Source organism: Yoonia sp. 2307UL14-13, from assembly GCF_037572755.1.
In the GTDB taxonomy this organism is placed as follows: Bacteria; Pseudomonadota; Alphaproteobacteria; order Rhodobacterales; family Rhodobacteraceae; genus Yoonia.
In genome coordinates, this window is the sequence record NZ_JBBIFZ010000008.1 from 1 (window position 1) to 111,878 (window position 111,878).

Annotated in this window: 116 protein-coding genes and 1 tRNA gene (1 of these 117 running past the window's edge); 44 read left to right on the plus strand and 73 right to left on the minus strand. The window is 59.6% G+C overall.

Annotated features, from left to right (window positions below):
* The first annotated feature begins 202 nt into the window (after positions 1 to 202).
* From V8J85_RS16620 to V8J85_RS16630, 3 genes are all read left to right on the plus strand, one after another.
* The gene (locus tag V8J85_RS16620) at positions 203 to 847 is read left to right on the plus strand and encodes a histidine phosphatase family protein (protein WP_339954894.1); all 645 of its coding nucleotides are present in this window, start codon (positions 203 to 205) and stop codon (positions 845 to 847) included.
* 512 nt (positions 848 to 1,359) lie between these two features.
* Positions 1,360 to 1,962: a glutathione S-transferase family protein gene (locus V8J85_RS16625; RefSeq protein WP_339954895.1), complete on the plus strand. Its 603-nt coding sequence runs from the start codon at positions 1,360 to 1,362 to the stop codon at positions 1,960 to 1,962.
* The gene (locus V8J85_RS16630) at positions 1,959 to 3,011 is read left to right on the plus strand and encodes a saccharopine dehydrogenase (protein WP_339954896.1); all 1,053 of its coding nucleotides are present in this window, start codon (positions 1,959 to 1,961) and stop codon (positions 3,009 to 3,011) included. Before V8J85_RS16625 ends, V8J85_RS16630 begins: the two co-directional genes overlap by 4 nt.
* Here the strand turns inward: V8J85_RS16630 and V8J85_RS16635 are convergent.
* On the minus strand, positions 3,008 to 3,334 hold the full coding sequence (locus tag V8J85_RS16635; RefSeq protein WP_339954897.1) for a DUF3775 domain-containing protein: 327 nt from the start codon (positions 3,332 to 3,334) through the stop codon (positions 3,008 to 3,010). The two genes, V8J85_RS16630 and V8J85_RS16635, sit on opposite strands and share 4 nt — an antisense overlap.
* Before the next feature lie 148 nt (positions 3,335 to 3,482).
* On the opposite strand from V8J85_RS16635, the gene V8J85_RS16640 reads away from it, so the two are divergent.
* From V8J85_RS16640 to V8J85_RS16655, 4 genes are all read left to right on the plus strand, one after another.
* Positions 3,483 to 5,063, plus strand: coding sequence for an ABC transporter substrate-binding protein (locus tag V8J85_RS16640; RefSeq protein ID WP_339954898.1), 1,581 nt, complete (start codon positions 3,483 to 3,485; stop codon positions 5,061 to 5,063).
* A gap of 70 nt (positions 5,064 to 5,133) precedes the next feature.
* Positions 5,134 to 6,699 (plus strand): ABC transporter substrate-binding protein, encoded by a 1,566-nt coding sequence (locus V8J85_RS16645; RefSeq protein ID WP_339954899.1) that lies wholly within the window; start codon positions 5,134 to 5,136, stop codon positions 6,697 to 6,699.
* Positions 6,700 to 6,814: 115 nt separating this feature from the next.
* Positions 6,815 to 7,798 (plus strand): ABC transporter permease, encoded by a 984-nt coding sequence (locus tag V8J85_RS16650; RefSeq protein WP_339954900.1) that lies wholly within the window; start codon positions 6,815 to 6,817, stop codon positions 7,796 to 7,798.
* Positions 7,798 to 8,754 (plus strand): ABC transporter permease, encoded by a 957-nt coding sequence (locus tag V8J85_RS16655; protein WP_339954901.1) that lies wholly within the window; start codon positions 7,798 to 7,800, stop codon positions 8,752 to 8,754. The genes V8J85_RS16650 and V8J85_RS16655 overlap by 1 nt, the downstream gene beginning before the upstream one ends.
* Before the next feature lie 77 nt (positions 8,755 to 8,831).
* On the opposite strand, the gene V8J85_RS16660 is transcribed toward V8J85_RS16655, so the two are convergent.
* The gene (locus V8J85_RS16660) at positions 8,832 to 9,155 is read right to left on the minus strand and encodes a hypothetical protein (protein ID WP_339954902.1); all 324 of its coding nucleotides are present in this window, start codon (positions 9,153 to 9,155) and stop codon (positions 8,832 to 8,834) included.
* Between the two features lie 4 nt (positions 9,156 to 9,159).
* Here V8J85_RS16660 and V8J85_RS16665 point away from each other — a divergent pair, with 4 nt between their 5' ends.
* The 3 genes from V8J85_RS16665 to V8J85_RS16675 all read left to right on the plus strand — a co-directional run bounded on the left by V8J85_RS16665 (position 9,160) and on the right by V8J85_RS16675 (position 11,941).
* Positions 9,160 to 10,134, plus strand: coding sequence for an ABC transporter ATP-binding protein (locus V8J85_RS16665; protein WP_339954903.1), 975 nt, complete (start codon positions 9,160 to 9,162; stop codon positions 10,132 to 10,134).
* The gene (locus V8J85_RS16670; RefSeq protein WP_339954904.1) at positions 10,131 to 11,096 is read left to right on the plus strand and encodes an ABC transporter ATP-binding protein; all 966 of its coding nucleotides are present in this window, start codon (positions 10,131 to 10,133) and stop codon (positions 11,094 to 11,096) included. The genes V8J85_RS16665 and V8J85_RS16670 overlap by 4 nt, the downstream gene beginning before the upstream one ends.
* Before the next feature lie 332 nt (positions 11,097 to 11,428).
* A complete protein-coding gene (locus V8J85_RS16675; protein WP_339954905.1) occupies positions 11,429 to 11,941 on the plus strand; it encodes a YHS domain-containing (seleno)protein in 513 nt (170 codons plus the stop codon).
* A gap of 91 nt (positions 11,942 to 12,032) precedes the next feature.
* Here the strand turns inward: V8J85_RS16675 and V8J85_RS16680 are convergent, their stop codons facing one another.
* The 3 genes from V8J85_RS16680 to V8J85_RS16690 all read right to left on the minus strand — a co-directional run bounded on the left by V8J85_RS16680 (position 12,033) and on the right by V8J85_RS16690 (position 14,201).
* Complete coding sequence (locus tag V8J85_RS16680; protein ID WP_339954906.1) at positions 12,033 to 12,770, minus strand: hypothetical protein; 738 nt, start codon at positions 12,768 to 12,770, stop codon at positions 12,033 to 12,035.
* A gap of 187 nt (positions 12,771 to 12,957) precedes the next feature.
* Positions 12,958 to 13,608, minus strand: a complete 651-nt coding sequence (locus tag V8J85_RS16685; RefSeq protein ID WP_339954907.1) for a ChrR family anti-sigma-E factor — start codon at positions 13,606 to 13,608, stop codon at positions 12,958 to 12,960.
* Positions 13,609 to 13,616: 8 nt separating this feature from the next.
* On the minus strand, positions 13,617 to 14,201 hold the full coding sequence (locus tag V8J85_RS16690; protein ID WP_445285920.1) for a sigma-70 family RNA polymerase sigma factor: 585 nt from the start codon (positions 14,199 to 14,201) through the stop codon (positions 13,617 to 13,619).
* Between the two features lie 194 nt (positions 14,202 to 14,395).
* Here V8J85_RS16690 and V8J85_RS16695 point away from each other — a divergent pair, with 194 nt between their 5' ends.
* Genes V8J85_RS16695 through V8J85_RS16715 form a run of 5 tightly spaced genes read left to right on the plus strand, consistent with a single transcriptional unit; the run spans position 14,396 to position 18,987 of the window.
* The gene (locus V8J85_RS16695; protein ID WP_339954909.1) at positions 14,396 to 15,694 is read left to right on the plus strand and encodes an NAD(P)/FAD-dependent oxidoreductase; all 1,299 of its coding nucleotides are present in this window, start codon (positions 14,396 to 14,398) and stop codon (positions 15,692 to 15,694) included.
* Positions 15,691 to 16,443, plus strand: a complete 753-nt coding sequence (locus V8J85_RS16700) for a DUF1365 domain-containing protein (RefSeq protein WP_339954910.1) — start codon at positions 15,691 to 15,693, stop codon at positions 16,441 to 16,443. Before V8J85_RS16695 ends, V8J85_RS16700 begins: the two co-directional genes overlap by 4 nt.
* Entirely contained in the window at positions 16,443 to 17,669 is a 1,227-nt protein-coding gene (locus V8J85_RS16705; RefSeq protein WP_339954911.1) for an MFS transporter, read from the plus strand. The genes V8J85_RS16700 and V8J85_RS16705 overlap by 1 nt, the downstream gene beginning before the upstream one ends.
* A 3-nt stretch (positions 17,670 to 17,672) precedes the next feature.
* On the plus strand, positions 17,673 to 18,248 hold the full coding sequence (locus V8J85_RS16710; protein ID WP_339954912.1) for a DUF3833 family protein: 576 nt from the start codon (positions 17,673 to 17,675) through the stop codon (positions 18,246 to 18,248).
* A 1-nt stretch (position 18,249) separates the two neighbouring features.
* The gene (locus V8J85_RS16715) at positions 18,250 to 18,987 is read left to right on the plus strand and encodes an SDR family NAD(P)-dependent oxidoreductase (protein ID WP_339954913.1); all 738 of its coding nucleotides are present in this window, start codon (positions 18,250 to 18,252) and stop codon (positions 18,985 to 18,987) included.
* Here V8J85_RS16715 and ureG read toward each other — a convergent pair.
* From ureG to V8J85_RS16795, 16 genes are all read right to left on the minus strand, one after another.
* Positions 18,970 to 19,617 carry an urease accessory protein UreG gene (gene ureG, locus V8J85_RS16720; RefSeq protein ID WP_339954914.1) on the minus strand — a complete coding sequence of 216 codons (648 nt, stop codon included), beginning with the start codon at positions 19,615 to 19,617 and terminating at the stop codon, positions 18,970 to 18,972. The two genes, V8J85_RS16715 and ureG, sit on opposite strands and share 18 nt — an antisense overlap.
* On the minus strand, positions 19,614 to 20,249 hold the full coding sequence (locus V8J85_RS16725) for an urease accessory protein UreF (protein ID WP_339954915.1): 636 nt from the start codon (positions 20,247 to 20,249) through the stop codon (positions 19,614 to 19,616). The genes ureG and V8J85_RS16725 overlap by 4 nt, the downstream gene beginning before the upstream one ends.
* Entirely contained in the window at positions 20,239 to 20,709 is a 471-nt protein-coding gene (locus tag V8J85_RS16730; protein WP_339954916.1) for an urease accessory protein UreE, read from the minus strand. Before V8J85_RS16730 ends, V8J85_RS16725 begins: the two co-directional genes overlap by 11 nt.
* Complete coding sequence (locus V8J85_RS16735; protein WP_339954917.1) at positions 20,706 to 21,290, minus strand: hypothetical protein; 585 nt, start codon at positions 21,288 to 21,290, stop codon at positions 20,706 to 20,708. Before V8J85_RS16735 ends, V8J85_RS16730 begins: the two co-directional genes overlap by 4 nt.
* Positions 21,290 to 22,999 carry an urease subunit alpha gene (gene ureC / locus V8J85_RS16740; protein ID WP_339954918.1) on the minus strand — a complete coding sequence of 570 codons (1,710 nt, stop codon included), beginning with the start codon at positions 22,997 to 22,999 and terminating at the stop codon, positions 21,290 to 21,292. Before ureC ends, V8J85_RS16735 begins: the two co-directional genes overlap by 1 nt.
* Positions 23,000 to 23,305, minus strand: a complete 306-nt coding sequence (locus tag V8J85_RS16745; RefSeq protein WP_339954919.1) for an urease subunit beta — start codon at positions 23,303 to 23,305, stop codon at positions 23,000 to 23,002.
* 39 nt (positions 23,306 to 23,344) lie between these two features.
* Positions 23,345 to 23,647: an urease subunit gamma gene (locus V8J85_RS16750; RefSeq protein ID WP_339954920.1), complete on the minus strand. Its 303-nt coding sequence runs from the start codon at positions 23,645 to 23,647 to the stop codon at positions 23,345 to 23,347.
* A 3-nt stretch (positions 23,648 to 23,650) separates the two neighbouring features.
* Positions 23,651 to 24,484 (minus strand): urease accessory protein UreD, encoded by an 834-nt coding sequence (locus V8J85_RS16755; protein WP_339954921.1) that lies wholly within the window; start codon positions 24,482 to 24,484, stop codon positions 23,651 to 23,653.
* A gap of 108 nt (positions 24,485 to 24,592) precedes the next feature.
* Positions 24,593 to 25,123, minus strand: coding sequence for an SAM-dependent methyltransferase (locus V8J85_RS16760; RefSeq protein WP_339955063.1), 531 nt, complete (start codon positions 25,121 to 25,123; stop codon positions 24,593 to 24,595).
* Positions 25,114 to 25,812, minus strand: coding sequence for an urea ABC transporter ATP-binding subunit UrtE (gene urtE, locus V8J85_RS16765; protein WP_339954922.1), 699 nt, complete (start codon positions 25,810 to 25,812; stop codon positions 25,114 to 25,116). The genes V8J85_RS16760 and urtE overlap by 10 nt, the downstream gene beginning before the upstream one ends.
* Before the next feature lie 3 nt (positions 25,813 to 25,815).
* Positions 25,816 to 26,556 (minus strand): urea ABC transporter ATP-binding protein UrtD, encoded by a 741-nt coding sequence (urtD, locus tag V8J85_RS16770; RefSeq protein ID WP_339954923.1) that lies wholly within the window; start codon positions 26,554 to 26,556, stop codon positions 25,816 to 25,818.
* Entirely contained in the window at positions 26,553 to 27,716 is a 1,164-nt protein-coding gene (urtC, locus tag V8J85_RS16775) for an urea ABC transporter permease subunit UrtC (protein WP_339954924.1), read from the minus strand. The genes urtD and urtC overlap by 4 nt, the downstream gene beginning before the upstream one ends.
* A 25-nt stretch (positions 27,717 to 27,741) precedes the next feature.
* A complete protein-coding gene (locus tag V8J85_RS16780) occupies positions 27,742 to 28,017 on the minus strand; it encodes a hypothetical protein (protein WP_339954925.1) in 276 nt (91 codons plus the stop codon).
* A gap of 188 nt (positions 28,018 to 28,205) precedes the next feature.
* Complete coding sequence (gene urtB, locus V8J85_RS16785; protein ID WP_339954926.1) at positions 28,206 to 30,152, minus strand: urea ABC transporter permease subunit UrtB; 1,947 nt, start codon at positions 30,150 to 30,152, stop codon at positions 28,206 to 28,208.
* A gap of 70 nt (positions 30,153 to 30,222) precedes the next feature.
* Entirely contained in the window at positions 30,223 to 31,509 is a 1,287-nt protein-coding gene (gene urtA / locus V8J85_RS16790; RefSeq protein WP_445285918.1) for an urea ABC transporter substrate-binding protein, read from the minus strand.
* A gap of 272 nt (positions 31,510 to 31,781) precedes the next feature.
* Entirely contained in the window at positions 31,782 to 32,390 is a 609-nt protein-coding gene (locus tag V8J85_RS16795) for a TetR family transcriptional regulator C-terminal domain-containing protein (RefSeq protein ID WP_339954927.1), read from the minus strand.
* A gap of 172 nt (positions 32,391 to 32,562) precedes the next feature.
* On the opposite strand from V8J85_RS16795, the gene V8J85_RS16800 reads away from it, so the two are divergent.
* The 10 genes from V8J85_RS16800 (at position 32,563) to V8J85_RS20095 (ending at position 40,416) form a co-directional block, all read left to right on the plus strand.
* Positions 32,563 to 33,813, plus strand: coding sequence for a Zn-dependent hydrolase (locus V8J85_RS16800; RefSeq protein ID WP_339954928.1), 1,251 nt, complete (start codon positions 32,563 to 32,565; stop codon positions 33,811 to 33,813).
* A complete protein-coding gene (locus tag V8J85_RS16805; RefSeq protein WP_339954929.1) occupies positions 33,810 to 34,205 on the plus strand; it encodes a hypothetical protein in 396 nt (131 codons plus the stop codon). Before V8J85_RS16800 ends, V8J85_RS16805 begins: the two co-directional genes overlap by 4 nt.
* 54 nt (positions 34,206 to 34,259) lie before the next feature.
* Positions 34,260 to 35,714 carry a dihydropyrimidinase gene (gene hydA, locus V8J85_RS16810; protein ID WP_339954930.1) on the plus strand — a complete coding sequence of 485 codons (1,455 nt, stop codon included), beginning with the start codon at positions 34,260 to 34,262 and terminating at the stop codon, positions 35,712 to 35,714.
* Position 35,715: 1 nt separating this feature from the next.
* Entirely contained in the window at positions 35,716 to 36,204 is a 489-nt protein-coding gene (locus V8J85_RS16815; protein ID WP_339954931.1) for a hypothetical protein, read from the plus strand.
* The gene (locus tag V8J85_RS16820) at positions 36,201 to 36,977 is read left to right on the plus strand and encodes an ABC transporter ATP-binding protein (RefSeq protein WP_339954932.1); all 777 of its coding nucleotides are present in this window, start codon (positions 36,201 to 36,203) and stop codon (positions 36,975 to 36,977) included. Before V8J85_RS16815 ends, V8J85_RS16820 begins: the two co-directional genes overlap by 4 nt.
* A gap of 51 nt (positions 36,978 to 37,028) precedes the next feature.
* Positions 37,029 to 37,949, plus strand: coding sequence for an ABC transporter permease (locus tag V8J85_RS16825; protein ID WP_339954933.1), 921 nt, complete (start codon positions 37,029 to 37,031; stop codon positions 37,947 to 37,949).
* Positions 37,946 to 38,797 carry an ABC transporter permease gene (locus V8J85_RS16830; protein WP_339954934.1) on the plus strand — a complete coding sequence of 284 codons (852 nt, stop codon included), beginning with the start codon at positions 37,946 to 37,948 and terminating at the stop codon, positions 38,795 to 38,797. The genes V8J85_RS16825 and V8J85_RS16830 overlap by 4 nt, the downstream gene beginning before the upstream one ends.
* A gap of 48 nt (positions 38,798 to 38,845) precedes the next feature.
* Complete coding sequence (locus tag V8J85_RS16835; RefSeq protein WP_339954935.1) at positions 38,846 to 39,838, plus strand: ABC transporter substrate-binding protein; 993 nt, start codon at positions 38,846 to 38,848, stop codon at positions 39,836 to 39,838.
* A 104-nt stretch (positions 39,839 to 39,942) separates the two neighbouring features.
* On the plus strand, positions 39,943 to 40,167 hold the full coding sequence (locus V8J85_RS16840) for a hypothetical protein (RefSeq protein WP_339954936.1): 225 nt from the start codon (positions 39,943 to 39,945) through the stop codon (positions 40,165 to 40,167).
* Positions 40,168 to 40,185: 18 nt separating this feature from the next.
* A complete protein-coding gene (locus tag V8J85_RS20095) occupies positions 40,186 to 40,416 on the plus strand; it encodes a GNAT family N-acetyltransferase (protein ID WP_445285919.1) in 231 nt (76 codons plus the stop codon).
* Between the two features lie 83 nt (positions 40,417 to 40,499).
* Here V8J85_RS20095 and zapE read toward each other — a convergent pair whose 3' ends face one another.
* On the minus strand, positions 40,500 to 41,573 hold the full coding sequence (gene zapE, locus V8J85_RS16845) for a cell division protein ZapE (RefSeq protein ID WP_339954937.1): 1,074 nt from the start codon (positions 41,571 to 41,573) through the stop codon (positions 40,500 to 40,502).
* Between the two features lie 77 nt (positions 41,574 to 41,650).
* Here zapE and V8J85_RS16850 point away from each other — a divergent pair, with 77 nt between their 5' ends.
* From V8J85_RS16850 to V8J85_RS16860, 3 genes are all read left to right on the plus strand, one after another.
* The gene (locus tag V8J85_RS16850) at positions 41,651 to 42,115 is read left to right on the plus strand and encodes a hypothetical protein (protein ID WP_339954938.1); all 465 of its coding nucleotides are present in this window, start codon (positions 41,651 to 41,653) and stop codon (positions 42,113 to 42,115) included.
* Between the two features lie 59 nt (positions 42,116 to 42,174).
* Positions 42,175 to 43,413, plus strand: a complete 1,239-nt coding sequence (locus V8J85_RS16855) for an MFS transporter (RefSeq protein WP_339954939.1) — start codon at positions 42,175 to 42,177, stop codon at positions 43,411 to 43,413.
* A gap of 105 nt (positions 43,414 to 43,518) precedes the next feature.
* Positions 43,519 to 44,652, plus strand: coding sequence for a GGDEF domain-containing protein (locus tag V8J85_RS16860; protein ID WP_339954940.1), 1,134 nt, complete (start codon positions 43,519 to 43,521; stop codon positions 44,650 to 44,652).
* Positions 44,653 to 44,827: 175 nt separating this feature from the next.
* Here V8J85_RS16860 and V8J85_RS16865 read toward each other — a convergent pair whose 3' ends face one another.
* Positions 44,828 to 45,691, minus strand: coding sequence for an N-formylglutamate amidohydrolase (locus V8J85_RS16865; protein WP_339954941.1), 864 nt, complete (start codon positions 45,689 to 45,691; stop codon positions 44,828 to 44,830).
* Between the two features lie 153 nt (positions 45,692 to 45,844).
* Here V8J85_RS16865 and V8J85_RS16870 point away from each other — a divergent pair.
* From V8J85_RS16870 to V8J85_RS16885, 4 genes are all read left to right on the plus strand, one after another.
* Positions 45,845 to 45,919: transfer RNA gene (locus V8J85_RS16870), tRNA-Val, on the plus strand.
* An 81-nt stretch (positions 45,920 to 46,000) separates the two neighbouring features.
* Positions 46,001 to 46,126, plus strand: coding sequence for a type B 50S ribosomal protein L36 (ykgO, locus tag V8J85_RS16875; RefSeq protein ID WP_010141322.1), 126 nt, complete (start codon positions 46,001 to 46,003; stop codon positions 46,124 to 46,126).
* Positions 46,127 to 46,285: 159 nt separating this feature from the next.
* The gene (locus V8J85_RS16880; protein WP_339954942.1) at positions 46,286 to 47,485 is read left to right on the plus strand and encodes a PPC domain-containing protein; all 1,200 of its coding nucleotides are present in this window, start codon (positions 46,286 to 46,288) and stop codon (positions 47,483 to 47,485) included.
* Positions 47,486 to 47,612: 127 nt separating this feature from the next.
* On the plus strand, positions 47,613 to 48,047 hold the full coding sequence (locus V8J85_RS16885) for a universal stress protein (protein WP_339954943.1): 435 nt from the start codon (positions 47,613 to 47,615) through the stop codon (positions 48,045 to 48,047).
* 7 nt (positions 48,048 to 48,054) lie between these two features.
* Here the strand turns inward: V8J85_RS16885 and V8J85_RS16890 are convergent, their stop codons facing one another.
* Both V8J85_RS16890 and V8J85_RS16895 read right to left on the minus strand, forming a co-directional pair.
* Positions 48,055 to 49,572, minus strand: a complete 1,518-nt coding sequence (locus V8J85_RS16890) for a peptidoglycan-binding domain-containing protein (protein ID WP_339954944.1) — start codon at positions 49,570 to 49,572, stop codon at positions 48,055 to 48,057.
* A gap of 15 nt (positions 49,573 to 49,587) precedes the next feature.
* Positions 49,588 to 50,781, minus strand: a complete 1,194-nt coding sequence (locus V8J85_RS16895; protein ID WP_339954945.1) for a phenylacetate--CoA ligase family protein — start codon at positions 50,779 to 50,781, stop codon at positions 49,588 to 49,590.
* A gap of 165 nt (positions 50,782 to 50,946) precedes the next feature.
* On the opposite strand from V8J85_RS16895, the gene V8J85_RS16900 reads away from it, so the two are divergent.
* Positions 50,947 to 51,801, plus strand: coding sequence for a class I SAM-dependent methyltransferase (locus V8J85_RS16900; RefSeq protein WP_339954946.1), 855 nt, complete (start codon positions 50,947 to 50,949; stop codon positions 51,799 to 51,801).
* A gap of 26 nt (positions 51,802 to 51,827) precedes the next feature.
* On the opposite strand, the gene V8J85_RS16905 is transcribed toward V8J85_RS16900, so the two are convergent.
* From V8J85_RS16905 to gloB, 12 genes are all read right to left on the minus strand, one after another.
* A complete protein-coding gene (locus V8J85_RS16905; protein ID WP_339954947.1) occupies positions 51,828 to 52,649 on the minus strand; it encodes an ABC transporter ATP-binding protein in 822 nt (273 codons plus the stop codon).
* 10 nt (positions 52,650 to 52,659) lie between these two features.
* Positions 52,660 to 53,739, minus strand: coding sequence for a patatin-like phospholipase family protein (locus tag V8J85_RS16910; protein WP_339954948.1), 1,080 nt, complete (start codon positions 53,737 to 53,739; stop codon positions 52,660 to 52,662).
* A gap of 186 nt (positions 53,740 to 53,925) precedes the next feature.
* Positions 53,926 to 55,209 carry an ABC transporter substrate-binding protein gene (locus V8J85_RS16915; RefSeq protein WP_339954949.1) on the minus strand — a complete coding sequence of 428 codons (1,284 nt, stop codon included), beginning with the start codon at positions 55,207 to 55,209 and terminating at the stop codon, positions 53,926 to 53,928.
* A 54-nt stretch (positions 55,210 to 55,263) separates the two neighbouring features.
* Positions 55,264 to 56,340: a branched-chain amino acid ABC transporter permease gene (locus tag V8J85_RS16920; protein ID WP_339954950.1), complete on the minus strand. Its 1,077-nt coding sequence runs from the start codon at positions 56,338 to 56,340 to the stop codon at positions 55,264 to 55,266.
* Positions 56,340 to 56,651, minus strand: a complete 312-nt coding sequence (locus V8J85_RS16925) for a hypothetical protein (protein WP_339954951.1) — start codon at positions 56,649 to 56,651, stop codon at positions 56,340 to 56,342. Before V8J85_RS16925 ends, V8J85_RS16920 begins: the two co-directional genes overlap by 1 nt.
* 3 nt (positions 56,652 to 56,654) lie before the next feature.
* Complete coding sequence (locus V8J85_RS16930; RefSeq protein ID WP_339954952.1) at positions 56,655 to 57,653, minus strand: branched-chain amino acid ABC transporter permease; 999 nt, start codon at positions 57,651 to 57,653, stop codon at positions 56,655 to 56,657.
* An 83-nt stretch (positions 57,654 to 57,736) separates the two neighbouring features.
* Positions 57,737 to 58,495, minus strand: coding sequence for an ABC transporter ATP-binding protein (locus V8J85_RS16935; RefSeq protein WP_339955065.1), 759 nt, complete (start codon positions 58,493 to 58,495; stop codon positions 57,737 to 57,739).
* Between the two features lie 151 nt (positions 58,496 to 58,646).
* Positions 58,647 to 60,605 carry an AMP-binding protein gene (locus V8J85_RS16940; RefSeq protein ID WP_339954953.1) on the minus strand — a complete coding sequence of 653 codons (1,959 nt, stop codon included), beginning with the start codon at positions 60,603 to 60,605 and terminating at the stop codon, positions 58,647 to 58,649.
* Between the two features lie 194 nt (positions 60,606 to 60,799).
* Entirely contained in the window at positions 60,800 to 63,568 is a 2,769-nt protein-coding gene (gene fdhF, locus V8J85_RS16945) for a formate dehydrogenase subunit alpha (protein ID WP_339954954.1), read from the minus strand.
* A 270-nt stretch (positions 63,569 to 63,838) separates the two neighbouring features.
* Positions 63,839 to 64,135 (minus strand): hypothetical protein, encoded by a 297-nt coding sequence (locus V8J85_RS16950; protein WP_339954955.1) that lies wholly within the window; start codon positions 64,133 to 64,135, stop codon positions 63,839 to 63,841.
* Positions 64,136 to 64,178: 43 nt separating this feature from the next.
* Positions 64,179 to 66,506 (minus strand): ATP-dependent Clp protease ATP-binding subunit ClpA, encoded by a 2,328-nt coding sequence (gene clpA, locus V8J85_RS16955; RefSeq protein WP_339954956.1) that lies wholly within the window; start codon positions 66,504 to 66,506, stop codon positions 64,179 to 64,181.
* Positions 66,507 to 66,684: 178 nt separating this feature from the next.
* Positions 66,685 to 67,461 (minus strand): hydroxyacylglutathione hydrolase, encoded by a 777-nt coding sequence (gene gloB, locus V8J85_RS16960; protein WP_339954957.1) that lies wholly within the window; start codon positions 67,459 to 67,461, stop codon positions 66,685 to 66,687.
* Positions 67,462 to 67,524: 63 nt separating this feature from the next.
* On the opposite strand from gloB, the gene V8J85_RS16965 reads away from it, so the two are divergent.
* Complete coding sequence (locus V8J85_RS16965; RefSeq protein WP_339954958.1) at positions 67,525 to 68,289, plus strand: class I SAM-dependent methyltransferase; 765 nt, start codon at positions 67,525 to 67,527, stop codon at positions 68,287 to 68,289.
* Here the strand turns inward: V8J85_RS16965 and V8J85_RS16970 are convergent.
* Positions 68,286 to 68,804: a CAP domain-containing protein gene (locus V8J85_RS16970; protein ID WP_339954959.1), complete on the minus strand. Its 519-nt coding sequence runs from the start codon at positions 68,802 to 68,804 to the stop codon at positions 68,286 to 68,288. The two genes, V8J85_RS16965 and V8J85_RS16970, sit on opposite strands and share 4 nt — an antisense overlap.
* A gap of 148 nt (positions 68,805 to 68,952) precedes the next feature.
* Positions 68,953 to 69,480, minus strand: a complete 528-nt coding sequence (locus tag V8J85_RS16975; protein ID WP_339954960.1) for a CAP domain-containing protein — start codon at positions 69,478 to 69,480, stop codon at positions 68,953 to 68,955.
* A gap of 205 nt (positions 69,481 to 69,685) precedes the next feature.
* On the opposite strand from V8J85_RS16975, the gene V8J85_RS16980 reads away from it, so the two are divergent.
* The 3 genes from V8J85_RS16980 (at position 69,686) to V8J85_RS16990 (ending at position 72,784) form a co-directional block, all read left to right on the plus strand.
* Positions 69,686 to 71,020, plus strand: coding sequence for a hypothetical protein (locus V8J85_RS16980; RefSeq protein ID WP_339954961.1), 1,335 nt, complete (start codon positions 69,686 to 69,688; stop codon positions 71,018 to 71,020).
* 40 nt (positions 71,021 to 71,060) lie between these two features.
* Entirely contained in the window at positions 71,061 to 72,164 is a 1,104-nt protein-coding gene (locus tag V8J85_RS16985) for a THUMP domain-containing class I SAM-dependent RNA methyltransferase (RefSeq protein ID WP_339954962.1), read from the plus strand.
* Positions 72,165 to 72,289: 125 nt separating this feature from the next.
* Positions 72,290 to 72,784 (plus strand): hypothetical protein, encoded by a 495-nt coding sequence (locus V8J85_RS16990; RefSeq protein ID WP_339954963.1) that lies wholly within the window; start codon positions 72,290 to 72,292, stop codon positions 72,782 to 72,784.
* A 32-nt stretch (positions 72,785 to 72,816) separates the two neighbouring features.
* Here V8J85_RS16990 and dxs read toward each other — a convergent pair whose 3' ends face one another.
* From dxs to V8J85_RS17055, 13 genes are all read right to left on the minus strand, one after another.
* The gene (gene dxs / locus V8J85_RS16995; protein WP_339954964.1) at positions 72,817 to 74,742 is read right to left on the minus strand and encodes a 1-deoxy-D-xylulose-5-phosphate synthase; all 1,926 of its coding nucleotides are present in this window, start codon (positions 74,740 to 74,742) and stop codon (positions 72,817 to 72,819) included.
* Positions 74,743 to 74,914: 172 nt separating this feature from the next.
* Entirely contained in the window at positions 74,915 to 75,151 is a 237-nt protein-coding gene (gene pufX / locus V8J85_RS17000; RefSeq protein WP_339954965.1) for an RC-LH1 core complex protein PufX, read from the minus strand.
* 8 nt (positions 75,152 to 75,159) lie between these two features.
* Entirely contained in the window at positions 75,160 to 76,086 is a 927-nt protein-coding gene (pufM, locus tag V8J85_RS17005; protein ID WP_339954966.1) for a photosynthetic reaction center subunit M, read from the minus strand.
* Positions 76,087 to 76,100: 14 nt separating this feature from the next.
* Positions 76,101 to 76,931 (minus strand): photosynthetic reaction center subunit L, encoded by an 831-nt coding sequence (pufL, locus tag V8J85_RS17010; protein ID WP_339954967.1) that lies wholly within the window; start codon positions 76,929 to 76,931, stop codon positions 76,101 to 76,103.
* A 107-nt stretch (positions 76,932 to 77,038) separates the two neighbouring features.
* Positions 77,039 to 77,197 (minus strand): light-harvesting antenna LH1, alpha subunit, encoded by a 159-nt coding sequence (pufA, locus tag V8J85_RS17015; protein ID WP_339954968.1) that lies wholly within the window; start codon positions 77,195 to 77,197, stop codon positions 77,039 to 77,041.
* A gap of 15 nt (positions 77,198 to 77,212) precedes the next feature.
* Entirely contained in the window at positions 77,213 to 77,368 is a 156-nt protein-coding gene (gene pufB / locus V8J85_RS17020; RefSeq protein ID WP_339954969.1) for a light-harvesting antenna LH1, beta subunit, read from the minus strand.
* Positions 77,369 to 77,509: 141 nt separating this feature from the next.
* Positions 77,510 to 77,734: a cytochrome PufQ gene (gene pufQ / locus V8J85_RS17025; RefSeq protein WP_339954970.1), complete on the minus strand. Its 225-nt coding sequence runs from the start codon at positions 77,732 to 77,734 to the stop codon at positions 77,510 to 77,512.
* On the minus strand, positions 77,731 to 79,191 hold the full coding sequence (gene bchZ / locus V8J85_RS17030; RefSeq protein ID WP_339954971.1) for a chlorophyllide a reductase subunit Z: 1,461 nt from the start codon (positions 79,189 to 79,191) through the stop codon (positions 77,731 to 77,733). The genes pufQ and bchZ overlap by 4 nt, the downstream gene beginning before the upstream one ends.
* 73 nt (positions 79,192 to 79,264) lie before the next feature.
* Complete coding sequence (gene bchY, locus V8J85_RS17035; RefSeq protein ID WP_339954972.1) at positions 79,265 to 80,857, minus strand: chlorophyllide a reductase subunit Y; 1,593 nt, start codon at positions 80,855 to 80,857, stop codon at positions 79,265 to 79,267.
* The gene (locus tag V8J85_RS17040) at positions 80,844 to 81,848 is read right to left on the minus strand and encodes a chlorophyllide a reductase iron protein subunit X (protein WP_339954973.1); all 1,005 of its coding nucleotides are present in this window, start codon (positions 81,846 to 81,848) and stop codon (positions 80,844 to 80,846) included. The genes bchY and V8J85_RS17040 overlap by 14 nt, the downstream gene beginning before the upstream one ends.
* On the minus strand, positions 81,845 to 82,783 hold the full coding sequence (gene bchC / locus V8J85_RS17045) for a chlorophyll synthesis pathway protein BchC (protein WP_339955066.1): 939 nt from the start codon (positions 82,781 to 82,783) through the stop codon (positions 81,845 to 81,847). Before bchC ends, V8J85_RS17040 begins: the two co-directional genes overlap by 4 nt.
* 114 nt (positions 82,784 to 82,897) lie before the next feature.
* Positions 82,898 to 84,043, minus strand: coding sequence for a methyltransferase (locus tag V8J85_RS17050; protein ID WP_339954974.1), 1,146 nt, complete (start codon positions 84,041 to 84,043; stop codon positions 82,898 to 82,900).
* Positions 84,043 to 84,921, minus strand: coding sequence for a polyprenyl synthetase family protein (locus V8J85_RS17055; protein WP_339954975.1), 879 nt, complete (start codon positions 84,919 to 84,921; stop codon positions 84,043 to 84,045). Before V8J85_RS17055 ends, V8J85_RS17050 begins: the two co-directional genes overlap by 1 nt.
* Before the next feature lie 62 nt (positions 84,922 to 84,983).
* On the opposite strand from V8J85_RS17055, the gene crtD reads away from it, so the two are divergent.
* Together crtD and crtC are read left to right on the plus strand one after the other, a co-directional pair.
* Positions 84,984 to 86,552, plus strand: a complete 1,569-nt coding sequence (crtD, locus tag V8J85_RS17060) for a 1-hydroxycarotenoid 3,4-desaturase CrtD (protein WP_339954976.1) — start codon at positions 84,984 to 84,986, stop codon at positions 86,550 to 86,552.
* Positions 86,516 to 87,388, plus strand: a complete 873-nt coding sequence (gene crtC, locus V8J85_RS17065; RefSeq protein WP_339955067.1) for a carotenoid 1,2-hydratase — start codon at positions 86,516 to 86,518, stop codon at positions 87,386 to 87,388. The genes crtD and crtC overlap by 37 nt, the downstream gene beginning before the upstream one ends.
* Positions 87,389 to 87,393: 5 nt before the next feature.
* On the opposite strand, the gene V8J85_RS17070 is transcribed toward crtC, so the two are convergent.
* The 9 genes from V8J85_RS17070 to V8J85_RS17110 all read right to left on the minus strand — a co-directional run bounded on the left by V8J85_RS17070 (position 87,394) and on the right by V8J85_RS17110 (position 95,471).
* Positions 87,394 to 88,149 carry a GGDEF domain-containing protein gene (locus tag V8J85_RS17070; RefSeq protein ID WP_339954977.1) on the minus strand — a complete coding sequence of 252 codons (756 nt, stop codon included), beginning with the start codon at positions 88,147 to 88,149 and terminating at the stop codon, positions 87,394 to 87,396.
* Positions 88,150 to 88,254: 105 nt separating this feature from the next.
* On the minus strand, positions 88,255 to 88,896 hold the full coding sequence (locus V8J85_RS17075) for an ATP-binding cassette domain-containing protein (protein ID WP_339954978.1): 642 nt from the start codon (positions 88,894 to 88,896) through the stop codon (positions 88,255 to 88,257).
* Complete coding sequence (locus V8J85_RS17080; protein WP_339954979.1) at positions 88,889 to 90,583, minus strand: ABC transporter permease; 1,695 nt, start codon at positions 90,581 to 90,583, stop codon at positions 88,889 to 88,891. Before V8J85_RS17080 ends, V8J85_RS17075 begins: the two co-directional genes overlap by 8 nt.
* 95 nt (positions 90,584 to 90,678) lie before the next feature.
* On the minus strand, positions 90,679 to 91,878 hold the full coding sequence (locus tag V8J85_RS17085) for an ABC transporter substrate-binding protein (protein ID WP_339954980.1): 1,200 nt from the start codon (positions 91,876 to 91,878) through the stop codon (positions 90,679 to 90,681).
* A 13-nt stretch (positions 91,879 to 91,891) separates the two neighbouring features.
* Entirely contained in the window at positions 91,892 to 92,500 is a 609-nt protein-coding gene (locus V8J85_RS17090) for a CDP-alcohol phosphatidyltransferase family protein (RefSeq protein ID WP_339954981.1), read from the minus strand.
* A gap of 102 nt (positions 92,501 to 92,602) precedes the next feature.
* Entirely contained in the window at positions 92,603 to 93,070 is a 468-nt protein-coding gene (locus V8J85_RS17095) for a hypothetical protein (protein ID WP_339954982.1), read from the minus strand.
* Between the two features lie 247 nt (positions 93,071 to 93,317).
* Entirely contained in the window at positions 93,318 to 93,812 is a 495-nt protein-coding gene (locus tag V8J85_RS17100; RefSeq protein ID WP_339954983.1) for a Tox-REase-5 domain-containing protein, read from the minus strand.
* A gap of 427 nt (positions 93,813 to 94,239) precedes the next feature.
* Positions 94,240 to 94,548 (minus strand): hypothetical protein, encoded by a 309-nt coding sequence (locus V8J85_RS17105; protein ID WP_339954984.1) that lies wholly within the window; start codon positions 94,546 to 94,548, stop codon positions 94,240 to 94,242.
* A 50-nt stretch (positions 94,549 to 94,598) separates the two neighbouring features.
* Positions 94,599 to 95,471, minus strand: a complete 873-nt coding sequence (locus tag V8J85_RS17110; protein ID WP_339954985.1) for a DNA/RNA non-specific endonuclease — start codon at positions 95,469 to 95,471, stop codon at positions 94,599 to 94,601.
* Positions 95,472 to 95,554: 83 nt separating this feature from the next.
* On the opposite strand from V8J85_RS17110, the gene V8J85_RS17115 reads away from it, so the two are divergent.
* Entirely contained in the window at positions 95,555 to 96,829 is a 1,275-nt protein-coding gene (locus V8J85_RS17115) for an acetylornithine deacetylase/succinyl-diaminopimelate desuccinylase family protein (RefSeq protein ID WP_339954986.1), read from the plus strand.
* A 23-nt stretch (positions 96,830 to 96,852) separates the two neighbouring features.
* On the opposite strand, the gene V8J85_RS17120 is transcribed toward V8J85_RS17115, so the two are convergent.
* From V8J85_RS17120 to V8J85_RS17130, 3 genes are read right to left on the minus strand one after another with little or no spacing between them, the layout of a single operon-like run.
* Positions 96,853 to 97,524, minus strand: a complete 672-nt coding sequence (locus V8J85_RS17120) for an HAD family hydrolase (protein ID WP_339954987.1) — start codon at positions 97,522 to 97,524, stop codon at positions 96,853 to 96,855.
* Positions 97,524 to 98,081 (minus strand): 16S rRNA (guanine(966)-N(2))-methyltransferase RsmD, encoded by a 558-nt coding sequence (gene rsmD, locus V8J85_RS17125; protein WP_339954988.1) that lies wholly within the window; start codon positions 98,079 to 98,081, stop codon positions 97,524 to 97,526. The genes V8J85_RS17120 and rsmD overlap by 1 nt, the downstream gene beginning before the upstream one ends.
* Positions 98,078 to 99,292: an NAD(P)/FAD-dependent oxidoreductase gene (locus V8J85_RS17130; RefSeq protein ID WP_339954989.1), complete on the minus strand. Its 1,215-nt coding sequence runs from the start codon at positions 99,290 to 99,292 to the stop codon at positions 98,078 to 98,080. Before V8J85_RS17130 ends, rsmD begins: the two co-directional genes overlap by 4 nt.
* Before the next feature lie 89 nt (positions 99,293 to 99,381).
* Here V8J85_RS17130 and V8J85_RS17135 point away from each other — a divergent pair, with 89 nt between their 5' ends.
* Complete coding sequence (locus V8J85_RS17135; RefSeq protein ID WP_339955068.1) at positions 99,382 to 99,876, plus strand: peroxiredoxin; 495 nt, start codon at positions 99,382 to 99,384, stop codon at positions 99,874 to 99,876.
* A gap of 29 nt (positions 99,877 to 99,905) precedes the next feature.
* Here V8J85_RS17135 and V8J85_RS17140 read toward each other — a convergent pair whose 3' ends face one another.
* The 7 genes from V8J85_RS17140 to V8J85_RS17170 all read right to left on the minus strand — a co-directional run bounded on the left by V8J85_RS17140 (position 99,906) and on the right by V8J85_RS17170 (position 106,699).
* Positions 99,906 to 100,751 (minus strand): mechanosensitive ion channel family protein, encoded by an 846-nt coding sequence (locus V8J85_RS17140; RefSeq protein WP_339954990.1) that lies wholly within the window; start codon positions 100,749 to 100,751, stop codon positions 99,906 to 99,908.
* Position 100,752: 1 nt separating this feature from the next.
* Positions 100,753 to 101,052: a 4a-hydroxytetrahydrobiopterin dehydratase gene (locus V8J85_RS17145; RefSeq protein ID WP_339954991.1), complete on the minus strand. Its 300-nt coding sequence runs from the start codon at positions 101,050 to 101,052 to the stop codon at positions 100,753 to 100,755.
* Positions 101,049 to 102,233: a GNAT family N-acetyltransferase gene (locus V8J85_RS17150; RefSeq protein ID WP_339954992.1), complete on the minus strand. Its 1,185-nt coding sequence runs from the start codon at positions 102,231 to 102,233 to the stop codon at positions 101,049 to 101,051. Before V8J85_RS17150 ends, V8J85_RS17145 begins: the two co-directional genes overlap by 4 nt.
* Positions 102,234 to 102,264: 31 nt before the next feature.
* Entirely contained in the window at positions 102,265 to 103,017 is a 753-nt protein-coding gene (locus tag V8J85_RS17155; protein WP_339954993.1) for a glycerophosphodiester phosphodiesterase family protein, read from the minus strand.
* Positions 103,014 to 103,475, minus strand: a complete 462-nt coding sequence (locus V8J85_RS17160; protein WP_339954994.1) for a RidA family protein — start codon at positions 103,473 to 103,475, stop codon at positions 103,014 to 103,016. Before V8J85_RS17160 ends, V8J85_RS17155 begins: the two co-directional genes overlap by 4 nt.
* A 51-nt stretch (positions 103,476 to 103,526) precedes the next feature.
* Complete coding sequence (locus V8J85_RS17165; RefSeq protein ID WP_339955069.1) at positions 103,527 to 104,789, minus strand: HlyD family type I secretion periplasmic adaptor subunit; 1,263 nt, start codon at positions 104,787 to 104,789, stop codon at positions 103,527 to 103,529.
* A gap of 170 nt (positions 104,790 to 104,959) precedes the next feature.
* On the minus strand, positions 104,960 to 106,699 hold the full coding sequence (locus tag V8J85_RS17170; RefSeq protein ID WP_339954995.1) for a type I secretion system permease/ATPase: 1,740 nt from the start codon (positions 106,697 to 106,699) through the stop codon (positions 104,960 to 104,962).
* A gap of 169 nt (positions 106,700 to 106,868) precedes the next feature.
* On the opposite strand from V8J85_RS17170, the gene V8J85_RS17175 reads away from it, so the two are divergent.
* Positions 106,869 to 107,222 carry a hypothetical protein gene (locus tag V8J85_RS17175; RefSeq protein WP_339954996.1) on the plus strand — a complete coding sequence of 118 codons (354 nt, stop codon included), beginning with the start codon at positions 106,869 to 106,871 and terminating at the stop codon, positions 107,220 to 107,222.
* Positions 107,223 to 107,346: 124 nt separating this feature from the next.
* Here the strand turns inward: V8J85_RS17175 and V8J85_RS17180 are convergent, their stop codons facing one another.
* Together V8J85_RS17180 and V8J85_RS17185 are read right to left on the minus strand one after the other, a co-directional pair.
* Entirely contained in the window at positions 107,347 to 107,547 is a 201-nt protein-coding gene (locus tag V8J85_RS17180; RefSeq protein ID WP_339954997.1) for a hypothetical protein, read from the minus strand.
* A 218-nt stretch (positions 107,548 to 107,765) separates the two neighbouring features.
* On the minus strand, positions 107,766 to 109,925 hold the full coding sequence (locus tag V8J85_RS17185; RefSeq protein WP_339954998.1) for a transglycosylase domain-containing protein: 2,160 nt from the start codon (positions 109,923 to 109,925) through the stop codon (positions 107,766 to 107,768).
* 358 nt (positions 109,926 to 110,283) lie between these two features.
* Here V8J85_RS17185 and V8J85_RS17190 point away from each other — a divergent pair, with 358 nt between their 5' ends.
* Both V8J85_RS17190 and amt read left to right on the plus strand, forming a co-directional pair.
* On the plus strand, positions 110,284 to 110,622 hold the full coding sequence (locus tag V8J85_RS17190) for a P-II family nitrogen regulator (RefSeq protein WP_339954999.1): 339 nt from the start codon (positions 110,284 to 110,286) through the stop codon (positions 110,620 to 110,622).
* Positions 110,623 to 110,644: 22 nt separating this feature from the next.
* A protein-coding gene (gene amt, locus V8J85_RS17195; protein WP_339955000.1) for an ammonium transporter crosses the window boundary here: on the plus strand, positions 110,645 to 111,878 show its 5' portion. Its footprint extends 137 nt past the window's final position; 1,234 of the gene's 1,371 nt are visible here — the first part of the coding sequence; the start codon lies at positions 110,645 to 110,647; the stop codon falls past the right edge of the window.

Sequence of the window (111,878 nt, forward strand, 5' to 3'; positions counted from 1 at the left end):
GCCGAACCGCCGCTTGCCCCTGCGTCACATCGTTTCAACCGATCACAGGTTTCACCCCCACGCAATTCCGTGAACCAACAATGTTTCCAAACACAAACGCCCACGTGATGAATCTGAAAGGAAAACCATTGATCCAGGCCCGCACCACACCGTTGCATCGATGGAATCAACCACGTAACCCTGCACGGGCAGGAGGGCGGTCATGGGTGAAATCATTCTGGTGCGGCATGGGCAGGCCAATTCGGCCGCCACGGATGAGGAAAGCTATGACAAACTGTCCGATCTTGGCCATCAGCAGGCGCGCTGGTTGGGCGATTATCTGAAAACCCGCGAGCGCCCGTTCGACAAGATCATCTGCGGCAGCCTGCGCCGCCACCAAGAAACTAGCGCTGGCATCGGCTATGACACTCCGATGATCGACCCGCGTTTGAACGAGATGGATTACTTCAATCTGGGCCGCGCGTTGGAGGACGTGCATGGCGTGCCATTCCCCGGACCGGATGAATTTGCCGCCCATGTGCCGCAAGTGATGGAGGCCTGGCACCGGGCCGAGATCATGGGCGTCGAGACCTTTGCGTCGTTCGAAGACCGGGTGACCGGTGTTTTGCAAGAGGCGGCAAAGCCGGGCAGTCGGGTGTTGTGCGTGACCTCGGGTGGGGTGATCGGCATGATCATGCGCCATCTTCTGTCGCTTGACCCGACTCGCATGGCACATGTGCTGCTGCCGATCATGAACACCTCGATCCACCGCATCCATGTCATCCCGCAGGGCCCGATCCTCGCCAGTTTTAACGCGATTCCGCATCTGGACCACCCCGACCGTGCCCATGCCGTGACGCATTACTGAGATAAATCGAAATAGCACGCCCAAGCTGGAATTGTGTGGCCCAATTCGAGCCAACTACGCTTTCCTGAGAAAGGGTAGCTTTACCGGTTTTCCAGCTTCATGTTAAAATTTGGTCGCCCCGTACAACGACATGTCAGTTTGTACTTTATGCGCAAGGAACACGAACGATGAGCGTAATTGATCTGATATTGGGAGAACTTCTCTGGATACCAATAGGACCTATTTTTGCTGCGCTTGTTCTGAAGTATCAGAAGTCCACGGGGAATGGTCGGCCCAAGAGACGGCGTTATTATGGAGGCGAAGGCTACCTTAGTAGCTTTCCTGACGAAAGTACTGGGCGTGGGCGGCAGAACCAAAACCGGCGGGACCACTAGTCATCTCAGCAGCAAATAGAGAGCTTGATTTCCTGCCATGCACCTGGTCACGGGTTCTTTGTATCAGGCAGAGCTTGACCGCGATGTCAAACAGCGTCCGTATATCCAGAATATGCATAGTCATTCAAAGGACCCGGCATGCTGAAACTACACTACGCCCCTCGCACGATTTCGGTCGCTGTTGCATTAGCTTTGGAAGAAGTCGGCGCGCCGCATGAACTGGTGCTGGTCGATTTTGCATCGGCTGCGCAGACCAAGCCGGATTATCACAAGATCAACCCGAAGGGTCGGGTGCCGGCGCTGGAGACGCCGGATGGCATCCTGACCGAGACCGGGGCGCTGTTGGAATATGTCGCGCCCGCGCTGGTGCCCGACAACCCGTTCCAAGCGGCGAAGATGCGCGAGCTGATGTGTTATTTGAACGGTACTATGCACCCGCACCACGCCCATCGCTTGCGTGGGGAACGGTGGGCGGACAAGGAAAGCTCATTCGAAGATATGCGGCAGAAGACGCCGATGCGCGTGGCTGAGTGCTGCGCTTATTTGGCGGAACAGTTGCCACATATGCCGTTCCCGCTGGGTGAGATGCAGGTCGTGTCCGACGCCTACTTGTTTGTCGTGCTATCCTGGCTTGACGGCGATGGTGTGGATATCGCGGATTACCCGGGGCTCGCTGATTTTCAGGCACGGATGGAGAACCGCGCATCGGTCAAAGCCATTCGCGATAAGGGCATGTTGTGAGCGTGCATCTGTGGGTCCGGGCCGAAGCGCGCAACAATGAAGAACGGGTGGGCATCACGCCGCAGGGTGCGGCCAAGTTGATCACGCTGGGGTTTGACGTGACGGTCGAGGAGAGCCGACAGCGGATCATCCCTGTTGATGAATATCGGGCGGCGGGCTGTACGATTGCGCCAGAGTTTTCCTGGACCGATGCGCCGGATGATGCGATTGTCTTTGGTTTGAAGGAACTGCCCGAGGATGGTACACCCTTGCGCCACCGCCATATTATGTTCGGTCACGCCTATAAGGGGCAGCCGGCCGGGCGGGTGCTGCTTGATCGCTTTAACGCCGGGGGTGGGGCGCTGTATGATCTGGAATATCTGACCGATACCGATGGCCGCCGTGTCGCGGCCTTTGGTTATTGGGCGGGTTACGCGGGTGCTGCCGTGTCGTTGTTGTGCTGGATTGCGCAGCAGCGCGGGCAGATTGCCGAAGGGGTGCGGGCTTATCCGAGTGCCAATCATCTGCTTGCAGACCTGCAGCAGGCGCTGGTCGCAATCGGCGCGCAGCGCCCGACGGCGCTGATCATCGGGGCGCTGGGCCGGGTGGGCACAGGTGCGGCCGATCTGTGTCAAGCGATGGGCGTGGCCACGACCAAGTGGGATATGGCCGAAACCGCCCATGGTGGTCCGTTTCCCGAAGTGCTGCGGCACGATATCTTTCTGAACTGCATTCCCGCTCGTCCGGGCACGCCGGTTTTTGTGCCTGCATCCGCGAAGGTCGCGCCACGCCATTTGTCGGTGATCGGGGATATCGCGTGCGACCCCGACAGCGACTTTTCCCCGATCAAGGTGTATGATCGGACGACAACCTGGGGCGCCCCGGCACTGCGCGTCCATGATGCGCCGGTGCTGGATGTCACCGCGATCGATAACCTGCCGTCGATGCTGCCCGCAGAAAGCAGCGAGGACTTTGCAGAACAACTCTTGCCGCATCTGATGACATTGACGGCGTTGGAAGATGGCGTCTGGGGCCGGGCCAAGGCATGTTTCGATCGGGCTGTGGGTTAGGTCGGTCGATATAGATCATCCTCTGCGGCGCCTGCATTGATCCCCAGGGCCTCCAACCCGTTTTCAAGATGGTCGGCCAAATGCGGAGAGCCTTTGAGATATTGCGCCGTCGGCGTCGTTGCCTCCGCCTCTGCCGTTGCGATAGCCTGTTGCAGGTCGTCCGCGTCAAAGCTACCGCGCCCGATCCAGAAAATCGCGACAAGAGCGGTTTGTTCATCCTCGGTCAACTGATCGACGAAACCGTCGAATTCATTCTCGGCCCGGTCGAGCTCGCGAGCGAGGATGATCACCTCGGCGACTTTATCAGTGGAAATGGGTAGCATTCTTTGCCTCCTTCAGTCGCACCTGTTTGACCGCATCCTAGCACATCGCGCTTTGATCTGGCGCAAATCATGGCCGCAGCGGCCCTTGTGCTTCTTCTGGATTTGGCGAAGACTGGCCGCAGAGAAAAAATCCACCAGGGGAGTTACCATGAAAGTTGCAGCAAAAGCTGTTCTTGCGTCATTGATCGCCGCCATCGCCGTGCCTGCGGGTGCGGAAACCTTGCGCTGGGCCCGCGCGGGTGACGCGCTGACGCTTGACCCGCATGCCCAGAACGAAGGGCCGACCCATACGATCCGTCACCAGATGTACGAACCGCTGATCATCCGCGACACGACCGGCGCGTTCGAGGCCGCACTGGCGACCGATTGGAATGTCAGCGACGAGGACCCGAATGTCTGGGTCTTTAACCTGCGCGAAGGTGTGAAATTCCACGACGGTGCTGATTTCACCGCCGAAGACGTCGTGTTCAGCTTTGAGCGCGCCAAGCAGGAAAACTCGGATATGAAAGAGCTGATCGGCTCGATCGTTGAGGTCCGTGCGGTCGATGACATGACCATCGAAATGGTCACGGACGGCCCGAACCCGATCCTGCCGTCAAACCTCACCAACCTGTTCATCATGGACAAGGATTGGGCCGAGGCGAACAACACCGTCAACGTGCAGGACTTTGAAGGTGGTGAGATCACCTATGCGACCACGAACGCCAACGGCACCGGTCCGTATGTCCTGACCAGTCGCGAACCTGACGTGAAAACCGTCATGACCCGGAACGAGGAGTATTGGGGCCGCGACCAGTTCCCGCTGGAAGTGTCAGAGATCGTCTATACCCCGATCCAGAACGCCGCGACCCGTGTTGCGGCCCTGTTGTCGGGAGAGGTGAATTTCCTGCAGGACATGCCCGTGCAGGACCTTGAGCGCGTGAATGCGGCTGATGGTCTTGTCGTGAAAAAGGCGCCCCAGAACCGCGTCATCTTCTTCGGCATGAATATGGGTGCAGAGGATATCGAGGCCGATAATGTCGACGGCGCGAACCCGCTTGCCGATGTGCGCGTGCGTCAAGCGATGTCCAAGGCGATCAACCGCGATGCGATTCAGCAGGTCGTGATGCGGGGCCAGTCCGAACCGGCAGGCATGATCGCCCCGCCTTTCGTCAACGGCTGGACGGCTGAGATGGATGCGGAAAGCAGCACCGATATCGAAGGTGCCAAAGAGCTTTTGGCCGAGGCGGGTTATGAAGATGGCTTTTCAATCCAGCTCGACTGCCCCAATGACCGCTACATCAATGATGAAGCGATCTGTCAGGCCGCTGTCGGTATGCTGGGTCAGATCGGTGTGACCGTGAACCTTGATGCCAAGCCAAAAGCGCAGCATTTCCCGCTGATCACCGATGGTCAGACGGATTTCTACATGCTGGGCTGGGGTGTGCCGACTTATGACAGTGAATATGTGTTCAACTTCCTCGTCCATGGCCGCGAAAGCGATATCGGCACATGGAATGGCACCGGCTATGACAATGATGAGTTGGACGCAAAGATCAAATCGCTGGCCTCGAACACCGATCTGGACGCGCGGAATGCCGATATCGCAGCTATCTGGCGGGTCGTGCAGGATGAGGCGCTGTATATCCCCATCCACCACCAGGTCCTGAACTGGGGCATGGGCGAAGGTGTCGGGATCGAGGTCGATCCCGAAGACCAGCCCAAGGTGAAATACATCACCATGAACTAAGCGCTGGCCCCGCCCCGGCGAAATCCGGGGCGCGCCGCCACTTTGACATTTCGAAAAAGGACGTGACCCCATGCCCCGATCACTCGCCGCGCTTTTGATGACCACTGCGCTTGCCCTGCCCGCGCAGGCCGAAGAATTCACATGGGCCGTCACGACCGACCCGCAAACCATGGACCCGCATGCCGTGAACTCGGCCCCGGTCCTTGGGTTTCTGAACAACGTCTACGAGGGCCTTGTCCGCCGCGACAAAGACATGATGGTCGAACCGGCGCTCGCGACGTCGTGGGAACCGATTGGCGACGGCGAAGGCTGGCGCTTTACCCTGCGCGAAGGCGTGACCTTCCATAACGGCGCGGAATTCAACGCCGATGATGTGGTTTTCTCTTACGAACGTGCCTCGAACGAGGTGTCTGACACCCGCAGCTGGTTCGCCCCCGTCACCGAAGTGGTAAAGGTCGACGACTTCACCGTCGATATCATGACAGCCAGCCCCAACCCGATCTTTCCCAGCAGTATCGCAAACTGGATGATGATGGATAGCGGCTGGGCGGAAGAGAACAACACGACCCTGCCCGACAAGGAAAACGGCAACTACGCGACGTTGAACGCCAATGGTACCGGGGCGTTCCAGATCACCGATCGGCAGCCCGGTCTGACCACGGTGCTGGAGCCGTTCGAGGGCTGGTGGGGTGAGGCTGAACACAACATCACCAAGGCGACGCTGACGCCGATCCAGAACCCGGCGACGGCATTGGCCGCGCTCTTGTCCGGCGATGTCGATTTTATCAACCCGGTGCCCGTGCAGGACGTCGCCCGCCTGCAAGGCAACCCGGATGTGAACGTCATCCAGGGGATCGAGGCGCGCGTCATCATGCTGGGCTTTCCGCATCAGGCGGAGGCGCTGAAATATTCGGCCGAGACGACGGACGCCAACCCCTTCGCCGACGTCCGTGTGCGGCAAGCCGTTGGTCATGCCATCAACGTACCCGCCATTCTGCAAACGATCATGCGCGGAAGCGCGGAGGAGGTGAGCCAACTGGTCTCACCCGCAATGAGCGGCTATTCCACGTCGCTGTCCGAACGTCCCGCCTATGATCCCGAAGCGGCGCGAAACCTGCTGGCCGAGGCGGGCTATCCCGATGGTTTCTCTTTCGGACTGAAATGCCCCAACGACCGGTATCTGAATGACGAGGCTGTCTGTCAGGCTGTCACCGGCATGCTCGCGCAGGTCGGCCTGCGCGCCACGCTGGACGCGATGCCGGTCCAGAACTACTGGCCCGAACTGCGCGCCGATAACTACGACATGTACCTGCTGGGCTGGTCGCCCGGCACGTTCGATGCCGAACATCCGATCCGATTCCTTGCTGCGACACCAAACGAGGAAAAGAAGCTGGGATCATGGAATTTCGGTGATTATTCGAACGCGCGGGTTGATGAGCTATTGCCGCAGATCCAGTCGGAACTGGATGACGACGCGCGGCAGGCGATGATCGACGAGGCGCACAAGATCCTGCAGGAAGAGGTCGCCTATGTACCGATGTATGTCCAGCCCTTGGTCTGGGGCACCGGCAGCAATATCGAACTGACCCAGCGCCCGGACAACTTCTTTCTGTTGCGTTGGGTGACGGTGAACTAAGACGCAGACCAACGCAGTCCCGGACCTGATCCGGGACCTCTTACCTGCGCCACGTTGAGGCCCCGGATCACGTCCGGGGCTGCGAAGATGACAAACCAAAGGAACGCCAGCACTAATGCTCGCCTTCATCATCCGCCGTATTGGCCAATCTATCCTCGTTCTGCTGATCGTGGGGCTGGTGGCCTTTTCCATGTTCCGCTTTGTTGGTGACCCCATCGACAACATGCTGGGGCAGGAACGGACGATGGAGGATGTCGAACGCCTACGCGCCCAACTAGGCCTCGATCAGCCCTTCGCGGTGCAATATTTCCGGTTTCTGGAGGGGGCCGCCCAAGGTAATTTCGGGGTGAGCTATCGGCAGGGGCGGCCTGTCGCGGATATCATTCTTGAACGGGCACCGGCCACGCTGGAACTGGCGGCGGTGTCGGGAATATTGGCCGTTGCCTTTGGCATCGCGCTGGGCGTGTTCACCGCAATCAGGCGTAACGGGTTCACGGCAAATGCCATCATGGCCGTGTCGCTGATCGGGGTGTCATTGCCCACGTTTCTCATCGGGATATTGCTGATCTACCTGTTCTCGGTCGAGCTTGGCTGGCTGCCCTCTTTCGGACGCGGCGCGACGGTGCGGGTGGGCGATTGGTGGACGACCGGGTTTCTGACCGAAACGGGGTTGAAGGCCCTGATTCTGCCCGCGATCACGCTGGGCCTTTATCAGATGACGCTGATCATGCGGCTGGTGCGATCCGAGATGCTGGAGGTCCTGCGACAGGATTACATCCGCTTCGCCCGCGCCCGTGGCCTGAAGGATCGTGCGGTGAACTTCCACCATGCGTTGAAGAACACAATGGTGCCGGTCGTGACCGTCATCGGCCTGCAGCTGGGTGCGATCATCGCCTTTGCCATCATCACCGAGACTGTGTTCCAGTGGCCCGGTGTTGGCCTTCTGTTCATCAACGCCATTCAGTTCGTCGATATACCGGTCATGGCCGCCTATCTGATGCTGATTTCCGTGATGTTCGTGGGGATCAACCTGATCGTGGATATCCTTTATGTATTTATCGACCCGCGCCTGCGGGCGGATCGTTCGGGGGCGCATTGATGGCTGATTTCTCTGTTCCGACCACCGAAAAAGCCCGTGACAAGGGGCGCTGGGAACGCTTTCGCGAGAGCGACTTTTTCTATGCGTTCAAGCGCTCGCCCGTCGCCATTGCATCATTTGCCGTGGTCACGCTGCTGGTGCTGTCCGCCGTCTTCGCCCCGCTGATCGCAACGACGAACCCCTTCGACCCGGCAAGCCTGAACCTGATGAACGGCTTCACGCCACCGATGGAACCAAACGCCTTTACCGGAGAGGCATTCTGGCTTGGCACCGATGATCAGGGACGCGATGTGTTCTCGACGATCCTCTACGGAATGCGCGTCTCGCTGTTTGTCGGCGCCGCCGCCGTTCTATTCGCGATGATCCTCGGGATCACCCTGGGCCTGCTGTCCGGCTATTTCGGCGGCTGGACCGAGACGATCATCATGCGGATCGCCGATGTGCAGCTGACCTTTCCGTCGATCCTTGTGGCGATGCTGATCTTTGGCGTGGCGAAGGGGTTTACCCCCGTCGAATACCGCGACCAGATGGCGATCTGGGTGCTGATCCTCGCCATCGGTCTGTCCGATTGGGTGCAATTCGCCCGCGTCGTCCGGGGGGCCACGCTGGTCGAGAAAAACAAGGATTACGTCGCCGCCGCTCGTCTGATCGGGCGGAAGCCATGGGCGATCATGATCAAGCACATCCTGCCCAACGCCATGTCGCCCGTGCTGGTGATCGCGACGATCTCGCTGGCTTTGGCGATCATCGCCGAAGCAACTCTGTCCTTCCTCGGCGTCGGCGCGCCGCCCACGCAACCGTCGCTCGGCACGCTGATCCGCATCGGCCAAGGCTTCCTGTTCTCGGGCGAATGGTGGATCCTGTTCTTCCCGGCCTGCACGCTCTTGGCGCTGGCGCTGAGTGTGAACCTGCTGGGGGATTGGCTGCGGGATGCTTTGAACCCGAGGTTGCGGTGATGCTTGGGCTGAGCATCGAATCTCACAGAAGTGGACTTCCGAAGAAGGCTGATCGGCCATCTTCGGGGCCATGTCATTCAGATAACTTCTGGGGCTTTCTTCATACATGCACTTTCAATAATTATGATATCATCCTTCCATTCGAATACATGCAGGTCATCCACAGTGTAGTCTTCAGGAAGTCGATCCATCAAATCTCGAAAAATGGACTTTGAAAAGCGTTCCTGCCCATGAATTACTCTGAGCCACTCCTTGCTGAACCGCGCCAGACCTTTCGTCAGGAGCAGTTCCAACTCGGACTCAATCAAGTCTTGATGTCTTTTAATCACTTTATCTGCTTTACCTTTTATAAGTTGTTTAGTGGTGTAAGAATAATTAGTGATACTAAATGGATTTGTCAAGTAAATGACTGAACTCGTCCTCTCCATCCGCAACCTATCCGTCGAAATCCCGACCCGTGTGGGGATCGTGAAGCCAGTCGATGGCGTCTCTTACGACATTGCCAAGGGTGAAATCCTTGGTGTCGTGGGCGAGTCCGGCGCGGGCAAGTCGATGGCGGGGAATGCTGTGATTGGCCTTCTCAATCCGCCAGCCCATATCGCGGGGGGTGAGATTTGGTTGAATGGCAAGCGGATTGATCCGCTGACCGGCGAAAAGATGCGCAGGGTCAGGGGCAAAGAGATCGGGATGATCTTTCAGGACCCGCTCACCTCGCTCAATCCGCTTTTGACCATTGGCGATCAGTTGACCGAGACGATGCTGACGCATCTGTCGATCGGTCGGCGGGATGCCGAAAAGCGGGCCATCGCCGCGCTGGATGAGGTGGGCATTCCGGGCGCGGCGGAGCGGATCGACAGCTATCCGCACGAGTTTTCGGGCGGGATGCGGCAGCGGGTTGTGATTGCGCTCGCGCTCTGTGCGGAGCCGTCGCTGGTCATTGCCGATGAGCCGACGACCGCCTTGGACGTGTCTGTGCAGGCGCAGATCATTGCCCTGCTGAAACGGCTGTGTCGTGAGCGCGGCACAGCGGTGATGCTGATCACCCATGATATGGGCGTGATTGCCGAGGCGGCGGATCGTGTGGCGGTGATGTATGCCGGGCGGTTGGCCGAGCTTGGGTCGGTGCGCGATGTGCTGACCCAGCCGTCGCATCCTTATACGCATGGGCTGATGGCCTCGACTCCGCTGGCCTCGCAAGGGAAGGCGCGGCTGCATCAGATCCCTGGATCAATGCCGCGCCTGACGATGTTGCCCGATGGCTGCGCGTTTCATCCGCGCTGTTCCTATGCGCAGGATGTGTGTCGGCAAGAGCCGGGGCCGAAGATCGGCGATGGCCGCGCGGCCTGCCTGTTTCCGTTGATGGCGGAGGACGTGGCATGAGCGTCTACGTTTCGGTCAAGGACCTGACCCGTGTGTTCGACGTCTCGAAACCGTGGCTGAACCGGTTATTGGAGCGGCGCGGAAAGGCGTTTCTGACTGCCGTGTCAGAGGTGGATTTCGAGGTTGAGGAACGGTCGACCTATGCTTTGGTGGGCGAAAGTGGCTCGGGCAAATCGACCATCGGGCGGATGCTTGTGGGGCTGTTGAACCCCTCGGGCGGCGATGTGGAGGTCGAGGGCGTGAACCTCGCCAAAGAGCGGGACGATGAGAAGGTCGCGCGGGTGCGTGGCAATATCCAGATGATCTTTCAGGATCCCTATGCCTCGCTCAATCCGCGCTGGCGGGTGCGGGATATTATTGAGGAGCCGGTCGCCGCAAAGGGTGGTCAGACCAAGGGACTGGCTGAGCGGTTGTTACAACAGGTCGGCCTGCATCCCAGCGATGCGGGCAAGTATCCGCATGAGTTTTCAGGTGGGCAAAGGCAGCGGATTTGCATTGCACGCGCCCTGGCGTCGGAACCTCGGTTGATCGTGTGTGATGAACCGACCTCGGCGCTGGATGTATCCGTGCAGGCGCAGGTGTTGAACCTCATGAGTGACCTCAAAGACGATCTGGGCCTGACCTATCTGTTGATCACCCATGACCTGACGGTCGTGCGGCATATGGCGGATCGGATCGGGGTTCTCTATCTGGGTCGTCTGGTGGAAGAGGCTGCGCCGGCGGATTTGTTCACCGCGCCGAAACATCCTTATACGCAGATGCTGCTGGATGCGGCTCCGCAGATGGATGGATTCGGGCGCGAGGTGCCGCCGCCGCAGGGGGAAATTCCGGATCCGATTGATCCACCGTCGGGCTGTGCGTTTCATCCGCGTTGTCCGATTGCGGAGGATGTGTGCAAACGGGATCGTCCTGCGATGCGCCATGTGGGCGGGTCGCGCGTGGCGTGTCATCTGGCGGAATAGTTAAGCATTCGTTAGGGTTTGGCGGTTGGGAGGGGTGAAGGTGTCCTTACCTTCATTTTTTCCTTTTGAGGTGATGCTTTACGCCCAATAAGGGCTATCGGAAAAGCATCGGATTTTCGTCGGAATTCCATCGGACCCTGCCGGGCGGGTGGATGAGGTTTCGTTAACCTTCCAGGCCCCCGCCTAACCAACATCATTTGGCAGAACGTAAACGCCCCGCGCGGTGCCGATGACGCGATCTGTCGCTGGTTCACATCCACGGGAGGGTCGGCTGACAGATGATCGGCGGGGGCGTAATCATCTTTCACCACCGCAATCAAAAGGAACATCCCATGAAGTCTTTCGCTTTCGCCGCGGCCCTGTCGCTTTTGTCTGTCCCGGCTTTTGCCGGTGATCAGTATCTGGATCAGACCAACTTTGCCGTGTCCGGCTATGACGTGGTGGCCTATCGGTCGCTGGACCAATCCGCCGTTGGCACAGCACAGCCTGCCGCGGTGCCCGGTCGTGCGGATATCACCGCGGAACATAACGGTGCCGTTTTCGCGTTCGCCACCGAGGAGAACCGCGACACATTCCTGTCGGACCCGGCCTTTTACGCCCCGCAATATGACGGGCATTGTGCCTATGGCGTGTCCAAGGGTGGCAAGGTGCCCGGCAACCCCAACCTGTGGCGGATTGTCGATGACAAGCTGTATCTGAACATCACGGAAAACGTCGTGGGGTTCTGGGAAGAGGACATTCCGGGGAACATCGATCTGGCCCAGGGTAACTGGACATCGATCGAAAGCGACCCGGCCTCGGACAGGGCGATCCCGCAATTTACGTCCGCCGCGCCTGAAGGGTGAGGTACAGGGAGACCGGCGAAGAGGTTCCGCCGGTCTTTTTTGCTGCGTTTCTTCTACGGAAACTCTTATCTCGGTTTATTGCCGGTTATCATTAATCTGAGGCTGGACCGGCTTCTTCCAGTATCAGCCTTATATTCAGACGTGTGGGGTGAGTTACGTCACCGAGATCCCTGCTACCTTTGAAAGTAATTTCCGACTGAGCTGTATTGAAATCCAAACGCCCAAGAACGCGGTTCTCGTTGTCGCCGACTATAGGACCAATGAACTTGCCGCTCATCTCGGGTGGTGAGTTTTCATGGCCCGAGTTGACGAGGTGGACGAGGTCTTCGCCCCAGATGTTGGCCAAGTATTCGATTTGTGAATCTTGTAGAACGTCATCGGTATCAAGGATAACACCTTCGTATTGACCTAGCTGAGTGAAAACGGCGAAATTTCCTTGCACCACCTGCAAAGTCGCGGGCCCGACGCAAAGGCCAACTCCCCCAGCAATCGTCATGTCCCAATCGGTGCTATCGATGCGGGTCGGCGTCCGATCCGGGCGTTCAAGCACACGCTCGGTGCCGCGCCTTAGAGTTATCTGAGGCGGTTTTGGTCGACTCAGGAGCGATATCGGAAAATCCACCGAAGCTACACCAAACGTGTCTTCGTCGATCACTATCTGGGCGGTAAGGTCGTTTCCGTCGCAGTCAAAATCTGCATGAGTTGGGTCGACCATCTGTAGCTGAACCCTTGCGAAGTAGCGTAGTGTTATAGGCTCACCTACAGCGACCGTTGAAATGAAAAACGGAGACAGGATGTATATGAGGCGACTTATCTTGAGCAAAGTCATTTATCTTAAATCCTTCAACGTCTGTCTGGCAAAATAGGTATACGAGTAATTTGGCAGATTTCGTTCACCCTGTGTCTGATCAAACGTCTCTATCGTGTGATACTCTCGCAGTATTCATTTAATTGCCAACGCCCACAAAAAAACCCCGGCCGAAGCCGGGGTGTGTTTGAGTGGCCTTGGGAATGGCTTAGATGCGCGCGAAGCGTTGGGCGATCCGGGGGATCAGCCCGTGGAATTTCAACGGCGCATCGGTCGCGGCGAGGCAGATGCAGTCTTCGCCCATTTCCGCGACGGGTGTGTGATTCAGGTCTTCGTTCGCGACCTCGATGTCGCCTGCGCCGAAACGGTCCTCTTCATCGACGAAGGCACCTTGCAGCACAAGCGTCAGTTCGGTGCCGCGGTGGCCGTGATCGGGGATCGCGGCGCCTGCGGGGATGTGCAGTAGGCGGACCGAAGCGTCTTTGGACGTCGGCAGGATCATCTGGCTGACGCCGCCGCCGATCTTGCGCCATTTCACGCCTTCAATGTCGCCTTTCACGTATTCCTGCAGAGGTGCGGGAAACACGCCATTCGCTTTGTGCAGCTTTGGCCTGACATCCTTGACCGCGCCGGTTTCGATCAGAGCCATCGTCGCGGCGAGCGCGTCTTCGGCAACGTCGATCGGGTCGACCTCGGCAATTACCTCTCCTCCGACTGCCTCGTAAGCAGCAAGGGCCGCACGGCAATCGTCACACATGGAAATATGTGTCGCCACGACCAGGTTGAACGCTTCGGGGAGCGTGCCGGCTGCATAGCCCATGAGCAGCTGATCGGTCAGATGATGTTTGATCTTGGTCATTGTCATGTTCACTTCATTACGTGGCGCAAACGTTCCAGCGCCAACCTTATCCTCGATTTGATCGTGCCTAGCGGCAGACCGGTTTCAGCGGCGATTTCGCTGTGACTCAGTTCGCCAAAATAAGCCTTTTCGATCAATTTCCTTTGTTCGGGCGGTAATGTCGCAATCGCATCGCCCAGTTGTTGCGTTTCTTGTTGCAGTCCTATCGCTTCGGCCTGGTCAGGCTCTGGCTCGGGACCCCATGGCAGGTCTTCGGGTTCTGGCCGTCGCTGCTTACGCAGGATGTCGATTTTCCGATTTCGAGCGATTGTGAATATCCATGTGGATACACTTGCCTTGGTCGGATCGAACATATGGGCCTTGTTCCAAAGGGTCGACATGACCTCCTGCGTGCATTCTTCCGCCAGATCCGGGCTGGCCCCCGACTTCATCAGGAAAGACTTTACGCGCGGCGCGAAAAAGCCGAACAGTTCCGCAAAGGCGACCTTGTCCTTGCTGTCGCGCACAGCATTCACCTGAACGACCCAGGCGATGCGTTTTGTCGTCTCTTCCGTCGTCAACGTCTTCGCCCCCGATTTGCGAAATACGGCCATGTTCAAACCACTATATGGTGGCAAAATTTCTGCTGCATCCGCTTTCACGAGGGCCTGATTGTTGGTCAACATGTATTGCTTACGCCGGTATGCCGGGGTTGGATCACTTTACGTACGATTTTCTGTTTGATCCGGCCAAGTCCAAGCTACGTAACAAAGAATAGAGATATGACGGGCAGACGGAGCAACCATTAATGCCTTTTGAGACAGGGACAGCCGCACCCAGAAAAGTTGCGGTGATCGGGGCAGGCATTTCGGGGATGGGGGCGGCGCATGCATTGGCCAAGGACCACCGGGTCGTGCTGTTCGAGGCTGAAAAGCGGTTGGGCGGTCATGCCCGGACCCGGATGGCCGGACGCGATGGTGATCAGCCGGTGGATACGGGCTTCATTGTCTTCAACTACGCGAATTACCCCAACCTGACCAAGCTGTTTGACCACCTCGACGTACCGGTCGTGAAAAGCAACATGAGCTTTGGGGCCTCTTTTGGTGGGGGCAAGCTAGAATACAGTCTGGATAGTCTGGACACGCTTTTTGCTACACGCAGCAACATCGCCAGCCCTCGGTTCCTGCGCATGGTGCGTGATATCTTTCGGTTCAATGCCCTGGGCCTGGATGCAAGCAAGGATGAAAGCCTGACGATTGGCGAATTGCTGCGGAAGCTGAAGCTGAGCGATTTTTTCCGCGATCATTATCTGTTGCCATTTTCGGGCGCGATCTGGTCGACGCCGAAAGAGAAGATCTTGGATTTCCCGGCTTATGCCATGATGCGATTCTTCGATAACCACGCGCTGCTTGGGGTGACGGGGCAGCATCAGTGGTATACGGTTGATGGCGGGTCGGAGCAGTATGTTCGGCGCTTGGGCGAGGATATGTTCCGCCGTGGTGTCGATATGCGTCTTGGCGCGCCGATCATTGGTGTCCGTCGCGGTCCGCTGGGGGTTGAGGTGAAGGCCCATGGTGGCGATTGGGAGATGTTTGACGAGATCGTCTTTGCGACCCATTCGGATGATACCTTGGCCATGCTGACCGATGCGACAGCGGTCGAGCGGTCGGTTCTGGGCGCCGTGCGGTATCAGCCCAATTATATTGTGTTGCATTCTGACGAAAATGTGATGCCGAAGCGGCGAAAAGTGTGGGCATCATGGGTTTATTCCGAGGACGCACAGACCAATAACCGCGAAATTGATCTGACCTATTGGATGAATTCCCTACAGCCCTGGCTGAAGGGTGAGAACATGATGGTCACCTTGAATTCCAAACGGCCGATCCGCGAGGAGTTGATCTGGGATGAGGTCACGTTGCGCCATCCGGTTTATGATCTTGAGGCGCTTGCGGCGCAGGAAGCTGCAACTGCCATGAACGGGTCCAACCGTACGTGGTTCTGTGGTGCCTGGATGAAGAACGGTTTCCACGAGGATGGCTTGTCGAGTGCGCTGGACGTCGTACATGCCCTGAATGCCGTTGAGCGGCTAGAGATCGCGGCAGAGTGACGCCGACCGTCGATCATATCCCGGCAGAAACGTATCATGGGCGCCGTGGCGCCACAAAGAATGCGTTTCGCTATTCCATTGATTACGTGTTGATGGACGCCGAGGCGGATGTGAAAGGCCCAGCGCTGTTTTCGCGTAATCGCGGGAATGTCATGTCGCTGTTGGATCGTGACCATGGCGGTGCGCCGAAGCATGGTCGCGGTGCCGTCTGGGTCCGTGAGGTTCTGGCGGCGCATGATGTGCCTGACCCAGAGCGGATTGAATTGTTGTCTCAGCCGCGCGTGCTGGGCCATGTGTTCAATCCGGTGTCGTTTTGGTTGTGCTATGATGGCGATGATCTGACAGCCGTAATTGCCGAGGTGACGAATACGTTTGGTGATCGCCATTCCTATCTGTGCCGCCACGATGATGGTCGTGCGATCACGAAAGCCGAAACGATCTCGGCGCAGAAACTTATGCACGTTTCGCCGTTTCAGCCCGTTGAAGGCGGGTATGTGTTTCGATTTGATATCAGTGCAGACGGTATCGGCATCTGGATCGACTACTCCCGCGGCAATGGCGGGCTGATCGCCACGCTTCATGGCGCGCGCAAGCCGATGACGAATTTGTCCATCCTCCGCTCGGTCTTTCGCCGTCCGTTCGGGTCGCGCAGGGTGCTGACCTTGATCCACTGGCAGGCGCTGAAGCTGTGGTGGAAGGGCGCGACGTTCCGGTCTCAACCCGAGCCGCCTTCGCAAGAGATCAGCTGATGCAGGCCCTTAAGGAACGGCTGCCGGCGTATACCGGCTTTGCCGCCGTGCTTTCTGGTGCGGGGCTGCCGATCTATATCTATGCGCCGAAGTATTATGCCGACACGTTCGGGGTCAGCCTGACCGCGTTGGGTGCCGTCCTGTTCGGATTGCGGTTGTTCGATGTCGTGCAGGACCCGGTGTTGGGCTGGATCAGCGAAAGACTGGGCGACGTCAAGAAACTGGTCGTGACGCTGGTTGCGGCCATCCTCGCCCTGTCGATGATCGGCCTGTTCGCGATCGCCCCGCCGATCGATCCGATCTGGTGGTTCGGGCTGACGATCACGGGGCTGTTCACCGCATTCAGTTTTCTTAGCATCAATTTCTACGCGCAGGGGATCAGCAAGGCGGGGGATGGGCCAAAGGGGCATGTGCGGTTGGCGGCGTGGCGCGAGAGCGGCGCGTTGCTGGGGGTCTGCATCGCGGCGGTGACACCGACCTTGTTGATGGATGTTGTCGCTGATCCATTTGCGGCTTTTGCCTATGGCTTTGCGCTGGCAGCAATCGTCGCCGCGTTGTTCATGTGGCCCGAATGGAAAGGGCGCACGACCACCGAACCAGCGCAGATCGGCACCATCATTCAGGATGGGACAGCGCGTAAGCTGTTGATCCTTGCGCTGGTTAACGCGACGCCATTGGCCGTCTCATCCACCTTGTTTCTGTTTTATGTCGAAAGCCGTCTGGGTGCGCCGGGATGGGAAGGGGCTATGTTGGTCCTGTTTTTCCTGGCTGCTGCGATATCATCGCCGATCTGGTCGGCGCTGGCCCAGCGCTTTGGTGAAAAGCGCGTGTTGCTGACCGCCATGGTCCTCGCCGTTGCGTCATTTGGTTACACCCTCACTTTATCCACCGGCGATGTGATCCCCTTTGCGATTGTTTGCGTATTAAGTGGTGCAACGATCGGGGCAGACCTGACGCTTCTCCCTGCGATGTTTGCAAAACGCATGGCTGTCATCTCGCCCAATGGTGGGCAGGGCTTTGGGCTGTGGAATTTGGTGAACAAGTTCACGCTTGCCTTCGCCGCGGTGGTTCTTCTGCCGGTATTGGAGCGCTCGGGGTTCGCGGCGGGGGAAACCGACCTGCCCGAGACGGCGCTGACGACCTTGACGGTGCTTTATGCGCTTGTGCCGTCGCTTTTGAAACTTGTGGCAATCGGCCTGCTGGTCGCCACGAAACTTGAGGACTGAACGATGTCATTTTTGACCTACATCCTGATCGGGGCGGCACTGATGCTGGTCGCGACGTTCATGAAGTCGCGTTACGTGTCCTTCTGGGCGCAGAAATCGACTGACTACGCGGATGGCCCGATCTTTGATATCCGCGAGCGGTTCAATGGGCCGTTGTTGTGCGAAGGTGTGATTTATGGTCCGACGGGGCGGGTATCATCGCGTTTCGTGGCCGATTTCGAAGCCTCGTGGAACGGCAATGTTGGCACAATGGTCGAGAAGTTCCATTATGACAGCGGGTCGGTGCAGGATCGTGTGTGGACGCTGACGCTGGGCAACGATGGGCGCATCAAGGCAGAGGCCCCCGATGTTGTGGGTGTTGGCGAAGGGCGTCAGGAAGGATCGGCTGTGCTGCTGAACTATCGCATCAAGTTGACCGAAGAGGCCGGGGGCCATGCGCTGGATGTCACCGACTGGATGTATCTGATGGCGAATGGATCAATTATGAACCGCAGCCAGTTTCGGAAGTTTGGTATCAAGGTGGCCGAGTTGGTCGCCACGATGAGACCGAAAAATCAGGACGTCTACGCAGGGGAATAACGTGAAAGAATGGCAAGGAAAGCGCTATTGGCTGGTGGGCGCAAGTGAAGGCCTTGGCCGTGAAGTTGCGTTTTGCCTAAGCCGTGCGGGGGCCGAGGTGATTGTCTCAGCCCGGTCCGAGGATCGCCTGAAATCGCTGGTTGAGGAATTGCCGGGCAAGGCATCTTACGTGACGGTTGATGTGGCTGACCGCGAGGCTGTTGAGAAAGCCGCCGCAGAGGTCGGTGAACTGGATGGTGTTGTGTACCTTGCCGGGGTCTATTGGCCGATGAAGGCCAGCGAATGGGACAATGAAAAGGCCGACATGATGGGTGAGATCAACTATCTGGGCGGGTCCCGGGTGGTGGGTGCTGTCATCCGTGGAATGGTTGAGCGCGGTCATGGCCACATTGTTCTGACCGGCTCACTGTCGGGTTTTCGTGGTTTGCCGGGCGCGATTGGTTATTCGGCCTCAAAGGCCGGGTTGATGGCGCTGGCCGAGTCGATGCAGGCCGACCTGCGGACGTCGAACATCAAGGTGCAGGTGATCAATCCGGGTTTCATCAAGACCCGTTTGACCGACAAGAACGATTTCAACATGCCGTTCATTATGGAACCGGACGCGGCGGCGCGGGAATTCTTTGATCACATGAACGACGACACGTTCAAGAAGAGCTTTCCGATGGTGTTTTCCTGGGTCTTCCGTCTGTCGCAGTTCATGCCGGACTGGATGTATTACCGCTTATTCGGCGCCAAGTAGCGCTGCGTGCCCTTTGACGTTGAGGCCACCGCCCTCGGCGATGAAATTGACGATGTCCTGAACACCCGCCCCTTTGCGGATGGCGCTGAAGACGAAGGGGCGACCGTTGCGGACCCGGGTCGCGTCCCGCTCCATCACCTCAAGCGACGCCCCGACATGCGGGGCGAGGTCGGTTTTGTTGATCACGAGCAGGTCGGATTTCGTGATGGCCGGCCCGCCCTTGCGCGGGATTTCCTCGCCTGCGGCCACGTCGATGACATAGATCGTGAGGTCAGCGAGTTCGGGGCTGAACGTGGCAGACAGGTTGTCGCCACCGCTTTCGATCAGGACGAGATCGAGGTTAGCGTGCCGTTTCTGCATCTCGGCCACGGCGACGAGGTTGATCGAGGCATCTTCGCGGATGGCCGTATGCGGGCAGCCGCCGGTTTCGACCCCGATCACCCGGTCTTGCGGGAGAATCTGCATGCGCATCAGCGCTTCCGCATCCTCTTGCGTGTAGATGTCGTTGGTGATTACCCCGAGCGAGATTTGCGGGTGCAGCGACTTGGCGATGGCTGCGGTGAGGGAGGTTTTCCCGGCGCCCACAGGGCCACCGATGCCCACGCGCAGCGGGCCGTTCATCTGGGTCATGAGCGGAAGATCCTTGTGTGAAGGGTTTCGTGCCGCATGGCGGCGATGTCGGAGAGGAAGGTCGTGCTTGAGAGGTCGTCGATGGTGAGTTTCGCAGTTTCCGCGACGATCTGTGGGCAGAGCTTGGTGAGCCGGGTGAGGACGGCCTGGCCTTCGGTCTGGCCCAGCGGGATCGCGCGGATCGCGGCCGAGACGAGGTTGCTGAGGAAGGATTGCAGGTAGAGCGTGGCGGTCAGGTCAACGGGCAGGTTTTGTTGCTTAGCCGCGTGGCCGACAGCGACAGGGTAGAGCAGCGGCGTTGCGTCGCTATCCCAGATCGCCGCTGTGGTTTGGGCGAAGGCGATGCCTTGGGTTTCGGCCTCGGCAATTCGTTCGGCGCTGGCGGCAAAGGCGCGGGCTGTCGCATCGACATGAGTGATGTCATCGGTGTCGTAGGCCGCCCGGATCAGGACACAATCGTTGCGGCCCGTTCCGTTTTGCAGCACATCTTTCAGCCAATCCTCAACGTCAGCGGCCGTTTTGATCGTGCCGTCCTGGATGACCGTCTCGAGCCCATGCGAATAGGCGAAGGCCCCGACTGGATAGCTGGGCGAAAACCACTGTGTCAGGGTCAGCAGCGCCTCAGTGGTCATGCGCCGTGTGACCGTGTGAATGGGAATGCGTGCGACCCATCCCGTAGGCGCCACCTTCGGGGGTGAAGGGCCGGGTGACCTTTGTGATGGTCGCGCCCAGATGTTCCAGCATATGCGCGATTACCGGGTCATCCTGGATCAGCAGGTGATCGCCTTCGATCTGGCAGGGCGTGTGTCGGTTGCCGATATGCCAGGCGAGGCGGGGCAGGTCGGGGCCTGTGACCTTCAGGAGGTCTTCGTCGGCGGCAATGACCTCGATCAATCGGCCATCGGTCAGCTCCAAGGCGTCGCGATGGTCCAGCGACGTCGTCTGCGGCAGGTCCACGAGCAGTGTTTCGTCGTGAACCGTCTTGATCACCTTGCGGCGCAAAAACCGTTCGTCATAGGTCAGCACGCACAGTTCGAACGCGCCGGACCATTCGCCCGCTGGTCGGACTTTTTGCGTGACGTAATCAGTCATTCGACGGCCTCGATCCCGATGAATTTATAAGTATCCGGTTCCTGATCACCATCGGCGTACGAGGTCAGCAAGCCAATCTCCATATCAGGCAGATATGCGATTGTTTCGGTCACCGTTCCGTATTCACTGCCATAGATAATGGTGCCTTTGATCAACGGGGTCGTGCAGTCACCGATCGTGATCTCTTCCAACGCGCCCCAGCTTTGGGCTTGCGTCTCACTATAGCTTTCGTCGAAAGAACGGACCGTCGTCTTGAAAGTCTGTTCGAGGCCAGGGGACGGTAACGGCAATGCTGTCCCGTCCCTGTGATAGTCCGTCAGCATCACAGAGTCGAAGTCCAGTAAGCCATCATAGAGTGATGATATCCGCAGAATGTAAGTTCCGTGAAAAAGGTGGTTCAGACCGCCGTCCGCGCCACCAAAATCACTAATGACCTCAACAATGCCAGGACTTGTGGTCCTGAACAGGTGTGTGATGTCGCCACTTTCCGTCACGCGGATACCGGTGGCAAGGTCATCAGCCGTGGGGCAGGCGATGACGGGGGTCGCGGCAAGCGCGAGGATGAAGACAAGCGCGCGCATCAGAACAGAAAATACCGTTGGGCCATGGGAAGTTCCTCGGCGGGTTGGCAGGTGAGAAGTTCGCCGTCGGCGCGGACTTCGTAGGTTTCGGGGTCGACCGAGACGTCGGGGGTGGCGTCGTTTAGGATCAGGTCTTTCTTGCCGATCTTGCGGACGTTCTTGATAGCGATGGTGTCTTTACGCAAGCCGAGTGTATCGCCCAATCCGTTTGTCGCCGCAGCCTCGGAAATGAAGCTGACCGTCGATTTTTCCTGCGCCCGTCCGTAGGCGCCGAACATCGGTCGTGTATAGACCGGTTGCGGGGTCGGGATAGATGCGTTTGGGTCACCCATCTGGGCCACCGCGATGGTGCCGCCGGTCAGAACCATTTCGGGTTTCACACCGAAGAAGGCAGGCGACCACAGGCACAGGTCTGCCCGTTTGCCGACTGCGATATCACCGAGGACATGGCTGACCCCCTGCGCGATGGCCGGGTTGATCGTGTATTTCGCGATGTAGCGGCGCACGCGCATGTTGTCGTTGTCGCCGGTTTCATCTGACAGCGCGCCGCGTTGCTTCTTCATCTTGTCGGCGGTTTGCCACGTGCGGATGATCACCTCGCCTACGCGGCCCATAGCCTGGCTGTCGGACGCGATGATGCTGAAGGCGCCCATGTCGTGCAGGATGTCTTCCGCCGCGATGGTCTCGCGCCGGATGCGGCTTTCGGCAAAGGCCACGTCTTCGGGGATGGATTTGTCGAGGTGGTGGCAAACCATGAGCATGTCCAGATGCTCTTCCAGCGTGTTCACCGTGAAGGGGCGCGTGGGGTTGGTCGAGGATGGAATGACATTCGCATCACCGCAGATCTTGATGATGTCGGGCGCGTGGCCGCCGCCGGCGCCTTCAGTGTGGAAGGCGTGGATCGTGCGGCCCTTCATGGCGGCGACGGTGTGTTCGACAAAGCCGCTTTCGTTGAGCGTGTCGGTGTGGATCATCACCTGCACATCCATGTGGTCGGCGACGGCGAGGCAGTTGTCGATAGCGGCCGGGGTCGTGCCCCAATCCTCGTGAAGTTTGAGGGCGCAGGCGCCTGCCTTGATCATCTCGACCAAGGCGTTGGGCTCGCTGGCATTGCCCTTGCCGGAGAGGCCGACATTCATTGGGATACTGTCGAGCGCCTGCAGCATCCGCCCGATATGCCACGGCCCCGGCGTGCAGGTTGTGGCGAGCGTGCCATGCGCCGGGCCCGTGCCGCCGCCAAAGCAGGTCGTGACCCCGGAATGCAGTGAGTCCTCCATCTGTTGCGGGCAGATGAAGTGAATGTGGCTGTCGACCCCGCCGGCGGTCAGGATGCGGCCTTCGCCCGCGATGATCTCGGTCCCCGGTCCGATGATGATATCGACGCCGGGCTGTGTGTCGGGGTTGCCAGCTTTGCCGATGGCGTGGATCAGCCCGTCTTTCAGGGCGACGTCGGCCTTGTAGATGCCGCTATGGTCCACGATCAGCGCGTTGGTGATGACCGTATCGACGGCGCCATCGGCGCGGGTGACCTGAGACTGACCCATCCCGTCGCGGATGACCTTGCCGCCGCCGAATTTGACCTCTTCACCATAAGTGGTGAGATCGCGTTCGACCTCGATGATGAGGTCAGTGTCGGCAAGGCGGACCTTGTCGCCGGTCGTGGGGCCGTACATGGCGGCATAGCTGGCGCGGCTGAGATTTGCAGGCATTTACAGATCCCCCATGACGGCTTGATTGAACCCGATGATCCGCCGCGCCCCGGCGACGGGGACGAGGGAGACCTCGCGTTTCTGCCCCGGTTCGAACCGCACGGCCGTGCCTGCGGCGATGTTGAGCCGCATGCCGCGGGCGGCGTCTCGGTCGAAGTCCAGAGCGGGGTTCGTTTCGGCAAAGTGATAGTGGCTGCCCACCTGCACGGGCCGGTCGCCGGTATTTGCGACCATGAGCGTGATCGCTTCGCGGTCGACGTTCAGGGTGATCTCGCCATCGGCGGGGATGATTTCTCCGGGGATCATGGGATGCTCCTTTGTGCGGGATGGGTGCAATCACCCATCCTACCGAATGGGGTCGTGGACGGTGACGAGTTTCGTGCCGTCGGGGAATGTCGCCTCGACCTGCACTTCGTGGATCATCTCGGCGATGCCGTCCATGCATTGATCGCGGGTGATGACCTTGCCGCCCTCTTCCATCATCTGGGCCACGGATTTGCCGTCGCGGGCGCCTTCGACAACGGCGTCGGTGATCAGCGCGATGGCCTCGGGGTAGTTCAGTTTCACCCCCCGCGACAGCCGCTTGCGCGCCACCTCGGCAGCCATGGCGACCAGCAATTTATCCTTTTCGCGGGGGGTGAGTTGCATGGGTCAAAGTCTCCAGTTGATCGGTAGGCATCCGTTTGTGAGCCGATCCAGAATGGGGATCAGATGGCTGCGGATGAGAAAGCTGTCGGGGGCGAGGAGCCGCAGGACGAGGGTGTCGTCGGTGATCATGCTGGCGCCTGCGGTTTTGGGGAGTGCCGTGCGGATGGGCGCGAGGTGGTTGGCGGCATCTGGGGCGGTGTAGATGAGTGTGCTGACGGCGCCAGCGCCGTCGGCGGTGGGGGGGCGGGCTAGGTGGACGGTCGGGTCACCGTTGAGCGCGATAGCGTCGCGGTAGAGCGGTTTGCCGTCGCGATTGATCGTGATCCGGTCGCGCAGGTAAAGTTTGCTGAGCGTCTCACCCATCAGCGTGCGCCCGAAGACGAGCGTTTCGACGACCAAGGCTGTCGCCGTTTCGGCCAGGTTGATCGTCAGTTTCCGGTCGAGTGCCGCGCGGTCGAACAGGATCGTTTCCTGCGGCAGCCAGCGGAGTTGGGCGTTTTCCCTTGCGACGATATCGGTCGTGACCTGCCCCGCATCGCCGTCTTGTGCTTTGTAAATGCGTTCTGCCGCTTGTGTCGTCAGCGTCAGCGCGGCGTCCTTTTTGACGGTCGCGATCAGGCTGAGTTGGTCGCCACCTGTGATCCCGCCCGCCGTATTCACCAGCACGGCCTCGGCGTCGGGCCGAAACCGCTTGGGAAAGATCAGCTTCATGCACCCTGCTTGATGCAGATCAGTCAGGCGCGTCCGCCCGTGTTCGTCTTTGACGGTCACGCGCGCAATGCCCCGCGCCCGCGGCGGTATTGTGCTGAAACGCTGTGCAGTCGATTGAATATTCATGCTTTTCGGCTGTTGGACAGCCTGCAGGATGTCAGATTGCTCCCAGAGGGCAACGTTTTCAGCCCAATTTTATGACGGTTCGGCTGGCGTTGCCTAAAAATCAGGCGCTCAGGCGGCAGATACAATCTGTTGCTGCGCGGCGAAGGGCCACGTGATCAGCAGGATTGCGCAGCCGTCGATGGCGTTGCTGTCGACCGTCTGCGCCAAAGCGTCGAGGCGCGTTTCGATCAGCCGTTCGGTCGGTTTTGAAATATCGACCGCGATCTCGATTTGCGTATGCGGTGGCAGGCCCCGTTCCAGCAGCGCCTCGGCGATGCGTGGTGCATGACACGCTGCCATATGAAGCGCCGTCCCCGGCCCGGCGAAGCGCGTGCAGTCGGGCAAAGGTGCTTCGGGCCGTCCGGTGCCAGTGGCGAGGACGATGGTGTCGGTCTGGCCGCGTTCCGTCAGGCTGCGGCCAAGCGTTGCCGCTGCCACAAAAGCGGCGGTGACGCCGGGGACGATTTCAACAGGGATGCCCGCGGCTTTGGCGGCGCTGAGGAAACCGGCGATCTCGTTCGCAGGTAGTCCAGCGATGTGATGGCAGTTGGTGCATGTTTGCTCAAATTGAATGCTGCAAGCGCAAACACCTAGACGGATACTTTCGCCATCAGATCATCCCGACCCGTATCGGCCTTGGTCGCGTTATGGATCACGCGGCCGCGTTCGAGGGCCACGAAGTGATCGCCGAGGCCAAAGGCGAAGTCGAAATATTGCTCGACCAGCAGGATCGCCATTTTACCACTGTCGCGGAGGTAAGCGATGACCTCACCGATCTGCTTGATGATATTGGGCTGGATCCCTTCAGTGGGCTCATCCAACAGCAGGAGTTTCGGCTTGGTAATCAGCGCCCGCGCGATGGCGAGTTGCTGTTGCTGGCCGCCTGACAAGTCGCCGCCCCGACGGCCTTCCATGTCCTTGAGCACCGGGAAGAGTTCAAAAATCTCATCTGGCACCATGTGTTCGTCTTTCGGCAGGCAGGCATAGCCGGTTTCGAGGTTCTCGCGCACGGTCATGAGCGGAAAGACATCGCGGCCTTGGGGGACGTAACCGACGCCCGCACGGGCCAGCGTGTGGGAGGCCGCATTGCGCGGCATGTTGGTGCCGTTAATCTGCAAGTCGCCGCCCGAACGGGCATGGGTCCCGGAAATGGCCTTGAGCAGGCTGGTTTTGCCCACCCCGTTTGTGCCCATGAGGCAGGTGATTTGGCCCTCGGCAGCCCCGAGCGAAATATTGTAGAGGATCTGGGAATGGCCGTAATGGAGGGTCAGGTTGTCGATCTTCAGCATCGCTTAGCGCCCCAGATAGACGTCGATGACGTCGGGGTTCTTGGTCACGTGATCAAGATTGCCCTCGGCCAGGACCGACCCCTCGTTCAGGACGGTGACCTTGCAATTCAGGCGGCGGACGAATTCCATGTCATGCTCTACAACGACAACGGCACGGGTCTTGGCGGCATCGGTCAGGATTTCAGTGGTCTTTTCGCGCTCTGCCGGGGTCATGCCCGCAGCGGGTTCGTCGACGAGCAGAAGGCGAGGTTCCTGTGCGAGCAACATCCCGATTTCCAGCCATTGCTTTTGGCCGTGGCTGAGTTCGCCAGCGGGGCGCTGTAGTTCATCGGTCAGGCCGATCTGTTCGGCGACGTCCATGATCCGACGGGTCCCATCTGCGTTCTTGCGGTAGAACAGGACGTCCAAGGGGCCGCGCGGGTTGCGAAGTGCCATGGCGAGGTTTTCTCGCACGGTTTGCGCCTCGAACACCGTTGGTTTCTGAAACTTCCGCCCGATCCCCGCGCGCGATATGCTGCTTTCGTTCATGCCGACCAGTGAGATGCTTTTCTCGCCCCAGAGAACGGTGCCTTCATCCGGTTTGGTTTTGCCGGTGACGATGTCCATAAAAGTGGTCTTGCCAGCACCGTTGGGGCCGATGATGGCGCGCATCTCAGGCTCACCGATCTGGAAGGACAGGTTGTTGATCGCTTTGAAGCCATCGAAGGAAACGGACACGCCGGAGAGTTCGAGGAGCGTGCTCATGATTTGCGGCCCAACTTGTCGAACAGGCTGCCGATCCCGCCGGGGAAGAGGAGCGTGACCGCGACGAAGGAGAAGCCCAGGAGGACGAGCCACCAATCTGTCCAGTTGATTGTGTAGAAGCCGAGGTTGATGTCTGGTGCGCTGCCGCCGGTGAACCAGCTTGACAGGAGCGAGACAAAGGCCGCGCCGATGACCGCGCCATAGAGCCGCCCGCGCCCGCCGATGGCGACCCAGACGGCGAGGTAGATCGAGGCGATGGGGGCAAGTTCGGCGGGGTTGATGATGCCAGCTTGGGGGTAATAGAGCGCGCCCGCGACCGCGGCGACGACGGCGGTGAGGGTGAAGACGAAGAGTTTGTAGCTTTCCACGTGGTAGCCGAGGAACCGCACCCGTGCCTCGTCATCGCGAATGGCGCGGATCACGCTGCCGAACTTACCACGCAGAACCCAGGCGAACATGACGTAGCCCGCGCCAAGCGCGATGGCGGAGGCCCAGAAGAAGATGATGGAGAGTTGGGCTTGAGAGACGTCCTGATAGCCGGGGATGTTCTGCAGGCCCGAAAGGCCGTTATTGCCGCGCAAACCGCTGTCGTTCTGGAAAAGGTAGAGCGCGAGCGCGAGGGTCATCGCCTGGGTCAGGATCGACAGATAGACGCCGGTGACCCGGCTGCGGAATGCCAGCCAGCCGAAGATGAGGGCGAGCAGGCCGGGGACCAGGATGACCATGGCCAGTTGGAACGCGAGGCTATTTGAGAATGCCCAGATGAGTGGGAATTCGGATGCGCCCACGACGCCGAAGATTTGGTTGGCGATTGCACTGCTGACCTCGTCCGGGGTGGGTGGGATGACGTTCCCGGACATGCTGCCAGTCACGATGATCTCGGTCCGGGCATACATCAGCCACATGCCGATGGCATAGCCGCCGAGCCCGAAGAATGCGAAATGGCCGAGGCTGAGGATGCCGCAATAACCCCAGATGACGTCCATCGCGATGGCCACGAGGCAGAGGCAGAGGGTTTTGCCCAGCGTTTTGACGAATGAGGTCGAGATGAGGCCGGTGCCGGTGGCCTCGGACAGGATTGTGACCGTCAGGGTGAAGATCGAAAGGATCAGGAGGAACCAAAGGACGGACGGATTGCGGGCTGTGAAGCTGGCTGTCATGTCCGTGCCCTCGGGTTGGAGGGGGTTATTCGATGGTCAGCGTGAACTGGTCGTCGTAATAGGCCTGTGAGGTGACGAGGCAGTCTGTCTCTTCCGAGAAGGCGAAGATGGTCGCGACCTCTGCCACCAGTGACAGGCGACAATAGGTGCCCTCGGCTGCCATGCTGTCCGGGCAGGTGTCCATATCCGTATGCGGGACGCCGATTTCGAAGATGTCGTAGCTGAGTGGGCAGGCGTTCTGCGCCTGCGCCGCAGTGGCGGCGAGCAGGCAGGTCGCTGCGATGGTAAGTCGTTTCATCATATACTCCTGATGGGTTTTGCGGCGAGATGAGCCCCGGCGCTGTCAGCGGAGTAGTATTTCTGACTAATTTTATCAACTTTGTATTTTGGTGAGCGAGGTTTTGCGCCGCGCTGCGCGCGTCGCCACGCTGAGGGGGCGTTGCCCCCTCAGACACCCCCAAGGTATTTATGAACAAAAGAAGCATGGGATCAGTCTCCTGCGGCGCGGCCTTTGAGGGCGAATATGCCCTTGGGCCGGAATTGGATGAACAGGATGATGAAGAGGATCATGTAGGTTTGTGCCGCCAGCGTGTTCGATGGATTCAGCCACTCGATCCCTTTTTGCAGGATGCCGATCATGCCTGCGCCTGCGAGCGTACCCCAGACATTGCCGACGCCGCCGACCACGACGGTCATGAAACTTTGGACGATGTATTCGGACCCCATCTCGGAGGTGACCTTGGCGTAGAGCCCGATGGCGACACCTGCGATGCCAGCAATGCCCGAGCCGAGGCCGAAGGTCAGCATTTTGATCTTGTCGGGGTTGATCCCCATGGCGGCGGCCATGCGCGGGTTTTGGGTGACGGCGCGGACTTCGAGCCCCAGCCGGGTTTTGTTGAGGATGAACAACAGCAGGCCCAGGAACAGAAGCGCGAGGACGAAGATCGCGATGCGGATATAGCTGATTTGCACGACCTCGTTTATGACCCAGGTTCCGTCGAGCCAATCGGGTGATGTCAGCGGGCGCGCCTGTGTGCCGAAGATGTTCTTGGCCAGCTGCTGCAGGGCGATGGAGATGCCGAATGTCGCGAGCAGCGTTTCCAGCGGGCGGTCGTAAAGCCAGCGGATGACCAGCCGCTCCATCGCGACACCGGCCGCGAAGGTGATGGCGAAGGCGGTGGGGAGGGCCACGATCAGGGACAAGGTGTAGTCGGGGATGATCAGTTGCAGGACATAGCCGGTATAGGCGCCCATCATGATGAATTCGCCATGGGCCATGTTGATGACGCCCATCACACCGAAGGTAATGGCGAGGCCGATCGCGGCGAGGAAGTAGATGGAGGCGAGCGAGATGGCGTCAAGCCCCAGGTCGGCCATCTGATTGGCGACGACGCGGGTTTCGATGGTGGCTTGTGCTGCCTGTGCGGCGTCGGTGATGGCCGGGTCGTCCTCATCGTAGATTTCGGCGAAGGTCCAGTTTTCGAGCGTGCTGGCGACATCGGCCTCGGTCACGCCGGGTGGTTCCAGCCCTTCGGCGACCAGAGCATCGTAGGCCTGATATCGAGCGGGCCATGTATCGAGCGCCTGCAAGGCGACGCCACCGACCCGACCATCCATGATATGGCGTGTCAGGGCCGCGCGGATGGCATCATTGGTGATGAGTGGTGGCGCGGCATCTTCGGCGACAAGCATCGCATAGGCCTCTGCCGTTGACAGTTCATCGCTGCCGGGCGTGACTTTCCTCGCGATGTTGGCATCTTCGGGTAGCGTTTCGATGGCGACCAAATCGCTGCGCAGGATTTGTGAAAGGGCAGCGCGGCCTTCGACGCTGAGATCGTCGGCCAGGTCTTCGATCGCCGCGATCCGCGTTTCTGTTTCCTCCGCGAAGCGCGCGCTGAGATAGGTGATGAGCCGTTTCTTGCGATCCAGAAGGATCAGGTCATCCTCGCCCTCGAGCGAGGCGAGCAAGGGGTCGAGATGCGTGGCCTCCATGTTCCGCCCGATGGCGGCCAGAGCGCGAGCCCGCTGCGTCGGATTTGGGTCGGACAATTCGAATTGAACAAGTGCTGTCCCGATCTCGCGTCGAACGCCGCCATTGGGTTTGATTTCGGTGATGAGGTCTTTGGAGATGTCGGCCGCGGCGATTTCACCTGTTTCGATGTCGATCAGGTTTAGAGTGTCATCAAAGTCTTCGACATAGAAGAACAGGCCGTCATCGTCGCGCCGATAAAGCTCTTTCGCTTGCCAGCGTCGGAGCATTTCGGGAACGGCGGGGTTAGCCGATGCGATCAGGTCGTCCAGCACCACGCCGACGGATCGGCGGGACGGTTTGGCGACCTCTTCAGCGTGGGTTTGCAGGATCGCCTGCAAATCCTGTGCGGCGGCCATGACCGGGAGATGCAGGAACAACAGCCCTACGAGTAAGAAACGGAGCATATTGGGGGTCTTTCCGGTCGCGCCAAAGCGAGGTCCGGGGCTGCGTGGATGCAGCCCCGGCGGGGCGGGTTCAGTAGTTGGACGTCAGCTGAACACAGGTTTCGGTTTCGGTGTTGTACATACCGCAACCGAGTTCCTGCCAATCGGATTTGAGGACCGCGGATTCAGGCAGGAAGTCGGTCCAGGCGTCGCCGGGGACTTCTTCGGTCTGGCTGATGATGTCGAATTGACCGTCAGCCTGGATTTCACCGATCAGAACCGGTTTGGCCAGGTGATGGTTGGGCAACATCAAGGCAGTGCCGCCAGTCAGGTTGGGGAATTCCTGTCCGTACATGGCGTCGCGCACGGCGTCCACGTCGGTGGTTCCCGCTTCGGTGACCGCGTTCACCCACATGTTGAAGCCGACATAGTGGGCCTCCATCGGGTCATTGGTCACGCGGTCTTCGCCCATGCGTTCTTTCCAGGCGGCGACCCACTCGGTGTTCGCGTCGCTTTCAGCGGACTGGAAGTAGTTCCAGGCAGCGAGGTGACCGACGAGGTTGGAGGTGTCGAGACCGGACAGTTCTTCCTCACCCACCGAGAACGCCACGACGGGAATGTCGTCAGCGCTGATGCCAGCGGCAGCGAGTTCCTTGTAAAAGCCGATATTGGCGTCACCGTTGATAGTCGAGATCACGCCGACCTGCTTGCCATCTTCACCCAATGCGACAACGTCTGCAACGATGGTGGCCCAGTCGGAATGGCCGAAGGGGGTGTAGTTTACGAAGATGTCGTCCTCGGGGATTCCCGCATCTTTCAGGTACGCCTCAAGGATGTTGTTCGTTGTGCGGGGATAGACATAGTCGGTGCCGAGCAGAGCGAATTTCTCGACGCCCAATTCTTCGAGAAAGTAATCTGTGGCAGGAATGGCCTGCTGGTTCGGGGCCGCGCCGGTGTAGAACACGTTTTTAGAGCTTTCTTCGCCCTCGTATTGAACGGGGTAGAACAGAAGACCGTTCAATTCTTCGATCACCGGCAGAACCGATTTTCGCGACACCGAGGTCCAGTTGCCGAAGATCACGTCAACCTCGTTCACGGTCAGCAATTCACGGGCTTTCTCCGCAAAAAGCGGCCAGTCGGAAGCGGGGTCGACGACCACCGCTTCGATTTCGCAGCCCAGAACGCCGCCCGCGGCGTTCTGCTGTTCGATGAGCATCAGCATGGTGTCTTTCAGCGTGGTTTCCGAAATCGCCATCGTCCCGGACAGCGAGTGCAGCACGCCAACCTTGATCGGGTCGGCGCAATCCTGTGCAAACGCCGTTTGGCCAAATGTCATTAGGGCGGCAGCGCTGACGGCGGCTTTGGTTAAATTCTTCATAAAGTTCTCCCTGCGAAGGATCACAGAGCTTGCATGCCATGGCATGACGTCCCACATGACCTCTCGCAACTCGTGTTGCGCATCGTGTGGCGGCCGGTCGGGGTTCGAAGTCGTCCGGTTGTCACACACCCGGCTTTGGCAAACGTCGTCCCCCAATCGCCCGGCGTCGCAACTGTCAGTTTTGTTTTGGCGCGCTTTCAATCAAACCCATGGGGGCTTTGGTCAGATTATCAGCGCATGCGTAAAAAATCGCCCTAAATCGGGGCAAATGATCAATTATTGGGCGACAGGATTCGCGTGATCACGTGTTCGAGGAAGGCGCTGGCCCCGTCGAACGGATCGTCGCTGCCCAATACGGCGCGCACCTGCACATCGAAATCGGCGTAATGCTGGGTGAACGACCAGATCGAAAAGATCAGGTGGTACGGGTCGATCGGGGCGATCTTATTTGTCGCAGACCAGCCCCGGATGATGTCGGCCTTTGTGTCGACAAGCTGCTTGAGGTCGGTGCCGAGGATATCTTTGATCCGTGGGGCGCCTTGCAGGATTTCATTGGCGAAAAGGCGGCTTTCGCGGGGATAGTCGCGGCTCATTTTCAATTTGCGCTGGGCGTAGGCCAGTATTTCGGTCACCGGGTCGCCGGCACCGTCCAGCGCCTGTAGCGGGTCCAGCCAGTTTTCCAGCAGACGTTCAAGCAGGGCCGTGTGGATCGCCTCTTTCGATGGGAAATAGTAGAGCAGATTGGGTTTGGACAACCCTGCCGCGTCGGCGATCTGATCAAGCGTCGCCCCCTTGAACCCATGTTGCGAAAACATGTCCAGCCCCGCATCCATGATCACCGACCTGTTGCGTTGCTGAATGCGGGTGAGTGACTTGGCCATGCGGCTCCCCTGCTCAATTTTCAGGCGTGGTCATCGAAATTACGGCGGCGATGCATCATCAATTTGCATCCGCCTGTCTTTTGCGCGGAAAACTTGACTGCTTATGCGCCTCTGATAGCGTTCCTTTGACCGCTTGGTCAAATCAAGACTGCCTTAGCGATTGGAGAATACCATGGCCGCACCCGGAGAGAACCTGCGTATCAATGGTGAGCGGCTCTGGGAAAGCCTGATGGAAATGGCCAAGATAGGCCCCGGGATTGCGGGCGGGAATAACCGCCAGACGTTGACGGATGAAGACAGCGAGGGTCGGCATCTGTTCCAGAAATGGTGTGAAGAGGCCGGTTGCACCATGGGTGTGGATGAGATCGGCAATATGTTTGCGCGGCGCGAGGGGACGGACCCGGATGCGCTGCCGGTCTATGTCGGCTCGCATCTGGATACCCAGCCGACGGGTGGCAAGTATGATGGCGTGCTGGGCGTGCTTGGCGGCTTGGAGATCATCCGCACCCTCAACGATCTGGATATCAAGACCAAGCATCCGATTGTCGTCACCAATTGGACGAATGAAGAGGGCACGCGCTACGCCCCGGCTATGCTCGCCTCGGGCGTTTTTGCGGGAAAGCATGAGCTGGAATGGGCATTTGATCGTGTCGACGCGGATGGCAAGCGCTTCGGTGACGAGCTAGAACGCATTGGCTGGAAAGGCGACGAGAAGGTCGGCGACCGCAAGATGCATGCCTTCTTTGAACTGCATATCGAGCAAGGCCCGATTTTAGAGGCCGAGGGCAAGGATATCGGTGTCGTCACCCACGGGCAGGGCCTGCGTTGGATCGAATGCACGGTGACGGGCAAGGAAAGCCACACGGGCTCTACCCCGATGCATATGCGCAAGAACGCTGGCCGCGGCCTCGCCCTGATCACCGAACTCGTCCACGAGATCGCGATGAAGAACCAGCCCAACGCGGTGGGGGCCATCGGCCACATCGACGTCCATCCCAACAGCCGCAATATCATCCCCGGCAAGGTGGTCTTTACCGTCGATATGCGCACGCATCTGCTGGATAAGCTGAACGGGATGGTAGATGAATTGATGGAGCGGGCGCCGAAACTCTGCGAAGAGATCGGGGTGAGTTTTGAGGCCGAAATCGTCGGCCAATTCGACCCGCCCGCCTTTGATGAGGGCTGTGTGGCGGCCGTGCGCAACGCGGCAGAGCGGCTGGGCTACAGCCATATGGATATCGTGTCAGGTGCAGGGCATGACGCCTGCTGGATCAACGACCTCTACCCGACCTCCATGGTCATGTGCCCCTGCGTGGACGGGCTGAGCCATAACGAGGCGGAAGAGATCAGCCCCGAATGGGCGCGGGCCGGGACGGATGTACTGTTCCACGCGGTCGTCGAGACGGCGGAGATTGTGGGGTGACGGTTGCCAAGGATTTTCTCCCGCTAATGTATTTATTTGCCATAGTGATGCTTCTAGCTTGGGGGTATTTTGTGGATGCATCTGTTGGTTTTTTGATAGGTGGCGCACTTGCGATAGCAACAGGGTTACCTTTTGTATTGATGGCCTTCACCAGCCTGCTCTTTATTCGAAAGCTCGATGCTTTAGTGATCTCAGCCGGCGCAGCAGTCTTACTTGCTTTTTTATTGGCATCAGGTGTTGTTGAATTTCGCGACATGTTGGGTTTGCCTTCGACCTACGCTGAAGCATGGGTTTTCATCGCATCGAGAAGTTTTTTGGCATTCCTGTTTCTTTTCTCATTAGTCCAAATCGTTCTGGTCTGGATATCGGCAGTCAGGACAGGGGATGCGTAGTCGGCTATCAGTAATTCTTGGCTTGTCCCAATCGTATCTTGAAGGGAAGACAAAATGACCAAAGTCATCAAAAACGGCACTATCGTCACGCATGATCTGACCTACAAGGCGGATGTCCTGATCGACGGCGGCAAGATTATCGAAATCGGCCCGGACCTGAAGGGGGACGAGGAACTGGACGCGACCGGTTGCTATGTCATGCCCGGCGGTATTGATCCGCATGTGCATCTGGAGATGCCGTTTATGGGCACCTATTCCAGCGATGATTTCGAGTCCGGCACCCGTGCGGGCCTCGCTGGCGGCACCACGATGGTTGTCGATTTCTGCCTTCCCAATCAGGGCGAAAGCCTGCTGGATGCGATCAAGCGTTGGGACAACAAATCGACCCGCGCGAACTGCGATTATTCCTTCCACATGGCTGTCACATGGTGGGGCGAGCAGGTGTTCAATGACATGGAAACGGTCGTGAAGGACCGGGGGATCAACACGTTCAAACACTTCCTCGCCTACAAGGGCGCGCTGATGGTGAATGATGATGAGCTGTTTGCCAGCTTCAACCGCCTGTCCGAACTGGGCGCGATCGCCATGGTCCACGCCGAAAACGGCGATGTGGTGGCCGAGATGACGGCGAAACTGCTGGCCGAGGGGAATACCGGGCCGGAGGCGCATGCCTATTCACGGCCGTCTCAGGTCGAAGGCGAAGCGACGAACCGCGCCATCATGATCGCCGATATGGCGGGCGTGCCGCTTTATGTGGTCCATACGTCCTGCGAGGAGGCGCATGAGGCCATCCGCCGGGCCCGTCAGCAGGGCAAGCGCGTCTGGGGTGAGCCGCTGATCCAGCATTTGACCTTGGATGAAAGCGAGTATTTCAACAAGGATTGGGACCACGCCGCGCGCCGCGTCATGTCGCCCCCATTCCGGAACAAGCAGCATCAGGATAGCCTCTGGGCCGGGCTGCAGGCGGGGTCCCTGTCGGTGGTGGCGACGGATCATTGCGCGTTCACGACCGAACAGAAACGGACGGGCGTTGGCGATTTCTCGAAAATCCCGAACGGGACTGGCGGGCTTGAGGACCGGATGCCGATGCTCTGGACCCATGGGGTGAAGACCGGGCGGCTGACGCCGAACGAGTTTGTCGCCGTGACCTCGACCAACATCGCGAAGATCCTGAACTGCTATCCGAAAAAGGGCGCGGTGCTAGTTGGGGCCGATGCCGATCTGGTGGTCTGGGACCCGGAGAAGTCGAAGACGATCACGGCGGGCAGCCAGCAATCAGCCATCGACTACAACGTGTTCGAGGGGAAAGAAGTGACGGGCCTGCCGCGCTTTACCCTGACGCGCGGCCATGTGGCGGTGCATGACGGCGAGGTCCGGACACAGGAAGGGCACGGGAAATTCGTGAAGCGCGAGGCAAATACGCCAGTCAACAAAGCGCTGTCGTCGTGGAAAGCGCTGACCGCACCGATGCCGGTTGAGCGGACGGGTATTCCGGCGACGGGGGTGTAGATTGGGCGCTGTGGTATCCAAGCAAAACCATCTGTCCGAGCTGCGGTTTGTCTTGGTTGCGGCGCTCGCCGTACTGTTTGGTCCTTTTCTCTCTTTTGTGATAGTGGGCCACTTCAATTCTCCTGGCGGATCCGATGTTCAGATTTCCTTGATGGAACTTTTGCAAGGGTTGGGCGGCTTTCTGACAATCCAATTTACCTTCGGTTTGTTACTTCTGATACCGACGTTGGTCTTGGCTTTTGTGATGGGATTTACTTTGTGGCGATTGGTCGTGTCCAGCCTGTTAGATTATCATATTCCGCCTCGCATCTGCGCACTTTGTACCGCCGTTCTTGTCACTATTTCTGTCGCTGTGGTGACGGACCTTCTACTTGGCTTTGCCATTGGAGTAGGGGGAGGTCTCGACTTCCTTGTCACCCGGCACTTTGCAGCCGGCGCAATCATCGTCGCCGTTATTGGCACGCAAGTCCTGATGGTGCCAACTGAATGAGCACTGTCGTTTCTACCACAAGCCTCGATCTGACCTTCCAAACCAATGACGGCCCCATTCACGCCCTTAAGGACGTGAACCTCGATATTGCGAAAGGTGATTTCGTCAGCTTCATTGGCCCATCCGGCTGCGGCAAGACCACCTTTCTCCGCTGCATCGCGGGCCTTGAGACACCAACGGGCGGTGAGATCACTGTCAACGGCATGACACCAGATGAGGCGCGGCGGGCGCGGGCTTATGGGTATGTGTTTCAGGCGGCGGGGCTTTATCCTTGGCGTACGATTGGGGGGAATATCCGGCTGCCGCTGGAGATCATGGGGTTTTCGAAAGCAGATCAGGCAGAGCGGGTGAAACGGGTTCTGGACCTCGTCGATCTGGCGGGGTTTGAGAAGAAGTTTCCCTGGCAGTTGTCGGGCGGCATGCAGCAGCGCGCCTCCATCGCGCGGGCACTGGCCTTTGATGCCGATATCCTGCTGATGGACGAACCTTTCGGCGCGCTGGATGAGATTGTGCGCGATCATCTGAATGAGCAGCTTCTCGACCTGTGGGCGCGGACAGAGAAGACGATTGGGTTCGTGACCCACTCCATCCCAGAGGCGGTGTATCTGTCGACCAAGATCGTCGTGATGTCCCCGCGTCCAGGGCGGATTACGGATGTGATCGAAAGCTCGCTGCCGAAAGAGCGGCCCTTGGATATTCGCGATACGCCGGAATTTATCGAGATTGCGCACCGGGTGCGTGATGGCCTGCGGGCGGGACATGTGGATGACTAGGGATTGCCTCCGGCGGGAGTATTTTTGGCAAGATGATAAGGGTGGGGCGGCATGAGGTCGGTGCTGCCTATCCTGACAGTCGTTGCCGCGATCATGGCGTTTTGGGTTCTGGCCGTGATCCCGATGAACATGCATCTGACCGCGGATCAAGCGCAGCGGGAGGATATTGCGGTCAGCCCGGCGACGCCCGCTGAACGGCAGGCCTATTCGGGGATGGGTTTGACATTGCAGAACCTCGGTCTGATCAGCCGGACCTATACGCTGGAACGCCCGCGCTTGCCATCCCCTCATCAGGTCGGGGCCGAGATGTGGGATACGATCTTTGAGAAGCGGATCACCTCGCGCCGGTCGCTTGTCTATCATGGATGGGTGACGTTGTCGGCGACCCTGGTCGGTTTTGCCATCGGCACCGGGCTTGGCATTCTTCTTGCCGTGGGCATCGTTTACAACAGGGCGATGGATATGAGCGTGATGCCGTGGGCGATTGCCAGCCAGACGATCCCGATCCTTGCGCTGGCGCCGATGATTATCGTGATGCTGGGGGCGATCGGGGTGCAGGGGCTGCTGCCCAAGGCGGTAATCAGCGCTTATCTGAGTTTCTTCCCCGTGGTGGTCGGCATGGTCAAGGGTCTGCGGAGCCCGGACGGGATGCAGCTTGATTTGCTGCGCACCTACAGTGCGAGCGCGGTGCAGGGGTTCTGGAAACTACGCTTGCCTGCCTCGGTTCCCTACCTCTTTGCATCGCTGAAGATCGGGATATCTGCGTCACTGGTCGGCGCTATTGTCGCTGAACTACCAACCGGCGCACGGGCCGGGTTCGGCGCGCGGATGTTGGTAGGTGATCAGTATGGCCAGCCGATCGTGACGTGGGCCGCACTTTTTGCGGCAGCGATCACAGCAGCGGCTTTGGTGGGTCTGTTCAGCTTCCTTGAACGTCTCACCCTGCGCCGTATGGGCATGCAGGCGGCATGACAGGCGTGGCTTTCATATCGGCCCTCGCGGTCTGGGGCGCAGGCTGGTTCGTGAATGCGCGCCTCGCCAATGGCCCAGCGACGGGAACGAAAGTGGTCAAGCTGCTCATACCAGCGATCTTTGGGCTGACGTTGTTGATCATGTGGGAAGTGCTGGTCCGGCTGTTAGAGGTCAGCCCCGTCATTCTGCCCCCGCCCACCGCCATCGCAGAAAGGTTCAGTCAGGAAATTCCGTTGCTTTGGGCGGATTTCATGCAGACGATCATCAAGGGCGCCATGACGGGATATATCATAGGCGCGCTTGCTGCTTTTGCTGTCGCAATCTTTGCAGACCGGTCTGACTTTCTGACGCGGGGTATCCTGCCCGTCGGTGGGTTCATGGCGGCGCTTCCTATCGTCGGCACCGCTCCCATCTTCGTCAAATGGCTGGGGAGCGATTGGCAGTCCAAGGCAGCTGTCGTGGGCGTCATGGTTTTTTTTCCGATCCTCGTGAACACGGTTGCCGGGCTGCGTGACACCACGGCGATGCAGCGGGACCTGATGCGGACTTATGGGGCGGGTTACTGGGCGACCCTGTTCAAGCTGCGCTTGCCCGCCGCCATGCCTTTCATTTTCAACGGGCTCAAAATATCGACGACATTGGCCCTGATCGGGGCTATCGTTGCTGAATTCTTCGGCTCCCCCACCGTTGGCATGGGTTTTCGTATATCAACATCGGTCGGGCAGCTTGCACTTGATCTTGTATGGGCCGAAATTGTCGTAGCCGCGCTGGCAGGCAGCGCATTTTACGGATTGATGGCCTGGATCGAGGGCCGGGTGACATTCTGGCACCCGTCACAACGCAGATGACCACATGAGCCCCGCAAAGAGGGCAAAATACCAACTAGGAGACCAAGAATGAAGAAACTACTGATAGCGGCGGCGCTGGCCGCAGGATTGGGCGGGATGGCCCAGGCTGACGGGCACGCAAATGACGTGACCTTGCAGCTGCAATGGGTGACCCAATCGCAATTCGCCGGATACTATGTGGCCTTGGAAAACGGCTATTATGAAGAAGAAGGGTTGAATGTGACCATTCTGCCCGGTGGGCCGGATATCGCACCACCCCAGGTGCTGGCCGGTGGCGGGGCTGACGTTATGCTGAACTGGATGCCGTCAGCCCTGGCGGCGCGTGAAAAGGGCCTGCCGGTGGTGAACATCGCGCAGCCGTTCAAGACCTCTGGTCTAATGCTCACTTGCTGGAAAGATACGGGTATTGAGTCGGTCGAGGACTTCCGGGGCAAGACTATCGGCGTCTGGTTCTTCGGCAATGAATATCCGTTCCTGTCCTGGATGAGCCAAGCGGGCATCCCCACTGACGGCGGTGAGGAAGGCGTGACCGTGCTCAAGCAGGGTTTCAACGTCGATCCCCTGCTGCAGCGGCAGGCGGACTGCATTTCGACCATGACCTATAACGAATATGGTCAGGTGCTGGATGCGGGCGTGTCCGAGGATGAACTAGTGACTTTCAAATACGAAGATCAGGGCGTCGCGACACTGGAAGACGGCATGTATGTGCTTGAGGAAAACCTCGAAGACCCGGTTTTCGTCGATAAGATGGTCCGCTTTGTCCGCGCCTCGATGCAGGGTTGGAAATGGGCCGAGGAAAATCCGGAAGAGGCTGCCGGTATCGTGCTGGACTATGACGAAACCGGTGCCCAGGGGGAGGCCGCGCAAATCCGCATGATGAGCGAAATTGCAAAGCTGACCGCTGGATCAGATGGCTCATTGGAAGAGGCCGATTTTCAGCGAACGGTGGACACATTGCTGGCCGGTGGGTCCGATCCGGTCATTACCGAACAGCCTGAGGGTGCGTGGACCAGCATGATCACGGATCAGGCGTTGAACTAGGCGCAAGGCCGTCCCGGACCTGATCCGGGACCTCCGCATTGCGCAATAAGGCCCCGGTTCGACCGGGGCTTTTTTGTTGCGTGACTTCCGGTAGGGTTCGGCCCATGCAGCAGCTGACGAACATCCGCCCTGCGACGGCAAGCGATATCGATGCGCTGTTGGCGCTTTACATGCACCTGTCGTCCGACAACGTGCCCTGTCCGCCAGATACGGCCCGCGCTCATCTTGCGGCACTGTCGCGATATGAGGGTAGTGCGGTGCTGGTTGGAGAGATCGACGCGAAGATTGTCACCACCTGTACTTTGGTCGTCATTCCCAACCTCACCTGAGGCGGTCAGCCTTACGCGGTGATCGAAAACGTCGTGACGGATCCCGATCATAGAAAGCGGGGCCATGGCAAAGCGATTCTAGATGCTGCCTCAGAGCGGGCTTGGGCGCATCGCTGTTACAAGATCATGCTCAGCACTGGTTCGAAGCGACCGGAGACGCTGGCGTTTTACGAAAGCGCCGGGTTTTCGCAATCACGGACCGGCTTTCAGAAGCGAAATCTGCCCTCGCGAACTGAGACGGCTGGGTGAGGGCATAGGCCCCCGGGCCAAGCCCGGGCTGCGCTGTCATTAAGCCGTCGGGTCATCGCAGTCCAAGACTTCATCCGAGACCTCTATTTGGATGATGCGGGGACATCCATCCCCCAGCCGTCCGACTGCATTTCCCGTAGACGGCTGGCGGTGCGTTCGAATTCAAAAGTGCCTTCGCCTTCCAGATACAGCATCTCGGGTTTGGCGGCGGCGCTGCAGATAAGCCGAACCCTGCCTTCGTAGAGCGTGTCGATAAGGGTGACGAACCGCTTGGCTTCGTTGAAGTTGTTGCGGGACAGGGCGGGGATGTCTTCGAGGATCAGCACCCGCACCGCGTCGGCCAGCGCCAGATAATCCGCTGGGCCAAGCGGCTTGCCGCAGAGATCGTAGAATCTGGCCCGTGCCACGCCGTTGTGGAAGTGCGGGAGTTCCACCTGCCGTCCCTTGACGTGTAGCACCAGCGGTTCGGATTGCCCGCCGGAAAGGTCCTGCCAGATATCACGGATCGTCTGCCGGGCGTCATCGTCGATCGGGGTGAAATAGCTGGGCGTTCCGGCAAGCCGGTTTTGCCGGTAATCGGTGTCGCTGGTCAGTTCATGGATGACCATCCGGTCTTTCAGAAGTGCGATGAACGGCAGAAAAAGTTGCCGGTTCAACCCGTCCTTGTATAGATCATCCGGGGGGCGGTTCGATGTGGTCACGACTGTTACACCAGCGTCGAATAGCGCCTCGAACAATCTACCGACCAACATCGCGTCGGTGATATCGGTAATCTGCATTTCATCGAAGGCGAGGAAACGCACCTCACCGGCAAGTTTGGCTGCGACGGGTGCGATGGCATCATCGACCCCTTTCTTCCGCGCGGCGGCGAGTTCGGCATGCACCCATTGCATGAACGCATGGAAATGCCGTCGTTGTTTGGGCGCATCGACCAGATCATAAAGCAGGTCCATCAGCATGGATTTGCCGCGCCCGACGCCACCCCACATGTAGAGGCCGGGCACTGGTGGTGGCGCCTTGCGAAACAGGCCTTTCTTGACCGGTTCCGCCAGACTGGCCCGCACCCGTTCCAATTCCGGCAATACAGCGACTTGCGCTGCGTCGCGGGTTAGATCGCCCGAGCTGACGGCGGTTTCATATGCCTCTTGTACACGCATCGCGTTTGGATAGCGTGGCGCGAAAGCGATGGGAAGCGACGATGGACCCAAGACCGGCGACTATAGATGATGCAAGCATGCTGGCCCGCATCCATGTGCAGGCGTGGCGAGAGGCTTATCCCGGGCTGCTGCCGGATACCGAGATCGCAGCGCGCACATATGAAAAGCGACAATTCATCTGGGCGCGTGTCCTGTCGAAAGCGCATAGTCGCGTCTGGCTGATCGACGATATGGGTTTTGCGCAATTCGGCCCGCAACGCGAAAAGATATGGCACGACAAGGGCTATCAAGAAGAGCTTTATGCCATGTATCTGATCCGCGATGGCTATGGACTGGGTCGCCCGCTGATCCAGGCGGCTTTCGGTCCCGCAGGTCGTCCATTCACTGCGTGTGTCATCGATAGGAATGCCCGCGCTTGCGCATTTTATGAAAAGGCGGGCGGGCGGTGTTTGGTGACCCGAGAGGAATTGATCGGCCAAACACCAACAATGGAACGGGTCTATGGCTGGGATCGTCCACCCTTCGATGATCAAGGATCGTGAAGCATGCTATCACAGCGCGCCTCGTTGACAATCACCGTTAGTCCGCGCGTCATGCACGTATGGAACGTCAAGCGAACCTTATCAATCCGGTCCTGATCGCGGGCTGTGTCATCATCATGACGGGCTTTGCCATCCGCGCGTCGTTTGGTGTTTTCCAGATCCCCATCGCTGAGGAGTTCGGTTGGCTGCGCGCCGATTTCAGCCTTGCCATCGCGATCCAGAACCTCGCATGGGGCATCGGGCAGCCGATTTTCGGGGCTATCGCGGAAAAGATCGGTGACCGCAAGGCCATCATCATCGGGGCCCTGATGTATGCGGCAGGCCTGCTGTTGTCCGCAGGCGCGACAACGCCATTGGCGCATCAGATCTACGAGGTATTGGTGGGTTTCGGCATCGCGGGCACCGGTTTCGGGGTGATCCTCGCGGTGGTCGGGCGGGCGGCATCGGACGATCACCGGTCCATGGCGCTTGCCATCGCCACCGCTGCGGGGTCTGCCGGACAGGTCTTCGGTGCGCCGTTGGCCGAATACATGCTGACGTTCATGACATGGCAGATGACATTCGTCAGCTTTGCCGGGCTGGTCATGGCCAGCCTGCTGGTCCTGCCGATGATGCGCGGCTCGACCCCCGCGACCAAGGCTGAGCTGGAAGAAAGCATGGGCACGATCCTGATCCGCGCGTTCAAGGATCCGTCCTATACGCTGATCTTTTTAGGCTTCTTTTCCTGCGGCTATCAACTTGCCTTCATCACCGCGCATTTCCCCGCGCTGGTGACCGAGATGTGCGGACCGATCGACCAGGGGGGGATCCTGGCGGGCATGGGCATCACCACGACAAGCGCGCTTGGCGCGGTGGCGATTTCGCTGATCGGTCTGGCCAATATCGCAGGCACGCTGGCCGCCGGCTGGGCCGGCAAGCGCTATTCGAAAAAGTACTTGCTGGCAGGGATTTATACGGGGCGTACCATCGTCGCCGCTGCATTCATCATGACGCCGATCACGCCGATGACGGTGATCCTGTTTTCGGTCGCGATGGGCAGTTTGTGGCTGGCGACCGTCCCGCTGACATCGGGCCTTGTCGCGCATCTTTATGGGTTGCGTTACATGGGCACGCTTTATGGGATCGTCTTTTTCTCGCACCAGCTGGGGTCCTTTCTGGGGGTTTGGCTGGGCGGAACCCTGCACGACATCTATGGGACCTACACCCATGTCTGGTGGGTCGGCGTAGCAGTGGGTGCGTTCAGCGCCATCGTACATTTGCCGATCGCCGAAAACCGACCCGCGGCGCAGGTGGTATAGATAAAATTCTAACCAGTTGTGTGGCTAGCTCGGGAATCGCATCAAGGGTCCATTTACCTTCTTCCTCTTTAACGGACGCACTGAGTGCTGGAGGATCCGCATCATATGCAACTCGTCGAAAAAACTCTTCTGTTCGTGGAACCGACCGCGTTAGCCTTTTTGCTGGTCTACGCCTATAGCGTCGTCAGTCGCGAAGGCTGGATGAAGGATCATGTGAATATCGTGATGGGGGTCGCCTTTGGTCTTTGCGCGGTGGTCGCCATGATGAACCCGATCCCGATCGTCGAAGGCGTCATTGTCGATATCAGAGCATTGTTCGTTGGGGCGGCGGCGGCGTTTTTCGGCATCGTGGGCGGCGCGATTGCGCTGTCTTTCGGGTTGATCACCCGTTTCAGTATTGGCGGCGATGGCGCGGCGATCGGCATGACAAGCATGACGATCGCGATGCTGATGGGGCTTGCCTGGGCGGCATGGGTCAGACCGCGGATGCAAAACCCGCTCAGGTCCTTTCTTGTGTTAGGGGCAATGATTTCGGTCCAACTCGGACTGGGTCTGATGCTCGCCGATGGCGTTCGAGAGGTATTTTTCTATAAGCTCGCTCCGGTTGTTTTGGTGTCTCATCTTATCGGTGCCCCATTTCTGGGCATGCTTATCGCCAGAGAGCGGGTTCTATTGGATGAGCAAAAGGAACTTAAAAACGCGGTATCGGTCGACCCGTTGACGCAGTTGATGAACCGCCAGGCCGCGCTGTCCCAGTATGCCGCACTGGAGAATGGTACTATCCCGTCGAAAGGGATCGCCATGCTGTGCATCGATGTCGATCATTTCAAATCGATCAATGATACCCACGGACATTTGCGCGGAGATCAGGTTTTGGTCGAAATCGCCCGACGGATGAAAGCCTGCCTGCGCCCGGATGATATCTTTGCCCGGATGAGCGGGGATGAATTCGTCATCGTACTGAATGACCTGATGGCCGACCAGGCACGGGCCGTTGCCGACAGATGCCAGAATTCAATCAGCGCATATCCGATGATTGCCGATGGAGCCGAAATCGACATGTCGGTCAGTGTGGGCTGTACCTGGGTCGCCGAACGTCCGGATTTTTTGACATTGCGAACGGCTGCCGACACGGCGCTTTATCGGGCAAAAAGGGACGGTCGCGATCGCCTGGCCTTTGACAAGGTAGCGCGTCTTTTGTCACCGATAGGTCCCGTCCGTGGGCATCAGGCGGCATGACGCTGCAGAGCTGTTCCCAAAGGTTTGGCCGATGCTGAAAGTTATGCTCGGCCGTGCATGGCATTGCATGGCTTGGCCCGAAACACGGGTGGCTGCGGTTCCGACGAAGTTTGAAAACAGACCCTGACGGTGCCTTGCCATATATTGGCACGACGCGATGACACGTTGATAACCGTCATTCCGCGGCGACGCTACGCTCGACCGGGCGACCGATTTGCGCCAGGGCCGCGATGACGCCATCCAACGTCGCCTTGAACGCGGCGAAGTCGTCATGCGGCTCGAGCGTTTTTTCGTTCATGTACAACGCCCGGTCGATTTCGACCTGTATCGCGTGCTGATCTCGCGCCGGCCTGCCGTAATGCTGCGCGATAAACGCCCCGGCAAATGGCATATTTCGTGCAACCCGCAAGCCAGCCGCCGAAAAGGCGGCCTCGACCTGCTCGACGATTGCGCTGGATGCCGTCGCGCCGAACCGGTCGCCCAGCACGATATCAGGTCGCGGTGTGCCGGGTGGACCGACGTTTTCCAAGGCTTCATGCGGCATGGAGTGGCAATCGATCAATATCGCGTGGCCGAAGGTGTTGTTGCTTTCATCCAGCAAGGTCTGCAGACGGTCGTGATAGGGCCGCCAATACCCTGCGATCCGAGTGTGGGCTTCGGCCAGGGTGATTTTCCCCCGGTAAATCTGGCGGCCATTCGCGACGACACGTGGTATGACACCCAGCCCACTGGCGATACGGGGATTGTGCGCCCGGCGGCGCAAGCCTTCGATCAGCGCGGCATCCAGTTCATCCGGCCCCCGGTTCAGATCGAGATAGGCGCGCGGCATCCGCGCCGACAAGAACGGTGCACCATGATCGGGCACCGCCGCGAACAACCGGTCGACAAAGGCATCTTCCGAAGACCTGATCTCGCGCGCGTTCAGCACAGCCTGTTCCAGGAACGACACAGGGTAATCCCGCCCGCTGTGGGGTGAGGCAAAAACCACGCTGGTGCTGCGCTGTGCCGGAGTGGCAAGATAATAGGCAGGTTCGGACAATGGGGTGCTCCTCCGACACCTAAGATAGCCCAATTTTCGAATTGGCCAAAAGCCCTTGATCCCCTGATCGACTCCTTTTATAGACCGCCCAATCCGACGTGGGCATGGCCTGCGTCCTATTTCGTTATGGGGCGCGCAGATCATGTCGGGCATGGACGATTAGCTCAGCGGTAGAGCACTTCGTTGACATCGAAGGGGTCACTGGTTCGATCCCAGTATCGTCCACCATGTATTCGCCGCCCCGACCGCTCGGGGCATGACAGGAACCCAAGGCGCAATCCGCGCGCCGCGACAGACAGGATAAGCGCCATGAAGGTCCGCAACTCCCTCCGTTCGCTCAAGCAGCGCCACCGCGATTGCCGCGTCGTGCGCCGTAAGGGCCGGGTCTATGTGATCAACAAGACCCAACGCCGGTTCAAGGCCCGCCAGGGCTGAACCGACAAAGACATAGATTTCGAAAGGGTCGTGCCAGTGGCACGGCCCTTTTGTTTTGGCAGGGCGTAAGGTGCGTTTTAACGCACCCAACTCTGGCCATGAGCGAATATTTGGGGCTAAGGTCACGGCGGAATTTTCAAAACCACAAAGGACCTTTTTATGACATTGCCCCTTCTGCGATCCGCTGCGTTGACCGCAGCGACCATCGGTTTTGCCGTGCCTGCGCTGGCGCAGGCCAATCTTTGCGGTGGATCCGGCGCGAACGGTATCTGGATCGGCGGTGATGAAGCCACGTCGGATATCACGACCGTCGACAATTTTCAGGAGCAGATGGCGCTGATCCTTGGTGGCAACGACTATGTGTCGCTCTTTTCTCTGTCCGAGGGCACTGATATCCGGGTCGAGGCTGCGGGCCGCGGCGCCGGTGATCCGATCATCGACCTGTTGGGCGAAGACGGCAGCGTAATCCTGTCCGACGACGATTCCGGTGGCGACGCGGCTTCGCGCGCCGAAACATTCCTGGATGCCGGAACCTATTGCCTGTCAGTACGCAGCTATGACGGTGGTCCGATGACTGCATTCGTCCGGATCGGCCGTGCCGAACAGGATGCCCTGACCGAAGGTATCGCCGAGGTGACCAGCACCGACACCATCGGCAGCTGCGGCGAGGCGACCGATATGGGTGGCCTTGGCAGCACAGCTGTCGCCACGCCTAGCGAAAATGGCTACCTCAGCTTCACGTTGGACGCATCCACCCCCGTCACGATCACCGCCGAAAACGAAGAAGCTGATCCCACCATCACGCTGTATGACGGCAATGAATCCTATATCGACGAAAATGACGATTATGACGGGCTGAATTCACAGATCGACGTAGAGCAGCCACTCGACCCCGGCATCTATTGCATCGAGGTCGGTGCATTGTCGGATGAAACCTTGCCCATCACCGTCAGCGTGACAGAATATGATCCCGAAGCCGCCCTTATGGACATTTACGCCCGGGGCGAGGCTGCCCCACCACTTGACGGCAGCATTCCCGTCACCGATCTTGGCGCGCTGAGCACCCGCGCCCGGCAGGATGTGCAAGCGACGGCCGACACGCAATGGTTCACCTTCGATGTCGAAGAATCGGGGCTTGTCCTGGTCGAGGCGATCGCTGCAGGTGATGGCGATCCTTGGCTGATCGTTTTCGATGATTTGGGGCGTGAGGTCGGTCAGAACGACGATTACGGTGCGGGCTTCGACAGCCTTGTCAGCGCCAAGGTTGAGCCTGGCACGTACATCGTCGGGGTGAAGCACTATGATGAAAGCGCTGGCCTCATCCGTTTGGTGCTCGAACGGTACGTCCGCGCACGATAACCCAAGACCTCACATCCTGCCCCGCAGGCGGGCAGGATGTCACCAGATCGCTATTCTTGACCTGCCTCAAGGCAGTCTTTGCCCGCAGGGTCTATGCTCCGATCGTCACCGACAAAAGGAGAATGCGATGTTCAGGAATATCACTGTTGCCATCGATGGATCGGCCCACGCAAACAGGGCGATTCAGGTCGCCTGCGATCTGGCCAAACATTATGATGGGCAAATCCACCTCGTTCATACCCCGGAAGTCCCCACAATCGGCATGGCAGTCGGGTCCGCCGCTATCGAGATTCCGCCCACCCCCGAAGAGATTGCAGAGGCCGGAAAGGCTGTCATGGCCGAGGCTGCAAAAGCCGTTCAGGACGCCGGTCTGGAACCGGCCAGTAAGCTGGTTCGCCACGGCACACCATCAGCCGAGGCTGTTTCGGTCGCCGCGGAAACAGGTTCCGATCTGATCGTTGCCGGACGTCGGGGTCGTGGCAGTGTCGCCAGCCTCGTGCTTGGCAGTACGTCTCAGCAGATTGCGCATGACGCGCCCTGCGCTTTCATGACGGTCAAATGACCGGAATTTACCGCCCGAACGAATCCGCCAGAAGCCGCGCCAGAGTGGGCTCATTCAAATAGCCTGTCGCAGGCAGGTTTCGGCTGCTTTGGTAGCGGCTGATCGCGCCGCGTGTATCCCGGTCAAACCGGCCGTCGACCCGACCCGGGTTGAAACCAAGCTGTGACAATCGGCTTTCAATCAGCCGGGCGAGGATCGGGTTGATGTTCAGGGCGCGCTCCGCCGCGATCGCGTCATTGTTCGATGGTGGCTGCACCTCAGGTGCGCGTGGTTCCTCAGGCTCCAGTTCCTGAAGACCTGCCCGCGCCTGATCGGCGAATTGGCCTTCGGGGTAGCGATCCAGATACGCACGATAGCCCGCCGCGTCACCCCGCGCGCCGGTTTCTTCCCAATAGGCCCGGTCCAGCCGTAGCTGCTCTTCGCGTTGACGTGCCTCTTCGGCCTCGACTTCGGCACGCCTGCGGCTTGCCTGCGCATCGATGCGGTTGATCTGTTCGCGTGTCAGAAAGCCTGTCTGATTGTATCCGTTGCTTTGCTGCCAATTCCGGATCGCACCCCGGCTGCCGGGGCCAAAGATGCCGTCGACGCCCCGCGTGTTATAGTCCAGCAGTGTCAGGTCACGCTGGATATTGCGCCGATCCTGACGGGTCAGGTTCAGCGAATCCTCGGCCTGTTGATCCAATCGCACCGGATCGTTTTCGATCTCGTCCAGCCGTCGCCGTGCCTCGGCCGTATACGGGCTATTGGGGTAGCGGAAGATGAAGTTGCGATAGCTGTCTGCGGTATCCGCCTCTTGCGCCGCGGTCCAATCCGGCAGGGTCGGATCGGTGGCCGGCCGAGGTGCGGGCGCGGGAGTCGGGGCTTGCGCGCCTGTATCAGCCTGCAGGATCAGACTGGCCGGTTGATATCCTTTGGCCCGTAGGCGTCGGGTGTCGCGCACGTAATCCATTACGTCCCCACCTGGCCGCGCCACCGCATCCTGCAGCAGATCGTCCACATACGTCGTACCCCCGATGACCACCGTCACACCCTGTGGCACATCCAGATCACCCAGCCCCTCGCGCAGGTAGGGCCCAATAGCATTGTCATCGCCTTCATCAAGGCCCAGCACGAGCACCGCTTGACCCGGCGTCTTGGCGAGAACAGCCAGAACGCTTTCCAATGATACAGCGGTATCACCCATGGCAAACAGGGTCGGTCTGCGCGCATCGGTGGACAGGAACCATGTTCGTGCGCCATCAGTCATGAACTTGCCCGACAATGCCAGCACCAGACGGTTGGCATCCTCGGCCTCTGCCGCGAACTGACCCAGCAGGCGTACCATGTCGTCCCCGTCGCCATCCTCAAGCGTGCTGACATCATAGCCCGCATCGCGCAGATCTTCATCCGCGCTCAGGATATCGTCGGCACCGCCGACACGGCCCAACGCATCATAGCGCTGCACCGCCATCAACAGCGCCGCATCATCGGCAAGCGCGGGCAAGGCCAACCCCGAAAGGGCCGCGGCGAGGGTCAATTTACGCATATTCTTTCCTTCACTTCACGTCTCGTAGGTACGCCGGTCCTCGATCACGAGGCCATCGCGCGGCAGCGTGCCGGGTGACATGACCGACACTTCGCCCTTCAACTTCAACACATCCTGAACTGCGCTTGCGGCAGCAGCTTCATCAATGCTTCCTTCCAACTGCACGATCATCTTGTCCGCGTCCCCATCCCGGTCCGCAATGACGCGCGCCCGGTCGGCGCCGGTTTTCTTGACCAGATCGGCCACCTGTTCAGGCCGGACGAACATGCCTTTGATCTTGGTGGTCTGGTCGGCGCGGCCCATCCACCCCTTGATCCGCATATTGGTGCGGCCACAGGGGCTGGCGCCTTCCATCACGGCGCTCATGTCGCCGGTGGCGAAACGGATCAGCGGGTAGTCCGGGTTGAGGGATGTCACGACGATCTCTCCCACCTCGCCTGCGGGGACAGTATCACCGGTACCAGGGGTTACGATTTCCATGATCACACCTTCGTCCACGATCATGCCACCTGAATCACCTGTCTCATAGGCCAGATGACCCAGATCGGCCGTCGCATAGCATTGGCGGCAAGTGATTCCCCGATCCGCATAGTATTGACGCAGTTGCGGGAATAACGCGCCGCCCGAGACCGCAGCCTTTCCAATGTTCAGTATCACGCCCATCTCATCCGCCTTTTCCAGGATCACCTTGAGGTAATCCGGCGTGCCTGCATAGGCGGTCGTGCCGATGTCGGCGGCAGCCCGCACCTGCAGCTCGGTCTGGCCGGTGCCAGCGGGCAAAACCCTGGCTCCTACTGCTCGCGCGCCGTTTTCGAACATGGTGCCCGCTGGGGTCAGGTGGTAGCCAAAGCAGTTCTGGACGATATCGTCTTTGCCGATCCCCATCGCATGCAGAAACCGACCGAACCGCCACCAATCATGCGATGACCCGCCGGGTTCATAGATCGGGCCGGGCGACTGGAAGATATGGGTGATGTTGGAGGTGTGGATCCCGCCAAAGGGGGGCTTTTCCTTTTGCCAGGTCGTAAGGTCGGATTTGCGTAGGACAGGCAGTTTGGTGAGGTCAGACAGGGCGTTGATCTGCACATCCGGCAGACAGGACTCCTCTCGATCCCGTACGATGGCGACTTGTGCAGCAAGGGCCGCTACCTGGGCTGCCTCCCGCTCTGCCGGATCGCGGATCTCCAGATCGTCGTAATAGGTTGGCATCGTCTTCTCCTGTCCTGACGTGGCGATATGGTGCCGGGTCGGACAGGGGAAAGCTAGGGGGCAACGGCGATGTTATGCGATATCAGATGACCGCCCGACGCAAAGCGGCGCTGATCGCAACAGATTTTCCTTTCCCTCGCAAAACCAATCCTCTACCCGATGGATATGGGGCGAAAAAAGATCGATACGCGCAGTTTGGGTCTGGATATCGGGCTGGCCTATACCAAGTGGCTGACCGGGGCCGAAAACCTGCATTACGGCTATTGGGATGGCCTCGATGTCTGCGCCGCCAATCTGGGCGCTGCGCAGGCAACCTATACTGAGAAATTGTTCTCACGCTTGCCACAGGGGCCGTGCCGCATTCTTGATATCGGCGGCGGCGCGGGTGAAACCGCCCGCAAGTTGATCGCGCTGGGGCATGAGGTTGAGATCGTCATCCCCAGCCCGTTCCTTGCCGAGCGCTGCCGCAAGAACGCACCCGAGGCCAAGGTACACGAGGCCAAGTTCGAGGACGCATCGCTGACGGGCCCGTTTGATGTGTGTCTGTTTTCGGAAAGTTTCCAATACATCCCGGCGAAGCCGGGGTTAGAGAAATGCCTGTCGCTTTTGGCCCCCGATGGCCGGATCGTTATCGCCGATTGCTTTCGCAGCGAGACGTTCAATCCTGATGCCGTGCTGGCAACAGTGGGTGGTGGGCATGCGATTGGCTATTTCCGCGATGTGGTGCAGCAGCTTGATCTGACCATAAATCAGGAGGAGGACATTACGACCGAGGTCGCCCCGTCCATCGATCTGGAACAGGGACTGTTCAACGTCGTCGGCTACGGGCTGCAGCGGGTTGATGCAGAGCTATCGGTCAGCCGTCCGCGCACAAGGCGCACTTTGCACTGGGTTATGCGCCGCTTTCTCAGCCCTCGCAAACGGGCACGGCTGGATCAGCGGTTGAACCAGAAGACACGGAATGCGGCGCACTTTGCGGCGAACAATACGTATCTGATGTTGGTGCTGGAGAAGTCTTGATGTGAACTTGGACGGTATCGTCCACTCTACGCCAACCACCGTTTCCGCCGCCGATAACTCCGCACATCCCGGAAAGACTTCCGCCCTTCGTCGGACATACCCAGATAGAATTCCTTCACATCCGGGTTCTCGCGCAATTCCGCCGCTGGTCCTTCCATCACGACACGTCCGCTTTCCAGGATATAGCCTTGATGCGCGAACCGCAGGGCGACGTTGGTGTTCTGTTCAGCCAGCAGAAAAGACACGCCTTCCTTCTCGTTGAGGTTCTTCACGATGGTAAAGATTTCCTCGACCAGTTGGGGGGCAAGGCCCATGGAAGGCTCATCCAGCAGAATCGTCTCGGGCCGTGACATCAGCGCGCGACCGATGGCGCACATCTGCTGCTCCCCGCCCGAAGTATACCCCGCCTGCGACTTCCGCCGCTCTTTCAGCCGTGGAAAGTAGGTGTAGACCAGATCCAGATCATCACTGATCGCACCGCCCCCGTCTCGGCGGGTGTAGGCGCCGGTCATCAGGTTTTCCTCGACCGTCAGGTGTTCGAAACAATGGCGCCCTTCCATCACCTGAATCACACCCATCTTGACAAGCGCCTCGGGCGACAGATCCTGCACCCGCGAACCCCGGTAATTGATCGACCCTTTCGTCACCTCGCCACGCTCGGAATGCAGCAGGTTCGAAATCGCCTTGAGCGTGGTTGTCTTGCCCGCGCCATTGCCGCCCAAAAGCGCGGTGATCCCACCTTTGGGCACGGTCAGCGACACACCTTTCAGAACAAGGATCACGTGGTTGTAGATCACCTCGATATTGTTGACCTCCAGCAGGGTCTCGGTCTTGTCCATATCCAGCATCGCGTGAACCTCAGAGTTTGTTGGCGATTTCTAACAGATCGTGGGCATTCCGCCATGGGATCGGGCGCTGTTGCCCAATGCCGGCCCCATATTGGAACAGGTGGCGCGTGACGCAGGGATTAAAGCGCCCTTCCTGTTCGCGACATTCCCTGGGTATAAGTGTATCGGCAAAGATGCCTTGCACCGTCCATCCCGGCTGGCTTTGACCAAAGCGAATGGTTTCGGCGAGAGAGTCGCGCAAGGTCTCATCAGCCAAAATATCCGCCGCGCGCAGGGCATAGCCGACAATGCTGTCGCCTGCATCTTCGGCCTCTCCCGCCTCTTCTGGGGTGCGCAACTGACCGTTCACCACGATGAATGCGTTGACCCGGATCGTACGCCCGGTTTTTCGCGCGACTTGGGCGCGTGCGCTTTCGATCCCACGCAGAAACACGTGATCGCGTAAACCGCCATCGGCATAGAGGTTGTCGTCGATGTTACGCGGTGGGAGAAAAACCGGGATCGCGGACGAGGCCATGATGACCTCGCGCATGCAATCTCGGCGGGTGGTGATGTCGGCCTCACTCGCCGCCACGTCGCTGAGGCTGAAAATCCGGTTGGCGGTCGTGTCGATGTTGGTCGCCGCAATCAAAAGCTGGGCATTCTCGTTCTTCTGGCGTTCGGCGATGCGTGTGATCAGCGCGTCTGACAACTGCTGATCCAAAAGGGCCTGCAACGGTGTCGTGTCCGCCAAGGCCGGACTGAACGGCGCGGCCAGAATGTTTTCGCGCAACACGTCGTCATCGGACAGCCCGTCATAAAGGTCCAAGGTCCGGTCATATGCAGGCCCGACAAAGGCAATCGGCGCCAGAAGCGATCCGGCGCTGACGCCTGTCACAAGATCAAAGCTGGGCCGGTCCGCACCCCAGCCGCGGAGGAAGCCCGCGCCAAAGGCGCCGTACTGACCCCCGGCGGATAATGTCAAAATGTTTAGTTCAACCGCACCGCGCCTGTCCGCCGCGACGGCCTTTTCGATGGCTGGCATAGCGGAGCGGGCGATGATCGCCTCTTCGTCTTCGACCGGTTCTGTCGTTGTGGCAGTCTCTGGCATAACGAATTTGTTTGCGGGAGCAAGACCGCGGCATTGCGTGCTTTCGGGCCGGTCAACGGCGCAAGCCGCAAGTGCAAGAGCAGCGCAAACGCTTATCATCAGTGTCCTCAGACCAGCCAAATACATGAAACGAATGCCCACCAGTACAACGTCAGGCGGCTCAATGGCCGCCTGACAATGGGTGCCTTAGAGGCAACCCGGTTCGATGTTGTTCTCGCTGGCGAACGCAGCCGAATCTTCGGCCACCAGTGGCGTGATCACGCTCTTGTCCGGCGCGATGAAGTCAGTCAGTGGCTCCCAGGTGCCGCTGGATGCATTCCACTGCTGGACAAGGCCCTGGCCAGAGCCGCCGTGGTTCTGGCAGCTGACCGAGAACTCTGGCCCGATCCCGGCCATCCCCAGCTCTTCCATCCGCGCCTCGGTAATCTCCAACGCGGCCATACCGTCACGCACCATGGCGGGTGTCACGTCGGCCGTACCGTGAATTTCCTGCGCCTTTGCGATAGCTTCGGCGGCCAGCATCGCGGCATACATGCCACGAACATAAAGCACCGAACCCAGGTTCGATCCATCCCCGGCGGCATTGCCGGCATCATGCACCTGCGTCTTGATCTCTGCCAGTACCGGATAGTCGATCACACGGTTCATGTTCAGCGACTTGTAGCCGTTCGCCGCAGCACCCGCAGGTGTCACGTCATGTTCCGCACCAGCCCACCAGTTGCCAATGAAGTTTTCCATCGGGAAACCGATATTGGCTGCTTCCTGCACGGCCACCTGGTTCATCACGCCCCAGCCCCACATCAGGACATAGTCGGGACGTTCACGGCGGATTTGCAGCCACTGCGATTTCTGCTCTTGTCCGGGGTGGTCCACCGCCAACTGGCTGAGTTGGAAGCCATGCATCTCTGACAGCGCCTCGAGCGTGCGGATCGGCTCCTTACCGTAAGCAGAATTGTGATAGACCAGCGCGATTTTCTTGCCGTTCAGGTCGCCGCCGTTTTCATCCAGCAGGTAGTTGACGGCCACGGATGCCGCGTCCCAATAGTTGGCGGGGTAGTTGAACACCCAGTTGAAAACCTCGCCATTCGCTGCCGAAGTCCGACCATAGCCCATCGTGTGCAACGGAATATTATCGGCGGTCGCTTTCGGGATCAGCTGATAGGTGATGCCGGTCGAGAGCGGTTGATATATCAGCGCGCCTTCGCCCTTGGTGGATTCATAGCACTCCACGCCCTTTTCAGTGTTGTAGCCGGTTTCGCATTCGACGATCCGCACGGCCTCGCCTCCAATTCCGCCGTCACGGGCATTGAGCAGCGCGAAATAGTCCTGATAGCCGTCCGAAAACGGCGTACCACCCGCCGCATAGGGCCCTGTCCGATAGCTGAGATCGGGGATGACCAGATCGGCCAAGGCAGGGCCTGCAGCCACTGCGCTGGCAATGGCCATCGCGGCCAGTGTCTTAAGTTTCATCGGTTCTTTCCTCCCATAGATTGTTCCGATTGTAGGGTGCGCATCCATGCGCACCTAATAAGGAAACGGCCACAGCCGTAACTTCTCTTTCGCAAGCCGCCAAAGCTGCGCCAGCCCGTGCGGTTCCTTGATCAGGAAGAACATGATCAGTGCGCCCACGATCACGAGGTTCAGGTGGGCCACGAGGTCGGTTGGCCAACCCAATACATCGACCCCGATCACCTTCAATGCGACTGGCAACAGTACCAGAAACGCTGCCCCCGCAAAGCAGCCAAAGATCGATCCCAGACCGCCGATGATAATCATGAAGAGCACAAGGAAGGACTTCTGGATGCCAAAGGCCTCACCCACCTCGACCGCGCCAAGATAGACGGCAAAGAACAGCGCGCCCGAGATGCCGACAAAGAATGACGACACGGCAAACGCCGTCAGCTTGGCCTTCAATGGGTTCACCCCGATGATCTCGGCCGCGATATCCATGTCACGGATCGCCATCCATGACCGCCCAATCGTACCCCGCGTCAGGTTCCGCGCGATCAGCGCGCAGATGGTCAGGAAAACCAGACAGATCATATACTGCGCCCAAGGCGCGGTGTTCGGCCCGGTGACGGCGACGCCGGCCACGAACCGCTCTGGCGCGTTGATCTGGCCTGAGGCGGAGTAGTTGTAGAACCACGACACCTTGTTGAAGAGCCAGACGAGGAAAAACTGCGCGGCAAGGGTGGCCACCGCCAGATAGAACCCCTTGATCCGTAACGAGGGCAGGCCGAAGGCCGCGCCGACCGCAGCGGTGATCCCACCCGCAAGGATGATGTGGATAACGATGGACACATCCGGGAAGGCCGTCATCAGCTTGTAACAGGCATAGGCGCCCACAGCCATAAAGCCGCCGGTGCCAAGCGACACCTGCCCGCAATATCCCGTCAGGATGTTCAGCCCGATGGCCGCGATCGAATAGATCAGGAACGGCACAAAGATCGCATTGGCCCAGTAATCGTTGATAAAGAACGGGATGACGGCAAAGGCGATGGCCATGACGACCCAGAACCCGATCCGATCAAACTTGATCGGAAAGGTCTGACTGTCCGCGTGGTAGGACGTTTTGAAATCGCCAGCTTCACGGTAGAGCATTACTGACGCTCCTCATCTTTGGAGGTCGATACAGCTCTGAATGTGATGATCACAAACACGGCAACGACCGCAGCCGGTCCATAAATGAGCTCACCATAGCGTAAACTTTGAAGTGCCCTTGCAGTTGAGAAGTCTCCGTTTGCATTCCCCAGAATGTAAAGGCCCATCGCAATTATAGCCGCCAAAACGACCGAGATGATGACGCCAGAAAACGAAGTCGATCTAAAGAGACGACGCAAAATCCAAGATATGACCAGTATCGGGACCAAACCCCCGATAACACCGCCGATGAGTGAAGCGACGTTTGGCATTACTTAAACCCTCTCAATGATCTTCTCCCCAAACAGCCCCTGCGGCCGGAACACCAGAAAGATCAGGGCGAGCATATAGGCGAACCAGTTCTCGGTCGCGCCACCCAGATAAGGCGCGCCAATCGTATATTCGAACAGCTTCTCACCTACCCCGATGATCAACCCGCCGACGATGGCGCCGGGGATCGAGGTAAAGCCGCCCAGCATCAGCACCGGCAGCGCTTTCAAGGCAATCAACGACAGCGAAAACTGCACTCCCGATTTCGCGCCCCACATGACGCCCGCGACGAGCGCTACGATCCCGGCCAGCGACCAGACCAGCACCCAGATGTAGTTCAGCGAAATCCCCACCGACAACGCGGCCTGATGGTCATCCGCCACTGCGCGCATGGCGCGGCCTTGTTTCGTGTACTGCGAAAATCCTATCAGCCCCAGCACAAGGATGATCGCCACGACGGTCGCGACCATGTCCAACTGGTCGATGAAGAAGCCGTAGAAATCGTCTCCACCAAGGCCCGCGGTCCATTCCTCGATCACCAGCGACCCGCCCTGCGGCAATCCCAGCGCCAGGGTCTTGATATCCGACCCCCACATCAGATCGCCCACGCCTTCAAGGAAATAGGCGAGGCCGATGGTCGCCATGAACAAAATGATCGGCTCTTGCCCGACCAGATGGCGGAAGACGAACCGTTGCACGGCCCAGGCAAAGGCGATCATGATCAGGACGGTCAACGCGATGGCAAGCAGCGCCGGGACCTCCCACCCGAAATGATGGATGCTGGTGCCAAAGATCGCGTTGATCAGGTGGCTGAACGGAACCTGTCCCTCCATGATCCCGACCAGGGTTAACGCGGCGAAGAGGGCCATGACGCCTTGGGCATAGTTGAAGATGCCCGAGGCCTTGAAGATCAGAACAAAACCTAGCGCGACTAGGGCGTAGAGGACCCCGGCCATGAGACCGTTGATGACGACTTCGATGCCATAGAGGAAATCAGCAGACATCGGCGCCCCCGTAGCCACGTACCTGATCCGGGGTCTCAACGTTGACCAAGAGGTCCCGGGTCAAGCCCGGGACTGCGTTGCACCTAGTCATGCGCCACCCCCAAATACGCATCGATCACCTGCTCATTGTTCCGCACCTCGTCGGGTGTCCCGTCCCCGATCTTGCGCCCGTAGTCCATCACGACCACGCGGTCGGATATGTCCATGACCACGCCCATGTCGTGTTCGATCAGGGCAATGGTTGTCCCGAATTCATCGTTCACATCGAGGATAAAGCGGCTCATATCCTCCTTCTCTTCGACATTCATGCCCGCCATCGGCTCATCCAGCAGCAACAGCTTCGGCTCCGCTGCCAAGGCGCGCGCCAGTTCGACCCGCTTCTTCAAACCGTATGGCAGACGGCCCACGGGGGTTTTGCGGATGGCCTGAATTTCAAGAAAATCGATGATCCGCTCGACCTTCTCGCGGTTTTCGACCTCCTCGGTCTCAGCCTTCCCCGTCCACAGCGCCTGCCAGAACATGTTCGCCTTCATATGGGTCAGTCGCCCTGTCATGACATTGTCCAACACGGTCATCCCCTCGAACAAGGCAATATTCTGAAACGTCCGCGCGATGCCCTGCCGCGCCACCTGATATGGCTTCATCGGCGGGCGCTTGGACCCGCGAAACCAGACCTCACCCTCTTGCGGATTATAAAAGCCCGAGATTACGTTCAGCATTGACGATTTACCCGCGCCATTCGGACCGATAATCGCGCGGATTTCACCCTCGCGGATATCGAACGAGATATCCTTGATCGCCTCCACCCCGCCAAAGCGCAGGGTGATGCCGCGCATATCCATCAGCACATCTCCAATGGTGCGGCCGTCCGGGGTCACGTAAGGCTCCACATGATCCTTCACGTCAAACCTCTTATCATCTTGCCGAAAATACTCCCGCCGGAGGCAAAATGGGATGGCGGGAGGGGCGATGCCGCAGGCGAGCGTCGAACCGTCATTCCGCTGCCACCTTATTTTCAACGACCTGCACTTGCGCATCGCGCAAATCCAAGGTCGCCTTGATCTTGCCCTTGCGCCCATCCTCATAAGTCACTTCGGTTTCCGTGTAGACCTCCGCTGCGCCACCATAGAGCGCTGCGATCAGGTCGTCGTACTTCTCCTCCACCGTCCGGCGGCGCACTTTCCGGGTCCGTGTAATCTCGCCATCATCGGCATCCAGTTCCTTGTGCAGCACAAGGAACCGATGGATCTGGCAGCCAGCCAGCATCTCATCCGCCGCGACGGATTGGTTTACCTCGGCGACATGGCCTTCGATCATCTCCAGAACCCGCGCATGCTGCGACAATTCCTGATAGCTGGAATAGGCGATGTTGTTTCGCTCGGCCCAATTTCCCACCGCCGTCAGATCGATATTGATGAATGCCGTGCAATATTCGCGGCCCGCGCCGAACACGACAGCCTCCAGAATATTAGGATAAAACTTCAGCTTGTTCTCGACATATTTCGGCGCGAAGAGGGCGCCTGAGGCCATCTTGCCTACATCCTTGGCCCGGTCGATGATGCGTAGATGGCCGGTATCTTCCTCGATGAACCCGGCATCGCCTGTGGCGACCCAGCCTTCGGCATCCTTTGTACCAGCGGTGCTGTCGGCATTCTTATAATATTCAACAAAAACACCGGGAGAGCGATAGAACACCTCGCCACTCTCGGCGATCTTCAACTCCACCCCCGGTGACGGCACGCCGACCGTATCGGATCGCACCTCGCCATCGGGCTGCTGGGTGATGAACACCGTTGCCTCCGTCTGGCCGTAAAGCTGTTTCAAATTGATACCCAAGGCCCGGTAAAAGTCGAAAATCTCCGGCCCGATTGCTTCGCCCGCCGTGTAACCCACACGCACGCGGCTCAGCCCCAGCGTGTTTTTCAACGGCCCGTAGACCAGCAGTTGGCCCAGCCAGTATTGAAAACGATCCATCCCGCTGACTGGCTTTCCATCAAGGATCGCAGGGCCGACCCGTCGAGCCACGCCCATGTAGCGGTCGAACAACCATTTCTTGATCCGTCCCGCATCCTCCATCCGGATCATCACAGTGGTCAGCTGCCCTTCGAACACACGCGGCGGGGCGAAGAAATAGGTTGGTCCGATCTCGCGCAGGTCGGTCATCATCGTATCGGCGCTTTCGGGACAGTTCACGCAAAACCCCGTCCACATGGCTTGCCCGATGGAAAAGATGAAATCGCCCACCCATGCCATTGGTAGATAGGCCAGGACCTCATCCCCGGCTTTCAGGTGGTCAAATTCAGCCGAGTTCTTGGACGTCTCGATCACGTTGCGGTTCGACAGCACCACGCCCTTGGGTCGCCCTGTCGTGCCGGACGTGTAAAGCATCACGCAGGTATCATCATAGGTCCGCGCCTTGCTGCGCGCATCGACCTCGGCCATTTTGCCCGATTTGCGCCCGGCCTCCTGTAGATCGGCGTAGGATGTCATCTGCGCGTGGTCATATTTCCGCAGGCCCCGTCCATCCAGATATATCACATGCTCCAGCGCGGTCAGTCCGTCGCGAACATCTGCAATCTTGTCGACCTGCTCCTGATCGCCCGCAATAGCAAACCGTGCGCCGCAATGATCTAGGGCATAGGCGATTTCTTCGGCGGCAGCGTCGGCATATAGTGGGACCGGCACGCAGCCGACACGTTGTGCCGCGACCATGGCCCAATAGAGCGCCGGGCGGTTGCGGCCCAGGATCGCGATATGATCACCCGGATCGGCGCCCAGCGTCAGGAAACCCATTGCCAACGCATCAATCTGCTCGGCCGCCTGCGCCCAGGTCCAGCTTTGCCAGATGCCGAATTCCTTTTCGCGATAGGCCGCTTTTGATCCGTGCTGCGCCACGTTGCGGGCCAGCAGATCAGGAATGGATGTAAGGCCGCCGGACGCGGATGCATTCATCGCAGATATCCTCCCTCGCTGATCTTTGTCAACGTTGCCGGCGAGTCACCTCCAAGCGCCGCCCGCAAGAATATATTGTGGGGCGTCGGCCCCATCCGTCAAATCATTTTTTGAACAAGCGTTCATTTAATTCGTGCGCGAAAAATGAATATGCATCGTACGAGGCGATTTCAGGGCGCATTTACGCAGTAATATTACTCTGCCGCGACTTGCCCTTCGACCTTCTCGACCCGAACGGCGGCGAATTTGAATTCGGGGATTTTTCCATATGGATCGACCGCCGGATTGGTCAGGATATTCGCCGCTGCCTCGACATAGGCGAAGGGAACGAACACCATATCCGGCGCGACGGCCCGGTCTTCGCGGGCCATGATGTCGATGCTGCCGCGGCGGGTGGACAGGCGGACAAGACCGCCGGGCGCGACACCAAGTTTGCGCAAGGTGGATGGATGAAGCGAGCAATTCGCCTCTGGTTCGACCGCGTCCAGCACTTTTGATCGGCGCGTCATCGACCCGGTGTGCCAATGTTCCAGCTGCCGTCCCGTGGTCATAATCATCGGATACTCTTCGTCTGGCGTCTCGTCCGGCGCGATCACGTTGGCCGGCGTGAACCGGGCGCGGCCTTCAGGACGGGGGAAGCCATCGGCGAAGACGATGGGCTGACCGGGGTCTTCGGGTGACAAGGAAGGATAGGTTACCGCATTTTGACTTTCCAACCGGTTCCAAGTAATATTATTCAATGATTTCATGACTTTGGTCATTTCGCCAAATATGTCGGACGGGTGTTCATATGTCCATGGCAAGCCTAGCCGCTTGGCCAATTCGACGGTGATCCACCAATCCTCTTTCGCGTCACCGGGTGGCGGGACGGCTGGGCGGCCCATCTGGACCTGCCGGTTGGTGTTCGTCACGGTTCCGGTCTTTTCGGCGAATGCGCTCGCGGGCAGGATCACGTCGGCATAGTTCGCCGTCTCGGTGATGAAAATATCCTGCACCACCAAATGCCTGAGCTTGACCAATGCATCGCGCGCATGCTCGACATCCGGGTCTGACATGGCCGGGTTTTCGCCCAGAATATACATGCCACGAATGTCGCCCGCATGGACGGCATCAAGGATTTCGGTAACGGTCAGGCCCCTGTTCGGGTCGATCTGACCATCTTCCCAAACCTCCTTGAAGGCACTGCGCACCCCATCGTCGCCGACCGGCTGATAGTCCGGCAGGAACATCGGGATCAGACCGGCGTCGGATGCGCCTTGCACGTTGTTCTGGCCCCTTAGCGGGTGCAGCCCCGTGCCGGGGCGGCCCACCTGTCCGGTCATCAGCGCAAGGCTGATCAGGCAGCGGGAATTGTCGGTGCCGTGGATGTGTTGGGACACGCCCATCCCCCAGAAAATCATCGCGGCCTTGGCGCCCGCAAAGGTGCGGGCGACGTCGCGCAGGGTGTCTGCCGAGATACCGCAGACGCCTTCCATTTTCTCCGGCGAGAAGTCTTTCAGATGCGCCTTCTCGGCCTCCCAATTTTCGGTGTAGGCCGCGATATACTGCTGGTCGTAGAGTTCTTCCTCGACGATCACGTGCATGATCGCGTTCAGCATCGACACGTCGGCGCCGGGGCGGAATTGCAGCATATGCGACGCGAAACGGCGCAGCCCGACGCCGCGCGGGTCCATGACGATCAGCTTGCCGCCGCGCTTGGTGAATTGCTTGAAATAGGTGGCGGCGACGGGGTGGTTTTCGATCGGGTTCGCGCCGATGACGATGGCGACGTCGGCGTTCTCGATCTCGTTGAACGTGGCGGTCACAGCGCCTGATCCTACGTTTTCGAGGAGTGCGGCGACCGAGGAGGCATGACAGAGCCTTGTGCAGTGATCGACGTTGTTATGACCGAACCCCTGACGGATAAGTTTTTGAAATAAATAGGCTTCTTCGTTTGTGCACTTGGCAGAGCCGAAACCGGCAACGCCTTTGCCGCCGATGTCTTTCAGTCCTTTTGCGGCGACATCCAACGCCTCTTCCCATGTCGCTTCGCGGAAATGCGTTTGCCAGTTGCCGGGGTCGACATTCAGGCCCTTGGCAGGGGCGTCGTCGCGGCGGATCAGCGGTTTGGTCAACCGATGATCGTGGTGGATGTAGTCAAAGCCAAAGCGGCCCTTGACGCAAAGCCGCCCTTCGTTGGCGGGGCCGTTGATCCCTTCGACGAATTTGACCTTGTTGTCTTTGACCTTGAGCGACACCTGACAACCGACGCCGCAAAAAGGGCAAACGCTTTCGACTTCGCGGTCGTAGTCAGCAGTATCTCCGATTTGTTGATCATTCGTTACCGTCGCGGGCAGCAGCGCGCCGGTCGGGCAGGCCTGGACGCATTCGCCACAGGCCACGCAAGACGATGCGCCCATCGGGTCGTCCATATCGAAGACAGGATAGGCGTTGTGGCCACGGCCCGCCATGCCGATCACGTCGTTGACCTGAACCTCGCGGCAGGCGCGCACGCAGAGGCCGCATTGGATGCAGGCATCAAGGTTAACCGACATCGCGACGTGGCTGTCATCGAGAAGTGGGACGTGGTCAGGCTCTATCGTGGGGAAGCGGCTTTCGCTAACCTCTTGTTTTTTCGCCATATCCCAGAGATGACTGGATTTATCGTGGGCGACCTCTTGTTCCGGCTGGTCGGCGAGAAGCAATTCCATGACCATCTTGCGCGCCTGTTTTTCGCGGGGTTGGTCGGTGGTGACGACCATACCTTCGGACGGTTCGCGGATGCAGGAGGCGGCAAGTGTGCGCTCTCCTTCGATGGTGACCATACAGGCGCGGCAGTTGCCGTCGGACCGATATCCGGGGCTGGGTTTGTGACAAAGGTGAGGGATTACAAGGCCTTGGCCGTGGGCGACCTCCCAGATGGTCTGGCCGGGCTGGGCCGTCACCTGTTTGCCGTCAAGCGTGAACGTGATCTGGTCGGACATGCGCGTTTCTCCACGGGTTCAGAGAAGAATACAGCATTTACAGGGGTTTGGCGAAAGGCCAAGGGCGACGCTGGGTGCCTTTTTTGCGCCACAGGACGTTCCGATGGGCTACATCCGTTTCGTGTTTTGATGGAATGGTTAACGCTGAAATTGTCGAAAAACGGCGATCGGAATTGTATCGGAATTCCATCGGAATTTCATCGGACCCCGGCGTTCGGTGTCGTTAACGGCTGTTAAGGTTAATGCGGCGTACGATGCGGTTGGCCTTCGTTAACCGCATTCGCCGAGACTATCGGCCATGATCCAGCCCTTCACGCCGTTGCCCCAGAAGGCCGTCTGATCCTCCGAATATGCGACACGCTGCCATTGACCGACGGTGTCTTGAGGTTCATCAAAAAGTGACACGCTAGCGCCAGTAGGCACCCTTGCAACGACCGGTGATCCGGCATCAGGGCTTTCGTGCAAAGTGATGATATCGCCAGGCACACCGGCCACGTCGCAACCGAAAGCCGCCCATGCTGGTTGTGCGGCGAGTATCAGGCATATGAAAAGCGGTGTTGGCTTCATGTCATGTAAAAAGGGCCGCCTTAGCGGGCGACCCTTTCTTTGATCAATCCGCCGTCAGCAGCGGGGGCTTTTTGCCCTTGTCCGTGATCTTGCCCTGCTCGGGTTCCAGATACTTCAGATCCAGCTTGTCCTTTTTGACGCCGACCTTGACGATGCCGCCTTTCATGAGCTTGCCGAACAGCAGTTCTTCGGCCAGCGGCTTTTTGATGTTTTCCTGGATCACGCGGCCCAGCGGACGCGCGCCCATTTTCTCATCATAGCCTTTTTCGGCCAGCCATTCGGCGGCGGCAGGTGTCAGTTCGATATGCACGTTGCGGTCGATCAGCTGTGCCTCAAGCTGTAGCACGAATTTTTCGACCACCTGCATGATCACCGGCTTCGGCAGCGCGCCGAAGGAGATCACCGCGTCCAGACGGTTGCGGAATTCCGGCGTGAAGGTCCGTTCAATCGCGGCGGTGTCTTCGCCTTCGCGCTTGTCGCGGCCAAAGCCCAGCGCGTTTTTCGACATCTCAGCTGCACCTGCGTTCGAGGTCATGATAATGATCACGTTGCGGAAATCGGTTGTCCGCCCGTTGTGGTCGGTCAGTTTCCCGTGATCCATGACCTGCAGCAGGATGTTGTAGACATCCGGATGCGCCTTTTCCATCTCGTCCAGCAGCAGCACGCAATGCGGGTTCTGATCCACGCCGTCGGTCAGCATGCCGCCCTGGTCAAAGCCGACATAGCCCGGAGGTGCGCCGATCAGGCGACTGACAGCGTGCTTTTCCATGTATTCGGACATGTCAAAGCGCAGCAGTTCGACGCCCAGCGTGCTGGCAAGCTGTTTGGCGACCTCGGTTTTTCCCACACCGGTTGGGCCGGCGAAAAGATAGTTGCCGATGGGCTTTTCAGGCTCTCGCAGACCGGCGCGCGCGAGTTTGATGGCTGATGACAACGCCTCGATGGCCGTATCCTGACCGAAGACGACACGCTTGAGCGTTTTTTCGAGGTCTTTCAGCACCTCGGCATCGTCCTTTGAGACGTTTTTCGGCGGGATGCGGGCGATTTTGGCGACCACGTTCTCGATCTCTTTCGTGCCGATGGTCTTGCGCCGCTTGGATTCGGCGACCAGATGCTGTGCAGCACCTGCCTCATCAATCACATCAATCGCCTTGTCGGGCAGTTTGCGGTCGTTGATGTAGCGGGCGGAAAGTTCCACCGCCGTTTTGATCGCATCGGACGTGTATTTGATGCTGTGATGTTCCTCAAAATACGGCTTGAGGCCCTGCAGGATCTTGATCGAATCCGGCACTGACGGCTCTGTCACGTCGATTTTCTGGAAACGGCGGCTGAGCGCGCGGTCTTTTTCGAAATGTTGGCGGAATTCCTTGTAGGTCGTGGACCCCATGCACCGCAATTTGCCGCCCTGTAGGGCCGGTTTCAGCAGGTTGGAGGCATCCATGGCACCGCCGGAGGTCGCGCCAGCACCGATGACGGTGTGGATTTCATCAATGAACAAGACCGCATCGGGGTGATCTTCCATTTCGGTCATCACGGCCTTCAACCGTTCTTCGAAATCGCCGCGATAGCGGGTCCCGGCCAGCAACGCGCCCATGTCGAGCGAGTAGATCGTGGCGGATGACAGCACCTCGGGCGTTTCGCCGTTGACGATTTTGAAGGCCAGACCTTCGGCAATCGCCGTTTTACCCACGCCCGGATCACCCACCAAGAGCGGGTTGTTCTTGCGGCGACGGCAGAGCACCTGAATGCAGCGTTCAACCTCGTGCGCGCGCCCGATCAGTGGGTCGACATCACCCTTGGTCGCCTTGGCGTTCAGGTCCACGCAATATTTGGCCAATGCGCTTTCCTTTTCCTCACCACCGGCGTCGGGCGAGATTGTCTCACCTTCCTCGGGCGTGCCGGTGACAGGCCGTGCTTCGCCGAAAGCCGGGTCTTTCGCCACGCCGTGCGCGATGAAATTCACGGCATCATAGCGCGTCATTTCCTGTTCCTGCAGGAAAAAGGCGGCGTTGCTTTCGCGTTCGGCAAAGATGGCGACAAGGACGTTTGCGCCCGTCACCTCGTTCCGGCCGGAGGATTGCACATGGATCGCGGCGCGCTGGATCACCCGCTGGAATGCCGCTGTCGGCACGGCCTCGGACCCTTCGACGTCGGTGATCAGGGTGGACAGGTCGTCAGAGATGAAATCTTCCAGATCCTTGCGCAATTCGTCCAGATTGACCGAGCAGGCGCGCATGACACGAGCTGCATCGGGTTCGTCGATCAGAGACAGCAAGAGATGTTCCAGTGTCGCAAGTTCGTGCTTGCGCGCATTGGCAAGCGCCAACGCGCCATGAATGGACTGCTCTAACGTTGTCGAAAATGATGGCACGGCAGGTGCTCCTTCATATCGGGGGTCGGCATTCTGTGCGCACGCCGACCGTGGCCTCTTATCCTTAAGGTTTGGTGTTATCCAAAAACCTTCAAGGACTTTTTTCTCATTCCGCTTCACAAATCGGGTGAAGTCCAGAAATTCAGCGTCTTTCGGACACGATGTCACATCATCGTGGTCAAAATTTGTCTTTGCGTGCCCTGATCTCGGCAAAGACGTGAACATCGCTGGCATCCGCCATTCCGATCGCCGCCTTCAAGATGGGGTCATCAGCCCGCAAAAACGGGTTCGTGCGCTTTTCATCATCGAGTGCGGAGGGCACGGTGGGGCGTCCGGCAGCGCGCGCAGCCTTGATCCCTTCATAACGAAAGATAAGGTCGCTGTTGTCGGGGTCAATAGACAGGGCGAATTTGGCGTTGCCTTCGGTATATTCGTGGCCTGAACAAATAATCGTGTCTTCCGGTAACGCGCGCAGTTTTTGCAGGCTTTCCCACATCTGTTCTGCCGTTCCTTCGAAAAGCCGTCCGCAGCCCAGGGCCATCAGGCTGTCGGCGGTGAAGGCGAGTTCGGGTTCGGGCATGTGGTAGGCGATGTGCCCGTTGGTGTGGCCGGAGACATCCATGACATGGCAATCTACCCCGCAGATCGTCAGGGAGTCACCGTCGGCCACCTGCTTGTCGAGGTCAGGCAGCCGGTGCGCGTCGCGCGCGGCTCCGATGACCCGGGTCCCTTCCCGTAGTTTGGCCACACCGTCGATATGGTCGGGGTGGTGATGGGTGATCAGGATGTCGGTCAGTGTCCAGCCCTTGGCCTTGAGCACGCCCTTGATCGGCCCGGCCTCGGGCGCGTCGATCAAGGCTGTCTCACCGTTATCCCGGTTATGCACCAGAAAGGCGTAATTGTCCGACAGGCAAGGAACGACGACCAGATCGATCGGGGCGAAATCATCGGGCATGGTAATGGCGCTTTCTGTTGCTATGTTGAGCCTCAAGTGTTGCCGATGGGGCCATGAACCGCAATGCATCTCGATGTGCTGGATCTGCGAAAATTCTACTATCGCTCGGCGCTGGGCCGTGCGGCGCAGAAGGTGATCCGGGATGAGCTGGTTGGCCTTTGGCCCGAGGCAAAGGGGCAGATGGTCGTGGGCTTTGGCTTTGCTGTGCCGCTCTTGCGCCCGTTTCTCGCGGATGCCCGCCGGGTGATTGGATTGATGCCGGGTCCGCAGGGCGTGATGCCGTGGCCGCCGGATGGCCGGAATGTGAGTGTGCTGTGCGAGGATACCCTATGGCCGATCGAGACGGGGCATGTCGACAAGCTGGTCATGCTGCACGGGCTGGAGACGACAGAGCAACCTTCGGCCTTGCTGGATGAGGCGTGGCGTGTGCTGGGCCCGGGGGGGCGGGCGGTCTTCGTGGTGCCGAACCGTGCCGGGCTATGGTCACGGTCGGACGCCACGCCGTTTGGTTACGGTCGCCCGTATTCGATGAGCCAGCTCGAGGCGCAGTTGCGCAGGCATCAGTTCGTCACCGAACGAACCATGTCGGCGCTGTATCAGCCGCCTTCCAGCAGCAAGGTCTGGCGCAAATCGGCGGGGATGCTGGAACGTATCGGGCATAACATGCCGTTTATCGCCGGTGGCGGGGTGTTGATCGTCGAGGCGACCAAGCAAATGGCCGCCCCGACCCGGCCCGGATTGGGTGAGGCGGTAAAGCGACCGTTGAAAGCGCTGGAAGAAATCGCCAAGCCCGCGCCGAAGCCGGAAACGGCACGAGAGAAGGTTTAGCGCTCTGCGCCAAGCACCAGAACCCAGTACCGGTTTGATCCCGATCCTGCACGGGCGAGCCCGAAATCTTCGAAATTGGGATTGATGTTGTTGGCGTGGTGACCAGGTGAGTTGGTCCAGCCCTCCATCACCGACTCTTCGGTCTGATAGCCACGCGCGATGTTTTCGCCGACGGTCCGGTATTGGTAGCCCTGACGTGCGACACGCTGACCGACATTCGACCCGTCGGAACCGGTATGACTGAAGAAGTTATTGGCCAGCATGTCATTGGCATGCGCCTGTGCCGCCCGGCCCAAGCGTGCATCGAAGCTGACCGCGCCAGCGCGGTTGGAGGCGCGCACATTGTTGAGCATGCCAGCGAAGTTTTGCGGTTGTGGGGGTGTCGGCACATTGACCGATGGTGTCGGCGCCGAGACAGGGTTGTTCGACGATGAAGTCGACACGGATGTACCGCCTCCGCCGCCGAGGCAGGCAGATAATAGACAGATCGCTGTGGTGCCTGCGATGTATTTCATTGGTTCACTCCTCGTCCCGAATTGTTCCTTAAACGTAGTGTGATCGGCAGGGCAAAGCATCGATGATAGGGGCCAACTCCAAGGCGAAGCGATGCCGATCGCGTGGACCCGGGCGGGCAATTCGCCGCCCATATGGGTCATATTCGCGTTACAAGGTCGGTTCTGTCAGGATCAGAACCCAGCGCTGATCAGCGCCTGAACCGGCCTTGGCCAGCCCGAAATCGACAAAATTCGGCCGTTCAAAGCAGGTTGTGCCGTCTGCGTCGCACAATTCGGTCGAAAAGGCGTCGACTTGATCACCAAGGCTGCGTTCGCCTTTGTCGATCAGTTGCGCGATGTCGTCCCAGCGGTAGCCCTGCGCGGTCACCCGATCGCCGATATCCTGCTCCGCCCCGCTGCCGTTGTCCGTGCCGGGAATGAAGATGCTGTCATAATCCCGCGTGAACATGTCGTTCGCGTGATTTTGGGCAGCCTGGCCGACACGGCTGTCGTAGGTGAGTGGTGCAAGGCCCGGATCGATCCCCATGCGGACGCCGTTCATCAAGGAACCGAAACTGGCATTCATCGGTGCGTCGGGTCTGTCCGGCGTGAGGTTCATGGTAACGTCAGCCCCGCCACCACCACCCATGCAGGCAGGCAGCGTCAGCAGCGCGAGGGCGCAAAAAGTGTATTTCATTCGTTATCTCCCGGCCCCCGTCGGCTGTGGTAACGTGGGATCTGCAAGGCGCTAAGCCTTCTTCGTCAGCATCGTCACTAAAGGCGGCATATCGCCGAGTGGAAAGATCAGTGATTGCAAAGACTTGCCGGAACACAGGTCTGCCATGATCGCGCCTTAATTCCGCCCGCAGTTGCGGTAACGGGAGTGAAACGCTTTGGGATACATGATGAGATTCTTACTTTGGACCGCGGTTTTCGTGGCGTGGTTTGCGCCAGCTTCAGCTGACCTACAGGCGGATGCAGAGGCGGCGCTGACAGCTGGTCGTTCTGCGGAGGTGATCGACATCACCGACGAAATCCTTGCGGACATACCTGTCGACTTCCCAGCACTTTTCGTCAAAGCCGCTGCGCTGTCCGATCTTGGGCGTTTCGGGGATGCGGCCCAAACCGCGGGCGCGGCGTTTCGGGCTGCACAGAATGACGCCGAACGTCTGCAAGCCGCCCGGCTGGCCAGCAGCGCGCATTTTCGCGCGCGGCAGTATGCAAGGGCGGAATGGTGGCTGCGGCGGGCCTCGAACCATGTGAATACGCCAGAAGAGGCGGCGAATGTGTTCACCGAGTTTCAGGCCGTGCGGCGGGAAAACCCGCTGGGTGTAAGGCTGAATTTTGGGGTGGCCCCATCGAACAACATCAATGGGGGGGCAGAAAGCGAGGTTTTTCGGTTGGAAGGGCTAGATTTCGACCTGTTTCTGCCACCCGAACAAGTGGCGCTGAGCGGGATCGAATATTCCGGTGACGTCCAGCTGAGTTATCGTTTGTCGCGCAGCGCCACGCAGGCGACCCGCTTGGGCGTGTTTCTTTATGGCCGGACCTATACGCCGTCGGATTCCGCCAAGGATTCGGTGCCGGGCATAAGTGGCAGTGACTATAGCCTGGCGCTATTGGATATTTCGCTTGCACAGCGCCGTCTGATCTTTCCGCAGGTCGGGCCGACGATCTTGTCCGGGCATATCGGTCAGGTCTGGTTTGGCGGCGATGCCTTTTGGCAATACGGCAAGATCGGCGTTGGTCAGGACTTTATGATTGGTGATGGCAGTGCGATCACACTTCAAGCCGCCGTTGAGGATCAACGTGGCATCGCCGGGCGGCAGGCTGATACACGGATCACAAGTATCGCCACGGGTTATCGCGCCACCCTTGCCAATCGCGATCAGATGCAGGTGATCCTGAACTGCCAACTCTACGATACCGATGCCTTCGAGTCGTCATTCGAGGACTACAGCATCGTCTTTGATTATCGCTTGGCGCGTCCCGTTTTCGGGATCAACTGGGGTGGTTTTCTTGGTGCGGGGCAGACGACATACGATGATTTCTTTTTGTCCCTTGATGGTCGACGCGATGAATACGTGTTCGGCGGTGGCAGCGCGACCTGGACCGACATTTCCTATTTCGGGTTTTCACCGCGGGTGGATCTGACGGCGGAACGGCGGCGGTCGGATGTGGATCAGTTCAGTGCGTCGTCTTTACAGGTTCGCTTCGGTCTCGAATCCAACTTCTGATCTGCTTGCGCCCGCGGCTCGCTTGCCCTTATGCAGTGGGATGACTCAACCTTTTGAAATTTTCCTAACAGGCACCCCGGGGCTTGAGCCGGTTTTGCTGGCAGAAGTGCAGGCATGCGGGTTTGCCGATGCCCGGTTGGTTCCTGGCGGGGTGGTGTTTGATGGCGAATGGCCGGACGTTTGGCGCGCCAATCTGGTGTTGCGCGGGGCGACGCGGGTGCTCGCCCGCATCGGCTCTTTCATGGCGTTTCATCTGGCACAGTTGGACAAGCGGGCGCGCAAGTTTCCGTGGTCCGATGTGCTGCGGGTGGACGTGCCTGTGCGGGTTGAGGTGGCGACCTCGCGCAAGTCCAAGATTTATCATGCTGGGGCTGCTGCTCAGCGGATCGAGGGCGGGTTGAAGGCGGCGGGGTTTGTGGTGACCGCCGATGCGCAGGTCGTGATCAAGGCGCGGATTGATGATAATCGCGTGACTTTGAGCGTGGATACCTCGGGTGAGAGCTTGCACAAGCGCGGTCATAAGGAGTCGGTGGGCAAGGCCCCGATGCGTGAGACTTTAGCGAGCCTGTTTTTGCGCTCTTGTGGGTATGGTGGGGCGGAGCCGGTGTTCGATTCGATGTGCGGCTCGGGGACGTTTGTGATCGAGGCGGCGGAGATGGCTGCGGGCTTGTTGCCGGGTCGGTCTCGCGCGTTTGCGTTTGAGGAACTGGCGACGTTTGATCCCGGTGCATGGGATGGGATGCGTAGGATGGGTGATATCACCCATCCTACGGTGCGGTTCTATGGGTCGGATCGGGATGCGGGGGCCGTGCGGATGGCCACGGAGAATGCGGTGCGGGCGGGGGTTGGTGACTTTACCACGTTTGAGAATATGAATGCGGCGGATATTCAGCGGCCCGAGGGGCCTCCGGGTCTGGTGATCTGCAATCCGCCATATGGCGGGCGGATCGGGAACCAGAGGATGCTGTATGGCGTCTATGCGGGGCTTGGTGAGGCCTTGAGGGCAAGGTTTGAAGGGTGGCGCGTTGGGATTGTCACCAGTGATGCGGGGTTGGCGAAAGCGACGGGAATGTCGCTGGAGAAGGGGCCGCCCGTGTCGCATGGTGGGTTGAAGGTGCGGTTGTTTCAGGCTGGAGCTCTTTAGAAATGAAATCGTCAAATTTGATATTTCGCAGATTTGTGAATGTTAATGGCCGTCTTGACCGGGCTATGGGTTGGGTTCGGCTCATTGGTTTTAGTTTATCACTTTTGGTTTGGCCCTCTATCATATTGAGCCAGAGCTTTGAGGAGCCTCGCGCATCCACGATCAATGTTTCTTCGCTCAATGTCGCGATGTTTTCCAACGACCATGATGTAAGTGTATTTTATGCATCGACGGCAAAGATACTTGAGTCGCTGGACGCTGCGGGCGAATTGGCTAGTGAGCCCGCATACGATTTTTTGATCTTCTTTGCCGGGTATAATCTGTTTATTGATGATCAGCTGAGGCCGGAGTTTGCTGACTATGTTGGTGGATCGATACGCGCGAAGATCGATAACCACAACGAACCGACTATCGCTTGCAAGACAATACCAATGGAGTTCTTGGATGGTACGCGCGGTTTGGTTGCATACTTGCGCTCAGACCAATCAGAAACAATCGTAGGCGAAAAATGCATACTGACTACCTTCGCCCAGGCATGGTCTGGAGAAGCGCCTTCTCAAGCAGATAAAGCCCTCGGCGCTACATTCGTTGATCTTCTACAGTTACTACAAAATAGGTAGTTCATTTTTGTAGGATGTTATGTGCAGCCGGTCTATGCCACGCCCACAGGCGACCGCTTCAATTTCACCCCAGCCGCCTGCATCGCTGTTGCCGCAATGTCCACCGCGGTTAGCCCGGCGTCGGCGTACATGGCGGCGGGGGACGCTTGGTCGATGTACCGGTCGGGGAGCGTCATTGTCCGGATTCGGCACCTTCCGTCGAGCAGGCCGTCATTGGCGAGGTCGTGCAGGACCATGGCGCCGAAGCCTCCCCTCGCGCCTTGTTCGACGGTGATCAGGGCGCGGTGGTTTTTGAGGAGTTGCCGTATCAGGTCTCGGTCGAGTGGTTTGGCGAAGCGGGCGTCGGCGATGGTGGTCGACAGACCTTGCGCGGCCATTTGACCGGCGGCTTCGCGGCATTCGGTAAGATGCGCGCCGAAGGAGAGGAGGGCGATGTCGCTGCCCTCTTGCACGATGCGGCCTTTGCCGATTGCGATGATCTCGCCGCGGTCGGGCAGGTCGACGCCGACCCCGGCGCCGCGAGGGTAGCGGAAAGCGATCGGCCCCGAGTCGTAGGCGGCGGCGGTGCGCACCATGTGCATCAGTTCGGCCTCGTCCCCGGCGGCCATGACCACCATGTTGGGCAGGGCCGCCATGTAGCCGATGTCGAACGCGCCTGCATGTGTCGGACCGTCGGCGCCGACGAGACCGGCCCGGTCGATGGCGAAGCGGACGGGTAGGTTTTGCAGGGCGACGTCGTGAACGACCTGATCGTAGCCGCGTTGCAGGAAGGTGGAGTAGATCGCGCAGAAGGGTTTGAGCCCGCTGGCGGCCATGCCTGCGCTGAAGGTAACCGCGTGTTGTTCGGCGATGCCGACGTCGAAGACACGCGCTGGGAAACGGTCGCCCATGATGTTCACGCCGGTGCCGGATGGCATGGCGGCGGTGACGGCGACGATGGAGGGGTCGCGCGCGGCCTCTTCGGTGAGCGCCTGACCGAATACCTTGGTATAGGCGGGCGCGTTGGCGTTGGCTTTCGCCTGTGCACCGGTTTGTACGTCGAATTTCGACACGCCATGCCCGCAATCGGCGCTGTCTTCGGCAGGGGCGTAGCCTTTGCCTTTGGTCGTGCAGACATGGATCAGGACCGGGCCGGTGGCGCGGGTGCGGGAGGCCCGTAAGACGGGCAGAAGCTGTGACATGTCGTGCCCGTCGATGGGGCCGATATAGTTGAAGCCGAGTTCCTCGAAGAGGGTGCCGGAGCCGCCGGTTTGCATGCCTGTGACGAGTTGCCGTGCGCGCCTAGCGTGGTCGCGGATTGGTCCGGGTAAAGCGGCCTCGAAACCCTCGGCCATCTTGTGCAACTCGCCCATGGGTGAGGCGTAGAGGCTGGACAGGTATTTGGACATGGCCCCTGTTGGTGGCGCGATGGACATTTCGTTGTCGTTGAGAATGACGAACAGGCGGCGACCTTCAGCGCCTGCGTTGTTCAGCGCCTCGTAGGCCATGCCTGCGCTGATCGCGCCGTCGCCGATGACGGCGATGGCGTCGCCGGTGGCCATGCCCATGTCGCGGCCCACGGTGAAACCAAGGGCGGCTGAAATGGAGGTGCTGGAATGGGCGGCGCCGAACGGGTCATAGTCGCTTTCGCTGCGTTTGGTGAAGCCGGATAGCCCGCCCTCCTGCCGGAGGGTGCGGATGCGGTCACGGCGGCCAGTGAGCACTTTGTGCGGGTAGCATTGGTGGCTGACATCCCAGATCAGCTTGTCCCGGGGTGTGTCGAAGACGGCATGCAAGGCCACGGTGAGTTCGACGACGCCAAGGGACGATCCCAGGTGGCCGCCGGTCTCTGATACCGCCGAAATCACCTCGGCCCGCAGATCATCGGCGAGGTTGGCCAGCGCCGTGTCGTTTAGCCGTCGCAGATCGGCTGGCCCGGCAACTGTGTCGAGGAAGGGCGTTTCGGGACGATCTGTCATGGCAGCACCTCAAAAATGAAAAAGCGTCGCAAGGGGTAGCCCTCTTGCGACGCCAGTCTCCTGTAGCCAACAGGAAGGGAACTGAGGCGCAAGGCCCCAATGACGAACCCGCCAGGGAGGGAGGCTCGACGGCGTAGACCGGGGCGGCAGCGTCGCGCACCGCCCCGGTCAATCAGGTCACTTGAACCATATCTACTGGCAACGTGAGCGATGACCGATTGATCGGGTCGGGTGTATCGCGGCTTTCATCCGGCAGGGCGTTTCCGATCAGCGCGAAGACCGCGATGATCAGCCAGACCGACAGGCAGAACAACGCTGCATAGCCCGCACCCTTGAGCATCAAGAGCGTGATGTCCGCTGACAGCCGGCTCTTTTCGCTCATGTCGAGGATGTTTTCGTTTTTCATCATCTCTCTCCTTAATCCAGCGGGGCAAAGCCGTGTTCTTGGGCCCAGACGAACCAGTTATCCACGACCGTGCCGGTCAATAGGATCCCGATTCCGCCGGTCAGCGTGGTCAGCACCGCGAACCACCATGCCCAGCGGTGAATGCCCTCCATCGTGGCGTTAAAGCCCATGGTCCAGCGCCAGAACAGGGCGGCCCGTTCGGTGGCGGTACCCCGGTCGACGATCTGTTCGATCTCGCGCTCACCGCCGAAGCGGCTGACGGCAAGAATCGTCGCCCCGTGCATGGCGAACAGCAGGGCCGAGCCATAGAGGAACACGATCGAAAGCGCGTGGAAGGGGTTGTAGAACAGGTTGCCGTAGGTGATCGAGAACAGGTTTGTCCAGTCGAGGTGGCTGAAGACGCCATATGGCACCATCTCGGACCAGTCGCCCATCAGGATCGGCCGGAAGAGACCCAGCACGAGGAACAGCCAGATGGCAGAGGCAAAGGCCCACGCCACATGTTTGCCCATGCCCAGCGCCTCGGCCCGCAGGTAGGTGCGCACCCACCAAGTCAGCACCGAGATCAGCAGGAAGAACGAGGCGATCATGAAGTACCCGCCGTCGTTCATGGGCGGCATGCCCAGCCCATAGCCCGGTGATGGTGGATCAAGCGATAGCCAGAACAGATCGCGCAGGAAAATCGCGGGGTTGTAGTCGGCCTGTGCCCAGAACGCCATGCCGACCATGACGAACCAGATCAGACCGGTCGCGAGTGAGATCACCCCGAATGACCCCAGATAGAGCGGGCCCAGCTGCGCATTCCCGAACCAGCCAAGCAGTTTCGAGAAACCGCCCTTGCCGATCCGTTCAGAAGCCGGGTTGCTGTTGGGGTTCACGCCCATCTCGGGCGGGCCCTGCACCTGAACCTGGGTGAAGATATTCTGATATTCAGCCATTGTTCATATCCTCCTTACAGATCCCGCCACCAGGGCAGTTCGTAGTACCAATCCCACCAGACGATCCATTCCTCGAACCAGACGGTGCCGGAAATCACGATGCAGACCGCGCTCCAGAACCCGGCATTCAGCGCCAGAAACAGGCCTAGACGGTGAATGCCCAATGGCCCGATGGAATAGCCGATCAGATCGCGGAAATAGGTGTCTTCGTGATCGGGTGATTTGATTTCCTGCCCTTTGGGCGGGTTGACCGCCGACAGGACGAGTGACCCGTGCAGCGCCAGCGCCAGACACGTCGTGAAGAAGAACGTGATCGCGATCATGTGCGCGGGGTTGTAGTGGAAGTTGCCATAGGCGTAGCCCACGTTGTTCACCCAATCGAGGTGGCTGAAGATGCCATATGGGAAGCCATGCCCCCAGGCGCCCAGCAGCACCGGCCGGATCACCACCAGCGTTACATAGGCAAGGATCGCCACGCCGAACGCGAACGGTACGTGGTAGCCGATGCCGAGTTTGCGGCAGATTTCAACCTCGCGCATCATCCAGCTGACGAAGGCCCCGATGGCGCAGATCGTGATGATCTGCCAAAGGCCGCCGTTCAGGAGTGGGGCTGGCCCCAATCCATATTCCAGCGGCGGCGGGTTAATGGATATCAACCACGGGTTCCATGTCGGGCCTTGTGAGGCCCCGTAAAAGATCAAAATCGTCCCAAGGACGGCGAAAAAGAATGTCGTGACCCCGAAGAAGCCCACGTAGAATGGCCCCACCCAGAAGTCGAACAGATCACCGCCAACCAAGGTCCCGCCTCGGACCCGGTATTTTCTCTCGAAGCTGAGCTGTGCCATCTTCCTACTCCATGCTTGGCAGGCTGCGTCCCGCCATCGTCAATTCAGGTGTTTGCTACGGGCGGAGCGGATGACCCGCCCGTAGCGATCTTGTCCCGGCAAACCGGTTACGGCGCGCCACCAAAGGCGAGCGTGAACCAGTTTGTGGTTGGGTTGCTAAGCAGGACGAGGTGAATCATCGCTGCCAGCAGGAACAGGAAAACGCCCTGTGCCACGAAAACGCGGCGCGGGTCGAAAACCAGCCAGATCTTGTAGAACTGTGCCATGTCTTTTTCCCTTCCTTACCAGCTGAACCAGGGCAGCTTGATGTACGTCAGGATATGAGCGACGACTGCGACGACTGTGAAAAGTCCGAAGCCGCTCATATACACTGCGTGCAGCTCCTGGGCCTGCTCGTCAGTGAGACCTGTGAAAGACAGGTCCGAATTGTCAGCCATGTTTTGTCTCCAAAAGGTACTGACGCCGCGCAGCCCCCGCGGCCGGGTTACGACAGAAGCTCTTCCTCTGCCCTAATCCGCCAACCCACGGGGGCATGGCGAATGTCGTGTGCCCTGATGGGCAAATGTCGTGCCGCAGCTTCATGCGTTGAATATATGCGGCGTGATGATCCGGGCCTGGGTCCAGGCCTTGGCGAAGGGTCCCTTTTCGGGCAGTTGCATCTGCCGTGCGGCGCTGAGCGTCCAGGTCAGGAACGCGAGCGGCAGGGTCGCCAGAAAGATCAGCGTGAAATAGGCGTAGTATTCCCGTTTCGGTGGGGCTGTCCGGTTACGGACGAGTGGTGCGTCACTGGTGAAGTCAGTCATTGTGGTCCTCCCGAAGTGGCGTTGAGGGTCTCGACCGTTTCCAGAACCACCCGGTTCTGGCCAGCGTCGAGGGCCGCGCGCTCGGCTGCATCACGCAGCGTTTTGGCGGCCGAAATACGTGTGAGGATCGGATGGGTCGCAACGATCTCATCCAGTTTCGCTTGCGCGTCGGCATCCCACGGGAAATCGCGGCGCAAAGGTGTGAGTGTTGCGTCGCCCGCATCCATGTCGGTGGCGAGCGGCAGGATGTGGAAAAGCGCGTCGAACAGCCCGTTGCAGACCTCTTGCAGCAGGTAGGTCGCACCTGCGTAGCCCATGAATGGCGTTCCTGTCGCGCGCCGGATTGCGGCGCCGGGGAAGCTGGCGGGGATGAAGACAGGCTGCGGCCCATGCCCGGCCTTCATCTCGGCCATGTACATCTTTTCATTGATCGACCCGAGCACCACGAGCGGGCGTTTGGTCTGGATCAGGCTGCGGACTTCTTCGTTATTCGTCTTCTTGCCGCGGCAGCGGGCGACCGCGAAGGCGCAAGGGAAACCCAGATCGTTTTCGAGGAAATTGCGCACGCCCCTTGCATAGGTTTCGTTCGCGACGATCCCGAATTCGGCGGTGGCAAAGAAATCCTGCGTGACCGAACGCCAGAGGTCCCAGACGGGTTTAATTGTCGAATGCTTCTCGCGTTCGATGAAGGGTTCCGGGTCGAGGTCCAGCAATTCACCCAGCTTGCGCAGAAACTTGGTTGTGCTGTCGATGCCGAACGGCGCTTGCAGGTATGGCTTGCCCAGCACTTCGCACAGCCCGCGCCCGAATTCGCGATACATGGTGATGTTGACGTCGGCATTCACCAGATTGCGCATCTCGGCCACATGGGCACCCAGCGGCATGACCATGTTGATCTCGGCCCCGATTCCTTCGACCAGACGTCGGATTTCGGCGAGGTCAGAGGGCATGTTGAACGCGCCATACATCGGTCCGAGGATATTCACGCGGGGCTTGGCATCTTCTTCGCGCTTCTTCTCAGGCGGCATCCGCCCTTTGGTCATCCCGAATTCTGTGAAGATCCAGGTCATTGCCCGGTCGGCGCATTCCCATTGATCCTCATCAATCGTACGCGGCAGGAAACGTTGAATATTGGTGCCTTGCGGAGTGACACCGCCGCCGATCATCTCGGCGATTGAGCCCGTCACGACGACGGCGGGCAGTGCCGGGTCCAGCACATCCCAGGCACGTTTCATCGCCTCTTCGGTGCCTTCGCCCATCTCATCTTCGCTGAGGCCGGTGACAACGATCGGCAACTCATGGGGCGGTAGACCATCGGTATAGTGGAGGACAGATGTGACGGGCAGGTTTTCGCAACCGACCGGGCCGTCGATCACAACCTGCAGGCCCTTCACGGCGCAGAAGGCGTAAACGGCACCCCAATAGCCGCCAGCGCGATCATGATCGGTGATCAGCATGATCCGCCTCCCACGGCCCAAAAATCTTCGTCACGAAGATTTTTTCCCACCGGAGAATTTTGGCCAAAATTCTTCATATCATTTCCTGCGCTTTGGTGGCGCGGGCCATTTTGTCGAGCTTTTTCTGATGCTGCGCCCGGAAGTCGGGCCGCAGATTGGGCGACCCTTCCCAGACGCCTGCTGTATCCTCGACCCCAACACCTTCGAAAAAGGCGCGCATCCGGTCCATCTTTTCCTTCCCTGCAATCGCCGTATTGACCACCTGAGCCAGCGAGCCCCCACCCGCTGGCCCCATGAGTGGCCGTGCCGAAATCAGATTGGTGAAGTAGAGCGCCGGGATGCCCCGCTCTTTCGCGTGCTGGACCACCGGTGTTGTGCCGATGGCGAGGTCGGGTTTGATCGCATCGACGGCAGCCAGATCATCCTCGAGCGAGGCGCGGTAGGTTACCTTCACGCCCTTACCTTCGAGCCATGCGGCGTCATCGGCAGACCATGGTGTTTTCGGGCAAGCCGTGCCGACATACGGCACGTTCGCGCCACTTTCGACGAGCAGGCGCGCGACCAGAAGTTCGGAGCCTTCGTAGCCCGACAGTGTGATCGTGCCGTTGATCTTTGCCCCTTCCAGCGCGCCTTTTATCGCGGGCAGGAAGGCGTTTTGCGCGGCGGCGATTTGCGCTTGCGGGACGTTGAACACATCACCGATCTGCGCGAGCCATGCTGCCGTGCCGTCATGACCCACGGGGGCCGAGCCGATCACCGGGCGCCCGGCGGCTTTGAACGACCGGATCGCCGCCGTGTAGAACGGATGGATCGCCGCGACCGCGCCACAATCGAGCGCTGCATAAAGTTCGCGCCATTCGCGTGTCGGCACGACCGGACCTGTGGCGAGGCCCATGGGGGCCAGCATCGCGCCGATCATCATCGGGTCTGCGGGAAACATCTCGCCCAGCATGGTCACGGTCGGGCGGTCGGATTTTCCGCCGACGGGTGCTTGGACGGGTCCGGCGGCGATTTCTTCGCGCGCATAGTCCAGCATCGCGCCTGCCAGCACATCCTTTGCCTCGGCATGGGTCGGGATGCCGAAGCCGGGGACGTCGATGCCGACGATCCGCACGCCGTTGATCTCGCGGGGCAACAGCCGCAGCGGCACGCCAGAAGCTGTGGGCACGCAGAGGTTCGTCACCACAATCGCGTCGTAGCGATCCGGGTCGGCCATGTCGTGGACGCTTTCGCGGATGTCCTCGAACAGCTTGCCGGTGACGAGTGTCTCGGAGTTGAACGGCACATAGCCGACCGACCGTCGCGCGCCGTAGAAATGTGAGACGAAGGTCAGCCCATAAACACAGCAGGCGGACCCAGAAAGTACCGTGGCCACACGTTTCATCCGTAGGCCTACGCGCAAGGATCCGAATGCCGGACACATGCTTTGTGGCTGGTCGTGGGGTCCTTGCGGATAGTCCTTGGCGTATTGGTCGAGGATGTCGGATTTGCCTGCCTCGCGCGCGGCGGCCTCCATCGTCGCCGCTCCGGCGGTACATCCGCCTTCAAGCGCTATGGCGTCCCGGACTTGATCCGGGACCTCTGCCCGCGCCTGGCCCTCGATGATCTGGACATTGCCCGCGTCATCGTAGCCGACTTCGTATCCCTGCACGTCAGGCGTCGTCATAGATCACCTCGAGCGACTCTTTTGGCTTGGCATGCTTGCCGCGCATGTCGGCATCGGTGGCGGGGACCAGTTGGTAGTCGCCGCCCGTATCCTTCGCATCGAAGAGGCCCAGCAGACCGTCCTGATCCAATGGTGTCGGGCGGACAGGCGGCGCGCCAGCGACGGCTTCGGCCAGGCCGGCGAACATGTCGCCCCATTGGGATTTGGACGTACCGACGATCTGGTAATTAGCGGATTTCTTCCGCAGGTCGTCATCCTGCGGGATCGCGGCGAGGATGGGGATGTCGACGGCTTTGGCGAAAGCAGCAGCCTCGCCCGTGCCGTCATCCTTGTTGATCACAAGGCCCGCGACGCCGACATTGCCGCCGAGCTTGCGGAAATATTCGACGGCGGAGCAGACGTTGTTCGCCACGTAGAGGCTTTGCAGGTCGTTCGACCCGACAAGGATCACCTTTTGCGCCATGTCCCGCGCGATCGGCAGGCCGAAGCCGCCGCAGACGACGTCGCCCAGGAAATCGAGCAAGACGTAGTCGAAATCCCAGTCGTGGAAGCCGAGCTTTTCAAGCAGTTCGAAGCCGTGGATGATCCCGCGCCCGCCGCAGCCGCGGCCGACCTCGGGCCCGCCAAGCTCCATCGCGAACACGCCGCCGCGTTTGAAGCAGACATCGCCGATCTGGACCTCTTCACCGGCGATTTTCTTTTTCGCAGATGTTTCGATGATCGTCGGACAGGCCTTGCCACCGAAGAGCAGGCTGGTCGTGTCGGATTTGGGGTCGCAGCCGATCAGCAGCACGCGCTTGCCCATCTCGGCCATCATGTGGCTGAGATTGGCTAGCGTGAAGGATTTGCCGATCCCACCCTTGCCATAGATCGCGATGATCTGGGTTTTGGATGTGGGTTCGCCTTGGGGCACCTCCAACGAAGGCTCTTCCGCCGCCTCATCCCGCAGACGCTGATCGAAATCCTTGAGATTTGGTATTTCGTCCTTCATGCGGTTCCCCAGTTCAGGATCATTTTCAGGCAATGCGGATCGGTGAAGGCGGTTTCGTAAGCCGCCTTGGCCGCATCAGCCTTGTGTTGGTGAGTGATCAGGTCGGCGAGTTCGAGCGTCCCGGCCTCGACCAATGCCTTCGTTGCGGTCATGTCATCGGGTGTCCATTCCGCGCTGATGCGCAGCCGCGCCTCTTTCATGAAGGCGGGTGGGAAAGCGAATTGCAGGGGCGCCGTGTAGAAGCCCGCGAGCACGATTTCACCGCCTTTGGCGATGCGCCCGATCAGATCGTTGAGCAGATCGCCTTGGCCGGAGGCGTCATAGATCGACTGATAGTCGCGGCGCGTGTCGGTGTCGGGTGTCATGACTTCGTAACCTTGGGCGCCGGTCATGCGGACAGGATCAACCTCCCACACTGTCGGCGCGGGTGCGCCGGCGGCGATGGTCAGGCGGGCCAGAAGACGACCCAGAACACCGTGGCCCACGATCAGATCCGGGACCGCCTTACCGTGCCCCGCCATTGCATGGCGCGCTGTGGCCGCAAGCGCCAACAAGGCACCGGCGGCACCAAGCCCCCGATCAATACGGGTGACCCGCGATGCGTTAGTCACGATGGTTTGCGCAGCCGCCCCGAACAATCCATGCGCGCCATCATAACAATTTGCACCGGGCACGAAGATATGATCGCCAACTCGCAGGCCGCTGTCCGGGCCTGCCTCGACGATTTCGCCAGCGGCCTCATAGCCGGGGATCAGTGGATAGCCCATACCGGGGAAGGGCGGCATTTCACCAGTCCAGAACAGCTTTTCCGTACCGGTCGAGATGCCCGAGTGCCTGATCTGCACGACCACATCAGCTGCCTTTGGCGGCGTGATGCCGATGCGATCAAGGCCCAGTTTTCCGGGCGCTGTCAGTATGACTGCCTTGGTGTCCAAAACGTCTCCCACATGTCGCATCTGCCCCCACGTGGACTCACCCGCGACACTCTGTCCTTGCCGTCAGTCTAGCTTGACGCAGCGTAGTGTCAATCAATTTAGACATACAAAGTGTCAATCTAGCCTGACACCAGTTATCACCGAGGTGACAAACGGCCTTGCGGTCCGCTGCCGGCCGATGCGGGCAAAACCGGCTTGCGCCATGAGCGCGCTAATATCGGCGGGCGCCCGGGCCTGCCCGGTTCGCATCGCCATACAGTAAAGGGCGAAATAAGCGTCACCGGGCCGCGTCGGACGTGCGCCGCCGGTCATCGGTTCCGAGATGAGGATACGACCGCCTTTGGGCAGCGCCGCGTACACGGCGCGCAGTAGCGCCCCGACCGTGTCGTCGCTGTGGTCATAAAGAACCCGCACGAGGCAGATCATGTCCGGACCCTTGGGCAAAGGATCGTCCCGGAAAGAGCCGGGGTGGATCGTGGTGCGGTCATCAAGCCCTGCAGATTCGAAGCGCGCTTGCGCGGCCGGAGCGACCGCAGGCAGGTCGAACAGGCTCAAACGAAGCTGTGGGTGCCGTGCCGCTGCGGCGCAGAGGAATGCCCCGCTGCCGCCGCCGACATCCATCAGATGCCGCACGCCATCAAGCGAGATTGCAGCCAGCGTATCCTCTGCCACGAGTGTCTGGCTGTCGGCCATCAGTTCAGAATAGGTGGCCGCCTGTTGCGGATCATCGGCGGCCCCGGCCCCAAAGACATAGGGCCAGAATGCGGCGAGTTCGGTTTCGACCTCGCCCCGGAAGAACGCCACCGGATCGGCGAGATCGCGGTAGAGCACATCGTGGTGGGCGATCATGCCTTTCAGGCCGGGCACAGTGGCCAATGCCGCGCCGCGTGTCGTCAGGGCATAGTTTCCGTTCCGCCGTTTGTGCAGTAAGCCAAGGGCGGCCCCACCGCAAAGCAGAGCGCGCATGCGGTCATCGGGCACCCGCGCGATGCGGGCCAAGGTCGGGGTAGGATGTTCGGCCTTTAGCAAGGCGTCGAAAATCTCAAGTTTCACGAGGGCCTGCAGGATTTGGCTATGGCAGAAGCCAGCAACCAGATCGAACATCGCTTCTCCCTCGTGCCGGACGATCCGACGGGTCAACGGAAAACGCGCAGCCCAGCTTTGGAAGCGGCGGGAGGCGACAAGGCGGATCAGCCAAGAGGATTTGCGGGGTATCGCTGGCGGATGCAGACCCGCGCCGGGCAGGTCCAGGTCAGCCATTATTCGCCAGGAACGGTGCGTTTGCGCGCGCCTGCGGGAACCAGTTTGTCGGCATAGGCGCGGACCATCTGCGCCAAGGCGGCCTCACCCGGGCAGGCGGGGATCGAGGCGATCGCCCCGCCAAGGATGTCGTCGAACCGCTGCACGGCACCGTAGATGCCAAGAGCCGCCACCGCGTTAGGCCGTCCGTGCAGGTCGTCTTGCCCTGCAGGTTTGCCAAGCGTGGCCTCATCGCACAGCGCATCACGCAGGTCGTCGGCGACCTGGAATGCCTCACCGATGCGGGCGCCGAGTTCTTCCCATGGTTCTGCCTCTTGCCCGGCGGCGACGGCACCCATCTGGGTGGCCGCGATGAAAAGTGCACCGGTCTTGGATTGGTGGTAGGCGGACAGGTCGATCTTGTCTTCGCTTTCCCAGCCTTGCCCCGCGCAAATGCCATTCGGCATGCCGGTGCGGGTGCTGAGGATTTCGATCAGTTGCATGGCGCGGTTCGGCGTGTGACCCGCTGCCATTGCCAGTTGTTGAAACGCCATGATGATAAGGCTATCGCCAGTGAGCACTGCAAGAGGTTCCGAGAAAGCGCGGTGCAGTGCAGGCTTGCCCCGCCGTAGATCGGCATCGTCAAAACAGGGCAGGTCATCATGGACAAGGCTGGCGCAATGGATGACTTCCAAAGCCGCAGCCGCCGCATTTGTCAGGTCAGGTCGGTCATCGCCGCAGGCCATTGCCACGGACATCAGGATCGTTGGCCTGATCCGCGCCCCGCCGGGTTTGACGGCATAGTCAAGCGCCGCGGCCAGTTTGACCGGTGCCAGTCCACCCTGACCCTGTCGGATAGCGGCATTGACGGCTGTTTCGATCCGATCAGAGATTTTCATAGGAGTCTCCCGCTGACGGTTCATAGTGTCCATTTTAGTTTACATGTGTCAATGTAAATCCGATGCGACATGAATCCGAGCATAACGGTGCACCGAAAGTGGTTATTGTCGGTGCGGGTATTGGCGGGCTTTCCGCCGCTTTGCGGCTGCGCGCGCGTGGTTGTGCCGTCACCGTGCTCGAGCGGCATGGCGCGCCAGGCGGCAAGATGCGGGTGGTGGACAGCGATGCCGGACCTGTCGATGCGGGCCCGACCGTGCTGACGATGCGTGAGGTATTCGAGGATTTGTTCGCGGATGCGGATGAGATATTGTCCGATCATCTGACACTGACACCTCTCAAGACGCTCGCCCGGCATTTCTGGGATGATGGCACGGTGCTGGACCTGAGTGCCGATCCTCTGGAAAGCGCAGCCAACATTCGCGCCGTTTTCGGGGATACGGCAGCCCGACAATTCGCCCGTTTCGCGGCCCGTGCGCGGCGGTTGTTCAAGGCGTTCGACGCACCGATGATGAGAACGGCGGCGCCGGACCAGATGGCCGTGACCCGGACCGTCCTTGGCCAGCCCCGTCTTATCGCGGATATGGCCCCGCATCGCAGCCTTGCGGGGCTTTTGCGGGGCGCCTTTAGCGAGCCGAAACTTGCGCAGCTTTTTGGGCGCTACGCGACCTATGTGGGCGGATCGCCTTATGCGTCGCCCGCGATTCTGGCGCTGATTTCGCATGCCGAGGCGCGGGGCGTCTGGACCGTCGAAGGGGGGATGCATCAGGTCGCCCGCACCATCGCAGCCTTGGCGAAGCAGAAGGGTGTCGTGTTTCGCTATGACAGCCATGTCACGCGGATCAGCCAGCAAAATGGCCGCGTGTCCGGTGTCGAAACCGCTACCGGTCATATTGCGGCGGATGTCGTTCTGTTCAACGGCGATCCGCGTGCTTTGACCATGGGGTTGCTTGGACCTGCACCGCAGAGCGCCGTGCGGGCTGATGCAGTCGAACCCCGCAGCCTGAGCGCGTGTGTGCAGGCCTTTGCGGCGATCCCGGAAGGCGTCGATCTTGCGCATCACAACGTCTTTTTCGCGCATGATCCGGCGGCGGAGTTCAAGCCGCTGGCTACGGGCCATATCCCGACTGACGCCACCCTTTATCTATGTGTGCAGGATTACGGCGCCGCCGGGCCAGATGCCCTGCAACGCTTTGAGGTCATCCTGAACGCCCCACCCAATCCCGATATCCCGCCAGAGGAGGCAAGCCGATGTCAGACACAGATATTGGACAGGTTCAAAACATTCGGGCTGACGTTTACGCCGACCCCGACCACGGCGGCACTGACGATGCCGGAGGGTTTCGACGCATTGTTTCCGGGCAGCCAAGGGTCGCTTTACGGGCGCAGCCCGCACGGGCTGATGGCGGCGTTCAGGCGCCCGACGGCACGGACGACACTGCCGGGCCTGTACCTGTGCGGGGGCGGGGCGCATCCGGGGGCGGGTGTGCCGATGGCGACCCTCTCCGCCCGGCATGCGGCAGATGCGATCATGACCGACCATTCTTCAACCTCGACGTCCCGCCCAACGGCTATGCCTGGTGGTATGTTGACGGGATCAGCGACTGCGGGATCAAAGCCGTCAGCGTCATAGGGTTTATCGGTTCGGTCTTTTCGCCGTGGTATGCGTGGTCGGGGCGCAAGGACCCGGCCAATCATTGCTGCATCAACGTGGCCACCTACGGCCCTGGCGGGCGGTTCACGATGACCGACCGGGGGCGGGAAGCACTGAAGACGACGGCGAACACTTTCACTGTGGGGCCATCCAGCATGCATTGGAACGGTGACGCACTGGTGATCAACGTCAATGAGATTGCGAGCCCGCCGCTGATCAGTCGCGTGCGGGGGCAGATCATCGTCACGCCGCATGCCCTCACATCCGTTGAAATGCCGTTGACCGAAGACGGTACGCATGTCTGGCGGCCCTTCGCGCCCTCGGCCGATATCAAAGTCGATCTGGAGGCGAAGGGCTGGCAATGGTCGGGTCACGGCTATTTCGACGCGAATTTCGGGACCCGCGCGCTTGAGCAGGATTTCAGCTTTTGGACGTGGGGGCGGTATCCGACCCGCGACGGGGCCACATGCATTTATGATGCGACGCGACGTGATGGGACGACGCTGGATGCCGCGGTTGCGTTTGATCGTGACGGTCGGGCCTGGATGGTTGACGCCCCGCCGCGTACCCCGTTTCGTCGGTCATTGTGGCAGGTTCGGCGCGAAACACGAGCCGATCCGGAAACGACGCCACGCCAGGTGCTGAATATGCTGGATGCGCCATTTTATTCCCGCTCTGTCGTGCAGACCCAACTGAACGGTGAGATCGTGACTGGCGTGCATGAAGCGCTTGACCTGAACCGCTTTGCGTCGCCTTTGATCAAGCCGATGCTGGCCGTGCGCGTGCCGCGGCGACGGGATTGGCCTGCGCCATAGCCCGGTTACTCAGCCGGTTGCATAAGACCGGCAATGGCCGTGTCATCCGTAGAAACATGTATGATGCAACGTGCGCGGCCACCCGCCTTGGCCCGGTAGACGGCTGCATCCGCGATCCGCAGCGCGTCGAGCCGCGTCAGCCCCTTGCTGGCAACGGCGACGCCGACTGACATAGTCACACGGACGATCTGCGTGTCCTCGGCCACAAAATCGAAACCGGCGCTGATCCGATCGCCCGCATCGCGCATCGTCCCTTGATCGGCATGCGCAAGAAAACTGGCGAATTCCTCGCCCCCCATTCGCGCGCATGTGCCCATGCCATCCAGAATGTCCGCTACATGCGCAGCCATCTGTGCAAGGCAGCGATCACCCGCATCATGGCCAAACTGATCGTTGATCCGCTTGAAATGGTCGATATCGATCACCATCAGCGCTTGCCCGGCCCTTAGCCGTTCTGGCGTGTTGCCCATGAACCAGCGTCGGTTCGGCAGCCGGGTCAATGCGTCGCGGTTTGCCTGTTTGTAAAGCCGTTCCTGCAGGCCGTTCAGGTGACCGATCAGCAAAAGTGAAAAGCTGCACATCGGTAGTGCGGTAAAGGTGGCATCGGTAAAGTTTTTCAGGAAATCGTTTTTGTGAAGCGGGCCATCCATGACAAGGTCGCGCAGGTCGTTCAGCACACCACAGATGAACAGGAACACGACCAGCTTGGCTGCAAAGTCGATTTTGTCCCTTGGGGCCGTAAATCGTACAAATCGTTCCAACCGCCACTCCGCCCATGGCAAACGCTAACCGGCCCAGCCGCGATTCGAATGGACCTACACAAATGCTTACGCGGTCGGGCCTAACACATTGCTAAGACAAAATGGTTAACGGCTCTCGCTGAGGGTGATCACGGTTCCGCCAGCGGCCCGCGCATCCTCCGCGTCATGCGTGACCATCAGAACCGGCAGCGCCCGTGCCCTTGCCCGGTCGAACACCATGTCGCGGATTTGGGCCCGTCGGGCCGCATCAAGGCGCGAGAATGGCTCATCCAGCAGCAGTGCGCATGGCTCTGACAGGAGCATCCGCATCAAGGCCACCCGTGCCTTCTGTCCGCCGGACAGCGTGGCCGAATCGCGGCTGGCATAACCGGCAAGGCCGACTTCCTCCAATGCCGCTTCGACCTTGGTCAGCCGTTCTGCCCGCGAACCGCCGGGCCGCAGCCCAAAGGCCAGATTCGCGCCCACAGACAGATGCGGGAACAGCAGATCGTCCTGAAAAAGGATACCAACGCGGCGCTGGTGCGGGGGGGCGTGCGTGATGTCATGCCCGTCCAGCCAGACGGCACCCATCGCATCGAAACCCTGTGCCAACGTCCCTGTCACGAAAGACAGCAGCGTTGATTTGCCCACGCCGGATGGCCCCATGATCGTCAGGACCTCGCCCGGGCCGATCCGGTGATTGACCTCTAAAAGGATGGCGCCGTCTTTTTCGATACAGACATCGCGCAGATCCAACCCCTCATCCATGCCGCAGGCCCTTTCTGTTGCGCCAGATCAATGCCGGGATCAGTAGCACCAAGGCAAATGGAATCAGTGCCGCACCGGTTTGCATCAGGCTATAGACACCGATAGCCCGGCGATCACCGCCTGATGCAAGTGCGACGGCCTCGGTCGTCAGTGTCTCTACCCGGCCGCCGCCTATCAAGAGCGTCGGAAGGTATTGCCCGACCGAAACGGCCAGCCCAACCGCAAGGGCGGTCAGGATGGGCCGCAACAGCATCGGCAGTCTGACGCGCCACAGGACGCCATCCGGGCTTGCCCGCAAGGCGCTCGCGATGGTGCCCATGCGATGATCCCATGCGCGGTAGGGGTCGGCAAGCGAGAGAAAGACATAGGGCAGAACAAAGACCAAATGGGCCAGCATGACGGGCAGCAGCCCCTTGTCCGCGCCTACGTTCAGCAGCAGTGTCTGCAAGCCGGGCAGGAAGGCCGTTTGCGGGATCAATAGCGGTAGGTAGAGCAACCAGACCGATCGCTGGCCGAAACGCAGGCCGTGGCGATGCTCGGCTTCGAGGCAGCCGATGGTCAGTAGCAGGGCGATGAATGCAGCAGTGCAGGCGATCAGAGCGGTTTTGCCGAATGCCTGCAGCGTGCCGGGCCCGTGCCGTTCCCAATTCTGCAAAGTAAAGCTATCGGGCAGCGCGTCAGGGAAGCCCCAGAACCCGGCAAGGGACCATATGGCGAGGATGACAAGGCCCAAGAGAACCGCAAGCGCCGAAAGCGATGCCATGCTGAGTGCCATGCCTGCGACTATCGGGTCGGCCTTGCCCCGTTGTCCCGTGTAGATCCAGCGGCGCCAAAGACGGGATACGCCAATCTCGCCCAGCCGCCAGAGCGCAAGTGCGCCGATAACCAGCGCCAACTGCAAGAGCGCCGCAGCCGCCCCTTCCAGCCGCATGGCAAGGTCGGGGTCGGACATCAGCTTGACGATCTGTACCGAGAGCGAGGGCGGCGTGTTGGGCCCGAGGATCACAGCGACATCGACGACCGACATCGCATATGCAAGGACGACATAGACCGGCGGTCTGATTTGCGCGTAAACACGTGGGAACACCGTCTTGAGCCAGCCTGTCAGACGCCCGTAACCCAGTGCTTGCGCAACCCTCACGCTGCGTGTTGCATCGGCCTGACCAAGCGCGGCGAGGGTGATCAAGAGCAGGAAGGGCACCTCTTTGACGATCAAGCCCAACGTCATCGTCAGGCCCCAGCTGTCTTGCACGATCAGTAAGTCTGGGGGGCGTTCCCACCCCGTGAGTGTCGGTGATGCAGCGCGGGCGAGCCACCCGGAGGGTGCGATCAGGAAGGCGAGGCCAAAAGCGGCAGCAGCGTGGGGGACTGACAGCAGTGGTGAGAGCAGCCGCTCGATCGCGCGGAACGGGCGCGTACCGGACCATCCCGCAGTGAAAAGGATGACAATGGCCAACGAAATCAGCGTGGCAAGAAGACCCGTGCTGAGCGAGAGAAGCACCGCGCGGGGCAAACCTGCCCAATCGAAAAGCTCGCGGAAGGGCTCGAGCGACGGGCCAGTCAACCCAGCGGCGGGCAGGTGCCCGAATGCAGGAAGAAGCGTGCCCCAAAGGCCCGCGACCACCGGGCCGAGCATGGCAAGGAGAGTAATGAGCGGCAGAGCAGGGAGAAAACGGCGGGTTTTCATGGGTGACCCAGCCCCGGACTTGATCCAAGGCCGTCGCGCTTTATACGAGGTCCCGGATCAAGCCCGGGACTGCGCTGTAACCAATCATGCACGCCTTACTGTGCCACCCCGTAGCGTTCGATCCAATCATCGGCGATGCGGGTCATCCAGCTTGGATGCGGTTCGGCTTGTACTGTCCCAAGTTCTGCCGGGGACAGGGTGGCCACGCCAAGTTCCAGCGCATCGAACAAGGCGCGGTCTTCGGCGGACAGCGCGTCCACGTCGAGGACGGTGCCATATCCCAGCACATCGGGATCCTGCGCGCGCGCTTGCGCCTCGGGTGACATCAGAAAGTTGGCGACGACCATCGCGGCAGCCTTGGACCCGGAATTGTAGGGGATCGCGACGAAAGAGGCGTTGCCGATGGTCCCCTTCTCCAACACGAAGGTCCGCGCCGTTGGGGGCAACTGATTGTTGGCGATGGCTGCCGTGGCCTCGCCCGGACTGAAGGAAATTGCCAGATCGATCTCACCATCCGCGATGAGCTGTAGCTGGGCCGGTCCCGTCGCCGGATATGCGCGGCCTTCGCGCCAGAGAACCGGGGTGAGTTCGTCGAGAAACGCCCAGAGCGGTGCTGTCACGTTGTCGTAGTTCTTATCGGTGGCCGGTTTCGCCAGCACTGTTGGATCATCCAGCAAATCGACCAGCGCCTGTTTCAGAAAGGTGGTTCCCAGGAAATCCGGCGGTTGCGGATAGGTGAAGCGGCCGGGGCTCGCCTGCGCCCAGGACAGGATCGCGTTCATATCCGGCAATGCCTCGTCCAGATCCTCGGTGTCGTGGATAAAGACGACCTGCGCCATGGCCCAGGGGCTTTCGAAACCTTCCGTTGGCACGGTGAAATCAGTCTGCAGCGTCTTGCCGTCCACATCGACAATAGCCCAGTTCGGCAGTTGTTCGGCATAGGGGCCGAACAGCAGGTCCGCGTCTTTCATCGCGGCGAAGTTGGCGCCGTTGATCCAGATCATGTCGATGGCGCCGTCATCATTTTCGCCCGCCTGTTTTTCGGACAGGACCCGGGTGACGGCATCGGCGGTATCGGTCAGTTTCACATGTTCCAGGATCACGCCATAGTCTTCGGCCACACGTTCCCCGACCCACGCGATAAAATCGTTCGTGGTCGTCGAGCCGCCCCAGGCGTTCCAGTAAACCGTCTGGCCTGCGGCCTCTGCGGTGACGGCATCCCAGTCGGCGGGGTCGGGGTTGGCGAAGGCGGCGACGGGCGCCAAAAGCGCGGCCAGCACGGCAAGATGTTTCATGGATGATGTCCCTTCAGGTCGTGTAGATTTGTTTGGCGGCATAGATGCGCAGCGTTGCCGTGGCAAAGCAAAGCGTGCCGAAGATCCAGGCGAGCGGTGCGAAATAGTCGGGGAAAAGGCAGAGGAGGACAAAGAAGATTATCGTCTCGGTCCCCTCGAGGATGCCGTTCGAGTAGTAGAGCGATTTCTGGCCCTGTGCGTCGGTCTTGTGCCCGTGTTTCTCGGCGAGGATGGCGTAGCCGAGGAAGCTGGTGCCGTTGAAGTAGAACGATGTCAGCAGGAATGCGCCCGCCATGCCATTCTCCACGGGATCAAGGAAGACAAAGGCCATCGGGATCGCGCCGTAGAACAGGAAATCGACGGTTATATCGAGGTATCCGCCGAAGTCCGTCTTTTGCGTCGCGCGGGCCACCGCCCCGTCCAGCCCGTCGGCCAGACGGCTGGCCAGGAGGGGGATCAGCGCCCAGCCCGGCGCGCCAAGGGCGATCGTCAGGGCGGCCAGCAGCCCCAGCCCCAGCCCGATCAATGTCACCCCGTTCGCCGTAAAGCCTGCAGCGGCAAGGCCTTGGCCAATCTGGTTCAACGGCGGATCAATGATGTTGCGGGCGTGGCGGTCGAGCATCGAGTTTTCCAGAAAAGATGCTGTCTTGTGCCGTAAGCATTACGATCACGCAATCTTGGTGACGGGAAAGTGACGATCCGGCCCCTGATTGACATATCGCCGCTACCGCGTGCCTCGCACACCCCAATCCCCACGGTTCAACTCAAGGTCGATGGGCAGGACGCCGAGGAGGTTCAGCCGGACTTCGACCTCTTGCGCGCGGTCGATGGCTTCTTTGGAGTAGTTGGGGTGACCTTGCATCGGTTGCCAGAAATCCGATTGGGTGATGACCAAGGTGCCGCCATTCATCGGGCGCACAATCTCGGCCTCGGGCACGTCGGATGGGGACAGGTCAAAGGGGAGCCAGCCGATCCAGCGGATACCGACACGATTACGGGCAAGCGGGTGGAAATGGACGAGGTATGACACAGACCCGAAGGCAAGATGCTGCGGGCGTTTCCATGTGGTGACCGCATCGACCAGACCGATCAGGTGATTGAGTTGCAGGCCGTGAGTGGGGTGGGGGCGGCGGATTTCGCCGTTAAGTTGGGTCGCGTATTGACCCCACGTGTAGCTGAAGCTGTAGAACAAGAGTTCTGCCTGAATGGCTTTGTCGTAATTGTCAGCAATGCTGACGTCGAATTGATCGTCGTGGTCATTTAGTTGCCGATATTCCTCAACGTAGGCTTGTTGGTCTATCTATAGCCTATTGGCGCTCATCATCCAGCCAAGATCAAAGCCGGGAACCTTTTCAATGCAACGCAAGGCACTAAAAAAGTCTTGGACGCCTGCATCAAACCCGTACTTGTGAGGCGCTAGTTTAGTAGAAAGTTTCAGATCAATTTGTGTCATTCTGACCTCCAAACGGCTTCACTTCCATTTCATGATACCATCCGTCGATTTCGGTTAGAAAAAGCGCACCAACGTAAGTGCGGGTGATCCCGTGGCTAAACACCCATGTCAGATGGACTTCTCCGTTATGCGGTGCGACCGCCAAGTGTTGATTGCGTCCTTGTATCACCATGCGCCTGAAGGCTTGCAGCGTACCGCCCTTTCTTGTCGCCCATTCTTGCAATTCTGGCACGCCATGCTCCCATTCCGGCGTCGGCACATCGCTATGTCGCAGAAAACCGTTATAGCCATGCTTTGCCTCATACAAATGACACTCGGTCGGATGTAGCGCGTCAAAATCAATGCCCTTCCATTCCCATTCCTGAATTTTCGCCGTCTCAGGGGCGTACCAATGCCACGGAAATAGAAAGTGCTGATAGTCATAGCCACGTTTCTGAGCAGCAGGCGTTTGTGGCGCAGCCGTTGGCTTAGCCTGCCCCATATCTCGCGCGGCACATTCGGGGCAGTCGCGGCAATGAGGTTCTTCTTCGACGTTGGCGGGGCGGACCCTTTCCGGTTGTGGTTGCGGTTCTTCTTGCGGCAATGGCTGTGTCGGGTTTTCCGGGTCCATCTCAGTGTCACGGAAATCTGTGGGTGGCCGGGGCCGTGGGGTGCGCGGTGGCGGCAGTGGTTGCGGTTCGGGGTCCGGGTTGGTGCGTGGTTTGGTCCTTGGGATCGGATTTGTGCGTGTCGGTGGATCGGAAATGGGGCCGCGAAACCGGCTCACGATTTCATCCAACAATGTCTTGATTGCTTTCCCCGCCATCACCACCACACCTTTTCGGGCTGGCCCGCGCGCATGGCGCCAAGTTTCGGGAACGTGCAATAATCGTTGAACCGGGTGTCGGGTGTGCCGGTCGGGTTGGACATCATCTGTTGGAACAGCGCGTCCTGCCAAAACTGGGCACGCCAAAGACGCCCAGCTTGACAAAGCGCATGCGCAGGTTGCGGTCTTTGATGCCGAGGTTCAGGACCCGCTGCCGTGCGTCGGTAACGGCGGCCAGCAGATCGGGGTCGGAAAGGTGCGCTACTTCAGACTCGTGTGTGTCCCGAAAGTCAGCGGCGAGCTTCTTGTCATTTGCCAGATGCGCCGCCGCGCGTCCGGTTTCCCACATTTTCGGGGTGAGTTTAATGTCACCATGAAATCCGCAAAGGAAAGCCTTGCATGCACGATACATCTATCGCGTGCGCTGACAAGCGCTACTTTTTTTCGGAAGAGCAATGTATCTCAGAGGGTTATCTGTGCGAGATCCAAGAGCGGCGACAGTGAGACGACATCTGTTTGCGCCAATGGATCGGCTGCGCTGAGCGCCCCGAAATCGTAACCTGTCATTGCTTCCAAATCAGCGATCCGCACTTGAAATGTGCCGAACGCGCCGAAGGTGAAATCGGCCATTTGATCTTGTCGCAGCATCTGCAGGACGAATTCACTTTGGCCCAGAACATAGCTGGTGGCGTGCAGTGACGCGCCATCCTCGGCAAGCATGCTGACCACCTTAAAATAGTTCAGCGGGAGCCGCGCGCCGCTGTCCCCCAGCGGCGGGTCTTCATCGGAAAAGATCGGGCCGGTGAACACATTCGCCCGCAATCCGAAGGTCCGGGTGCTTTCCATGATGTAGTTTTCGAGGCCCAGCCATGTGTCGTTGTTCTGGTTGAGGTCCTCATGCTGTGGGCTCGCAACGGTGTAATGGTAGGTGTCGTCGTTCGCCTGTTCAGCAGTCGCCCGATCCCGTCCCCAATTCGTAGCAGCGCGACGGATCATGTGGCCCCGGTCAATGTCCGGATTACCGAAATCCGCCCGGCCCAGTTGCGCATCAGTGGGGATACGCCCGTCTTTGCGCCAGCGGTTGCTGCGGCGCCTGATCGGGATTGTTTGGCTGCCGTCGATGTTCAGCGCGGCGATGACCGGGCTTTTGCGATTCAGACTGTAGAGGATGCTGAAATGCTGATAGCGCAGCTCATTCGGGCGGTCATCCGTTGCATCGCTGGGACGGGCGAGGTTCAGCGGGACCATTGGCAGCGGTACTGCGACGTCGCCAAGGAAAGCGCGGTCATAGCCGTCGCGCCCGGCAAAATGTTGTGGCGGTCGGATGTCGTCCATGGTTGCAGGCTAGGAGATGGGCCCGTGCCCCTCAACCGCATCGGCGCTTTACAGCCATCGCCGCCCGTCCAATAGTCGGAGTCATGGAGAACCTGACCCAAGCTATCGTCGATCGCCGCGAGGACCTGATTGCACTGACCCAGGACCTGATCCGCATCCCAACGCTGAACCCGCCCGGCGCCGGATACCGGACGATTTGTGACTACCTGGATCGGCGCTTGCAGGCGTCAGGCTTTGAAACTGAACTGATCCGCGCCCGCGGTACGCCCGGCGACAGCGACAAGTATCCGCGCTGGAACGTGATCGCGCGCCGTGACGGCCGGACCAGCGGCGATTGCGTCCATTTCAACAGCCACATCGATGTGGTCGAGGTCGGACATGGCTGGACAAGGGATCCGTTTGGCGGTGAACTGGACGATGGGAAGATTTACGGACGTGGCGCCTGCGATATGAAGGGCGGTTTGGCCGCGTCGATCATTGCCGCCGAGGTATTTATCGCGACCCATCCCGACTATGCCGGGGCCGTAGAGATTTCGGGGACAGCGGACGAGGAATCGGGTGGTTATGGCGGTGTCGCCTACCTCGCGGAGAAGGGGTATTTCGACCCTCAGCGTGTTCAGCACGTGATCATCCCCGAGCCGCTGAACAAGGACCGCGTCTGCCTTGGCCACAGGGGCGGTTGGTGGGCCGAAATCGAGACCTTTGGTGAAATCGCCCACGGTTCGATGCCTTTCCTTGGCGATTGCGCGGTCAGGCATATGGGGGCTGTGCTGACCGAATTCGAGGATAAGCTGTATCCCGCCATGGCGGCGCGCACGACTGACATGCCTGTCGTGCCGGAAGGGGCCCGGTCATCGACGATGAACATCAATTCGATTCATGGCGGCCAGCCTGAACAGGACGAGGATTATACCGGCCTGCCTGCCCATTGCGTCCCGGACAGCTGTCGGATCGTGATCGATCGGCGTTTTCTGGCGGAAGAGAATATTGTGGATGTGCGGGACGAGGTGACCGCGCTGCTGGAAGGGTTGAAGGCTGAACGGGACAGGTTCGATTACGACCTGCGCGAGATCAACGTCGTCCTGCCCAGCATGACGGATCGCGATGCGCCGATTGTCCAGACCGTGGCGGCACAGATCGAGCAAGTGCTTGGGAAACCTGCAGAGTTTGTTGCCTCACCCGGCACTTATGATCAGAAGCATATCGACCGGATCGGGAAGTTGAGGAACTGCATCGCCTATGGACCAGGGATACTGGAGCTGGCGCATAAGCCTGATGAGTATGTGGGCGTCGAGGATATGCTGGATAGCGCCAAGGTGATGGCAGGCGCGCTGGTGGATATCTTACGCCCCGAGTAGGTCTGCGACGCTGAGGTCCCGGTTCAGGCCCGGGACTGCGTATTTCCTTCGGGTAAGCCAAGCGCCTTGTGAACCTCCGGCATCGACCTGACAGGGGTGGCACCGCTGCCGTTGGCCCGGCTTTGGTCGCCATCGGCAAGGAAGGCGAGGCAGCGTATGCCTGTAGCCTTTGCGGCCTGAAACCCAGCGGGCATGTCGTCGATCATAATCGTCTCATTCGGACCCACACCAGCGTCAGCCATGATTTTCAACAACATATCAGGCGCAGGTTTGGGGCCGTGATCGTGCCCCGAATAAATACGGCCTGCGAAGCGGTCCCAGAGACCGCTTGGGGTCAGCGAGATCGCCATCTTTTTCATGGGCCCGTTCGAGGCGATCGCCCGTTTGACACCTTTCGCATCAAGTGCGTCGAGCAGATCAAAGAGGCCGTCATATGTCGGCACACCTTTACGGAGTGCGGTGAAGATCTGGTTATAAATCTGGTCAAGCCAATTTTCGGGCAGCTTGGCCCCCCGCTCGATCGCCTCATCGCGCACCCCGGCCATCGTGCCGCCCGCGAACAGCCGATGAACCTCGTCCGGTGCGATGGGTAGGCCGTGGGTCGTCAGGTTTTCTGCGATGACTACGTCGGTTACCGGTTCGGTGTCGACCAGCACGCCGTCGCAATCGAAGATGACCAGTTCGATGTTGTCCATCAGGCGGCCCTTTGCAGAAAGGTGATCCAGGTATCGCCATAGCGGCGTTGGTCGGCAGTTTGGAAGCCTTGTGGGGCGATTTGCGGTTGGCTTTCTTCCCAGACGATCAGCGCGTCATCCGCGATCCAACCGTTTTCGGTTGCGGATTTCAGAGCCTTTTGTCCCAGACCTTTGCCATAGGGCGGGTCGAGGAAGACCAGCTTGCAAGGGGTGCCTTTGGGCAATCGGGTTGCGTCGCTTGTGATGAGCATCGTGTCCCCGGTCCGGTCCAGCTTTGCGATGTTGGCGCGGATCAGCTTTTGCCCGGCCCGTCCGTTTTCGACGAAAGTAACATGGGTGGCGCCCCGCGAAAGCGCCTCCAGGCTCAGCGCGCCGGTGCCTGCGAAGAGGTCGAGGACGCGGGCGTCGGTCACTCGGTCGCCGAATCGACCGCCTTGCAGGATGTTGAACAGGCTCTCGCGCACCCGGTCGGTCGTGGGCCGCAGATGTGCGCCTGCGTCCCCTTTGCCGACGGATGCCAATGCCGTGCCGCGATGTTGGCCGCCGATGATCCTCACGAGGTCAAAAGCGCTTTCATGTCCGTTGCCGGGTCGATGATTTGGGAGGGGCTGGGGCTCCGCCCGGCCTCGATCAATCGTTTTCCGATCATGTAGTTGCGCGGATCATTCATGGCATCGACGGCGATAAGCTGATCGCCCTTGTAATACCAGTGCGACTGCACGCCGGTGGTGTCGCCTTTGCGGACATAGACATCGGTATAGCCAAGATTCAGCCCCGCGATCTGTAGTTTACAATCGTACTGGTCGGACCAGAACCACGGTTTGGCGATGTAGGGCTGTTCACGCCCCAGCATGTTCAATGCGACCGTCTCGGCCTGATCGATGGCGTTGCCGACGCTTTCGAGCCTGATGCGCTGGTCACCCCATATCAGCGATGCACAGTCACCGGCCGCCCAGATGCGCGGGTCCGATGTGCGGCCATGGCTGTCGGTCGTGATGCCGTTGTCGACGTCCAGACCTGCGGCCCCGGCCAGGATCGTCGCAGGGGTGATACCGACACCGACAATGGCGAAGTCGATGTCGAGGTGCATGCCATCGGACAGTTCCGCACCGGTCACATGATCGTCGCCAGTCAGGCGGGTCAGGCCGACGCTTTCGCGAATATCGACGCCGTGAGTCTGATGCAGGGCGCGGAAATAGTCCGACGTTTCGGGCGCCGCGACCCGTTGCAGGATTCGGTCAGCCATTTCGATCAGCGTGACTTTTAAGCCGCGTTTGGACGCGACGGCGGCGGCCTCCAGCCCGATGTAACCACCGCCGATGATCAGAACATGTTTGCCCGCCTCAAAGGCCGGGGCCATCGCGTCTGCATCCGCCAGATCGCGCACGGCAAAGACTCCGTTCAGCATTCCACCCATCTTGCGCGGCAAGGTGCGCGGATGTGCGCCGACGGTGAGCGCCAGTTGGTCATAGCCCAGACGTGTGCCGTCGTTGGTTTCAACCACTTGGGCGGCGCGGTCGACGGCCACGACGCGGGTGTTCAGACGGAGGGTGATGTTCTGATCGGCATAATAGTCCGCTGGCCGCAGATACAGCCGTTCTTCGGCCATTTCTCCAAGCAGATAAGCCTTTGACAGCGGCGGCCGCTGATAGGGTGGCACAGGCTCGGCCCCGATCAGGGTGATCTCGCCGTCAAAGCCTTCGCCGCGCAGTTTCGCCACGAGCGACGCCCCGGCCTGCCCTGCGCCGACAACGATAATGTGAGCCATGTGCCTGTCGCCTTTGCCCGTTGGTGTCTTGCTGTCGAAAACTCTATATGCGAGTGATCTGTGGATACAAATACGAACAGGGGCGAATGATGACGATCAAACAGGGTGACACGCTGCCCGATGCGACACTGCTGCAGATGGGCGAAGATGGCCCGCAGCAAGTGGCGCTGGGGGATAAGCTGAAGGATCGGAAAGTGGTGATTTTCGGCTTGCCGGGCGCTTATACAGGGACGTGTTCAACCGCGCATGTGCCCAGTTTCATGATCACCCACGACGACTTTAAGGCAAAGGGCGTGGATGAGATTATCTGCGTGGCCGTCAACGACCCGTTCGTGATGAAGGCCTGGGGCGATACGACCCGTGCCACGGATTCCGGGATCACGATGCTGGCAGATGCGGAAAGCAGCTTTACCAAAGCGATCGGTATGAATTTCAGCGCGCCGCCCGTTGGGTTCGTTGACCGGTCCAAGCGCTATTCGATGCTGGTCGAGAATGGCGAAGTGAAGATCCTGAACGCTGAAAGCAATCCCGGCGAGTGCGAAATCTCGGCTGGTGAGACACTGCTCGAGCAGATGGACGCCTAGGAAAAGGGCGGCTTTCTGGCCGCCCGCTGTCATTCCGCCGCGCTGACGATCGTGCGCGTCGGGAACGGGATATTGATATTGGCGGCGTCGAGCGCCTCTTTCACCTGCCGCTTCATATCAGCCTGATAGGCGAAATAGACTGCGCTGTCGCACCACACCCGGACGAGGAAATCGACCGAAGAACTGCCGAGGTTGTTAACCTGAATGAATGGCTCCGGGTCTGACTTGGAGCGTTCGTCTGACATGATCGTGTTGCGGATCACATCCTCGGCCTGCTTGAGGTTGACCCCGTAGCCAACGCCGAACGTCCATTCGGCCCTACGTAATGGATAGGTGGAGTAATTGACGATGGTGTTTCCCCAAACTTCGGAATTGGGAATGATGATCTGGACGTTCCCGATAGAGGCCAGTTCGGTGTAGTTCAGGGTGATATCTTTCACCGTGCCCATCTGTCCGTTCACTTCGACGAAATCATTGATCTTGATGGGGCGGAAGAAGACGATCATCACACCCGCAGCCACGTTGGATAGCGTGCCTTGCAACGCGAGACCAATGGCGAGACCGGCGGCACCGATGACGGCGATGACGGATGTTGTCTGCACGCCGAACGTGTTGAGCACGAACAGGAAGGCAAAACCGACGACGACATAGCGCGCGATATTGCCAAGGAAGTTGAACAATGTCTCATCCAGATGCCGGTGCTTTTCGCCCAGCCGGACAAGCCGCTTTCGCGCCCAGCCGCCGATAATGAAACCGACAATCAGGATCAGAATCGCAGCGACGACACTGCCGAAGATCGAGGCGAGAAATTCGAGGGTCAGCAAATCTGCGGCGGTTTTGCCGCCCCAGATTTCGGTATTCAATAACTCTTCCAACTTAGTCTCCTGCGAGCGCGTCCATCTTGGCGCCCAGTTTCGCGTCCAGTGCCGATAAACCATCGGCGTCGTGGGTGGTTAGCGTAACCTCCACGGTCTTGTAAACATTGGACCATTCCGGATGGTGGTTCCATTTTTCGGCCCAGATCGCGGCCTTTGTCATGAACCCGAAAGCCTCGACAAAGTTCCCGAAGACGAATTTTTTATGGATCGCGTCACGGCCATCTTGCAACGCCCAGCCGTTATCCAAAAGCGGTTGGATTTTCTCGGTACGCTCGGCCTCGGTCAGTTTGTCGGTCATTGCTGTTCCTCCTGATGGGTTTTGCGAAAGGGGCCGTAACTGGTCAGCACCTCGATTTCGTGATCGACGGCGTTCCGTTCGGCCTCAAGATATCGTTCGACGGCGTCCCGAAAAGCGGGATCGCCGAACCAGTGTAACGAATGGGTGGCCGTCGGCATGTAGCCGCGGGCGAGTTTGTGTTCGCCTTGCGCCCCGGCCTCGACCTTGCCGAGGCCGTGGGCAATGGCAAAGTCGATGGCCTGATAGTAGCACAGCTCGAAATGCAGGCAGGGATGGTGTTCCGTGCAGCCCCAGTAGCGCCCGAACAGGACGTCGCGCCCGATGAAATTGAGTGCCCCGGCAACAGGTCGGTCGTCGCGGATCGCTAGCGTCAGCATCATGTCATCCCGCATCGTCTCGTGCGCAAAGTGGAAGAAGTTGCGCGTGAGGTACGGCGTCCCCCATTTGCGATTGCCAGTGTCCTGGTAGAATTGCCAGAAGGCATCCCAATGCTCTTCTTTGATGGCGTCACCCGTCAGCGCGACGATCTCGCCCCCGAAATCCTGCGCCTGCTTGCGTTCCTTACGGATGTTCTTGCGTTTGCGGCTGGACAGGGAGGCGAGGAAATCGTCAAAGGTCGCATAGCCGTCATTCACCCAATGGAATTGCTGCCCTGTGCGATGGAGTAGGCCCATTTCGGCCCCCGCGATGGCCTCGGCTTCGGTACAAAAGGTGCTGTGGACCGAGGACAGTTCGTTGTCGGCGGCGATCTGGATCGCGCCTTGGATCAGGGCGGACATACCTGCGGCCTCATAGCCGGGGCGGGTGAGGAACCGCCTGCCAGTGGCGGGGGTGAAGGGGACGGCGATTTGCAGTTTGGGGTAATAGCGCCCGCCCGCGTTTTCATAGGCATGGGCCCAGTTGTGGTCGAAGATGTATTCGCCCTGGCTGTGGCCCTTGGCATAGAGTGGCGCGACGGCGGCGATTTGGCCATCGATTTTGGCGGTCAGGTAGCGGGGTTGCCAACCAGAGCCGGGGCCGACCGATCCGCTGTCTTCCAGCGCTTTGAGGAAGCGGTGGGTTGTAAAGGGGTCGTCGGGTCGTCCTTCATTGGCCTCGGGGCAGGCACAGGCGTCCCAATCAGCGGGGTCGATGCCGTTGATCGTCGGGTGCGCGGCGATTTCGATGGGCGTATCATCCATGAACGTCAACTTGGGCGGGCGCGAGCCGCCGTCAAGCCAGATAGCCTTCGAAGGTGACGTTATCCACGATCTCACGCGCAACAGCCTCGGCCTGTGCGCTGCGGATGGTCCAGCAGAGGATAGTTGCGCCCTGGTCCTTCAACTCCGCGACACGGGGGCGGCGCAGGTCGGTGGCTTCGTGGCTGATGAAACAGCTGCCGGTTCGCGCATAGTCCGGTATCTCGCGCAACACGTCCCGGACCTGATCCGGAACTTCTGGCCAGAATTCGGCGCGGTAGCTGGATGTGACCAGACCGCGGGGGATATCTGGCGCGATCTCGGCCAGTTTGGCGACGCTGTGCGGGTTGAAAGACATGAGCGCGACGTCGCCTTTATAGCCTTCAAGCGCATCGGCAGTCGCTTCTTCAAGCGCGCCGATATTGGCGCCCATGCTACCGTCCTGATCCTTGATCTCGATCAGCAGTGGGACCTGTCCGGTCACCAACGCCAATACATCCTCCAACGCCGGGATCGTACCGCCATCATCGGTCAGTTCGATCGCCTCCAACCCTGTGCGTGTTCGCGCGCGGACGGCACCGTTTTCCGCGGTCAGCCGATCCAGATCGTCGTCATGGAAGACCATCGCGTGCCCATCCGCGCTGAGCTGCAGGTCGAGTTCGATTCCATAGCCCGCATCGATCGCGGCTTTGATCGACTTTACGCTGTTTTCGACCCGCCCGGCCTTGCGATCATGCAAGGCGCGGTGGGCGATGGGGCGGGCGAGGAAGGACGCAGGCAGCGTCATTTGATCTGGAAAATCGCTTCGATTTCGACGGCGACGCCGAACGGCAGGCTGCCCGCGCTGACGGCGGAACGTGCATGACGGCCCCGGTCGCCGAGTGCCGCGACAAGGAAGTCAGACGCGCCGTTGATCACCTTGGGTTGGTCCGGAAAATCGGGGGCAGAGTTCACAAAACCGGTAAGTTTGACCACACGCACCAGCCGTTCGATGTCGCCGCCGCAAGCCGCCTTGAGTTGCGCCAACAGGCTAATCGCGCAGGTTTTTGCGGCCTTGGCGCCGTCTTCGACACTGAGGTCCGCGCCCAGCTTGCCGGTGATCATGCCGTCTTCGTCCATTGAGATCTGGCCGGATACATAGACCATGTCGCCTGCGATCACGTAAGGAACATAGTTCGCGGCAGGCGCAGGCGCGTCCTGTAAGATTACACCCAGTTCGGCCAGCTTTGATTCAATTTCGCTCATTGCATCCTCCGTTGTTGCCGTGACGCTAGCGGGCAACTCGGGCAGGCGCAATCAGGACTCGCGGAAGGCTTTGGCGAAATAATCGGCGAGCGGTTTGAGCAGATAGTTCATCGGTGTCCGGTCCGCTGTGCGCACGAAGGCCTCGACCGGCATGCCGGGGATCAGTGTCATGTCTTCGGGCAGTTTCTCGGCCTCGCCTTCGTTCAACTGCACCTCGGCCCGGTAATAGGACACCCCCGAATTTTCGTTCTGAAAGGCGTCGGCAGAGATCAGTGTCACCTCGCCCTTCAGTTCGGGCGTGCGACGCTGATCAAAGGCCGAGAAGCGCAAGGTTACTTCCTGCCCCACATGGATTTGGTCGATATCGACGACCTGCACTTGCGTGGCAATCACCAATGGCCGGTCCTGCGGGATCAGGAACAGCACCTGATCTGCGGGTCGGATCACCGATTGTTCGGCAAAGACCTGCAACCCGTAGACGACGCCCGAGACAGGTGCGCGGATATCCAGCCGGTCGAGCTGCCGGGTCAGCGTGCGTCGCCGTTCAGAGAGTTCCAATTCGTTGAATTGCAGATCCCGCAGTCGGCTGATCGCCTCTTCCCGGCGGGTGGACGACAGGCCAAGGATCTGGATTTCGATTTCAGTCATCCGTTCCTGCGCTTGTGCAGCCTGCGCGGTCAGTTCGCCAACGCGGCCCAAAAGGTTCGCCTCTTCCCGTTGCAGGGTCAGTACGCGGCTGGCCTGGGCGAGGCCACGATCAAGCAGGCTTTGCTGGTCGGCCAACTCTTGTGCGATCAGGTCGCGCTGGGTGGTCAGCGCCGTTTGCTGCGCTTCGATCCCGGTTAATTGGCTGGCGATCTGGGCGCGTTGCTGGGTCAGTTGCTCGACCGACCTTTTGTTCGACTCGCGCCGCGCTTCGAACAGGCGCTTCTGGCCTGCGATCAGGTCTTGTGCCTCGGCATCCTCTGCCGCCAGCAGCACGTCATCGAAGATCAGTTCATCAAGGTCGTCACGCTCTGCCTCGAGCCGGGCGCGGCGGGCCAGGATCTCGAATAGCTGGCCTTCGACGACGGCCAGTTCGGATTGCATGATCGATCCGTCCAGCCGGATAAGCAGATCGCCCGCGGCGACGGTGTCGCCCTCGTCCACCAGGATTTCTTCGACGACGCCGCCGTCAGGGTGCTGGACAACCTGACGATTGCGGTCGACCTCGATCTGGCCGCTGGTGATGACGGCACCGGTGATCTGCGCCGAGACGGACCATAGACCGAAACCAAATACCAGAATGCCAAGCGAGATGAGACCAACGCTCATGTGTCGCGCAGTGGACCAACGGGCGGCGTTGGGGTCGTTCGATGGCTTGGCGGCGGGCGCTTTCTTTTGCGGTTTCACCACTTTGTCGACAACCATCTTTTCCGTCAGCTTTTTCAAGCCGTTCAGCTTTTCCGACTTGGCGCCTTCTTTGATGCGATCACGCATTTTCATTATGAGACGCCCCCGGTCTTGCCCACGCTCCGCTTGATTTCCTTGTGGTTTTTGACCATTTCTGCCAGCACCTCGTCCTTGGGCCCAAAGGCACGGCGCGCGCCGCCTTCGATCACCAACAGCGTATCGCATTCCTGAATGGCGGCGGGACGGTGCGCCATGATAAAGACGACCTTTCCTTCAGCCTTGAGCGTTTTGATGGCTTTGTTCAGCGCGGCTGATCCGTCATTATCGAGGTTCGAGTTCGGCTCGTCCAGAACGAGGATTACGGGGTCACCATACATTGCGCGGGCCAGGCCGACACGCTGGATCTGTCCGCCGGACAGCCGCCCGGTATTACTGGACACGCGGGTGTCATAGCCATCCGGCAACTTCAGGATCATTTCGTGCGCTGCGGCCTTCTTTGCGGCCTTCACCACCTCTGCGTCGTCGGGCGTCATCGACATGCGCGCGATATTTTCCTTGATCGTACCGTCGAACAGCTGCACCCGCTGAGGCAGATAGCCGATATGTTCGCCCAGAACATCCGGGTCGTATTGATCGAGCGCCGCACCATCCAACCGGATTTTCCCGCCTGCCGGTTGCCAGACCCCGGTCAGAACGCGGGCCAGTGTGGATTTGCCTGCGCCAGAGGTGCCGATCACGCCGACCGCCATCCCGGGTTTGACGTCGAAACTGATCAGCCGCAGCGATGCCTGCTTTTCGCCGGGTGGCACGACGGTAACCTGATCGGCCAGCAGCCGCGCCTTGGGCTTTGGCAGTTTCATACGCTGTTCTTCCTCGCTGACACTGCCCAGCAGGATCGTCAGTCGCCGCCAGCCTTCGCGCCCTTTCTGGAACACGGCCCATTGACCCACGATCATCTCGATCGGTGCAAGCGCGCGTCCCAGCAGGATGGAACCGGCGATCATCGCACCGGGGGACAGCTGGTTGATCAGCACCAGATATGCGCCAAGGCCCAGCATCGCCGATTGCAGGAACAGGCGGAACGATTTGGTTAGTGCGGTGAATGTACCGGATGCATCCGCCGCGCCGATCGTGGCGTCCAGCGATTTGCCGCGAGCGACCTGCCAGCGGTCGAAGGATGCGTTGCGCATGCCGAGCGAATGGACCATTTCGCTTTCGGACCGGATTTGGCTACCCAGTTGCTCTGATGCAAAGGTGGCCGCGTTCGCCTCTTCCAGGGGTTTGCGGGTGGTCAACTGGTTGAAGATCGCGACCGCGATCAGGATGCCCCCGCCCACCAGCGCCAGAAGCCCCATCAGCGGATGAAAGATAAAGATGCCCCAGAAGAAAAGGGGTGCCCAAGGCAGATCGAACAGCGCCATCAGCGCGGGCGACGTGATCATCCGTTGGGTCGACTCCAGATCACGTAGGCCGGTCGCTGCCTCGCGCGGGGCGCGATTAAGCGTCGTCGCCTTCAGCACCGCCGCAAAGACCCGCCGATCCAACCGTGCCTGAAACCGCGCACCGACCCGGCCCATGACCCGGCCACGTACATAGTCGAGGATACCCATCATGCCGTAGAGAAACGCCACCAGCACCGAGAGGGCGATCAGCGTCTCGAACGACCGTGAGCTAAGTACGCGGTCATAGACGTTCAGCATATAAAGCGGACCGGTCAGCATCAGCAGGTTCACGAAAAAGCTGAATATTCCGACCATCCAATAAAGGTGACGGCTTTCCTTGCGGGCGGCGATCAATTCGGCCTCGCCCCGTTCTTTCACTTCGTCTGACATCCGCCCCCGTAAGCCCTTTGTGCCTGATCAGATTACCTGCAGGATACTTTAATTCGGGGTGGTGGTAATGGTTAATCATCACGCGGCCCGATTCCGGTGCGTTACTTAGCACAAATGATTGATTTGATAACTGAAATGGCCCATCAATCTTTGGATGCGCAGGTCTTTGATGATGATCACTGCCCTTTTCGGCCTGTTTCCGCCTGTTACCGTTGCGGCAGGCCCCTATGACGGCGTGTATAAACAGACGGCCAATGCGGAATGTGCCCTTGTCGGTGCCGATGGCGGATCGCTGCGGATCGACGAAGGCATCTTTTACGGGGTCGAGGTGCAATGCCGGATGACCAATCCGGTCGACATCAACGATATGGATGCGACGATCTATACGATGGAATGTTCCGGTGAGGGGCAGACCTGGACCGAACGCGCGATCATGATGGCGGACAAGGCACAGACCGGCATCTATATGATCTGGGACGGGTATGCGTTTCGGTATGATCGGTGTGAAGAGGGCGAATTGTGATGTCTAGGATACTTACGGCTGCACCTAAATGTACGGCTGACGATCGCCGATATGCAGGAAGAACTGACCATTTGCGATCAACCCGAAACATTTTGTCCTGCTGCGCGATCAGCCCTATGGCTGCTTAGTCTGCAGCGTCATTCACGACTGCGGCAAGCGAAATCAACAAGAATGCGGCTGACACCAATACGGCGGCCACGCCCACGCCGACGGCTGTTTCAACCGCAGTTGGCTCTTCGCTGACGGGAATAACCGGTTCAATTTTATTTGTTACGGAGCATCCAGAGATCGCAAGAACGAGGCAAATGCTGCAAAGCCGTTTCATGATTTAGATTTGCTTTCACTTAAATATGCTAGGCCTACCCTAACCCCAGTCCGTATTCATCTGCAGAAGAAGCCGGTTATTGATGCCATTGTAGCCTCTGATGGGCTGATATCCCAGCAATCGTCAAGGTGCATCATCCTAGGCTCAAATCCGGGTCAGCGCATCCAAAACGCCATGACCAACGTGAAAACTTGGCTACCACGCTCCATGCGATTTTTTTAATTCGTCGGATCATCCGCAAAGATATCGTCGAGCACGTTCAGGATGTCTTCGTCGATGACTTCGCCACCTGTGCTTTGCAGGACACCGGTTGCCACAGGTTCCGGCGGGATTGAGACCGGTAGTTGCGTGGGCGTCTTACCATCCAGCACCCTTACCATCGTTTCGCGCCAGATCGTGGCGGGCAACGTGCCGCCGGTGACCTTTGTCAAAGGGCGGTTATCGTCATAGCCCATCCAAACGCCCGTGACATAGTCGCCGGTGAAAGCAATGAACCAGGCATCACGGGACGAGTTCGTCGTGCCGGTCTTGCCCGCTATCTGCCATCCGTCGATGCGTGCCCGCTGTCCGGTGCCTTCCTGAACCACTTTGGTCATCATCCAGGTCAGTTGCCGCGCAGCCTCTTCGCTGATGACACGTTCGCTGATCCCGGCACCTGTCGCGTCCATCAGGACGTCGCTGTCGCCAACGATACGTAGGTCGGTCAGACCATAGGGGATCACGGATGAGCCGCCGTTCAGGATACCTGCAAAGGCGCCGGTCATTTCAAGCAGTGTGCTTTCCGACACGCCAAGCGCCAGTGCCGGTCCAGCGGCCAAGTCACCGGAAATCCCAAAGCCCAAGGCGACGTTACGCACCTTTTCGCGCCCGATATCCTCGGACACGATGATTGCGGGAATGTTCCGGCTTTCGGCCAGTGCCTGCGTCAGTGGCACCGGCCCTTTGAAGACGCGGTCATAGTTTTCGGGGCACCATTCGCGCGAACCGCGTGCGCTATAGCAGGTGCGCGTGTCATCGACCATTGCATAGGGCGACATGCCCAGATCGAGTGCTGCGGCGTAGATGAACGGCTTGAAGGCCGAACCGGTTTGTCGCTGCGCTTGCGTCGCGCGGTTGAACGCACCCGTCTCATCCAGATTGCGCCCGCCGACCATGGCGCGGATCGCCCCGTCGGCTGACATCACGACAATGGCGGCCTGTGCCTCGGACCCTTCGCGCACTTCCGTTTCAAAGACGCTGATCAGCGCCTCTTCGGCTGCGTTCTGAATATCCTTGTCGAGCGTTGTGCGGATGACCACGTCTTCCGTCGTGTCGCGGGTAAAGAACTCGGGACCGGTGCTCATCACCCAATCGGCGAAGAACGGGGCGATATTGGTGCGGGCGGTGGCAGACAGCGTGGCGGGGTTCTGGCGGGCATCGTTGGCCTGATCAGCCGTCAGATAGCGCTGCTCCTCCATCAGCCGGATCACCGTCGCGGCCCTGTCCTGCGCGCGCTGCAGGTTGCGGGTGGGGGCAAAACGCGAGGGGGCGGTCAGAAGGCCCGCCATCATCGCGGCTTGGGCGGGGTCCACCTCGGCGGATGATGCGCTGAAATAGCGCTGCGATGCTGCTTCGAACCCGCGGGCACCTGCACCCAGATATGCGCGATTGAGGTAGATTGTCAGGATTTCGTCCTTGGTATAGGCGATCTCCATCCCCAGCGAATAGACGGCCTCGCGCGCCTTGCGCCAAAGCGATCCCTGACGGCAATCGTTTTCATACGCTGTTTCGCTTTCCCATTTTTCGGGGTCGAATGGCACGCCAAGACACAATAGCTTTGCCGTCTGCTGGGTCAGGGTAGAGCCACCGTGGCCAGATAATGGCCCGCGTCCTTCGCGCAGGTTAATCCGCACAGCCGAGGCAATGCCCCGCGGCGAGATGCCAAGATGGCGATAGAAGCGCTTGTCCTCGGTCGCGACAACTGCGTTCTTGAGATGCGGGGAGACGGTATCGGTCGTGATCTTCCCACCGAACTGATCGCCGCGCCATGCAAAGACCTGGCCCGTCAGATCGGTCATCGTGACAGAGCCGCGCGCCCGCTGGTCGATCAATTCGTCGACCGGTGGCATTTGTGCGGCGAAATACATCGCAAAGCCGCCGATGATCAGTGCGGTTACCAGCCCGATCCGCCAGGCAAAGGCCCAAGCCAATCGGATCGTCCATACGAACGGAAACAGGATCCAGCCGATCAGTCCGCGCTTTTTCTGCTGACGGGCCGGTTTGGCCTTACGACGCGATGCCGTCCGTTTCGCCGGGGCGGATTTCTGCGGTTTCGCGTTGTTCGCCGGATAGCGCTTGTCGGCCACCAAAGGTGTTCGTTTCTTGCCGTTTCCACTCATGTTCCGCTCGACTGATTATTGAGTCTGGATTTTGCAGCAACATAGCGGGGATTGCGTGGCGCGACCAGCCGCTATGGCGGCACGACCGTTTCTGGGTTTCGGCATTGGGCACCGGGGCCGTTATCCTGGGAATCTGTGGGACGCTGATGCTGCAAGAATAGGCGAGAATAGATGTCCCAAAGTTGCCTAAAAAATATTCACTAATCGATATTTGTGCAAAAATTGTGCAATAGCGCCGGTTTTTGACCCTTCTGCACTGCAGCACGACCTTGCCCGCCGGGTGCCTGGGCGCTTTGTCTCATCGCGTAAGCAGGTTCGCTCTCGGCGACCTGCCGAGGGAACGTGCAAGGGGAAGAAAGTGAAACTGATCATTGCAACAATCAAGCCGTTCAAGCTCGAGGAAGTGCGCGAAGCGCTCACCTCGGTCGGTGTGCGCGGCATGATGGTGTCTGAAATCAAGGGCTTCGGCTCGCAATCGGGGCATACCGAAATCTACCGTGGCGCAGAGTATGCGGTGAATTTCGTCCCCAAGGTAAAGCTGGAAATCGTGGTCGCCGCCAGCATGGCCGATCAGGTCGTCAGCACCATCGCCGCCACCGCCAAGACCGACAAGATCGGCGACGGCAAAATTTTCGTGCTCGACGTGGAAAGCGCGCTGCGTGTGCGGACGGGCGAGATCAACGATGACGCGCTTTGATCGCGTAACGAGGGACAATTCAATGAAACCAATCAAACTCCTTTCCGTCGGTGCGGCGCTTGCGCTGCTTCCGACCTTTGCGATGGCGCAGGAGGCGGACGGTGCCGCCGCCGCGCAGACGCAATTCATCTTCACGACGGTTCTTTTCCTTGTCGGTGGCTTTCTTGTGTTCTGGATGGCAGCCGGCTTTGCCATGCTCGAGGCCGGGCTTGTCCGGTCAAAGAACGTCACCACGCAGCTAACCAAAAATATTGGTCTTTTCGGCCTGGCATCGATCATGTTCTGGCTGATCGGCTATAATGTCATGTATCCGGGCGACGGCAACTGGATGATCGAAGGCGTTCTGGGGTCGTTCGGGCCGAAGGACATCAAAACAGATATCGACGCGGGTGGTTATTCCAACGCTTCGGACTTTTTCTTTCAGCTGATGTTCTGCGCGACGACCGCATCCATTGTGTCCGGTACGTTGGCCGAGCGGATCAAGCTGTGGCCGTTCTTTATCTTTGTCATCATCCTGACCGGGCTGATCTATCCGATCGAAGCGTCCTGGCAATGGGGCGGCGGCTGGTTGAGCCAGATGGGCTTTAGCGACTTCGCGGGCTCGACTCTGGTGCATGCTGCTGGTGGTTTTGCCGCGCTGGCTGGTGCGATCGTGCTCGGTGCACGGATTGGCAAGTACAAGGATGGACGGACGGTGCCGATGCCAGGGTCGAACCTTGCCTTGGCAACGCTGGGTACGTTTATCCTGTGGATGGGTTGGTTCGGCTTTAACGGCGGATCGCAGCTGGCCATGGGCACGCTGGAAGACGCCGATGCGGTTGCTCAGATCTTTGCCAACACCAACATGGCAGCTGCCGCTGGTGCGGTGACGGCGTTGTTGCTGACGCAGATCCTGTATCAAAAGCCTGACCTGACCATGGTGCTGAACGGCGCATTGGCCGGTCTGGTATCGATCACGGCAGAGCCGTTGGCGCCATCGCTGTTCGACGCCTTGTGGATCGGTGCCATCGGTGGTGTGATCGTGGTGGTCACTGTGCCAATGTTGGACAAGTTCAGGATCGACGATGTCGTCGGTGCGATCCCAGTTCACCTGATTGCCGGGATGTGGGGCACGCTGATTGTAGCGCTGCACACACAGGCCCCATTGCTGGATGACACTGGTGAGGTGGTCGTCATCGACGGTGTCGAACAAACCGTTGGCTTTGCGGGGCAGCTGGTCACGCAGTTCATCGGGTTTGCCGCCATCGGCCTGTTCG

Excerpts from the sequence above, each read along its gene's own strand:
- V8J85_RS16620 (WP_339954894.1), top strand. The coding sequence starts at position 203 with ATGGGTGAAATCATTCTGGTGCGGCATGGGCAGGCCAATTCGGCCGCC.
- V8J85_RS16625 (WP_339954895.1), top strand. The coding sequence starts at position 1,360 with ATGCTGAAACTACACTACGCCCCTCGCACGATTTCGGTCGCTGTTGCA.
- V8J85_RS16635 (WP_339954897.1), bottom strand. The coding sequence starts at position 3,334 with ATGCTACCCATTTCCACTGATAAAGTCGCCGAGGTGATCATCCTCGCT.
- V8J85_RS16640 (WP_339954898.1), top strand. The coding sequence starts at position 3,483 with ATGAAAGTTGCAGCAAAAGCTGTTCTTGCGTCATTGATCGCCGCCATC.
- V8J85_RS16645 (WP_339954899.1), top strand. The coding sequence starts at position 5,134 with ATGCCCCGATCACTCGCCGCGCTTTTGATGACCACTGCGCTTGCCCTG.
- V8J85_RS16650 (WP_339954900.1), top strand. The coding sequence starts at position 6,815 with ATGCTCGCCTTCATCATCCGCCGTATTGGCCAATCTATCCTCGTTCTG.
- V8J85_RS16655 (WP_339954901.1), top strand. The coding sequence starts at position 7,798 with ATGGCTGATTTCTCTGTTCCGACCACCGAAAAAGCCCGTGACAAGGGG.
- V8J85_RS16665 (WP_339954903.1), top strand. The coding sequence starts at position 9,160 with ATGACTGAACTCGTCCTCTCCATCCGCAACCTATCCGTCGAAATCCCG.
- V8J85_RS16670 (WP_339954904.1), top strand. The coding sequence starts at position 10,131 with ATGAGCGTCTACGTTTCGGTCAAGGACCTGACCCGTGTGTTCGACGTC.
- V8J85_RS16675 (WP_339954905.1), top strand. The coding sequence starts at position 11,429 with ATGAAGTCTTTCGCTTTCGCCGCGGCCCTGTCGCTTTTGTCTGTCCCG.
- V8J85_RS16680 (WP_339954906.1), bottom strand. The coding sequence starts at position 12,770 with ATGACTTTGCTCAAGATAAGTCGCCTCATATACATCCTGTCTCCGTTT.
- V8J85_RS16685 (WP_339954907.1), bottom strand. The coding sequence starts at position 13,608 with ATGACCAAGATCAAACATCATCTGACCGATCAGCTGCTCATGGGCTAT.
- V8J85_RS16690 (WP_445285920.1), bottom strand. The coding sequence starts at position 14,201 with ATGGCCGTATTTCGCAAATCGGGGGCGAAGACGTTGACGACGGAAGAG.
- V8J85_RS16695 (WP_339954909.1), top strand. The coding sequence starts at position 14,396 with ATGCCTTTTGAGACAGGGACAGCCGCACCCAGAAAAGTTGCGGTGATC.
- V8J85_RS16705 (WP_339954911.1), top strand. The coding sequence starts at position 16,443 with ATGCAGGCCCTTAAGGAACGGCTGCCGGCGTATACCGGCTTTGCCGCC.
- V8J85_RS16710 (WP_339954912.1), top strand. The coding sequence starts at position 17,673 with ATGTCATTTTTGACCTACATCCTGATCGGGGCGGCACTGATGCTGGTC.
- ureG (WP_339954914.1), bottom strand. The coding sequence starts at position 19,617 with ATGACCCAGATGAACGGCCCGCTGCGCGTGGGCATCGGTGGCCCTGTG.
- V8J85_RS16725 (WP_339954915.1), bottom strand. The coding sequence starts at position 20,249 with ATGACCACTGAGGCGCTGCTGACCCTGACACAGTGGTTTTCGCCCAGC.
- V8J85_RS16730 (WP_339954916.1), bottom strand. The coding sequence starts at position 20,709 with ATGACTGATTACGTCACGCAAAAAGTCCGACCAGCGGGCGAATGGTCC.
- V8J85_RS16735 (WP_339954917.1), bottom strand. The coding sequence starts at position 21,290 with ATGCGCGCGCTTGTCTTCATCCTCGCGCTTGCCGCGACCCCCGTCATC.
- ureC (WP_339954918.1), bottom strand. The coding sequence starts at position 22,999 with ATGCCTGCAAATCTCAGCCGCGCCAGCTATGCCGCCATGTACGGCCCC.
- V8J85_RS16745 (WP_339954919.1), bottom strand. The coding sequence starts at position 23,305 with ATGATCCCCGGAGAAATCATCCCCGCCGATGGCGAGATCACCCTGAAC.
- V8J85_RS16750 (WP_339954920.1), bottom strand. The coding sequence starts at position 23,647 with ATGCAACTCACCCCCCGCGAAAAGGATAAATTGCTGGTCGCCATGGCT.
- V8J85_RS16755 (WP_339954921.1), bottom strand. The coding sequence starts at position 24,484 with ATGAATATTCAATCGACTGCACAGCGTTTCAGCACAATACCGCCGCGG.
- urtE (WP_339954922.1), bottom strand. The coding sequence starts at position 25,812 with ATGCTGAAGATCGACAACCTGACCCTCCATTACGGCCATTCCCAGATC.
- urtD (WP_339954923.1), bottom strand. The coding sequence starts at position 26,556 with ATGAGCACGCTCCTCGAACTCTCCGGCGTGTCCGTTTCCTTCGATGGC.
- urtC (WP_339954924.1), bottom strand. The coding sequence starts at position 27,716 with ATGACAGCCAGCTTCACAGCCCGCAATCCGTCCGTCCTTTGGTTCCTC.
- V8J85_RS16780 (WP_339954925.1), bottom strand. The coding sequence starts at position 28,017 with ATGATGAAACGACTTACCATCGCAGCGACCTGCCTGCTCGCCGCCACT.
- urtB (WP_339954926.1), bottom strand. The coding sequence starts at position 30,152 with ATGCTCCGTTTCTTACTCGTAGGGCTGTTGTTCCTGCATCTCCCGGTC.
- urtA (WP_445285918.1), bottom strand. The coding sequence starts at position 31,509 with ATGAAGAATTTAACCAAAGCCGCCGTCAGCGCTGCCGCCCTAATGACA.
- V8J85_RS16795 (WP_339954927.1), bottom strand. The coding sequence starts at position 32,390 with ATGGCCAAGTCACTCACCCGCATTCAGCAACGCAACAGGTCGGTGATC.
- V8J85_RS16800 (WP_339954928.1), top strand. The coding sequence starts at position 32,563 with ATGGCCGCACCCGGAGAGAACCTGCGTATCAATGGTGAGCGGCTCTGG.
- hydA (WP_339954930.1), top strand. The coding sequence starts at position 34,260 with ATGACCAAAGTCATCAAAAACGGCACTATCGTCACGCATGATCTGACC.
- V8J85_RS16820 (WP_339954932.1), top strand. The coding sequence starts at position 36,201 with ATGAGCACTGTCGTTTCTACCACAAGCCTCGATCTGACCTTCCAAACC.
- V8J85_RS16825 (WP_339954933.1), top strand. The coding sequence starts at position 37,029 with ATGAGGTCGGTGCTGCCTATCCTGACAGTCGTTGCCGCGATCATGGCG.
- V8J85_RS16830 (WP_339954934.1), top strand. The coding sequence starts at position 37,946 with ATGACAGGCGTGGCTTTCATATCGGCCCTCGCGGTCTGGGGCGCAGGC.
- V8J85_RS16835 (WP_339954935.1), top strand. The coding sequence starts at position 38,846 with ATGAAGAAACTACTGATAGCGGCGGCGCTGGCCGCAGGATTGGGCGGG.
- V8J85_RS16840 (WP_339954936.1), top strand. The coding sequence starts at position 39,943 with ATGCAGCAGCTGACGAACATCCGCCCTGCGACGGCAAGCGATATCGAT.
- zapE (WP_339954937.1), bottom strand. The coding sequence starts at position 41,573 with ATGCGTGTACAAGAGGCATATGAAACCGCCGTCAGCTCGGGCGATCTA.
- V8J85_RS16850 (WP_339954938.1), top strand. The coding sequence starts at position 41,651 with ATGCTGGCCCGCATCCATGTGCAGGCGTGGCGAGAGGCTTATCCCGGG.
- V8J85_RS16855 (WP_339954939.1), top strand. The coding sequence starts at position 42,175 with ATGGAACGTCAAGCGAACCTTATCAATCCGGTCCTGATCGCGGGCTGT.
- V8J85_RS16860 (WP_339954940.1), top strand. The coding sequence starts at position 43,519 with ATGCAACTCGTCGAAAAAACTCTTCTGTTCGTGGAACCGACCGCGTTA.
- ykgO (WP_010141322.1), top strand. The coding sequence starts at position 46,001 with ATGAAGGTCCGCAACTCCCTCCGTTCGCTCAAGCAGCGCCACCGCGAT.
- V8J85_RS16880 (WP_339954942.1), top strand. The coding sequence starts at position 46,286 with ATGACATTGCCCCTTCTGCGATCCGCTGCGTTGACCGCAGCGACCATC.
- V8J85_RS16885 (WP_339954943.1), top strand. The coding sequence starts at position 47,613 with ATGTTCAGGAATATCACTGTTGCCATCGATGGATCGGCCCACGCAAAC.
- V8J85_RS16890 (WP_339954944.1), bottom strand. The coding sequence starts at position 49,572 with ATGCGTAAATTGACCCTCGCCGCGGCCCTTTCGGGGTTGGCCTTGCCC.
- V8J85_RS16895 (WP_339954945.1), bottom strand. The coding sequence starts at position 50,781 with ATGCCAACCTATTACGACGATCTGGAGATCCGCGATCCGGCAGAGCGG.
- V8J85_RS16900 (WP_339954946.1), top strand. The coding sequence starts at position 50,947 with ATGGGGCGAAAAAAGATCGATACGCGCAGTTTGGGTCTGGATATCGGG.
- V8J85_RS16905 (WP_339954947.1), bottom strand. The coding sequence starts at position 52,649 with ATGCTGGATATGGACAAGACCGAGACCCTGCTGGAGGTCAACAATATC.
- V8J85_RS16910 (WP_339954948.1), bottom strand. The coding sequence starts at position 53,739 with ATGCCAGAGACTGCCACAACGACAGAACCGGTCGAAGACGAAGAGGCG.
- V8J85_RS16915 (WP_339954949.1), bottom strand. The coding sequence starts at position 55,209 with ATGAAACTTAAGACACTGGCCGCGATGGCCATTGCCAGCGCAGTGGCT.
- V8J85_RS16920 (WP_339954950.1), bottom strand. The coding sequence starts at position 56,340 with ATGCTCTACCGTGAAGCTGGCGATTTCAAAACGTCCTACCACGCGGAC.
- V8J85_RS16925 (WP_339954951.1), bottom strand. The coding sequence starts at position 56,651 with ATGCCAAACGTCGCTTCACTCATCGGCGGTGTTATCGGGGGTTTGGTC.
- V8J85_RS16930 (WP_339954952.1), bottom strand. The coding sequence starts at position 57,653 with ATGTCTGCTGATTTCCTCTATGGCATCGAAGTCGTCATCAACGGTCTC.
- V8J85_RS16935 (WP_339955065.1), bottom strand. The coding sequence starts at position 58,495 with ATGGATATGCGCGGCATCACCCTGCGCTTTGGCGGGGTGGAGGCGATC.
- V8J85_RS16940 (WP_339954953.1), bottom strand. The coding sequence starts at position 60,605 with ATGAATGCATCCGCGTCCGGCGGCCTTACATCCATTCCTGATCTGCTG.
- fdhF (WP_339954954.1), bottom strand. The coding sequence starts at position 63,568 with ATGTCCGACCAGATCACGTTCACGCTTGACGGCAAACAGGTGACGGCC.
- V8J85_RS16950 (WP_339954955.1), bottom strand. The coding sequence starts at position 64,135 with ATGAAGCCAACACCGCTTTTCATATGCCTGATACTCGCCGCACAACCA.
- gloB (WP_339954957.1), bottom strand. The coding sequence starts at position 67,461 with ATGCCCGATGATTTCGCCCCGATCGATCTGGTCGTCGTTCCTTGCCTG.
- V8J85_RS16965 (WP_339954958.1), top strand. The coding sequence starts at position 67,525 with ATGCATCTCGATGTGCTGGATCTGCGAAAATTCTACTATCGCTCGGCG.
- V8J85_RS16970 (WP_339954959.1), bottom strand. The coding sequence starts at position 68,804 with ATGAAATACATCGCAGGCACCACAGCGATCTGTCTATTATCTGCCTGC.
- V8J85_RS16975 (WP_339954960.1), bottom strand. The coding sequence starts at position 69,480 with ATGAAATACACTTTTTGCGCCCTCGCGCTGCTGACGCTGCCTGCCTGC.
- V8J85_RS16980 (WP_339954961.1), top strand. The coding sequence starts at position 69,686 with ATGATGAGATTCTTACTTTGGACCGCGGTTTTCGTGGCGTGGTTTGCG.
- V8J85_RS16985 (WP_339954962.1), top strand. The coding sequence starts at position 71,061 with ATGACTCAACCTTTTGAAATTTTCCTAACAGGCACCCCGGGGCTTGAG.
- dxs (WP_339954964.1), bottom strand. The coding sequence starts at position 74,742 with ATGACAGATCGTCCCGAAACGCCCTTCCTCGACACAGTTGCCGGGCCA.
- pufX (WP_339954965.1), bottom strand. The coding sequence starts at position 75,151 with ATGATGAAAAACGAAAACATCCTCGACATGAGCGAAAAGAGCCGGCTG.
- pufM (WP_339954966.1), bottom strand. The coding sequence starts at position 76,086 with ATGGCTGAATATCAGAATATCTTCACCCAGGTTCAGGTGCAGGGCCCG.
- pufL (WP_339954967.1), bottom strand. The coding sequence starts at position 76,931 with ATGGCACAGCTCAGCTTCGAGAGAAAATACCGGGTCCGAGGCGGGACC.
- pufA (WP_339954968.1), bottom strand. The coding sequence starts at position 77,197 with ATGGCACAGTTCTACAAGATCTGGCTGGTTTTCGACCCGCGCCGCGTT.
- pufB (WP_339954969.1), bottom strand. The coding sequence starts at position 77,368 with ATGGCTGACAATTCGGACCTGTCTTTCACAGGTCTCACTGACGAGCAG.
- pufQ (WP_339954970.1), bottom strand. The coding sequence starts at position 77,734 with ATGACTGACTTCACCAGTGACGCACCACTCGTCCGTAACCGGACAGCC.
- bchZ (WP_339954971.1), bottom strand. The coding sequence starts at position 79,191 with ATGCTGATCACCGATCATGATCGCGCTGGCGGCTATTGGGGTGCCGTT.
- bchY (WP_339954972.1), bottom strand. The coding sequence starts at position 80,857 with ATGACGACGCCTGACGTGCAGGGATACGAAGTCGGCTACGATGACGCG.
- V8J85_RS17040 (WP_339954973.1), bottom strand. The coding sequence starts at position 81,848 with ATGAAGGACGAAATACCAAATCTCAAGGATTTCGATCAGCGTCTGCGG.
- V8J85_RS17050 (WP_339954974.1), bottom strand. The coding sequence starts at position 84,043 with ATGGCTGACCTGGACCTGCCCGGCGCGGGTCTGCATCCGCCAGCGATA.
- V8J85_RS17055 (WP_339954975.1), bottom strand. The coding sequence starts at position 84,921 with ATGAAAATCTCTGATCGGATCGAAACAGCCGTCAATGCCGCTATCCGA.
- crtD (WP_339954976.1), top strand. The coding sequence starts at position 84,984 with ATGCGACATGAATCCGAGCATAACGGTGCACCGAAAGTGGTTATTGTC.
- V8J85_RS17075 (WP_339954978.1), bottom strand. The coding sequence starts at position 88,896 with ATGGATGAGGGGTTGGATCTGCGCGATGTCTGTATCGAAAAAGACGGC.
- V8J85_RS17080 (WP_339954979.1), bottom strand. The coding sequence starts at position 90,583 with ATGAAAACCCGCCGTTTTCTCCCTGCTCTGCCGCTCATTACTCTCCTT.
- V8J85_RS17085 (WP_339954980.1), bottom strand. The coding sequence starts at position 91,878 with ATGAAACATCTTGCCGTGCTGGCCGCGCTTTTGGCGCCCGTCGCCGCC.
- V8J85_RS17090 (WP_339954981.1), bottom strand. The coding sequence starts at position 92,500 with ATGCTCGACCGCCACGCCCGCAACATCATTGATCCGCCGTTGAACCAG.
- V8J85_RS17100 (WP_339954983.1), bottom strand. The coding sequence starts at position 93,812 with ATGGGGCAGGCTAAGCCAACGGCTGCGCCACAAACGCCTGCTGCTCAG.
- V8J85_RS17105 (WP_339954984.1), bottom strand. The coding sequence starts at position 94,548 with ATGTATCGTGCATGCAAGGCTTTCCTTTGCGGATTTCATGGTGACATT.
- V8J85_RS17110 (WP_339954985.1), bottom strand. The coding sequence starts at position 95,471 with ATGGACGACATCCGACCGCCACAACATTTTGCCGGGCGCGACGGCTAT.
- V8J85_RS17115 (WP_339954986.1), top strand. The coding sequence starts at position 95,555 with ATGGAGAACCTGACCCAAGCTATCGTCGATCGCCGCGAGGACCTGATT.
- V8J85_RS17120 (WP_339954987.1), bottom strand. The coding sequence starts at position 97,524 with ATGGACAACATCGAACTGGTCATCTTCGATTGCGACGGCGTGCTGGTC.
- V8J85_RS17130 (WP_339954989.1), bottom strand. The coding sequence starts at position 99,292 with ATGGCTCACATTATCGTTGTCGGCGCAGGGCAGGCCGGGGCGTCGCTC.
- V8J85_RS17135 (WP_339955068.1), top strand. The coding sequence starts at position 99,382 with ATGACGATCAAACAGGGTGACACGCTGCCCGATGCGACACTGCTGCAG.
- V8J85_RS17145 (WP_339954991.1), bottom strand. The coding sequence starts at position 101,052 with ATGACCGACAAACTGACCGAGGCCGAGCGTACCGAGAAAATCCAACCG.
- V8J85_RS17150 (WP_339954992.1), bottom strand. The coding sequence starts at position 102,233 with ATGGATGATACGCCCATCGAAATCGCCGCGCACCCGACGATCAACGGC.
- V8J85_RS17155 (WP_339954993.1), bottom strand. The coding sequence starts at position 103,017 with ATGACGCTGCCTGCGTCCTTCCTCGCCCGCCCCATCGCCCACCGCGCC.
- V8J85_RS17160 (WP_339954994.1), bottom strand. The coding sequence starts at position 103,475 with ATGAGCGAAATTGAATCAAAGCTGGCCGAACTGGGTGTAATCTTACAG.
- V8J85_RS17165 (WP_339955069.1), bottom strand. The coding sequence starts at position 104,789 with ATGAGCGTTGGTCTCATCTCGCTTGGCATTCTGGTATTTGGTTTCGGT.
- V8J85_RS17170 (WP_339954995.1), bottom strand. The coding sequence starts at position 106,699 with ATGTCAGACGAAGTGAAAGAACGGGGCGAGGCCGAATTGATCGCCGCC.
- V8J85_RS17175 (WP_339954996.1), top strand. The coding sequence starts at position 106,869 with ATGATGATCACTGCCCTTTTCGGCCTGTTTCCGCCTGTTACCGTTGCG.
- V8J85_RS17180 (WP_339954997.1), bottom strand. The coding sequence starts at position 107,547 with ATGAAACGGCTTTGCAGCATTTGCCTCGTTCTTGCGATCTCTGGATGC.
- V8J85_RS17185 (WP_339954998.1), bottom strand. The coding sequence starts at position 109,925 with ATGAGTGGAAACGGCAAGAAACGAACACCTTTGGTGGCCGACAAGCGC.